The organism is Flavobacteriaceae bacterium HL-DH10, assembly GCA_031826515.1.
In the GTDB taxonomy this organism is placed as follows: domain Bacteria; phylum Bacteroidota; class Bacteroidia; order Flavobacteriales; family Flavobacteriaceae; genus Thalassobellus; species Thalassobellus suaedae.
In genome coordinates, this window is the sequence record CP134536.1 from 3,573,602 (window position 1) to 3,688,944 (window position 115,343).

At 29.2% G+C, this 115,343-nt stretch carries 102 protein-coding genes and 2 pseudogenes (1 of these 104 cut by a window edge); 49 read left to right on the forward strand and 55 right to left on the reverse strand.

All coding sequences use genetic code 11. The annotated features are described in order from the left end of the window. The first annotated feature begins 61 nt into the window (after positions 1 to 61). Entirely contained in the window at positions 62 to 541 is a 480-nt protein-coding gene (locus tag RHP49_15130) for a winged helix-turn-helix transcriptional regulator (GenBank protein ID WNH12213.1), read from the forward strand. A gap of 379 nt (positions 542 to 920) precedes the next feature. On the opposite strand, the gene RHP49_15135 is transcribed toward RHP49_15130, so the two are convergent. The 12 genes and pseudogenes from RHP49_15135 to RHP49_15190 all read right to left on the reverse strand — a co-directional run bounded on the left by RHP49_15135 (position 921) and on the right by RHP49_15190 (position 14,688). Continuing rightward, positions 921 to 1,742: a cupin-like domain-containing protein gene (locus RHP49_15135; GenBank protein ID WNH12214.1), complete on the reverse strand. Its 822-nt coding sequence runs from the start codon at positions 1,740 to 1,742 to the stop codon at positions 921 to 923. Between the two features lie 197 nt (positions 1,743 to 1,939). Then, the gene (locus RHP49_15140) at positions 1,940 to 3,112 is read right to left on the reverse strand and encodes a GNAT family N-acetyltransferase (protein ID WNH12215.1); all 1,173 of its coding nucleotides are present in this window, start codon (positions 3,110 to 3,112) and stop codon (positions 1,940 to 1,942) included. A gap of 3 nt (positions 3,113 to 3,115) precedes the next feature. Continuing rightward, positions 3,116 to 4,291 carry a GNAT family N-acetyltransferase gene (locus RHP49_15145; protein WNH12216.1) on the reverse strand — a complete coding sequence of 392 codons (1,176 nt, stop codon included), beginning with the start codon at positions 4,289 to 4,291 and terminating at the stop codon, positions 3,116 to 3,118. A gap of 27 nt (positions 4,292 to 4,318) precedes the next feature. Further along, positions 4,319 to 5,491, reverse strand: coding sequence for a GNAT family N-acetyltransferase (locus tag RHP49_15150; GenBank protein ID WNH12217.1), 1,173 nt, complete (start codon positions 5,489 to 5,491; stop codon positions 4,319 to 4,321). A gap of 430 nt (positions 5,492 to 5,921) precedes the next feature. Further along, entirely contained in the window at positions 5,922 to 7,070 is a 1,149-nt protein-coding gene (locus RHP49_15155) for a GNAT family N-acetyltransferase (protein WNH12218.1), read from the reverse strand. A gap of 477 nt (positions 7,071 to 7,547) precedes the next feature. Further along, positions 7,548 to 8,729 carry a GNAT family N-acetyltransferase gene (locus RHP49_15160; GenBank protein WNH12219.1) on the reverse strand — a complete coding sequence of 394 codons (1,182 nt, stop codon included), beginning with the start codon at positions 8,727 to 8,729 and terminating at the stop codon, positions 7,548 to 7,550. A gap of 214 nt (positions 8,730 to 8,943) precedes the next feature. Next, positions 8,944 to 10,113, reverse strand: a complete 1,170-nt coding sequence (locus RHP49_15165) for a GNAT family N-acetyltransferase (protein WNH12220.1) — start codon at positions 10,111 to 10,113, stop codon at positions 8,944 to 8,946. Positions 10,114 to 10,115: 2 nt separating this feature from the next. After that, positions 10,116 to 11,363 carry a GNAT family N-acetyltransferase gene (locus RHP49_15170; GenBank protein WNH12221.1) on the reverse strand — a complete coding sequence of 416 codons (1,248 nt, stop codon included), beginning with the start codon at positions 11,361 to 11,363 and terminating at the stop codon, positions 10,116 to 10,118. Further along, positions 11,360 to 12,409, reverse strand: a complete 1,050-nt coding sequence (locus tag RHP49_15175) for a peptidoglycan bridge formation glycyltransferase FemA/FemB family protein (protein WNH12222.1) — start codon at positions 12,407 to 12,409, stop codon at positions 11,360 to 11,362. The genes RHP49_15170 and RHP49_15175 overlap by 4 nt, the downstream gene beginning before the upstream one ends. Beyond that, a complete protein-coding gene (locus RHP49_15180) occupies positions 12,410 to 13,072 on the reverse strand; it encodes an HAD-IA family hydrolase (GenBank protein ID WNH12223.1) in 663 nt (220 codons plus the stop codon). Next, positions 13,056 to 14,024, reverse strand: coding sequence for an ATP-grasp domain-containing protein (locus RHP49_15185; protein ID WNH12224.1), 969 nt, complete (start codon positions 14,022 to 14,024; stop codon positions 13,056 to 13,058). Before RHP49_15185 ends, RHP49_15180 begins: the two co-directional genes overlap by 17 nt. 56 nt (positions 14,025 to 14,080) lie before the next feature. Beyond that, a pseudogene (locus RHP49_15190) lies at positions 14,081 to 14,688 on the reverse strand (sugar transferase). A 765-nt stretch (positions 14,689 to 15,453) separates the two neighbouring features. On the opposite strand from RHP49_15190, the gene RHP49_15195 reads away from it, so the two are divergent. Further along, positions 15,454 to 17,358, forward strand: a complete 1,905-nt coding sequence (locus RHP49_15195) for a right-handed parallel beta-helix repeat-containing protein (protein ID WNH12225.1) — start codon at positions 15,454 to 15,456, stop codon at positions 17,356 to 17,358. 1,141 nt (positions 17,359 to 18,499) lie between these two features. Here RHP49_15195 and RHP49_15200 read toward each other — a convergent pair. The 14 genes and pseudogenes from RHP49_15200 to RHP49_15265 form a co-directional block, all read right to left on the reverse strand. Beyond that, positions 18,500 to 19,624, reverse strand: coding sequence for a glycosyltransferase family 4 protein (locus RHP49_15200; protein WNH12226.1), 1,125 nt, complete (start codon positions 19,622 to 19,624; stop codon positions 18,500 to 18,502). A gap of 4 nt (positions 19,625 to 19,628) precedes the next feature. Further along, positions 19,629 to 20,480, reverse strand: a complete 852-nt coding sequence (locus RHP49_15205; GenBank protein ID WNH12227.1) for a glycosyltransferase family 2 protein — start codon at positions 20,478 to 20,480, stop codon at positions 19,629 to 19,631. Positions 20,481 to 20,672: 192 nt separating this feature from the next. Then, positions 20,673 to 21,815 carry an EpsG family protein gene (locus tag RHP49_15210; protein ID WNH12228.1) on the reverse strand — a complete coding sequence of 381 codons (1,143 nt, stop codon included), beginning with the start codon at positions 21,813 to 21,815 and terminating at the stop codon, positions 20,673 to 20,675. A gap of 103 nt (positions 21,816 to 21,918) precedes the next feature. Beyond that, positions 21,919 to 23,031, reverse strand: a complete 1,113-nt coding sequence (locus RHP49_15215) for a glycosyltransferase (protein ID WNH12229.1) — start codon at positions 23,029 to 23,031, stop codon at positions 21,919 to 21,921. 3 nt (positions 23,032 to 23,034) lie between these two features. Beyond that, on the reverse strand, positions 23,035 to 24,000 hold the full coding sequence (locus tag RHP49_15220) for a glycosyltransferase (protein ID WNH12230.1): 966 nt from the start codon (positions 23,998 to 24,000) through the stop codon (positions 23,035 to 23,037). 1 nt (position 24,001) lies between these two features. Then, the gene (locus RHP49_15225) at positions 24,002 to 25,072 is read right to left on the reverse strand and encodes a polysaccharide pyruvyl transferase family protein (protein ID WNH12231.1); all 1,071 of its coding nucleotides are present in this window, start codon (positions 25,070 to 25,072) and stop codon (positions 24,002 to 24,004) included. Between the two features lie 26 nt (positions 25,073 to 25,098). After that, the gene (locus tag RHP49_15230) at positions 25,099 to 26,295 is read right to left on the reverse strand and encodes a hypothetical protein (protein ID WNH12232.1); all 1,197 of its coding nucleotides are present in this window, start codon (positions 26,293 to 26,295) and stop codon (positions 25,099 to 25,101) included. 55 nt (positions 26,296 to 26,350) lie between these two features. Continuing rightward, complete coding sequence (locus RHP49_15235; GenBank protein WNH12233.1) at positions 26,351 to 27,346, reverse strand: glycosyltransferase; 996 nt, start codon at positions 27,344 to 27,346, stop codon at positions 26,351 to 26,353. 10 nt (positions 27,347 to 27,356) lie between these two features. Continuing rightward, positions 27,357 to 28,220, reverse strand: coding sequence for a polysaccharide pyruvyl transferase family protein (locus tag RHP49_15240; protein ID WNH12234.1), 864 nt, complete (start codon positions 28,218 to 28,220; stop codon positions 27,357 to 27,359). Between the two features lie 30 nt (positions 28,221 to 28,250). Further along, complete coding sequence (locus RHP49_15245; protein ID WNH12235.1) at positions 28,251 to 29,705, reverse strand: MATE family efflux transporter; 1,455 nt, start codon at positions 29,703 to 29,705, stop codon at positions 28,251 to 28,253. A 73-nt stretch (positions 29,706 to 29,778) separates the two neighbouring features. Further along, positions 29,779 to 31,059, reverse strand: a complete 1,281-nt coding sequence (locus RHP49_15250) for a nucleotide sugar dehydrogenase (protein ID WNH12236.1) — start codon at positions 31,057 to 31,059, stop codon at positions 29,779 to 29,781. Between the two features lie 5 nt (positions 31,060 to 31,064). Continuing rightward, complete coding sequence (locus RHP49_15255) at positions 31,065 to 32,444, reverse strand: nucleotide sugar dehydrogenase (protein ID WNH12237.1); 1,380 nt, start codon at positions 32,442 to 32,444, stop codon at positions 31,065 to 31,067. A gap of 8 nt (positions 32,445 to 32,452) precedes the next feature. Beyond that, positions 32,453 to 33,440, reverse strand: a pseudogene (locus tag RHP49_15260) (SDR family oxidoreductase). Positions 33,441 to 33,581: 141 nt separating this feature from the next. Further along, the gene (locus tag RHP49_15265; protein WNH12238.1) at positions 33,582 to 34,634 is read right to left on the reverse strand and encodes an NAD-dependent epimerase; all 1,053 of its coding nucleotides are present in this window, start codon (positions 34,632 to 34,634) and stop codon (positions 33,582 to 33,584) included. A gap of 612 nt (positions 34,635 to 35,246) precedes the next feature. Here RHP49_15265 and RHP49_15270 point away from each other — a divergent pair. The 4 genes from RHP49_15270 to RHP49_15285 are packed head-to-tail and all read left to right on the forward strand — an operon-like array spanning position 35,247 to position 41,511. Next, complete coding sequence (locus RHP49_15270) at positions 35,247 to 36,380, forward strand: aminotransferase class I/II-fold pyridoxal phosphate-dependent enzyme (GenBank protein ID WNH12239.1); 1,134 nt, start codon at positions 35,247 to 35,249, stop codon at positions 36,378 to 36,380. Continuing rightward, positions 36,374 to 38,314 (forward strand): nucleoside-diphosphate sugar epimerase/dehydratase, encoded by a 1,941-nt coding sequence (locus RHP49_15275; GenBank protein WNH12240.1) that lies wholly within the window; start codon positions 36,374 to 36,376, stop codon positions 38,312 to 38,314. Before RHP49_15270 ends, RHP49_15275 begins: the two co-directional genes overlap by 7 nt. A 35-nt stretch (positions 38,315 to 38,349) precedes the next feature. Continuing rightward, the gene (locus tag RHP49_15280) at positions 38,350 to 39,126 is read left to right on the forward strand and encodes a polysaccharide biosynthesis/export family protein (GenBank protein WNH12241.1); all 777 of its coding nucleotides are present in this window, start codon (positions 38,350 to 38,352) and stop codon (positions 39,124 to 39,126) included. A gap of 24 nt (positions 39,127 to 39,150) precedes the next feature. Continuing rightward, positions 39,151 to 41,511, forward strand: a complete 2,361-nt coding sequence (locus RHP49_15285; GenBank protein ID WNH12242.1) for a polysaccharide biosynthesis tyrosine autokinase — start codon at positions 39,151 to 39,153, stop codon at positions 41,509 to 41,511. Here the strand turns inward: RHP49_15285 and RHP49_15290 are convergent. Beyond that, positions 41,508 to 42,254, reverse strand: coding sequence for a CpsB/CapC family capsule biosynthesis tyrosine phosphatase (locus RHP49_15290; protein WNH12243.1), 747 nt, complete (start codon positions 42,252 to 42,254; stop codon positions 41,508 to 41,510). The genes RHP49_15285 and RHP49_15290 overlap by 4 nt on opposite strands. 45 nt (positions 42,255 to 42,299) lie before the next feature. Further along, positions 42,300 to 43,367 (reverse strand): 3-dehydroquinate synthase, encoded by a 1,068-nt coding sequence (gene aroB, locus RHP49_15295; protein WNH12244.1) that lies wholly within the window; start codon positions 43,365 to 43,367, stop codon positions 42,300 to 42,302. A gap of 100 nt (positions 43,368 to 43,467) precedes the next feature. On the opposite strand from aroB, the gene RHP49_15300 reads away from it, so the two are divergent. Next, positions 43,468 to 44,637: a proline dehydrogenase family protein gene (locus tag RHP49_15300; GenBank protein ID WNH14438.1), complete on the forward strand. Its 1,170-nt coding sequence runs from the start codon at positions 43,468 to 43,470 to the stop codon at positions 44,635 to 44,637. Between the two features lie 33 nt (positions 44,638 to 44,670). Here the strand turns inward: RHP49_15300 and RHP49_15305 are convergent, their stop codons facing one another. From RHP49_15305 to RHP49_15315, 3 genes are read right to left on the reverse strand one after another with little or no spacing between them, the layout of a single operon-like run. After that, entirely contained in the window at positions 44,671 to 45,264 is a 594-nt protein-coding gene (locus RHP49_15305; GenBank protein ID WNH12245.1) for a sugar transferase, read from the reverse strand. After that, the gene (locus tag RHP49_15310) at positions 45,265 to 45,642 is read right to left on the reverse strand and encodes a hypothetical protein (protein ID WNH12246.1); all 378 of its coding nucleotides are present in this window, start codon (positions 45,640 to 45,642) and stop codon (positions 45,265 to 45,267) included. Between the two features lie 36 nt (positions 45,643 to 45,678). Further along, positions 45,679 to 46,881: an alanine dehydrogenase gene (locus RHP49_15315; protein ID WNH12247.1), complete on the reverse strand. Its 1,203-nt coding sequence runs from the start codon at positions 46,879 to 46,881 to the stop codon at positions 45,679 to 45,681. A 155-nt stretch (positions 46,882 to 47,036) separates the two neighbouring features. On the opposite strand from RHP49_15315, the gene RHP49_15320 reads away from it, so the two are divergent. After that, positions 47,037 to 49,481, forward strand: coding sequence for an outer membrane beta-barrel family protein (locus tag RHP49_15320; GenBank protein ID WNH12248.1), 2,445 nt, complete (start codon positions 47,037 to 47,039; stop codon positions 49,479 to 49,481). A 36-nt stretch (positions 49,482 to 49,517) separates the two neighbouring features. On the opposite strand, the gene RHP49_15325 is transcribed toward RHP49_15320, so the two are convergent. From RHP49_15325 to RHP49_15340, 4 genes are all read right to left on the reverse strand, one after another. After that, on the reverse strand, positions 49,518 to 50,057 hold the full coding sequence (locus RHP49_15325; protein ID WNH12249.1) for a hypothetical protein: 540 nt from the start codon (positions 50,055 to 50,057) through the stop codon (positions 49,518 to 49,520). After that, positions 50,005 to 50,142 (reverse strand): hypothetical protein, encoded by a 138-nt coding sequence (locus RHP49_15330; GenBank protein ID WNH12250.1) that lies wholly within the window; start codon positions 50,140 to 50,142, stop codon positions 50,005 to 50,007. The genes RHP49_15325 and RHP49_15330 overlap by 53 nt, the downstream gene beginning before the upstream one ends. A 157-nt stretch (positions 50,143 to 50,299) precedes the next feature. Then, the gene (tsaE, locus tag RHP49_15335) at positions 50,300 to 50,746 is read right to left on the reverse strand and encodes a tRNA (adenosine(37)-N6)-threonylcarbamoyltransferase complex ATPase subunit type 1 TsaE (protein ID WNH12251.1); all 447 of its coding nucleotides are present in this window, start codon (positions 50,744 to 50,746) and stop codon (positions 50,300 to 50,302) included. Between the two features lie 91 nt (positions 50,747 to 50,837). Next, a complete protein-coding gene (locus tag RHP49_15340; protein ID WNH12252.1) occupies positions 50,838 to 52,391 on the reverse strand; it encodes a PglZ domain-containing protein in 1,554 nt (517 codons plus the stop codon). A 101-nt stretch (positions 52,392 to 52,492) separates the two neighbouring features. On the opposite strand from RHP49_15340, the gene RHP49_15345 reads away from it, so the two are divergent. From RHP49_15345 to RHP49_15395, 11 genes are all read left to right on the forward strand, one after another. After that, complete coding sequence (locus RHP49_15345; GenBank protein WNH12253.1) at positions 52,493 to 53,713, forward strand: HD domain-containing protein; 1,221 nt, start codon at positions 52,493 to 52,495, stop codon at positions 53,711 to 53,713. Positions 53,714 to 53,764: 51 nt separating this feature from the next. Continuing rightward, a complete protein-coding gene (lpxD, locus tag RHP49_15350) occupies positions 53,765 to 54,793 on the forward strand; it encodes a UDP-3-O-(3-hydroxymyristoyl)glucosamine N-acyltransferase (protein WNH12254.1) in 1,029 nt (342 codons plus the stop codon). Further along, positions 54,780 to 56,186 (forward strand): bifunctional UDP-3-O-[3-hydroxymyristoyl] N-acetylglucosamine deacetylase/3-hydroxyacyl-ACP dehydratase, encoded by a 1,407-nt coding sequence (locus RHP49_15355; protein WNH12255.1) that lies wholly within the window; start codon positions 54,780 to 54,782, stop codon positions 56,184 to 56,186. The genes lpxD and RHP49_15355 overlap by 14 nt, the downstream gene beginning before the upstream one ends. Before the next feature lie 5 nt (positions 56,187 to 56,191). After that, entirely contained in the window at positions 56,192 to 56,977 is a 786-nt protein-coding gene (gene lpxA / locus RHP49_15360; GenBank protein WNH12256.1) for an acyl-ACP--UDP-N-acetylglucosamine O-acyltransferase, read from the forward strand. A 52-nt stretch (positions 56,978 to 57,029) separates the two neighbouring features. Beyond that, positions 57,030 to 57,596 carry an elongation factor P gene (efp, locus tag RHP49_15365; protein ID WNH12257.1) on the forward strand — a complete coding sequence of 189 codons (567 nt, stop codon included), beginning with the start codon at positions 57,030 to 57,032 and terminating at the stop codon, positions 57,594 to 57,596. Between the two features lie 6 nt (positions 57,597 to 57,602). Next, positions 57,603 to 58,547: a UDP-3-O-(3-hydroxymyristoyl)glucosamine N-acyltransferase gene (locus RHP49_15370; GenBank protein ID WNH12258.1), complete on the forward strand. Its 945-nt coding sequence runs from the start codon at positions 57,603 to 57,605 to the stop codon at positions 58,545 to 58,547. A gap of 97 nt (positions 58,548 to 58,644) precedes the next feature. Then, positions 58,645 to 59,517, forward strand: coding sequence for a succinate--CoA ligase subunit alpha (gene sucD / locus RHP49_15375; protein WNH12259.1), 873 nt, complete (start codon positions 58,645 to 58,647; stop codon positions 59,515 to 59,517). A gap of 158 nt (positions 59,518 to 59,675) precedes the next feature. Then, positions 59,676 to 60,422, forward strand: coding sequence for a 3-oxoacyl-[acyl-carrier-protein] reductase (fabG, locus tag RHP49_15380; GenBank protein WNH12260.1), 747 nt, complete (start codon positions 59,676 to 59,678; stop codon positions 60,420 to 60,422). Positions 60,423 to 60,425: 3 nt separating this feature from the next. Next, positions 60,426 to 62,459 carry a vWA domain-containing protein gene (locus RHP49_15385; GenBank protein WNH12261.1) on the forward strand — a complete coding sequence of 678 codons (2,034 nt, stop codon included), beginning with the start codon at positions 60,426 to 60,428 and terminating at the stop codon, positions 62,457 to 62,459. A 1-nt stretch (position 62,460) separates the two neighbouring features. Continuing rightward, positions 62,461 to 63,231 carry an SDR family oxidoreductase gene (locus tag RHP49_15390; protein ID WNH12262.1) on the forward strand — a complete coding sequence of 257 codons (771 nt, stop codon included), beginning with the start codon at positions 62,461 to 62,463 and terminating at the stop codon, positions 63,229 to 63,231. A 26-nt stretch (positions 63,232 to 63,257) separates the two neighbouring features. Further along, the gene (locus RHP49_15395; GenBank protein ID WNH12263.1) at positions 63,258 to 64,070 is read left to right on the forward strand and encodes a prohibitin family protein; all 813 of its coding nucleotides are present in this window, start codon (positions 63,258 to 63,260) and stop codon (positions 64,068 to 64,070) included. Between the two features lie 102 nt (positions 64,071 to 64,172). Here RHP49_15395 and RHP49_15400 read toward each other — a convergent pair whose 3' ends face one another. Next, positions 64,173 to 66,104 (reverse strand): M1 family metallopeptidase, encoded by a 1,932-nt coding sequence (locus tag RHP49_15400; protein ID WNH12264.1) that lies wholly within the window; start codon positions 66,102 to 66,104, stop codon positions 64,173 to 64,175. A 581-nt stretch (positions 66,105 to 66,685) separates the two neighbouring features. Here RHP49_15400 and hisG point away from each other — a divergent pair. The 10 genes from hisG to RHP49_15450 all read left to right on the forward strand — a co-directional run bounded on the left by hisG (position 66,686) and on the right by RHP49_15450 (position 75,726). Further along, positions 66,686 to 67,543, forward strand: a complete 858-nt coding sequence (gene hisG / locus RHP49_15405; protein ID WNH12265.1) for an ATP phosphoribosyltransferase — start codon at positions 66,686 to 66,688, stop codon at positions 67,541 to 67,543. A 60-nt stretch (positions 67,544 to 67,603) separates the two neighbouring features. Continuing rightward, complete coding sequence (gene hisD / locus RHP49_15410) at positions 67,604 to 68,887, forward strand: histidinol dehydrogenase (protein ID WNH12266.1); 1,284 nt, start codon at positions 67,604 to 67,606, stop codon at positions 68,885 to 68,887. Positions 68,888 to 68,917: 30 nt separating this feature from the next. Then, positions 68,918 to 69,988 (forward strand): histidinol-phosphate transaminase, encoded by a 1,071-nt coding sequence (gene hisC / locus RHP49_15415; GenBank protein ID WNH12267.1) that lies wholly within the window; start codon positions 68,918 to 68,920, stop codon positions 69,986 to 69,988. A gap of 99 nt (positions 69,989 to 70,087) precedes the next feature. Next, on the forward strand, positions 70,088 to 71,224 hold the full coding sequence (gene hisB / locus RHP49_15420; GenBank protein WNH12268.1) for a bifunctional histidinol-phosphatase/imidazoleglycerol-phosphate dehydratase HisB: 1,137 nt from the start codon (positions 70,088 to 70,090) through the stop codon (positions 71,222 to 71,224). A gap of 68 nt (positions 71,225 to 71,292) precedes the next feature. After that, positions 71,293 to 71,916 (forward strand): imidazole glycerol phosphate synthase subunit HisH, encoded by a 624-nt coding sequence (gene hisH, locus RHP49_15425; protein WNH14439.1) that lies wholly within the window; start codon positions 71,293 to 71,295, stop codon positions 71,914 to 71,916. 2 nt (positions 71,917 to 71,918) lie between these two features. Then, on the forward strand, positions 71,919 to 72,653 hold the full coding sequence (gene hisA / locus RHP49_15430; protein WNH12269.1) for a 1-(5-phosphoribosyl)-5-[(5-phosphoribosylamino)methylideneamino]imidazole-4-carboxamide isomerase: 735 nt from the start codon (positions 71,919 to 71,921) through the stop codon (positions 72,651 to 72,653). A gap of 70 nt (positions 72,654 to 72,723) precedes the next feature. Then, positions 72,724 to 73,479 carry an imidazole glycerol phosphate synthase subunit HisF gene (gene hisF / locus RHP49_15435; protein ID WNH12270.1) on the forward strand — a complete coding sequence of 252 codons (756 nt, stop codon included), beginning with the start codon at positions 72,724 to 72,726 and terminating at the stop codon, positions 73,477 to 73,479. 113 nt (positions 73,480 to 73,592) lie between these two features. After that, positions 73,593 to 74,186: a bifunctional phosphoribosyl-AMP cyclohydrolase/phosphoribosyl-ATP diphosphatase HisIE gene (hisIE, locus tag RHP49_15440; GenBank protein WNH12271.1), complete on the forward strand. Its 594-nt coding sequence runs from the start codon at positions 73,593 to 73,595 to the stop codon at positions 74,184 to 74,186. 14 nt (positions 74,187 to 74,200) lie between these two features. Next, positions 74,201 to 74,977, forward strand: a complete 777-nt coding sequence (locus tag RHP49_15445; protein ID WNH12272.1) for a tRNA pseudouridine synthase A — start codon at positions 74,201 to 74,203, stop codon at positions 74,975 to 74,977. 68 nt (positions 74,978 to 75,045) lie between these two features. Continuing rightward, positions 75,046 to 75,726, forward strand: coding sequence for a DUF2461 domain-containing protein (locus tag RHP49_15450; protein WNH12273.1), 681 nt, complete (start codon positions 75,046 to 75,048; stop codon positions 75,724 to 75,726). Between the two features lie 79 nt (positions 75,727 to 75,805). Here RHP49_15450 and RHP49_15455 read toward each other — a convergent pair whose 3' ends face one another. Beyond that, on the reverse strand, positions 75,806 to 76,222 hold the full coding sequence (locus RHP49_15455) for a glyoxalase (GenBank protein ID WNH12274.1): 417 nt from the start codon (positions 76,220 to 76,222) through the stop codon (positions 75,806 to 75,808). 120 nt (positions 76,223 to 76,342) lie between these two features. Between RHP49_15455 and RHP49_15460 the strand changes: the two genes are divergently transcribed. The 5 genes from RHP49_15460 to leuB all read left to right on the forward strand — a co-directional run bounded on the left by RHP49_15460 (position 76,343) and on the right by leuB (position 81,673). Next, on the forward strand, positions 76,343 to 76,729 hold the full coding sequence (locus tag RHP49_15460; protein WNH12275.1) for a hotdog domain-containing protein: 387 nt from the start codon (positions 76,343 to 76,345) through the stop codon (positions 76,727 to 76,729). Between the two features lie 223 nt (positions 76,730 to 76,952). Continuing rightward, entirely contained in the window at positions 76,953 to 78,347 is a 1,395-nt protein-coding gene (gene leuC, locus RHP49_15465) for a 3-isopropylmalate dehydratase large subunit (protein WNH12276.1), read from the forward strand. A 117-nt stretch (positions 78,348 to 78,464) separates the two neighbouring features. Next, on the forward strand, positions 78,465 to 79,061 hold the full coding sequence (gene leuD, locus RHP49_15470) for a 3-isopropylmalate dehydratase small subunit (GenBank protein WNH12277.1): 597 nt from the start codon (positions 78,465 to 78,467) through the stop codon (positions 79,059 to 79,061). Between the two features lie 3 nt (positions 79,062 to 79,064). After that, a complete protein-coding gene (locus RHP49_15475; protein ID WNH12278.1) occupies positions 79,065 to 80,588 on the forward strand; it encodes an alpha-isopropylmalate synthase regulatory domain-containing protein in 1,524 nt (507 codons plus the stop codon). Positions 80,589 to 80,614: 26 nt separating this feature from the next. Beyond that, positions 80,615 to 81,673, forward strand: coding sequence for a 3-isopropylmalate dehydrogenase (gene leuB, locus RHP49_15480; protein ID WNH12279.1), 1,059 nt, complete (start codon positions 80,615 to 80,617; stop codon positions 81,671 to 81,673). A 252-nt stretch (positions 81,674 to 81,925) separates the two neighbouring features. On the opposite strand, the gene RHP49_15485 is transcribed toward leuB, so the two are convergent. From RHP49_15485 to RHP49_15510, 6 genes are all read right to left on the reverse strand, one after another. Next, positions 81,926 to 83,200, reverse strand: coding sequence for a mechanosensitive ion channel (locus RHP49_15485; protein ID WNH12280.1), 1,275 nt, complete (start codon positions 83,198 to 83,200; stop codon positions 81,926 to 81,928). Next, on the reverse strand, positions 83,200 to 83,490 hold the full coding sequence (locus RHP49_15490) for a DUF3817 domain-containing protein (GenBank protein ID WNH12281.1): 291 nt from the start codon (positions 83,488 to 83,490) through the stop codon (positions 83,200 to 83,202). Before RHP49_15490 ends, RHP49_15485 begins: the two co-directional genes overlap by 1 nt. Positions 83,491 to 83,554: 64 nt before the next feature. Next, a complete protein-coding gene (locus RHP49_15495; GenBank protein ID WNH12282.1) occupies positions 83,555 to 84,172 on the reverse strand; it encodes a short-chain dehydrogenase in 618 nt (205 codons plus the stop codon). Between the two features lie 1,193 nt (positions 84,173 to 85,365). Further along, complete coding sequence (locus tag RHP49_15500; GenBank protein ID WNH12283.1) at positions 85,366 to 86,601, reverse strand: hypothetical protein; 1,236 nt, start codon at positions 86,599 to 86,601, stop codon at positions 85,366 to 85,368. Further along, the gene (locus RHP49_15505; GenBank protein WNH12284.1) at positions 86,598 to 87,047 is read right to left on the reverse strand and encodes a response regulator; all 450 of its coding nucleotides are present in this window, start codon (positions 87,045 to 87,047) and stop codon (positions 86,598 to 86,600) included. The genes RHP49_15500 and RHP49_15505 overlap by 4 nt, the downstream gene beginning before the upstream one ends. Then, positions 87,040 to 90,474: a hypothetical protein gene (locus tag RHP49_15510; GenBank protein ID WNH12285.1), complete on the reverse strand. Its 3,435-nt coding sequence runs from the start codon at positions 90,472 to 90,474 to the stop codon at positions 87,040 to 87,042. The genes RHP49_15505 and RHP49_15510 overlap by 8 nt, the downstream gene beginning before the upstream one ends. Before the next feature lie 688 nt (positions 90,475 to 91,162). Here RHP49_15510 and RHP49_15515 point away from each other — a divergent pair. Then, a complete protein-coding gene (locus RHP49_15515; GenBank protein ID WNH12286.1) occupies positions 91,163 to 93,061 on the forward strand; it encodes a S8 family serine peptidase in 1,899 nt (632 codons plus the stop codon). Positions 93,062 to 93,134: 73 nt separating this feature from the next. Here the strand turns inward: RHP49_15515 and RHP49_15520 are convergent, their stop codons facing one another. Genes RHP49_15520 through RHP49_15530 form a run of 3 tightly spaced genes read right to left on the reverse strand, consistent with a single transcriptional unit; the run spans position 93,135 to position 96,058 of the window. Further along, positions 93,135 to 93,368 (reverse strand): hypothetical protein, encoded by a 234-nt coding sequence (locus tag RHP49_15520; protein WNH12287.1) that lies wholly within the window; start codon positions 93,366 to 93,368, stop codon positions 93,135 to 93,137. Then, positions 93,365 to 94,354, reverse strand: a complete 990-nt coding sequence (locus tag RHP49_15525; protein ID WNH12288.1) for a radical SAM protein — start codon at positions 94,352 to 94,354, stop codon at positions 93,365 to 93,367. Before RHP49_15525 ends, RHP49_15520 begins: the two co-directional genes overlap by 4 nt. Before the next feature lie 9 nt (positions 94,355 to 94,363). Continuing rightward, entirely contained in the window at positions 94,364 to 96,058 is a 1,695-nt protein-coding gene (locus tag RHP49_15530) for a hypothetical protein (protein ID WNH12289.1), read from the reverse strand. A gap of 490 nt (positions 96,059 to 96,548) precedes the next feature. Between RHP49_15530 and RHP49_15535 the strand changes: the two genes are divergently transcribed. The 7 genes from RHP49_15535 to RHP49_15565 all read left to right on the forward strand — a co-directional run bounded on the left by RHP49_15535 (position 96,549) and on the right by RHP49_15565 (position 102,395). Continuing rightward, positions 96,549 to 97,301, forward strand: coding sequence for a slipin family protein (locus tag RHP49_15535; protein WNH12290.1), 753 nt, complete (start codon positions 96,549 to 96,551; stop codon positions 97,299 to 97,301). 184 nt (positions 97,302 to 97,485) lie between these two features. Next, the gene (locus RHP49_15540) at positions 97,486 to 98,070 is read left to right on the forward strand and encodes a TetR/AcrR family transcriptional regulator (protein ID WNH12291.1); all 585 of its coding nucleotides are present in this window, start codon (positions 97,486 to 97,488) and stop codon (positions 98,068 to 98,070) included. A gap of 1 nt (position 98,071) precedes the next feature. Then, positions 98,072 to 98,737 (forward strand): NAD(P)H-binding protein, encoded by a 666-nt coding sequence (locus RHP49_15545; protein WNH12292.1) that lies wholly within the window; start codon positions 98,072 to 98,074, stop codon positions 98,735 to 98,737. A gap of 11 nt (positions 98,738 to 98,748) precedes the next feature. Further along, complete coding sequence (locus tag RHP49_15550) at positions 98,749 to 99,381, forward strand: NAD(P)H-dependent oxidoreductase (protein WNH12293.1); 633 nt, start codon at positions 98,749 to 98,751, stop codon at positions 99,379 to 99,381. Positions 99,382 to 99,432: 51 nt separating this feature from the next. After that, entirely contained in the window at positions 99,433 to 100,593 is a 1,161-nt protein-coding gene (locus tag RHP49_15555; protein ID WNH12294.1) for an iron-containing alcohol dehydrogenase, read from the forward strand. Positions 100,594 to 100,601: 8 nt separating this feature from the next. After that, positions 100,602 to 101,405 carry a type 1 glutamine amidotransferase domain-containing protein gene (locus tag RHP49_15560; protein WNH12295.1) on the forward strand — a complete coding sequence of 268 codons (804 nt, stop codon included), beginning with the start codon at positions 100,602 to 100,604 and terminating at the stop codon, positions 101,403 to 101,405. A gap of 351 nt (positions 101,406 to 101,756) precedes the next feature. Next, positions 101,757 to 102,395: a hypothetical protein gene (locus RHP49_15565; GenBank protein ID WNH12296.1), complete on the forward strand. Its 639-nt coding sequence runs from the start codon at positions 101,757 to 101,759 to the stop codon at positions 102,393 to 102,395. Between the two features lie 198 nt (positions 102,396 to 102,593). Here the strand turns inward: RHP49_15565 and RHP49_15570 are convergent, their stop codons facing one another. From RHP49_15570 to RHP49_15590, 5 genes are all read right to left on the reverse strand, one after another. Then, positions 102,594 to 102,812: an SHOCT domain-containing protein gene (locus RHP49_15570; protein WNH12297.1), complete on the reverse strand. Its 219-nt coding sequence runs from the start codon at positions 102,810 to 102,812 to the stop codon at positions 102,594 to 102,596. Positions 102,813 to 102,842: 30 nt separating this feature from the next. After that, a complete protein-coding gene (locus RHP49_15575; GenBank protein ID WNH12298.1) occupies positions 102,843 to 103,238 on the reverse strand; it encodes a hypothetical protein in 396 nt (131 codons plus the stop codon). Between the two features lie 298 nt (positions 103,239 to 103,536). Further along, on the reverse strand, positions 103,537 to 103,926 hold the full coding sequence (locus tag RHP49_15580) for a RidA family protein (GenBank protein ID WNH12299.1): 390 nt from the start codon (positions 103,924 to 103,926) through the stop codon (positions 103,537 to 103,539). A 30-nt stretch (positions 103,927 to 103,956) separates the two neighbouring features. After that, positions 103,957 to 104,697 carry a hypothetical protein gene (locus tag RHP49_15585; protein WNH12300.1) on the reverse strand — a complete coding sequence of 247 codons (741 nt, stop codon included), beginning with the start codon at positions 104,695 to 104,697 and terminating at the stop codon, positions 103,957 to 103,959. Beyond that, positions 104,694 to 105,185: a MarR family transcriptional regulator gene (locus tag RHP49_15590; protein WNH12301.1), complete on the reverse strand. Its 492-nt coding sequence runs from the start codon at positions 105,183 to 105,185 to the stop codon at positions 104,694 to 104,696. Before RHP49_15590 ends, RHP49_15585 begins: the two co-directional genes overlap by 4 nt. Before the next feature lie 200 nt (positions 105,186 to 105,385). Between RHP49_15590 and RHP49_15595 the strand changes: the two genes are divergently transcribed. After that, a complete protein-coding gene (locus RHP49_15595) occupies positions 105,386 to 106,285 on the forward strand; it encodes a DMT family transporter (protein ID WNH12302.1) in 900 nt (299 codons plus the stop codon). A gap of 34 nt (positions 106,286 to 106,319) precedes the next feature. Here RHP49_15595 and RHP49_15600 read toward each other — a convergent pair whose 3' ends face one another. After that, complete coding sequence (locus tag RHP49_15600; protein ID WNH12303.1) at positions 106,320 to 107,630, reverse strand: DEAD/DEAH box helicase; 1,311 nt, start codon at positions 107,628 to 107,630, stop codon at positions 106,320 to 106,322. Between the two features lie 3 nt (positions 107,631 to 107,633). Then, complete coding sequence (locus RHP49_15605) at positions 107,634 to 108,965, reverse strand: DEAD/DEAH box helicase (GenBank protein WNH12304.1); 1,332 nt, start codon at positions 108,963 to 108,965, stop codon at positions 107,634 to 107,636. Between the two features lie 226 nt (positions 108,966 to 109,191). On the opposite strand from RHP49_15605, the gene RHP49_15610 reads away from it, so the two are divergent. Together RHP49_15610 and RHP49_15615 are read left to right on the forward strand one after the other, a co-directional pair. Continuing rightward, on the forward strand, positions 109,192 to 109,617 hold the full coding sequence (locus tag RHP49_15610) for a hypothetical protein (GenBank protein ID WNH12305.1): 426 nt from the start codon (positions 109,192 to 109,194) through the stop codon (positions 109,615 to 109,617). 14 nt (positions 109,618 to 109,631) lie between these two features. After that, a complete protein-coding gene (locus tag RHP49_15615) occupies positions 109,632 to 110,093 on the forward strand; it encodes a DUF6268 family outer membrane beta-barrel protein (protein WNH12306.1) in 462 nt (153 codons plus the stop codon). Positions 110,094 to 110,133: 40 nt separating this feature from the next. Here the strand turns inward: RHP49_15615 and RHP49_15620 are convergent, their stop codons facing one another. Further along, a complete protein-coding gene (locus RHP49_15620; GenBank protein ID WNH12307.1) occupies positions 110,134 to 110,691 on the reverse strand; it encodes a DUF4251 domain-containing protein in 558 nt (185 codons plus the stop codon). 277 nt (positions 110,692 to 110,968) lie between these two features. On the opposite strand from RHP49_15620, the gene RHP49_15625 reads away from it, so the two are divergent. Then, positions 110,969 to 111,787 (forward strand): DUF1853 family protein, encoded by an 819-nt coding sequence (locus tag RHP49_15625; protein WNH12308.1) that lies wholly within the window; start codon positions 110,969 to 110,971, stop codon positions 111,785 to 111,787. 20 nt (positions 111,788 to 111,807) lie between these two features. Here the strand turns inward: RHP49_15625 and RHP49_15630 are convergent, their stop codons facing one another. Continuing rightward, positions 111,808 to 112,410 (reverse strand): hypothetical protein, encoded by a 603-nt coding sequence (locus RHP49_15630; GenBank protein ID WNH12309.1) that lies wholly within the window; start codon positions 112,408 to 112,410, stop codon positions 111,808 to 111,810. A gap of 195 nt (positions 112,411 to 112,605) precedes the next feature. Here RHP49_15630 and RHP49_15635 point away from each other — a divergent pair, with 195 nt between their 5' ends. The 3 genes in view from RHP49_15635 to RHP49_15645 are tightly spaced (at most 10 nt apart) and all read left to right on the forward strand, a layout consistent with a single transcriptional unit that may run on beyond the window. Beyond that, a complete protein-coding gene (locus tag RHP49_15635; GenBank protein ID WNH12310.1) occupies positions 112,606 to 113,217 on the forward strand; it encodes a TetR/AcrR family transcriptional regulator in 612 nt (203 codons plus the stop codon). Positions 113,218 to 113,227: 10 nt separating this feature from the next. After that, on the forward strand, positions 113,228 to 114,487 hold the full coding sequence (locus RHP49_15640; protein WNH12311.1) for a TolC family protein: 1,260 nt from the start codon (positions 113,228 to 113,230) through the stop codon (positions 114,485 to 114,487). Between the two features lie 8 nt (positions 114,488 to 114,495). After that, positions 114,496 to 115,343: the 5' portion of an HlyD family efflux transporter periplasmic adaptor subunit gene (locus RHP49_15645; protein ID WNH12312.1), read on the forward strand. The gene runs 49 nt beyond the window's last position; the window shows 848 of its 897 coding nt (coding positions 1-848); the start codon lies at positions 114,496 to 114,498; the stop codon falls past the right edge of the window.

The window sequence follows — 115,343 nt, forward strand, 5'->3', positions numbered from 1 at the left end:
TTAATGTATAATTATTAATAAAAATGTATTAATTTTGCTTAATATTTAAGAAAAGTTAATTATGGGGAAAATTAAATTAGACGAAATTGATCATCAAATTCTTGACATGTTAATCGATAACACAAGAATACCGTTTACAGATATCGCTAAAAAATTATTAATATCTGCAGGTACAGTTCATGTACGTGTAAAAAAAATGGAAGAAGCTGGAATCATCAGAGGCTCTTCATTAACGTTAGATTATAAAAAATTAGGTTATTCTTTTATTGCTTATGTAGGGGTTTATTTAAACAATACATCGCAAACTAAGTTTGTTTTAGAGCGTATAAACGAAATCCCCTTTGTAACCGTTGCACATATTACAACCGGAAAATTTAATATTTTCTGTAAAATAAGAGCTAGAAGCACAGAACATGCTAAAGAAATTATTTTTAAATTAGATGATATTGATGGGGTTTATAGAACAGAAACTATGATTTCTCTTGAAGAAAGTATAAACGATAAAAAGCGTTTAATGCATTCTATATTTAATGATATGTAAATAGAATGCGAGGTTATATTTGATGCGTATTGGATTTTCTTTGGTACTTAAATCATCCTGACTGACTGAGTGGGAATGGACCTTGACTAATCTTGATTACGTGTCTTAAATACTACTTTTCTTCTCATTTTTAAATTTAAGAAGTTAATAAAAATTTTAAAAAAAAGACTGTCTAAAATGACAGTCTTTTTTTTTGTGATAAAAGCTTAAACTAGACTTTTAATGTTTTTAAGATTACAAGAGGTATATTATTATCATTTGTGCAATAAAACTATATATTGTATCTAAAGAAATATTTATTCCACGTTAAAAGAATTATATATTTAACATTTGTTTATTTGAAAAGGAGAATTATGTTATTTAAACAATAAAATAATTTTTAATTACAACAAAAACAATTCTTCTTTTTGTAATAACCTCTTCTGTGTAGAAAGTCAATAACTTTAATGATAAACATTTCTATTTTAGAATATCCAAAATTACTTATGCTAATAGAAGAGTCAAGAGATTCTACATAATGCCACCACTTAGAAGGTACGTGTAATACATCTCCTGGCTCTAAAATAACAGTCTCAAATTGGATATTTTGGAATTTCGGATGCTTTTCTTTGTCGTAATTATTAAGATCTATTTCACTTGCCATTCCTCCATTTATGTACTTTTTACTGGGATAAATGTTCTTATTAAATTTTGGGGAACAAATTATAAACATTTTTTTTCCTTTTATTTGCGCATACATGTTTTTCCCAGTATCTCTATGAAAACCAGAAATTGTTCCAGACGGACCAATCCATGCAGTTATGTCATTTATTGTAGTATGATTTTCAAATAATGAAAAATCGACAGCTTTTTTTAGGTTAGGATAATAATTAAAAATATTTAGTGTAGTAAGATATTCATCAAAGGCTTTTCCGTTTTTTTCTGATTCTATTAATTTATGAATAAAATTTTTAAACGAATCGCTTTTGTAACTATTATTTCCCTGTATAAAATTACCCGATAGCAATTCAATATCATTATCACCTTCTTGATTTAAAAAGAAATCTAAATCCCAATGCTGCGTAGCTTTCCAGTTTTTTGCTAACCCTTTAATTAAAACTGTTTTTTTATTAAAATAGTCTTTTTTGAATGTTTTAGAATCTAATTTAGATACTTGTTCTACTTTCTTACTTTTTAACAATATCTCTTCTTTTATATTCATTCTTATAATTTAATTGTATATACATTTGGTTTTGTAATTCAATATTATTTATAATTGAAATTATAATTATCTAAAGATTTTTTTCAAAGCCTAAAGAAATCATTACAATTTACAAGACTAATTGTAACGGTTAGTTTTTTTTAAGTGATTAAATATCAGTTTATTTTAAAATAAATCATATTAAAATCGACAAATTGTTAAATATTTAGGTCTAAATATTTATCAAAAATTATCTTACATTTAGCAGTTTCACCAAGTATTAATATTTCTTTATTATTTTCATTTTTCATTAGTTTAATGTTTTTAATATTTTCTTTTGAACTGTATAGAAAGTTGCAAACTAAAATTTCTAAAATTTCATTTTTCAGAATATTTATTTCGCTAAAAAAAATAATATCAAAATCAAATTCAGTTTCAATTATATGATTAGGTAATTCAATATATTTAGTTTCTTTATTTGCCTTATTTTTAAATTTCTCAATATACTTATCAATATCATATTTTTTTAAAATATTTTTAGTGTGTATAATAAGTGCTTCGAAATGAGATATTATTAATTGTTTTAAATTTTTTTTATCAAATATTATATGGTGCTTAAAAGAATATATATAATTACTCCAGCGCCTTTTGTATTCTAGATTCCCATAAGCCATATCAAACATGTTGTATTTGTTATTTATGCCCCACTCTAGTAATTTATATATTGATATATTTCCTAAAGCAAATTTATGGTAGTTTATATTGTATGAGGGAATTGAAATAAATATTATATTATTTAGATGATGATTGACACAAATATGGATTATTTTTTTATTTGCATAAATAACAAAAACAGAGGCCTTTTTTTTATTTATTAAATTGAATATACTATTGTAATACGCCTCCCAGTCATTTAAAACATGTGTAGAATCACCGCGTTGCTTAAACCGTTTTGTTAACATTTGTTTTAACTCAGTCATTAAAACATAATATTTTTCTTTAGTAATGCTTCCAAAATACATTTCATATTCTATGTCAAAACAAATTTCAAGTCTATTTAATACCCTTTTAATATTTGCTCTAAAATTTTTTTTATATTCCTGTTTTAAAAAAGACTCAATATTTTTATGATTTTGAGTTAAAATAGCATAGCCTATTATTTTTTCTTGAGGAATTTGCTTTAAAGCAAATAAGCCTTCATTTTTTAAGTTAAAATCTAAAAAAGAAGGAAATAAAGAAATAGATACAGTTTTCTTATGTTTATCAGTTTTTTGATTATTGCTTTCATATAAAGTTTCGTTATTTAATGAATTAATAAGCTTACTGTAATATGGAAGTATTCTGTTTTTTTGAGTTAAAGTATCGTAAAATCTTTCTTTTATTAAAAACATCAATTATAATTTTGTTACAGTTGTTTTTTGAATAGTTTTCTGTCCTTTAAAAAAAATTGCATCATTTATCTTATAAATATCAACATCTGTTTTTTTTTCGAAATTCAGGAATAAATAGTTGTGAAATTCTTCCTTTAAAAAGGAATATTTTGCTTCTTCTATATTTATTTTGTCAGATTTCACAAAATTAAAAGAGTCTATTTTTTCTTTTGAAAAACTATAGTTTTCTAGTGTATTGGTGGATAATTTGTTTTTGTTTTTTCTAATTATATAAGATCTATAAATTTTATTTATTTTAAGCTTTTTAAGAATAGGTAAGAGGTTATACATGGCTTTTAGCTTTAAAAAAAGTATAAAGATGTTTAATTTAATTGATAAGTTGCTATTGTCATAAATTAAATGTTTCTGAAAATAATAGGTTCCGTTTCTAAAACGTTCTTTATAATAAAAGTCACCTTTAGACATGTCTATTAGTTTATAATTATTTAGTATAGCCCATTCTATAACTTTGACTAAGGCAGAAAACCCTAATTTAAATTTGGAGTAATCTATATCATAAGCAATAACTTCTATATATAAAATATCATTAAAATTTGAGTTGATATAAATTGAAATAGGTTTATCAGAATCGTAAATAACAAAAATGGAAGCTTTTTTTTCGTTTATTAAATCATAAGTTCTTGCGTATCTTTCTTCCCAAAATTCTAACTCTTCCCAATAGCTGTTTTTTTGAGCGAGTCTTCTTTTTAGCATTAGCTTATAATCATTGAAAATTTTATTATATTCTGTTCTTGATATATCTCCATAAAATATTTTATATGAAGGATTAATACATAAATCTAACCTTTTTTGGCATCTGTTTAGTGTAGACCTTCTTTGGGAACTAATCTCTTTTTTTAAATAAAGATCAATGTTATTATATTTAGAAATATTTATAAATGAGCCACTATATGTATTTATGGTTTTTATTTTTATGGTATCAGACGAGTTATTTATTTTGGTTTTTATGTAACTAGGAACTTCATTAATTATAAAAGCTTTATTTTTTAGAAAGTCATTATTTTGACTTTTTGAAATTAAGCCGCCTATTTCATCATTAAAAACATAAGAGTAGTATGATTTAAAATCATTTTTCTCTAATACATCTAAACCGAAATCTATTTTCCTTATAAACTCCATTTAATTTTAGTTTTTACTTAAAGGTATTTAATTATTAAATAGTTGTAACTCTACTTTTTGTATTTTACTTTTGCTTTTGTAATAGTATGTTCTTTCATTTATCTTATAAGTTCTTATGTTAGAAACATATTCCTGTTCTAAATAAACAAAATCAATAAATGATTTTGTTAATGATTCATTTTTAAAATCTGTATAATTTGTTTCTTGTAAATTGGATAAAGGTAGCTTATTGACCTTTTCTAATTTAATATTTGAAAAGGTGTTCTCTTTTATTGTATTATTAAGTAATTTCTTCTTTATTAATGCTAAATATATATCTGCATTGCAATTCTTTAAAAGGTTTTTTAATTTAATTATAAATATAGCGTAGTACGCTTTTAAAATGGAGTTAATAGAATTTTTTCTATAAACAATGTGGTATTGATAGTTATAAATATAATTACTCCAATTAAGTTTGTAATCTAAATCTCCATTACCCATATCTAATATCGAATAATTGTTATTGATACACCATTCAATTAATTTGAAGACTATAGTATTTCCAATTCCAAATTTTGAATAATTGATATCATATGCTATTACATGACCAATAAAAATATCTTTTGCATGGTAGTTTAATGATAATCCAATAATAATATTATTAGCATAAATAACAAATAGAGAAGCTTCTTTATTAAGTATTAGTTTAATGGTGGAGCTGTAATAACTTTCCCATTTATCAAAAAATTCATTAGTAGCTTTTTTTTGTAAAAATCTTTTATAAAGCATGTTTTTTAAAGAAACCATGATACGCTCATAATCTTCATTTAAAATTTCTCCGAAATACATTTTATAATTAACATTAAAGCATGATTCTAATCTGTTTTTTCTTTTAACGATTGAAGATTTAGTATTTGACTTAAAATTACTTTTTAGATATGAATCAATATTTAAAAAGTCTTCTAACTTAACGGCATAGCCATTAAGTTTTGTTTGAACTATTGACTTTTTTATATTCTTTTTTTCTTGTAAATGATTTGCATAAAAATAATTTGGAAATAAATTAACAATCGAGACTTTGTTTAATGTGTTATTTTGTTTTTTTTTATTTATATAAAAATCACCATCTCTATAACTATACCTTATGTTTTTGTAAATATTAGGAATGTTATTTTTTAAGAAAAAAGTGTTGTAAAAATCTTTTTTATAAACTTTAGACATAGTGTTGTTTTGGAAATTAAAGTATCTCTTAAACTTTTCGTGTAATTGCTTTATCCATAATTGTTTTAACAAAGTTTTTAAATTTAATATTAAATACTTGGTAATTGGTTGGTGTTATTGGCTTTTTTTAATTTCTTATAAAGACTATTTTATTTAGGTAATTTTGTAGATTATAGATGCTTATCAAGCATAATGCTAACTGCAGTAACTTCATCATGTGGTATTTTTTGTTTAAAACACCCTTTTTTATTGTGTAGCCTACTTTTAGAAAAAGCCTGCATTATGTTGAAAGAGATAACATTATTAATATCATTGTTTTGTATGCTTTTTTTAGATTATTTTTATTAAATATTTTAAATGTAATTAGGTGAATTATCACCAAAATTCTTTAAAAAATTCGAAAGTAAAGTTCATTGCATTAATTTGAATTTCATTCGGAAATTAAATTCAATATAGAAGTATTCTTTTTGCCAATAATGATATATGAGTTTGATGTGTCTTCCTTTTTAAATATGCTTATATCATTTATGTTTTCCTGAAAACTATATAGAAAATCAAAAATCGGTTTTTTTAAAAAAGTAAATTCTTTTTTATTATAATCACAAGGTGAAAGGCTAGTAGGTAATAGTTCTATCTTTATAAGCTCATATTCTATGTTGCTTTGTTTCTTTTCTTCTTTTTTAAAAATATCAAAATAAACATATAGTTTATCTTTTATGTTTTTTTTAATCAAATAATTAATTAGGGAATACTTGTATTTAAAATAAGTGGCAATGAGATGAGAAAGCAAACTGTTTTTTAAAGAAATTATGTGAGTTTCAAAATCATATTTATAATTACTCCATCTTATTTTATATTCAAAATCACCATATCCCATATCAAATAAAACTATATTATTAATCAAACACCATTCTAATTGTTTGTAAATTTCAATATTACCAAGACTAAATTTACTATAGTCAAGGTTGAAAGATGATATAGCACTATACATTATGTTATCACAATGAAAGTTTAATGAAATTTCAATGGGTTCATTATTATTTAAAATTACAAATAATGAGGCTTTTTTATCAATAATACTCTGATATGCAAATTGTAAATAGTAATCCCAATTTTCTAACACTTTATTTCTCCCATTTCTTTGGGTAAATCTTTTTTGAATCATAATATACAATGCTTCCATTAATTCAAAATAATAAGATTCTTCAATTTTACCATAAAACATTTTGTAGGAAATGTTGAAACAAGACTCTAATCTTTTTACAGATCTTAAAGTTACTTTTTTAAAACTTGTTTTTGTAGATTTTAAAAAATCATCAATGGTATTAAATTCAGATAAATTTATGGCGTAACCAGATTTTTGATATACAGGTATTACATTATAATTAGGATCTGTTTTTGGTGTTAGATAATTGGGAAATAACTCAACTATATTAATCCTTTTTTTTGAAGGTATAGTTAAGTTATTTGATAGTAAGGTTTCTTTGTATTTTATACTTGTATATTTTTGTAATACTCCTTTTTTTTCGAATAAATCTGAATAAAAATCACGTGTTTTAATTATACTAAAGTTCATCATATATTTTATAACAGTAATATTTTATGCTTAAATTAATCATTTGACATTAGGTATATAGCCCTTAAGTCAAATGTTAGTGTAAAATTACATATTTAAATTTTATACCCAGTTTTATAATGGTTTAAGTGTAAGTTATATTTGTCAAAAGTGAGGGATTAGTTATTTTTTTATATCTAAATTCAGGTATACTAATTAATAATTTAATTGGATAGACTATCAATTAGCATCTGTTTTTTTTCTGATGCGAAATCATTTAATCAGCATGTAGTTTTAATTGCTGATTTTGAAAATATTTAATTTTTATTTGCTAAATAAATTAGAAACAAGTGTCTAGGTAACAAAGCTGTTTTTATAGATAGGTGGTTTTTTAAATATATAAAGTTTATTGGTATTAACTTCATAAATATTAATGTAAAGATTTAGTAACTAATTTCTATATTTAAGTTAAATTATCAGCGGCTTTTTAAAATGGTGTTGTTATTTGTTAAATATTATTTTTATAGTGTTCTTTTTCCCCCGAATTAAATAGGTATGTGATTTGCTCTTAATTTTAAATACGGAAACTTCGTTAATGTTTTCTTTGCTAGAATATAAATAATTATAAGTTGGAAGTCTTATAGCTTCATACTCTTTTGAATGAATATTTATTACTTCTAAAGAAGTATCGATAATACTTAGAGCGTCAATTATTTCAATATTATACTGAGGAATTGAATTTTGTTTATTTTTTTTTGAGAGATTAAAACCGCTTATTCTTTTTAAAATAACATCTACTAAATTGATTGATTTAATGATATTTTTAATTTTAATTTTAAAAATTTCAAAATAAAGAATGAGGATAGCTAAAATTGAATTTTTTTTATAAAAAAGATGATAATCAAAATCATAAAATGTATTACACCATTTCTTTTTATGGTCTGTAATACCAGTCCCTAAATCTAAAAACATGTAATTATTTTGAAGACACCAATCTAATCTCAAATAATTGTTTAAATGACCAAGACCAAATTTAATATAATCAATATCAAATGTACTAGCATTGCCAAATAGAATTGTGTTGTTTTTGTGATAATTAAGAGATATACTTATTGGTTTTTGTTCATCATAAATAACGAAAAGGGAGGCTTTATTTTTGTTTATTAAATTGTAAATATTTTTGGTGTTTTCGTTCCAATCTTTCAAAAAATGATTATTTGTGTTTTTTTGTTCAAATCTTTTTACTAACATTTCTTTAAGTCTAAACATCAAAATATTGTACTTCTCTTGAGAGATATAGCCAAAATTATGTTCATATTGGATATTAAATGATGTTTCAAGACGATTAATATAGCGTTTTATATTGTTTCCTGTTTTTTTATTAAAATGAACATTTAAATAAGTGTCAATTACATCGTTTTTGTCTTTATTAATATATATTCCTGCTCCATTAAAATTGTAGTGATGTACAGATTTTAAGGCATATTCATCGAAATTGGATAATTTAGGAGTTAAAAATTTTGGAAATAAACTTACATAAGTTACGTAAGGAGTTTTTGATGAGTTTTTAATCCTTTTTTTTGTTTCATAAGATTTGTTTTGAATTGTTACTTCCTCATAACACTCTGGGAATTCTCCATTTTGTATATAATTCCAAAGAAATTGTTCTCTTTTAATATTCATATTTTTTTTAATAGGATAATTACAGGTTCTTTTTTATTATATATTTAAAATATTAAATTAAGACATTACCTAAAGCTTCATATTTATAAGTCATCTCGCATTTTTTTTGGGATACTAAATTGATCTCTAATTTTTTGGCTCATTTTTTTATTTATTTAAGTAAGTATATAAAAGTGCTTTTTACTAAATAATTAAATAGGTTCTTAACTCATATTTAATGTGTTAATTCGAACTCTTGAATCTTTTTAGTCCCTTTTATAATACACTTATTACTAGATGTGTTCATAAAAACCTTTGTGGATGCTTTAGAAAGTTTATTTAAATATAAAAATTCATAAAAGTTCTTTCTTAGATGCTTATTATTTTCTGCTTCAACATTTATTTCTATGTAATTAACTTTTTCTGAATTAAACTTTTCCAAAGAAATGTCTTCAAATAAACACCTTTTATTGACTTTAAGTTTATTGTTTGATTTTTCTTTTAGGATCAGTTTGTTTTTAATTTTAAATATTTTAATTGTTATTAAAACATACATTTTGGTTATGGCCAATAACAAGTAATTTAGGACCTTTTTTCTATTAAAAATAATATGATGGTTAAAGGTGTAAATTTCATTGCACCATTCTTCTTTATAGCGAAGTTTACCCATACCTAAATCAAAAATTTCAAAGCCCTGTTCAAAACTCCATTCGAGTTGTTTATAAATATCAAGGTACCCAAGTCTAAATTTAGAGTAGTCAATATCAAAAGATCTGATGTGATTAATAGTTATATTCTCAAAATGGTAACTGATACAAATATCTATTGGTTTGTCATCATCATAAATCACAAAAATTGAAGCAGATTTGTTTAATACCATATCATAAACATTATTTCGGTATTGTTTCCAATTTTTTAAAGCTTGGTGTTCTTTGTTTATTTCTAAAAATCTTGTTTTTATTAGTGTCTCAAGATTTTTAAATAAAAATTCATAATCTTTTTTAGAAATACTACCGTAGTAAAATTTATATGTAATCTTAAAACATAATTCTAGTCGCTTTAAGTTAGACCTAATTTTAGTTCTACTTTTTGCGCTAAATTGAGAGAGCATATAGGAATTAACGTTTTTATAATTTTTTAAATTGACTAAAAACCCTTTTTCAACACTATTTAATCTTGTCTTTTTAAGGTTAGTATTATCCTTTATAACTAAGTTGAAATATTGAGGGATAAAGTTTACTCGGAATAATCTTTTTTTAGGATTTCTTTTTATTATTTCAAATTTACCACTGGTGTAAGAATTATTATTATGTTTATTATAAACACCTTTGTAAAATTCTTGTAACGCTTGTTCTTGAAACAAACAGAAGTAGGAGTGATCGGTATTTAATAGTCTTCTTAGCATTTTTAAATAGTAACTGATAAAATTTTTATGTGTTCATTTACCTCCAAAAGATATATAGTATTTAATTGATTATTTACTTTGTAAACCTTCAAGTTTTTAAAATGTTCTTTAGTAATAAAAAGAAAATCGTACGCATATTTCTTTAAAAAAGCGTGCTTGTCATCTAGTTTTATTGGTTCTAGTTGGTTTTGTTTATAATTTATCTCATTTATTGATATTTCTTTTATTAAAGTATCGCTATATGTTTTACGTCTTCTTAATATATAAGTTAATTTGTGTAAAGTTTTGTTTATTTCTTTTTCTCTTAGATATTGTTTGAATTTTAATAAAAAGGCAATGGTATTGCCAAGTATAATTGATGTGATTGATTTAGAATCAATAAAGAGGTGGTATTCAAAATCATATCTTAAATCGCTCCAGCTTTCTTTATAATCAAAATAACCTTTTGAAAAATCAAATATTTTGAAATCGTTTTTAAAACTCCATTCTAGCATTTTCATAATAGAAATTTTACCTATATGAAATTTAGTGTAATCAATATCAAATACAGTAATGGCATCAAAAATAATAGTTTCAGAAAAATATAGTAGTCTAACACAAATAGGTGTTTCGCCATTGTAAATAACATATAAAGCTGCCTTTTTTTCAAGGAGTAAAGGGTATACTACTTCATAATAAAAATTCCATTCTTTAGGATTTAAATTATTATTTACTATTTGTTTATCATCAAATCGTTTAGTAAGTAATTCTTTAAAATGATTAAAAACAAAATCATATTCAGATTTTTCAATATTCCCAATTAACATTTTTTCTTTAATATCAAAGCAATGTTCAAGGCGTGATTTATATCTGTTAAATTTTTGCTTACTACTTTTACTAAAATTTTTACTTAAATAATCATTAATATCTTTATAATTCTCAAGATGGATTAAAAAACCAGGGTATTGTTTAATCTTTATTTTTTTTATCCTTTTAGGTAGATTATCATCTTTGATATTAAAATACTTAGGTACATCATAAATTAAAATTACTTTTTTTTTAAAATCTAAAATTTTAAAATCTTCATTAATAAAATAAGAAATTCCTTTAGTTAGATTTTTTCCAATATTTATATATAACGATAAAAATAAAGGTTTATTAAAAGATATATTGGTGATAAAATTAAACTTATAAATAGGATTATTATGATTGAAGTGTTTACTCCAAATGTTAGTAAATAAAGGTGAAGTAAATGGATTTTGTTTTATCACAGATTTACATTTATATCAACGTTTGCTCTATAAAGAGGAAAATAATCAGATTTAAGAGTAATATCATTCTTCTCTACTAAAGAGTCATATATATCTTGATTAACAATGAGTTTCCATAGATTGAAGTTTTTAAAGTCTTTTGAAAAAGATGATTTAAAATTAAATAGAGAATCATTATCCTTTCCGCCTAAACCACCACCTAAGTTAAAAAAATTAAGCCCTCTTTTTGTGGCTATTATTCTCATTTCATCAATCAATAATTTGGTAGGCATTAAATGTAAAAAGTCATTTTTTGCGCCAGATAAATGATATTGTACAATTCCATTCGTTATAATGAATTGACATCCAGCAATTACAGAGCTAGTTTTGTTATCAGTTGCTAATAATATAATAGTCTCAAAATCATCAGATTTTGCAATTTTTTGAAAATAAGATTCACTAAAATAATATGCTTTTTTGGCTTGTACGCGATCCATGTTTTCATGATAAATTTCCATGAATATGTTCAGATCTTCATCTGTTGAAACTTTTCTAATAGAGCAATGCCTTTTAGCTTTGTTAATATGTGTTTTTAGTCTCCTTTGAAATAATTGCCTTTGAGTTTCAATATCTTTATTAATTTTAATATTAACTACTTTGCCTTGATTATAAATTGTACCAATATCTATAATGGCTCTGCATTGCCCGGGTATAAAAGGGTTTAATCTAGAAAAAACGGATACAAAATTGTTCTTTTTAAAATAAGTAATTAAACATTTTTTAAAATTACTATTATCAAAATCATAAGGAAGATCTTTACTTATTGGGCCTGCATAACCATATACTGAAGTTGCATCTTTATAAATTGTTCCAGAAATTTCCCGGACAAGTAGGGGGATAGCTATAGTAATATTTTTCTCAGTATATTTTAGCAATAAAGGAGTTTCTCCTTCTGATTTAGACAATATATGATAATCATAGGTATGATAAAAGTCAAAAGAATCACATTGATTAATGCATTTTTTCCACTCACTTTTATTATATATTTTTTGTAAAGTAATTTCCATTTAATTAAGAGTTAATTTAATCTCATTAAAATTGTTTATTAAAAAAACAGGTGAAAATTTTTTATTAGACACATAAGTAGCGCAATTATTGTGTATGTTCAATCCATTGTCAACTAATCCAATAGTTGTCCATTTTCTTGCATTTGGTGTTATAAAATCCTTTTTATAATTATCGGCTATATATATGTAATTGTGGTTTGGAAATTTTAATTCTAAAATTTTAAAATTATTTTCATTTGGCTTTTCAGTTCCAACCACTTCAGATATAATAATTAAATCTAAATACTTGTTTAAACCTAAACTCTTAATTTTATTATTTTGTGTAAGTTCTCTACCATCAGTAATTATAGCAATTTTTCCATTCATTTTTTTTATTTTAATCAATAATGGAATTAAATAATCAAATGGTTTTATTATGGGTTTATGAACTCTATATTGTTCAATTAACTTCTCTTTTTCAATTTTGTAAGAACGGGATAAAATGTCGAAAACATTTTTTTTTGAACGATATAAAGAAAGCATATGAGCATAAAGTTTTAACCAATTTTCTTTATCAAGCGAAACAGCAATTTCTTTATAAGCAGACTTCAAATAATCTAATTCATTATAAATTGTATCATCTAGATCAAATGCTATTATAGTATTTTTAATGTTCAAAATCATTTACTAATATTTCATTATCATATCTAAGCATTAATAAATTATTTTTCCAACAATCGAATTGCTCATCAATTTCTTTGTTGAATAAATATTCTTCCAAAATCCATTTAACATAATTTGCACCGGCTAAATAAGTTAAAGGGAATCCGCCTCCAAACCTTGGGTTTATCTCTATACCAATAATTTGTTCATTAACTTTATGTTTAAAGAATTGAACTGTTAAACAGCCGATAGCACCATTTATATGCGATAAGTGTTTTTTAGAAAAATCAATAATTATATTTTTTTTAGTAATACCCTTATTAACTTCCCCATCTCTTATTTCAATTCGCTTTCTAGGAACAACACATTTTAACTTATTATCCTTGTCATAATACATATCACAAGTAAATTCCTCATAGAGATCTTGGTCTAGATATTCTAAAAACATTAATTTTTCATTTTCAAGATGCATTGAGTTCAAATCTTCCTTTCTTTTAATAATGAAATTATCAACACTTCGACTGCCATCGTATGGCTTTAAAAAGAGTGGAAACTTATAATCACTTCGACTATATTCTTTTGCTACTTGTATATTGTTTTTAACAAAAAAATCATGAATTTTATGTTTATCTCTACATTTTAAAACAAAATCCACAGAAGACACAATTATAATTATCCCTTTATCTAAAAACATGTTTTTATTTTTAGCTAAAACTAATAATTCAGTATCAATTGTTGGAATAATTAATTTGATGTCATTTTCTATACAAATATTTAACAATGAATCAATGTAGTTTAAATCTTCTGCTTTGGGTACAGGAAAAGATTTGTCAGACTCATAGCATGCTGCCGATAATTCAGGCTCGTAATCTACAGTAAAGACATTAGAAATTGGAACTAATTTTTTTAGTTCATTTTTAAAAGCTTTTACTAGAGAGACTCTTCGTCCAGCAGAAGTAATTAATATATTCATAAATTTAAATTGTAAGGGAGAAAATTTGTTTATTTTTTCTATCTATTAGTTAATCATTAATTGTAGCCATTAAAATATTCTGCATTTAAATGTTCTGATGAGTTTACACCTTCTTCTTTTTTATTACTTTCTTAATTGTTAGTATGAATATTTTAATGTCTAATACTAAAGATATGTTTTCAACATACCATGTATCTAATTCAAATTTTTTCTTCCAGCTTATAGTGTTTCTACCATTTACCTGTGCCCAACCTGTAATGCCAGGTTTTACTAAATGTCTTTTTTTTTGTTCATCATTGTATAATGAAAGATATTCAATTAATAAAGGTCTTGGACCAATTAGGCTCATATCTCCTTTTATTACATTTATTAATTGAGGAATTTCATCTAAAGAGTATTTTCTAATAAAAGCTCCAACCTTTGTAATTCTTTTATCAAACGGTAATAAAATGCCTTTTTCATCTTTATTATCGTTCATAGATTTAAACTTAATAATAGCGAATATCTGGTTGTTTTTTCCTGGGCGTTTTTGAAAGAAAAATGGTTTCCTTTTATTGCTAAAAAAAAGATAAATGGTTATAACAATAAAAACAGGTAATAATGTAATAAAACCTATTAATGCCAAACAAAAATCTAAAAACCTTTTAAAGAAAAATTTATACATTAATTTGAATTAATTTCAATAAAAATAGCACAACCAATTTACAATCGAACTTTTAATTGTTAAAGCGCTATTTTTTTTGACAAATGGAAATTATGAAATATTTAATGTCAGTTTGTTTTTTGAATGTTTGATTTATAATTTTTGATATTCATAGAATTACTACATTAGACTGGACATAAAGTTAAGTAAATTTTACGATTGAAAATAAGTGAAATTACTATCGAGAATCAAATTTTTGTTATCAAACTAATGTTCTCAATACAATTTTCTATAAAAAATTATTCGAACAGGCATTCAATTGTTTAGATAAATCAAAATTCACAACAGGATAATTTAATATAAAGTTTTGTTTTGCTTGGTCATGTTCTGTGTAAACTTATATGTAGTATCTTTTATGTTAATATGCTTACTATTAATGACTTAATTCCCTTTAGGTAAATATGAATTTTATTTAATCATTTTAATTTTTGTAATCTCTTTTTTGCATTATAATTAGTTGTTAATAAGTTATTAACAAACAGTGTGTTAAGTATTGTTTTTTAATATTTTTGCACCCTTTTACTAGCTGATAATCTAAATTTAGATTTTTTGCGTACATGAAGGTGTCAAACTTATAAAATTACATTATATCGAACAAAATTACTTTTTATCGAATTTATTGAATTTCAAGCTGTATTTAATCTAAAATACCTGACATTTAGTCGATTATAATGATTTTTTTTTTAATATTGTAACACCTTACTTATGTACCCAAATCGAGAACTTATGAAAATGATTTTAAAACCTATGCTACTTTTATTATTTACAATAATGTCATGTTTATCATGTAATAATGAAGAACTATTTATAGAATCTGTTGCCGAAATAGTTGTAGAACCTGAAACACCACAAGAAGATAATGCTAACGAAGATACAGATGCTGAAATAGATTTTGCTTTGCCTTGTGACTTTGATTTAAATACAGTCCAAACAGGAGACACTGTTGTTATTAATTGTATTATGGATTTAGAAGGTCAATCTATCAATTTACCTCCAAACGTAAATCTTGTTTATGAAGGTGGTGAAATAACTAATGGAACTATTAATTTCTCTGAAAATAATGTAATAGATGGCGATTTATTAAATTCAACAATTACAATTACAGGTTCCAAGCCAATATTTAAAGACCCTGTTTTTAATTTCATACCTAATAAATGGGGAATTATTGAAGGTAAGGTATCTGATGAAGTTGCGTTAAATAATAGAAATATTTTAAACAATCTTTTTGATCAAGTTAAAGAATTAGGGATATCTACTTTTAAAATTGATGAAATGGATGCTTATTTTAAAGTAGACGTTTATAGCATTAATAGAAAAGAATATTCTAGTGCTTCTATTCAAATTCCATCAGACTTTCATCTATTAATGGGAGAGGATACCTATCTACGAGTTCAACCGTCTGCAGCACCATCATATGCTTTAATTAGTTTTTTTTTAGTAGACAATGCTAGGATATCTGGAGGGAATTTAATTGGTGATCGATATGAACATGATTATAGTCCTGTGACTGATGATAAGGGTGTAAATAGAGATACTCACGAATTTGGAACATTGATTTATGTTATTGGCTCAGAAAACATTGAAATTGAAGATATTAATCTAAGTAACCCTATTGGTGACGGTATAATGTTCCATTCAGAGACACTTAGGGCTCCAGATGGAACGCTTTATCCAGGTACGAGAGAGGTAAATAATGTATTAGTGAAAAACACTACTGTTGTTGAAGCTAGGAGAAATGGTATTAGTTTTTTAGATGGCAGAAATATTATTATAGATAATTGTGAAATTATAGACACGGGTAGAGGATCTCAAGCATATGACGACTCTGAAGCTAAAATAGCAAGCAGTTCTGGGACTTGGCCTAAATATGGCATAGATTTGGAAGCTATTAGAACAGTACTACCTGACGGAACCTTGAATAGATCTGCTTTAATTGAAATGATAACAATAAAGAATTCAAATTTTAAGGGAAATTTCGCTGGTGATATTGCATTATATACTTGCAACGATGTGACTTTGGAGTACAATACATTCGATTCTCATGTTGGAAATTTCGCAGCTGATAACATTACGATAAGAAACAATGTTTTTAAAGCGCGTTTAGATAGAGATGGTAACCCACATTCCAGAGCGCTGCTTTTGCTTTCAAGGCTGAGCAGTTTTAATGAAGAAGAACTAAATTATTCATACGATATAAGCAACAATAAAATAATTGGATACATAAACGGCATGGTATTGTCAGGAACAGATTTTAAGGTTTATAATAACGAGATTTCAAATTGTGAAAGTGGTATTAAAATAGGTGGTCTTATTGATGCACAAATACACGACAACAAAGTGTATTCACGAGAACCGTATGGAGTCGCTTTGTTTGCACGAGGAGGTTTGGTCAAAAATGTTTCTATTTATAATGAATACTATGATGTATATTATAGACCAATAGATTTTAGAGGTTATAATGATGCAACTTCAGTTGATCACGATTATTTAAAAATATTCGATTGTATATTTAATTCAGCAGGAAATCGTAGTATTTATCTAGATAATAGCCACTATATTGAATTCGATAACCTAACTTCGAATGCGGAGATAGAAATCGTTAATAATAGTACAAATATTATACAGAACTAATTAGTTTTTAGTAGTTAAATGATATTTTGTTTTAAGTTTAGTATTTTACAAGTAATTCAATAAATAAACTGTTAATCAAGCGAGTATCGGGTGTAAATTATCAAGAAATTAATAATGCTATCACTGATTGTATAACTGGATTTTTTTAGTGATTGATTTATTTGATAGCTCTTTTTAAGGTAATGTTATTTCTAGTTCTAAAGAAATTAGTTATGGATACAGAAATATTAATAACTTCAAAATCTCAAACGAAAGTATAAATATAAATCGTCGTCCTATTAGTTTAAATAAAATTCTAAACCTAAGTATTTTAAATTCTACTCAAATTACTTTAGAGGATTGTACTTTTAATACCACAAGAACAGGATTTGAATTATATGTTAACTAAGCAAAAAATATAATATTTATAGAAAATCAAAGTAATAATTACTGAATTTGATATTATTGATTCTGTATACATTATTTTAACTAATGATACAATTAACTAGAATAGTCTCGGTTACAAAATTAGCACTTAATATTTTTAAAAAAGTTTGATGAAAATTTTTCATCAAACTTTTGCACTTAAAACACTAAACTAGTTTGAGTTTTATTACGCTATATTTAAAAAACTAAAATTTATAAAAATTATGCTAAGATTTTAGACATCTTTAATTATGATAAATAATTACCCAATCTATTTATAATTTAGATTTATAGAATATTTTCTCAAAATATTGATAAGAAATATGAGCTAATAAAATTGAGAAGACAATACAAACTAAATTAATAAGAATGATTAAAATTGTACTATTTAAAATATGTATTAACCCTAAATAATTTACTATAAATAGCACCATCACTACAGTAAACATATGACACATATATATTCCGTATGAAATTTTACCAAAATAATTGATCACATTTGATTTTATAATGAACAAGGGGTAATAAGATATTATAGATATTAATTCTAATGCTATAAAGTAAACACCAAAGCATTCATGATAACTTGGGGATACAAATACATTTAAAATGTTACGACATTTTTTTTGGTTCTGTGGCTATTATTATTTACATTAGTTTCTATTTCATGCGTTACGTTAAGATTATGAGGATCATGCTTCCTCAAGCAAACCGACTTAGTAGAGAGAGATTGTAATTATAAATAATTTTTATAAATGTTTGTAACCGCTTTTAAACTACTAGAAAGTTCAAATTTTTCAGCTTTCAATATACCGTTTTCAGAAAAAGTGCTATATAAATTGCTATCTGTATTTAGTTTATGCACTGCTTCCGAAAAGGATTTTTTATTGTTTTGTGGGTATAAAAAACCATTAAGGTTATGATCAATGATTTCTTTATGCCCCCTGTCTTCAGAAGCGATTAATGGCAGTCCGCACATCATTTCTTCTACTAAATTTAAACCTAAACCTTCTTGCTTACTGGTTGATATGCCAATATCCGCCAATTTATAAATTTCATGAATATCTCTTCTAAAACCAATAAACTTTATAATATGATTGACTTTTAAGCTTTCTGCATATTTTTTCAAACTTTCTTCATCTCTTCCGTTTCCTGCAAATAATATAACAGTGCTTGTAAACATTTCGCGGTACTTAGATACACTATCAATGATGAATTGATGGTTTTTTCGAGGTATAAACTCAGCTGCATAAATTAAAATCTTTTTGTCTAATGGAAATTTCTTTTCCTTTCTTAATGCTGTTTTTGTAGCTAAACTAACAGGATAGAATGACGATTTGTCAACCCCAATCCCTGGAATTAAATAATAATCAGTATTCTTTGCACCGTATTTTTTAATCAACAAATAGTCTTCCGTATTTATTGTAATAACCGCATCGGAAATTTTTGCTAGTAAAATTTCTACTGGAAAAAATAAAGCCCAATAAATAAAAGGAGCTCCTTTATAAAAATGAAAGCCATGAGCTGTATAAATCAAAATAGTTCCATTCTTTCTGGCCTTTATGCAGGCTAAACGAGTAACTACGCTCGCAGTTGGTGTATGGCAATTTACTAAGGTATAATTTTCTCTATCAATGATTTCTTTTAATTGACGGAGAGCCCTAATATTATTTAAAGAAAAAGGATTTCTAGCAAAGTCAATATTCCAAGTTTTATCAACAAAAGGTAACTTCATAGCTGTTGTTTCATTACAAGCTATATGAGTTTCAAAACCTTGTTCCTGAAACCATTTTAAATAGGGTAAATGAAAAGCTTTAAAATGACCTGCTACTGAGGCAGTAAAAAGAATTTTCTTAGACATATATCTAAAGTTGTGTATTTCTAATTTGCTTGAGTACGTTGTCATAGATTTCTCTCTGATTGTCGTTAACTGAGTTGAATCGTCTTTCTAGCAAGAATTTTGGTGTTCCAAATACTGTTACAAATAAAGACTTTGCCCAAGATTTAAGTTTATACATTATTCTTGGGATTAGCGGCTCAATATACAGGGCTAGATATTCTCTTTCATTTTTATAAGCTCTTAAAAGCTTTTTCTTTGTAACATTTCCTTCTTCACGATACATAAAAAGAGGATTGGAAATAATCTTAATTTTAAAATCATTTTTTTTTGAAGTACGGAGCCATAATTCAGTATCTTGTCCTAATTTTAAATCTTCATTGTATTTATTCCTTTCAAACCAAGCTTTTCTACCCATAACACTAGGATGCAAAACCCCAGTTTTTTTATATAATATTTCATCAAATGTAGGATTTTCCCAATTATGACCACGATATCCCATTAATATGTTGGTATTAGAAATTGAAAACAGACCAGTAGAAACTAAATCAAATTTAGGATTATCTTCTAGTATTTTTATTTGTGTGGATAATCTAGTTGGGGCCATAAAATCATCAGCATCCATACGAGCTATATAATCGTATTTAGCCAACTTTACAATTTCATTTAACCTTGCTGCCAATTTTTTGTTATTTCCATCGGAATATACCGTTACTCTTTGGTCCTTTATAGATTTTGCGATTTCTAAAGAAGTATCTGTAGACCCGTCATCTATTAAAAGTAATTCCCAATCTTGATAGGTTTGAGCAAAAACAGATTTTATTGCCAGTTCTAAGTGTTTTTCTGCATTATAAAATGGAAGTCCAATTGTAATACTCATATGCGACTCTTTGAGGATTGATAAATTTATTCAGCTAATTTAATAATACTTCGTTCATATTAAATCATTTATTCGATGAAAATGAGGATAATAAAGTTATTGAAGCCTTTAATTATTTTATTAAGGGATAGTAGCTATTTGAGCTACTTTTACTAAATTTAAAACTACTTTTTTTTAGATACTTACTCATAGCTAGTGATGATTTTGCGTGTCATTTCCACCGGATAACAGTGGTAGAATAATATAGTTTAAAGCAAAATAAAAAATTGTAACCCAAGTTAAGATTGATAATTTTTTTCGAGGAAATGAAGTGTTAATAGTATTGAACAATAATAATGGAATAATTACCCAGCTATAGCCTCCTATTCTGTCTGAAAAGGGGATGTTGAAATTAAAAAAGAAAACAACAGATGCCACAATATAATATTTAATTAAGAGTAAATCTGTTCTGTTTTTGAGATTACTAAACTTTATGAATAGAAATAGAAATAGAGAATTATACATAACAAAATCTATCCTAAAACCTGTTCTATATGAAGTTTCACCCTGAAAAACTAGTTTTTGAATATCATCATTTCCGATACTTGCTAAAAAGGATAATTTATCAAAACCAAATCCCATATAGGCTAAACCAATCGCTAGAACATAAAAAATAATAAAATATTTATACTTTACCTTTTCACTCAATAATACTAAAAGAATACAAGCAATGGGTATTAATGAAGTTCGATGAAAAAGAAACGCAATGACAAAATATAAAAATGCGTTTTTATACTCTTTTTGAATGGTATTGAATATTCCAAAAAGTATAAAAGGTATAGCCAGACCATTTCTAATGGTATTTAATTCATAATTTAAAAAAACTAAAGAGCAAGTCATAATTAAGAAAAGTAATAGACTACTACCTAAGCTACTGTTGTTGGTGAATTTTCTTACGAATCCATATAGGCTAATATTCATGATTAAAGAAACCGTTAATAAAAATAGGGTAAAGCTTTTAAACGGAAATACAACATACATAATAATTGTAAATAAAAAGTCCGTATTTAGTCTTTTGAAAAAAACGAAAATGTTGTCAATGTGTAATCCTTTTAAATAAAAATAATTATAATAATTATAAGTGTCAGTACCAATATTTTGTCCTCTTGTTCCACAAAAAAATGCAATAAACACAACTAATACTATTAATAAGTTTCTATCATTCCTTTTAAACTCAACAGTTTTGTGTTGTAATGTCATAAGAATTAATGATCCAAAAATAATATAACAACCAATAACCCATATAAGAATTAAATAGTAATCATCTGTTTTTAAATTTTCGAAAATATAATTCACTTTTATTTATTTGTTGTTAACGAATTAAGATTGAGGTTATATCAAAAAAACAAAATTATATATATAATTTTATTAGACTTGTCAATATCATTTTAATAATTTTTTACTTGTAAATTTTTTCTAAAGTTTTTACGCTTACTACTATATCAAAACTTTTTTGCTTTAAGATTTCATGTCTACTAAATAAATTCGGATTTACTTTAGAATGATTGAGAATATCATGCAAAACATTCTCCCATTTCTTGAATGTATCTTCCAATGAGCAAAAATGAATTAAATTCAAACCTAAATCCACCTCCTTTGAAATGTTTTCAGAAATTAGTGCTGGTATTCCAGCTGTTTGCGATTCTACTAAAATAACAGGAAATCCTTCATGAAAAGATGGCATTAGAAGCACATCTATGTTGCCTAATATCATATTAATGTCTGACCTAACACCTAAAAAGGTAATGTTTTCCACAAGATTTTTTTTGGATACTAAGTTTTTTAATTCTGATTCTAATATACCATTACCTATTATAAAGAAATGAAAATCTATTTTTCGTTTCTTTAAAAAAGCGGCAAAATTTATTGAAAACTCTAAGTTTTTTACTGGCATAAGTCTTCCAATTTGCCCAAGTATAACCGTGTTTTTAGTAATAGTCTTTTTTTGAAAAAAATCTGTACTTCTCTTCTCTTTAACATTAAGAAATTTATGGATATCAACAGCATTTGGAATGAATATAATATTTTTTTTTGTGGGAAATAAATATTTTCCAGCTTCTTCTCCGCAAGCTATACAATCAGTAGCTACTAGACTAATAATTTTTCTGGAAAAGATTTGATAAATTCTCCCTAGAATATTTTTACTGTTAGCGTCACTAGTATTATGAGAATGCGCAATCCTCATTTTTGATCCAGAAAAATAAGCTGCTAATAAGTGGAAGGCATTACTAAATAATTGATGGGAATGTATAGCGTGAAAATTTTTGTTGTTTTTTAATAATGAATATAATTTATAAGTTCTTAGAATAGTATTTTTTGAATACTTATCAGGAATCCTATATATCTTTCCACCTAGAGATTCTATTTCTTTATCAAAATCACAGGTTTTCTCAGTAAAGTATACAAAATCAAATTGGTATTTTGTTTTATCAATAGCACGATACAAATTCATCACCATAGATTCTGCACCGGCTCTATTCATTGAACCTACAACATGTAAAATTCTTTTCATAATTTATTTCTTTAAAATATGTTTTTTTAAATCGTTATATAATTTAAATAAACGGTAATACTTTCTAGGGTGTTTTAGTATCCATTTAAATTTAAAAGAAGTATTATTACTATTATTTTTACCAATGAAGCTTATAAGTTTTAAAGTCTCAGTACTTAAATTAATATTTGCTCTAGCTGCTAGCCTAATAGTTGAATCTATGCTGTTGTAAATAGTCTTCAATAAACCGGACTTAAATTGTTTACTTACTTTTGAGTTTGAGAGTATATTTAATTTTTCTATAATAAAAAAACGGTCTTCAATATTTTTTAATTTAATATTATAGGCTATACTTCCTTCTCTTATTAAATAGTGATAAAATATTTTAGGTATGGTCTTACATTTATCAGCTTTTAATAAGGCTCTGGGTGTAAATTCTAAATCCTCATATAAAATACCTTCTGAAAAAAACAATTTATTACTATTTAAAAAATCTCTATTATAAATAAATTTCCATATGTAAAATAAATTATCAAGATGATTAGTAAAAAAATCATCGCCAGAAATAGTATTAGAAATGTTTTTGGGAGTAAATGCATTTACTGGTTTACCATTAAACCATACGTCATGACCTAGCCAAACTAAATCTATATTTGAATCAAGTACTTTTATAATATCCCTTAAAGAGTTTTTTTCAATCCAATCATCTGAATCAACAAACCAAACATATTCTCCTTTAGCATGTTTTAACCCTGTATTTCGAGCACCACTTAAACCTTTGTTTTTTTGTGATATTATTTTAATATCGGTATATTGCTGTTGTAATTGTTCACAAAGCTCCAAACTATTATCGGTAGAGCCGTCATTTACCAAAATAATTTCATATAATTCTTCTGGTATATCTTGATTAACACAGCTTAAAACACATTTTTTTAAATAAGCGGACACATTATAAACTGGAATTACAATAGATAGGATAGGAGCTTTCATTTTAAGAATCAATGGTTTTTAATATGGTATCATAATAGTGTAGCATATTTTCTAATTTCGTCTCTTTATCATTGTTTTTTAATTCTTTTATGGCAGTTTGTATATTTTCAATTGAAAATTCTTCTATGAGTTTAACATGTTGAGCGGAATTAATCCAGTGATACGAGGATTTTACTTTATGGTTGTTATTAAGAAATACAATAACAGGAGTTCCCGTGATATAGCAGAAAATCATACCATGTAAACGGTCAGTAACCACTAATTCTGCTTTTTTGAAATCTTCCCAAATTAATTTAAGTTGACTAACTCTATTTTTAAGAGATAGTCTTTCCCCTCCAATATGTGTATCCCTAAATTTAATTGCATTAAATTCATTTTTCAACAAGCCAACTAGTTTTCCTTCTTGTTCTATTGTTAGTTTTTTCTCTTTATCGTCCCTTAAACAAATTATCGCGCCTTTTCTTTTAAATTGATATAAGGATTGATTTTGAGATAATACAATATCTGGAGTAAGCAATATGTTGTTTTCGGGAAAATAAATTTTATAATAATCATACGATTTATGTTCCCTAGCGACTAAGGTAAGATTTGGGTGTTTTGAATATATTTTTATTGCTTTTTTTAGTGCTTTTTGTCCTTTTACAGTTTCTGAAAAGTCAATAGTTTGAGGAAAAGAAATGATTTTATTATTTTTAAAGTTACTTATAATGTTTTGCCTAAAAGATTCTATCATAGGGTAGAGATCACCCATATTTCCTCCACCAACAGTTGTAATGATATCATCTTTAGAAACTATTTTTTTTACGAACGCTATCCCTTCAATGGTTTTGCTAATTGGGATTTCAGTCACTAAATAACTAGGGAGATTTTCTTTCAAAAATTTATGTTGGGCATAAGTAATGGCCACATCTCCAAGATTTCCGTAATCTGCTGCTAAGAAAATAAACACTCGTTTATGTGTTTTATTTAAAAATTTAAATGGGAAATTTTCAGTTTTTTTTAATTGATACCCAAATAAATATGCTTTTATTTTCCATTCTAAAGGAATGATTTTTTTTAATTTTGAAACCATTAAATTTTATTTTATGTATACTAAGATTAGTATTTTAAATTTTTACTATTATTTATCCTTTTACCTAATGGTTGTAATACTCTCAAAAACAAATAATAATACACTTTGTATGAAATATGGTATTTATTTAATTTTATTTGACCAAGAATTTCTTGTGAAAAAATATTGTTAGCTCTAATTTTGTTGTAGAGAATCTCAGCGAGATATTTTTCTTTATTCTCTTTATATACATTTAAATCAAAAACATTTTTATATAAATGTAATTTGCCCAATACTTCTAAAGTGACCATAGTTCTAATGCATTTAAAACATTTTGAACAATTTATTAATTTTTTATTGTTTTTTGATAATTTCTCATTGTCAGAAGTGATTAAGCAAACATTTAAATTATTAAAAGTTAATGGATGTTCAGATATCACTTGAGTTTTAAATAATCTCCCTTCATTTAAACCAGATATATGAAACTCTAAAGAATTTCCTGCAATTGCTTTTGAGTTTAATAAGTCATAATACATTGGATCATTAAAATTGAGTTTAAAGTTATCTAAAGTGGTTCCTGACGCATAATAATAGGTTTTAAATAACTTTTGAAACATTAAAACACAAGCAAAATTTCTAAAGGTATGTGTTTTTACAAATGGCATTTTTAAAACTTCATTTAAATTTGTATCAACCCATAAAAAGTCCAACCCAAAATCTTCTGATAAATTAGAAACATGCTGCTTCATTTTTTCAAATAAATCTCTGGCTACATCACCACCATATTCGCCGTAAGCTCCACCATTAAAAAGTGTTAGTATATTGACAGCGTGACTAGATTCTATATTTTTAGATAATGTATAGAAAGAATCAACACCTAATGACATAGCTGTACCGATTCCAGTAGCATCTGGAAACGTCGTTTCATCCTCAAATTTAAAATCAATAGTTAATTCTTTTGAACAAACACCATTTTTTATAAATGTATTTAGCAAAACATGTATTAAACCATATTTTAAACGTTTTGAAACGGGAACATTACAAATAAAACTTTTGTTTGTAAATATGGCGTAAATAAATAAAGCAAGAGCAAAACAATCACCATTTGTTAATGCAATGTATTTTTCAAATTTTTTATCTGTTGAAAACCATAATTCTTGTACTATATGGTCTATTTTAATAGTTGCACAAAAGAACACCTTATTATTATCTCTCCTAATAAATATTTTGTCTAATTCAATCATTTTTTCTTTTATAAAAATCTTTGGTAACGGATGTGTTTTTAATTTAAAAAAGACTCTATCGTTTATAAATTAATTGCAATAATTTATACTGATTATATTTAAAAAGCAATATTACAACTATATGCTTTAATCTTTTAATTTCCTTTATTTTAATATGTTTAAAGCCAAATTTGATTAACTCAAATTTTCTTATTTTTTTTAATTCTTCCTCAAAATTTAAATCCTTGTTCGCTAAAATATTAGAAACAAAGGCAAAAAGTGTTTTTGCTAAATTGACTCTTGCAATATCATTAAAATAAACCTTTTGGTTTAAATCATCTTTAGATTTATAAAACGTAATTTTCCTCTCAAAATGAGATGACATTGCCTTATATAAATTTGGTTTAAATTTTTGACTTGTGGCTGATTCTAAATTCTCATAATAGTTATATAGAGCCTCTTTTACAAAAACTATGGTGTTTGCTTCATAAAATATTTCTAAATTAAAAATAGCATCTTCACCTAATCTTAACGTTTTATCAAAACGGATTCCGCTGTCAAAGAATTTACGTTTATAAACTTTATTTACAGGAAACAAAAGATAATCATAATCAAACGTATTTTCCATTAATTTTAAAATAGTATTATGTTCTAATATTTTATCAAATTTGAAATATGAATAATTTATTTTTTTTTCTTTTTCATAAACCTTGTAATATCCATAAATTATAATATCAACAACTCTATATTTTTCTATATTTTTAGTAATACTCTCAAAATAATTTTCTTCTACAAAATCATCTGCATCTACAAAAGTTAAATAATTCCCTTTAGCAATATCTATTCCTTTGTTTCTTGCAGCTGATGGGCCTGAGTTGATTTGATTTATAACTTTTATAAAATCAAAATTATTAGCATAATTTTGGCAAATATTAAAGGAGTTATCCTTTGATCCATCATTAATTAAAATTATTTCAATTTTAATTTTTTTCTTTGCTTTTATAATGCTATTAACACATTTTTCTAGAAATCTTTCCGCATTATAAACGGGAATTATAATTGATAACAGCATTTTGTTTATGTTATATGAGTGGTTCTAAGTACTCATTAAGAATTCTAAGTAATTCATCTTGCATTTTGTTTAAATGCGCAGTCTCAATATTAAAATAATTGATTGAATTTTCGCCAATAGTTGCTTTTAACTCACTTGGGAGAATATTCAGAGGTTTTATATTAAATAAATTTACTGACTCGAAATAATCGTAATATTTAACGTTATCTCCATATATTTTATTTGAAAAAATAGCCCAAACTGAAGGGATATTATAAGCGTTAGCTACGATAATACCATGTAATGAACTTGATATTATTTTCTCGCACATTAATATATCTTTTACTACTTTTTCTATATCAAGAGTTAAATCTATTAATAGCGTTTCCTCACCTAAATCTAATTTTTTGAAATCATAGTAATCCTCAAAATGAGGAACTATGCCCATTTTGTATTTTTTTTTGATTTTTGGATAATAAATTTTAGGAAGTAGGATAGCCGGATCTCCTAAGGTTTTTGGAGGATAAAAACCTAGTTCTGTTATTCTTTTTTGAGTTCTTGGCCCTCTAACAGCTATGAACTGAGAGTTTTTTATATTAGCTTTACTGTCTATAATTCCAGAACCCCATACAACACAATTCTTATTTGCTCTTGAAATTACAGAGCCAATTGCTACCAATACTTTTCTGTTTGAATAAAGAGGGATTTGTTTTATTTGTACAATTTCTTTTTTTGTTAATTTTCCAATTAAATAAGGGTTTAATTGATCTCCAAAATTATTAACACCATTACAATCGTGCCAAAAAACAGGAAGTTTGTTTTTGCTAAAATTTAAGTAGTAAAAGCTGGATTTAATTTCATTAATTTTTTTTATAATTTTTCTTATTATACTCATAATTTAATTTAAATTAAATAATTAATTATTTTAATTAATGCGTTTTTTTATAAAAGATAAAATAAAATGTCTTTCATTTTTGTTTAACCCTATTACAGTTATTGTAGCTATATTAATAATTGTAATATAGGCGGACTTAATTACTAATTCATATATAGGGTTTTGAATTGTAAAAAGTTTATTGAATAAATAAATTAGAAAAACTAAAGTTAAACTTGTAAAAATTATTTTGAGCAAAACATTTTTTATAAAAGGAATTATAGGTAAGCTTATTAATTTTCTTAAAAAAAATATACGCAAAAACAATGATATGACGTTTAGTATAATAATAACTATAAATATAATTTCGGGTAATTTATAGAATTGTAAAAACACATATGAAATAGGTAAGCACAAAAGTATTAGAGATCCTATAGTGATTTGATACCACTTTATTTTTCCACTAGCTTGTGCGCCAATTATTAATGGTCCTGATATAGTATCTATTAATACATTAACTAAACTTAAAACAACAAATAAAGATGTATATTTTGGTGGGTTTTTTAACCATAATTTTAAAATAAAATCTACATTATAAATTATTGGAGAAGCTAATAAAAACATTAAAAAGAATGAAAATTTAGAACTTTGAAAAATTAATTTTAAGCATTGTTCTTTATCTCCTGCAGCATATGTTTTTATAATTTGAGGATTCATTGCCATTTGAAAATTCCCAACAAAAGTTCTAACTGCGCCACTAACTGTAAGTGTAATTCCATATGCCGCATTTAATACGGCTCCAAAAAATAAATTTAATAAAATATTACTGCCTTGTCCTCGAGCTATGGCAGCAACATTGCCAAATAAATTCCAGCCAGTAAAAGATAATAGTTCTTTATATAATTTTTTATCAAAATATAATTTATATCTACTTTCAGCAAATTGTACTTTACAATATATCTGATAAATTATTCTAACAACTAAAGATGCCATAAAAATTAGTACGGCATAAAGTTTTAGCTTATCAACATCAAACATAACTAATATATACAGTATTAATAACTTGAAAAAAACCTCTAAAATACTTATGTATGCATAGACATTCATGCGTTCTCTTGCAATAATTAAAGAATTATATGGCACTTGAATAATTCCTAACATTAACGAAAGTACTGAAGACTGATACACCCAGTGAATAGCGTCCATGCGATTATCGGGTACATTCAATTTGTTCATTACAAACCACAAGCCCACAGTTTCAGCCAAGATTAAAACAAGTATAGCTATACCAAAATGGATATTAACTACAGCATTGAAGGTTTTTTTTAGTTGATCAAAATTATTTGCTCCAATTTCAAAAGATAGAAAACGTTGTGTAGCTGAAGACATCGCCATGTGAAAAAAACTAAAAAGGCCTACTACACCTCCTACAACACTATATACGCCATAATCTTGAAATCCCAAAGTATCTAAAACCACTCTAGAGGTGTAAAGAGAAACCCCCATAGTTAGAAACATTCTAAAATATAAGAACAGGGAGTTTTTGATTATTGTTTTTGAGCTAGACATTTGTTTTTTGTTATAATCTACCACTAACTTGTCCTTTTAAAATACCTTTTACATCATATAAAATTCCATTAGAATTTAATAAAGCTTTAAAATTCAAGGTCAAAAACTCATTATGGGCTACTGTTAGTACAATAGCATCAAACTTGCCGCTTGGTAATTGATTTGTTGTGATCAAGCTATATTCGTGTTTTACTTCATCAATATTTGCCCAAGGATCGTAAATGATTACTTCAGTACCAAAACTTTTTAACTGGTTAATCACATCAACGGCCATTGTATTTCTAACATCTGGACAATTTTCTTTAAATGTGATGCCTAGGTTTAAAATTTTAGCGTCCTTAATTCGTATATCATTTTGTACCATAAGTTTGATTACCTCAGAAGCTACATATTGCCCCATGCTATCATTAACACGTCTACCAGCTAAAATAATTTCTGGGTGATATCCAACTTCTTGTGCTTTTTGTGCTAGATAGTAAGGGTCTACGCCAATACAATGTCCTCCAACAAGTCCTGGTTTAAAAGGAAGGAAATTCCATTTTGTGCCAGCTACTTCCAACACTGCATGGGTATCAATATCCATTAAATTAAATATTTTTGCTAATTCATTAACAAAAGCAATATTAATATCGCGTTGAGAGTTTTCTATAACTTTAGCGGCTTCAGCTACTTTAATGCTAGGAGCAAGGTATGTACCAGCAGTAATAATACTGGCATATAAACTATTTATTTTTACACCAATTTCTGGAGTAGAACCCGAAGTTACTTTTAATATTTTATCTACAGTATGTTCTTTATCTCCTGGATTAATTCGTTCTGGAGAATACCCAGCAAAAAAGTCTGAATTGAATTTAAGGCCACTTATTTTTTCTAAAATAGGCACACATTCATCTTCAGTTGCACCAGGATAAACAGTAGACTCATAAATTACAATATCTCCTTTTTTAAGTACCTTAGCAACCGTTTCACTTGATTTATATAAAGGTGTTAAATCTGGTTTATTATTTTTATCGATAGGAGTTGGTACCGTTACTATATAATAGTTACAATCATTAATATCATTAATATTAGAAGAACAAAATAATCCATTCTCAGAATCTGCATTATCTTTTAATACAGCTTTTAAAACATGTTCTTCTATTTCTAAAGTAACATCTTTTCCTTGTTGTAATTCTGAAATTCGCTTTTCATTTATATCAAAGCCAACAACTGAATATTTAGTAGCAAATAAACGGGCTAGTGGTAAACCCACATAACCTAATCCTATAACAGCTATTTTTTCTTTATTCATAATATTTATTGGCCTATTGAAAAATATTCGAAGCCTATTTTTTCCATTTCAGATTTGTCAAGTAAGTTTCTACCATCAAATATAAAAGCAGGTCTTTTCATATTAGTGTATATTTTTCTCCAATCGTACGTTTTAAATTCATCCCATTCTGTCATAATAGCAACAGCATGTGCATCTTTTAAAGCCTCGTATGGCGTTTCAGCTGCATGTATCAATTTACTGTTTTCTTCTTCAGATCTTGTGTTTAAATAGTTTAAATCTGATAGCATTTTCTCATTTGAAACTTTAGGATCAAATACAGCTATATTGGCTTGCTCATTTAGTAAATAGTCCGCAACATAAATAGCAGCAGATTCCCTTGTATCATTAGTGTCTTTTTTGAAAGCCCACCCTAATAAACCTATTTTCTTTCCAGAGACTGTATTATATAATGTGCTAATTAAATGGTCTGCAAAGCGCCTTTTCTGATGGTCGTTTAGTATAATAACTTGTTCCCAATAATCTGCAACAGCTTGTAAATTATAACTTCTTGCAATGTAAACAAGATTTAAAATATCCTTTTGAAAACATGAGCCTCCAAAACCTACTGAAGATTTAAGGAATTTAGATCCTATTCTAGAATCCATACCTATTGCTTTAGCAACTTCATTGACGTTAGCTTCTGTTTTTTCACATAATTCTGAAATAGCATTAATAGAAGAGATGCGTTGAGCTAAAAAAGCATTCGCAGTTAGTTTAGATAATTCTGAAGACCAAACATTTGTTCTTAAAATTAGCTCTTGTGGCACCCAACTTCTATAGATACTGGCTAAACTTTCTATAGCTTCTTCTGATTCTCCTCCAATTAAAACACGATCTGGATTTAATAAATCTGCTATTGCCGTCCCTTCAGCTAAAAATTCAGGGTTTGATAAAATATCAAACTTCACATTACTTCCTGTATTACTCAAGATGCTTTTTATGGCCTGCGCTGTTCTTACAGGTAACGTTGATTTTTCAACGACTATTTTGTCTGTTTTTGCTACTTTTGCAATATTTCTAGCACAAAGCTCAACGTATTTTAAATCGGCAGACATACCTTTTCCCTTGCCATAAGTCTTTGTAGGAGTGTTTACCGATATAAAAATCATTTCAGATTCGTCAATAGCTTTATCTATTTCTGTAGAAAAGAATAAATTTCTCCCTCTAGTTTCTTGTACAATTTCAGCTAATCCTGGTTCGTAAATTGGTAATTTAGAAACATCAAAATCATTCCAAGCATCAATACGAGCTTGATTAATATCTACAATAGTGACTTTAACGTCGGGGTTTTTCTTAGCAATAACTGCCATTGTTGGACCTCCAACGTATCCAGCTCCAATACAACAAATTTTTGTTACTTTCATTTTCTCATTTATAAATGTTTCCAATACCAATTAACAGCTTCTTTAATACCATCATTGATGTTGTGTTTTGGATTATAGTTTAATAATTTTTTTGCCTTATCAATAGAGGCCAACGAGTGCGGGATGTCTCCATCTCTGTTTGTTCGATGTTTTATTTCAATATTTTTAATTGAATCGTCAAATGCAGAAAGGTGTTCTTTCAGTAATGTTGTTAGCTCCAATAAGGTTGTTCTGTCGCCATAAGCTACATTATATACAGTGTTTAAGGCTGATTCATTATTGGTTGTTATAGCAAGTATATTCATTTGAATAACATTATCTATGTATGTAAAGTCTCTAGAGTAACTTCCATCTCCATTAATCATAGGCGATTCATGATTAATAAATTGTTTTACAAAAAGAGGAATTACTGCTGCATAAGCACCGTTTGGATCTTGTTTTTTTCCAAACACATTAAAATAACGTAAGCCAATAGTATCTAAGCCGTAGGTTTTATGAAATATATCTGCATATAATTCATTTACATATTTTGTAATGGCATAAGGAGATAAAGGTTTCCCTATAATATCTTCAACTTTTGGTAATGCTTCATGATCTCCATATGTTGAGGAACTTGCAGCATATACAAAACGTTTTACGCTTGCATCTCTTGCAGCAACAAGCATATTTAAAAAACCAGACACGTTAACATCATTTGTTGTTATTGGGTCGTTTATAGATCTAGGTACAGAACCTAATGCAGCTTCATGCAAAATATAATCAACATTTTTACATGCTAAATGACAATCTCCAAGATTTCTTATATCTCCTTCAATAAGTTTAAAGTTGCTATTTTTAAGAAAAGGTTCTATATTTTCTTTTTTTACCAGTAGAAAAATTATCTAAACAAATAGTTTTTATATTATTGTTTAATAATGTTTCGCAAATATTTGAACCAATAAATCCTGCACCACCAGTAACTAGTATAGTTTTATCTTTTAAATGGTTCAAGTTCATTTTATTTGGGGATTAAATTTTAATTCGGAACAAATGTGTTAAAAATACTTGATACATAACTAATTATTATATGAACTAGATGTTTTCTACGATAAACTTCGTTAAAATTAGTAACGGTTTAAAATCTCAAAAAACCGTTTGTTATTTATAATATTCTTTAAACCAAACAATGAATGATTTAACGCCACTTTTTATTGAAGTGTTAGGTTGATAGTTGTAATCTTTAATTAATTCATCTACATCTGCCCAAGTTCGTTCAACATCTCCAGGTTGCATTGATAACATATCTTTTTTTGATTTTTTGCCTAAGTTTACTTCAATTTCTTTTATAAAATCTAGTAGTTTTACAGAGTTGTTATTACCTATATTATATAGTTTGTATAACTCATTGTTTTTTATTCTTTCATCAGGTTGTTTTTCTATTATCCTTACTATGCCTTCAACAATATCATCAATATAAGTAAAGTCTCTTTCCATGTTCCCATGATTAAAAACTTTAATTGGCTTATCTTTTATTATGGCATCAGTAAATAAAAACATAGCCATGTCTGGACGACCCCAAGGACCATATACTGTAAAAAAACGAAGTCCGGTTGTTGGGATTTTAAATAAATGACTATATGTATGAGCCATTAATTCGTTGCTTTTTTTTGTAGCAGCATATATACTTATAGGATGATCTACATTGTCTTGAGTCGAAAACGGAATTTTTTTATTTAATCCATAAACACTTGAGCTACTAGCGTATATTAGGTGTTTTATTTTAAAATTCCTACAACATTCCAATATATTAAGAAAACCAACTACATTTGAATCAATATAAGATTCTGGATTTTCTATGCTGTATCTTACTCCTGCTTGTGCAGCAAGATTACAAACAATGTCAATTTTTTTACTTTTAAATAATTTAGGTAGCTCTGTTCGGTTTTCTAAATTCATTTTTACAAAAGTAAAACTATTATAAATCTCACTTTTACATAATTCATTTAAACTTATTGAATTCTTAGCTATGCCTAATTCTCTTAATCTTGCAAGTTTAAGATCTACATCATAATAATCATTTATATTATCTAAACCAACAACTTCAAAGCCCTTTTCTAATAAATGTTTTGATACATGATAACCTATAAATCCAGCTGCACCAGTAACAAGAACTGTTTTTCCTTTTAATTTATGTAATTGTTGATTTGTCATTAAAATTCGGGGTATTGATTAACAGTCACAAATATTAAAAAAATAACTGTAATTAAGTTAACTATTTCATTAAGGTTTCGTTTTTCCCGATGAAATTCAAACTAATGTTAAAAGTATCGATAAAATAAAATTTTTTCAAAAAGCTTAGAAGATATTTTATAATATAACGAGTTGATTATTAAAAATGAAATTTTAAAGATTATAAATGGTTTAAAAACCGATAAATAATATGCACATTTACTTTGAATTAATTTATTAAATGTAGTTAACCGATTATTAATACTCTTTTAGCGAATTAGATAAATCATAAGCTTATTCTTTAAAAAGTATTACTAAATTTACATCATCTAAACAAGAATTGAATTGATTAATAGCATATTAATTTAATAGTTTAATGATAAATAAAAATATATGATTCTCATACTTAATCTAAGCACTCAACTTTAGATTAAAAATATTTTAAATTATCATTTCCTATTAAGAAGAGATTTAAAGCTATAATTTAAAACAATATTGTTTTTATGTCCAAAAGAGTAATACCATTAAAAATATTAGAATTAATTTTCATTGTCAATGTGACGAGAGTAGTTTCTTGTGTCTAAACAAATATAAATGCTAACAAAAACTAAAATATACTTGTCTTCACCACATATGGGTGGATCTGAACAAAAGTTTGTAAACGATGCTTTCAATACGAATTGGATAGCGCCGTTAGGTCCTAATGTAGATGGTTTTGAAAAAGACTTAGAACATTATTTGGGTGAAAATTCCCAAGTAGCAGTTCTTAGTTCTGGCACTGCTGCTATACATTTAGCATTACAATTATTAGGTGTTACTAAAGGCGATGAAGTGTTGTGCCAAAGTTTTACATTTTCAGCTTCAGCTAACCCCATAATGTACCAAGGAGCAACTCCAGTGTTTATAGATAGTGAAAAAGACACATGGAATATATCTCCAGAACTGTTAGAAATAGCCATTAGAGATAGAATTCAAAAATATAAAAAACCTAAAGCCATTATAGCGGTTCACCTTTACGGCATGCCTTATAAAGCAAATGAAATAAATGCGATAGCTAAAAAATATGATATACCCGTTGTAGAAGATAGTGCAGAGGCTTTAGGAAGTACTTATTTTAATAAAGCATGTGCTACACTTTCAGATATTGGTATATTATCATTTAATGGTAATAAAATTATTACAACCTCTGGAGGAGGTGCTCTAATTGCTGGTGATATTGAAACAAAAAATAAAGCGGTTTTTTATTCTACACAATCCAGAGATAATGCTCCTCATTATGAGCATTCGTCGGTTGGATTTAATTATAGAATGAGTAATGTTTTAGCAGGTATTGGAAGAGGACAAATGGAAGTGATTGATGATAGAGTAGAGGCTAGGAGAAAAAACTATGATTTTTATAAAGAAAATTTAGAAAAGTATACTAGTATTTCATTTTTAGAAGAACCCAATGGATTCTTTTCCAATCGATGGATTACGTGTATTAAAACAGATTCATATAAATTAAGAGAACAAATAAGGCTTAAATTATTAGAAGATGATATTGAATCTAGGCCTTTATGGAAACCTATGCATTTACAGCCTGTTTTTAAAGATTGTTTGCATTTTACCGATGGTACATCAGAAGAACTTTTTGAAAAAGGACTTTGTTTACCAAGCGGATCGAATTTAAGTAAAGATGATTTAAATAGAATAATTAAACAAATATTAAAAACCCCTCACTTATGTTAAATAATTACTTTGTATATCTTTCACAAAAATACGCATCAAAGTGGCTTGTGTTTTGTATTGATTTATGTATTGTATTGGCTACTTTTTTTATAGCATATTTTGTAAGGTTTAATTTTACTTTAAAATTTGATATTCATCAATTTTTGTTACAGCTACCTTTTTTAATAGTAGTAGCTTCTGTAAGTTTCTTAGCTGTTGGTTCTTTTAAAAGTGTTATAAGACATACTGGTTTTACAGATATAGTAAACGTTTTTAAAGCGGTTTCCTTAATGGCATTAATTACTGTTTTCTGTGTTCTTATAAATCTAAATTTCAATTTAATTTCAGGATTTACTATACCTATATCTATTATAGTTATCCATGCGCTATTTAGTTTTGTTGTCTTGAGTGGAGCCCGTTTGGTTTTTAAAATGGCCTATAATTATTTAAAACATAAGTATGTGGTTTGTAAAAAAGTATTAATTTATGGTGTAGGAGATTCTGCAATTGTTACATACAATGCCTTAATAAATAATGTTAAAGAAAAATTTGATATTGCTGGATTTATAAATGATGATTACATAAAGGAAGGAAAGTCTATTGATGGGATTTTGATATTATGTAAAAATAAGATCAATCAAGAATATATTGATTCTAATAATATTGATGAAATTATAGTTACTTCTGAAAACCTTAAAAAAGATAACCTGATTAGTTTAGTTGATTTAAAGGTTAAAATAACTAAAGTGCCACCAATTGAAAGTTGGATTAATGGTGAATTAAATGTTAAGCAAATTAAGCAAATTCAAATTGAAGACCTTTTAGGTAGAGCCCCAATACAAATAAATAATCCTAATTTAACTAATGAGTTTAATGGAGAAGTTGTTCTAATTACAGGAGCTGCTGGATCTATTGGAAGTGAACTTGTTAAACAATTATCGCACTTTAATGTGAAGCACTTAATATTGGTAGATCAAGCGGAATCACCATTATATGATGTTCAGCAAGATTTAAAGAGACATGGCAAACATGATTTTACGGCTATCGTTGCAGATATTAGAGATGGTTTAAGATTAGATAATATTTTTCAAGAACATAAACCAAGTATGGTATTCCATGCTGCTGCTTATAAACATGTGCCTTTAATGGAGCAGTCTCCGTATGAATCTATTAAAATTAATGTAAATGGTACCAAGCTTTTAGCTGATACTTCTTCTCGTTATAATGTTAAAAAGTTTGTTTTTGTTTCTACAGATAAAGCGGTTAACCCAACAAGTGTTATGGGAGCTACTAAAAGAATAGCTGAAATGTATATTAGCTGTTTGCAAAAGGAAAGCAAAACTAAATTTATTACCACTAGATTTGGTAATGTTTTAGGGTCTAATGGTTCTGTAATTCCGTTATTTAAAAAACAAATTGAAAATGGAGGACCTTTAACTCTAACACATAAAGACATTACAAGATATTTTATGACGATACCTGAAGCTTCTCAGTTAGTATTAGAAGCAGCAACTATGGGTAAAGGAGGAGAGATATTTATTTTTGACATGGGTGAGTCTGTTAAAATATATGATCTTGCTAAAAATATGATTAAGCTTTCTGGTTTAAACTTCCCTGAAGATATAGATATTAAAATAACAGGGTTACGTCCAGGTGAAAAGCTTTATGAAGAATTACTCGCTAATGGTGAAAACACATTATCTACATATCATAAAAAAATTATGATTAGTAAAACAAGAGAATTAGATTATGTCAATGTAAAGTCAGAAATAGAAGAATTGTGTATTACAAATCGTTTTCAAAATAATAATATTGTTATGAAATTGAAACGATTAATTCCAGAATATAAATCCAATAACTCAGATTATGAGCGTTTTGATAAACGTGTTCAAATTTATAAAAAAGCTAAAGGTATTTTGGATGACAAATCAGATAAGACTTATAGTAATTTATAATTTAAAAAATAGTATTTTCCCAAATAATTATATAGATGATAATCCCTAAACTAAAAAGCAAACTTTTATTTGCTGTACTCTTATTTGTTATGTTGCTAACAACATCGTGTTCTACAAAGCAGGATATTGTGTATTTTCAAAACGCAAAAAACTTCGAAACTATTGTTGATACGGATACTTTTGCAGCTAAATTAAAAGTTGGTGATATTGTAAGTATTTATATCTCTACAGCTGTTCCAGATGTTGCCAAACCATATAATATTATGTTGGAAACAGGAACTCAAGGTCAATTGATAGATTATTTAATTGATATTGAGGGTAATATAGATTACCCAGTATTAGGAAAAATTAAATTATTAGGCTTAACGGTAGAAGAGGCTAAATCGTTATTTAAGAAAAAATTCTCAGAAGGTAATTTACTTAAAGATCCAGTAATTATTATTCGTGTACTTAATTTTAGAATAACTGTTGCTGGAGAGGTGAGGAGTCCTGGAGTTTATTCAGTTTCTGGAGAGCGCATATCTATTCTTGAAGCACTTGCCATGGCAGGAGATTTAACTATTAAAGGTAAGCGAGATAATGTCTTGATTGTTAGAGATTTTAATGGAACTAAAACATATACTCGGGTAGATTTAACAAATAAAGAAGTTTTTAATTCTCCTGTATATTATTTAACTCAAAATGATTATATATATGTTGAGCCTAATAATTCTGCTATAAGTTCGGCATCTGGAGATTCAAGAATAGGAACAATTATAACTATTTCTTCCTTTATATTAACAACTGCTCTTATTTTTGCAACTAGAAATTAGAAATTTATTAAGGTATTAGGTGGAATGGAAAATTTATCAAATAATAATTCTGAAGATTTTAATCTTAAAAAAACATTATCAGTTTATTTTAAACAGTGGAAATGGTTTGTTATATCTATTATCCTTTGTTGCATTATTGCGTTTACATATTTAAGATATACAACTCCGCAATACTTAGCAGTAGCTAAAATAATGTTGTTAGATGACAAAGATTCTTCTTCTGGAGCATTTAATGATCTATCTCTTTTTGCCGAAAATGAAGATGCTAAAGTAGAGGATGAAATACAAGTTATTAAATCACGAAGCTTTCTTAGAAATGTTATCAAAGAATTAAATTTAAATGTTCAGTATTTTATTACAGGAAGAGTTTATGATTCTGAGATTTATAAAAACACACCTATAGTTGTAAATTTTATTGAATCAGATAGTGTTATTAATAATACAAATTTCAACTTTTATACTCAAATACTTTCTTCTACAGATTTTTACTATCGTCCTAATGAAGATGATGAACCAAAAAAATATGCTTTTGGGCAAACCATTCCAACATTTTTTGGAGGTATGATAATTACACCTACTACTAATAATATTGATAATTATGTAGGTAGTGATATAAAAGTAAGGCTTACAAATATAAATGCTTTAGCAGAATCGTTAAAGTATAGAATAGGTATATCTCCAACTGGTAAATCATCTAAAGTTATTGAGGTTAGTTTAACAGATCCTGTTATTGCTAAGGCTAAGGATATTGTAAATACGTTAATTGATGAGTATAATAAATCCACTATTCAAAAGAAAAATGCAATTTCAAAAAACACGGCGGATTTTATTAATGATCGTGTTGATTTAATAGCATTAGATTTAGTTAGTGTTGATAGTAGTATTGTAAATTTTAAAACAAGTAATAAAGTTACAGATGTAGCATCTGAAGCGGGACAGTTTTTAAATTCTAGCGCTCTTAATCAACAACAATTAGATGCGGCAAAAACACAGCTAAGTCAGTTAAACTATATGAATGGTGCATTAGGGGATGAGCGTTTTGAGTCTATACCATCTAACTTAGGAATGGGAGATGCGTCTATATCTGGTCTTTCATCTAGGTATAACGAATTACTTGAAAGAAGAAGAACACTTTTAAAAAGTGCTGGAGAACAAAACCCAGTGGTTTTAGAATTAGATCAAACATTGAATGATATTAAACAAAACCTTCAGCAAAGTATTAATAATTCTACTAAATCTCTTAGAATTCAAATAGGAAGTTTAGAAAATCAGTCAGAGCGCATAAATTCGAAAATTTACTCGGTACCAGGACAAGAGCGAAAATTAAGATCAATTGAAAGAAAACAAGGGATAAAAGAATCGTTATATCTATATTTATTAGAGAAAAGAGAAGAAGCTGCTATTTCTTTAACAGCAACATCACCAAGTGCAGAAATAATTGATGAGGCATATAATAGCGCCGGAGGCCCTGTTTTTCCTAATAAACGTATCATTTATATAGGCGCATTGTTTTTAGGGTTTTTGATTCCTTTTGGGGTTATTTATGTATCAGATTTATTAGATAATAAAATACATAATAAAGAAGATTTAGAAAAAATAATAAAAAATATACCCGTTCTTGGTGAAATACCTAGAGCAACTGGAAATGATAAAAGTTTAATTGAACGTAATGACAGATCTATTTTATCTGAATCGTTTAGAATAATAAAAACAAGCTTTGATTATGTAAGCCGGGGTAGAGATGTAAAGCAATATGGAAATGTCGTTTTTGTAACATCTACAATCAACGGAGAGGGTAAATCTTTTTTTAGTTTAAATATGGCTCTTACTATGGCAAATGCTAAGAAACGCGTTTTGTTAATTGGTGCAGATGTTAGAAATCCTCAAATATATTCAGCAATAAAAAAACACAAAACCAAAGCACCTTCAGAAATAGGATTAACAGAGTATTTAGTAGATAAATCGGTAATAATTGGAGAAACGATTAATGAGTATAATATAAATGATATTAAAATAGATATTTTACTTTCGGGTAAGGTTCCTCCAAACCCTGCTGAATTATTAATGAGTAGTAGAATGAAAGATTTATTTGATTCAGTTTCAGCTCAATATGATTATGTTATCGTTGATACAGCTCCAGCAATGCTAGTTACAGATACGTTACTTATTAGTCAATATGCAGGACATACTATTTATTTAACCAGAGCAGAACGTACCGAAAAGGACATATTAAATTTCGCGAAAGAATTGCATGCTGATAATAAGTTAAATGGTATGATGTTGGTTGTTAATGATGTAAAACAGTCCAATTTTGGATATGGAGCAAAATATGGATACTATGGAACACCTGTTAAGAAAAGTTTTTTTAGTAGAATGAAGTTTTAAGTTACTGAAAATGTATTTTTTGTATTGTCTATTAAATTAGGTAAAAATTTTATTTGATTTTTAGATAGACTTAGGCTCGATAGTTTTTTTATATGTGTTTCATTATGAGTATCGGTAGCTACAAAATCAATTAAATTTTCATTAATTAAATAATTAGCTGTTTTTTGTACACTCTTACCATAATGCTCTCCCAATGAAAGTAAATTAAGCTGAAAAAAACACCCTAATTGTTTTAGTTTTTTATAGTATTCTATTTTATTATGATAAAAAGAATATCGCTCAGGATGAGCCAAAACAGGTAAGTAACCTTTTGTTTTAATTTTGAAAATTAGATTTTCTAAATTAATTGGAGGTTGAAAATATGACATTTCAACCAAAACATAATTTTTTTTAAGTGTAAATAAATTTTTGTTTTCTAATAATTTTTCAAAATTATTATCAAGCATATACTCCGCAGCAGGGTTTATTGGTATTGAACCTAGAGGGTTTGTTTTTAAGTTTTTGAGTAATTGTTGATAAGCATTCCCAATAGTCTCATCTGTATTGGGATAAAAATCTTGCATAATATGAGGTGTAGGTATAAATTCTGTAACACCTAAATCATTAAGCTCATTTATTAAATTTAAAGCCTCTTCAACTGTTTTTGCACCATCATCTATTCCTGGAAGAATATGGTTGTGTATATCAACAAAATCTTCAAGTAAATCTTTTAAAAAATATTTTTTAGAAAAAAAACTAATCATGTTACAAATATAAGCCTATAAGTAACTATTCCATCAAACAATCAGTTAATCTGCATAAAACTTAAAGGACTCAATAATAATTTTATCATCCACTAAACAATCTATTTTTGTAATTCCAATGGCTTCTAATAAAACAAAATTAATATTACCGTGGTTATTTTTTTTGTCATATTTAAGAAGATCAATTATTATCGCGTATTCATCTTCATTAATGTCTACTTTACCATAGTAATTAATAAGTAAATCTTTAATTTCTAAAGTAGTTTCTTTAGGGAATCCTGTTATTTCTGTTGAAATATAACACGCCAAAATCATACCTACAGCGATAGCTTCACCGTGTAATAATGTAATTTTATTTGGGTTGCTTAAAAAATAAGATTCAATAGCATGCCCTAGAGTATGTCCAAAGTTCAACGTTTTCCTTAATCCGTTTTCATAAGGGTCTTCTTCAACAACATTTCTTTTTATTATTACAGACTCATATATTAGTCTATCTAAATCATGTAATGATAGTTTAGATAAATTTTTAAAATTACTCCAATAAGATTCTCCTGTAATTAAACCGTGTTTTAGCATTTCAGCTAGTCCAGAACGCATTTGGTTTTTTGGTAAAGTATCTAAAAAATTAGTGTCAATAAGTACCAAATCTGGATTACTTATAACACCAACTTGATTTTTTAAATGACCTAAATCTACACCTGTTTTGCCGCCTACAGAAGCATCTACCATTGACAATAGCGATGTTGGCACATTAATATAAGAAATACCACGTTTAAATGTGCAAGCAACAAATCCGCCTAAATCTGTTATTACGCCGCCACCAATATTTATTAATAAACTTTTTCTATCTGCATTTAACTCCGAAAGCGTATTCCAAACCCCAACACAAGTATCAATAGTTTTGTGTATTTCACCTGCTTCAATTTCAATAATTTCTATGGATACCTGAGTTTCCATATTTTTTAAAAAAGATGGTAAACAATGTTCATGTGTGTTTTCATCTACTAAAATAAAAATTTTAGAAAAATTTCTTTCATTAAGGTGCTTGTTTAGTGCAGGATAACAGTTCTCATTAAAATGAATTGTACAGTTATTTGTGGTAATAGAATCCATAAAATAATTAATCTTTTTTAAGGCTGTGAAATTAAGGAGATTTTATATAAAATGATAACTTAGCTATAATTATCTTTATATAAAATTTTTAAGAATGAGTATAAATAGAATATTTGACAATACAGAAATTGCGTTCTCTTTAAAAAGTGATTCTGAATTAGAACGCGCCTATTTTTTGTTCAAAATGATATCTATTGAACCTTTAGTTCGAATAGGAACTGCTGCAACCAATTTTGCTATTAAAGCACATTTGCCAATTGAAGGTCTTATTCGTTCAACTGTTTTTGATCATTTTTGTGGTGGTGTTAACGAAGAAGATTGTTTACCAGTAATAGATAAAATGTATCAAAAAGGTGTAAGTTCTGTTTTAGATTACTCGGTTGAAGCTAAAGAAAATGAGAATGAATTTGATGCTGCAATGGAAAAGGTTCTTAAAATTATTGACTTTGCTAAAGCACTAGATGCCATTCCTTTTGCCGTTTTTAAACCAACAGGTTTTGGTCGTTTTTACTTATTTGAAAAACTTGGTAGAGGAGAAGCTTTAAATGCAGATGAACAGGAAGAATGGAATAACGTTGTTAATCGATTTGATACAGTTTGCAAAAAAGGAAAAGAGAATGATGTCGCTGTCTTAATTGATGCCGAAGAAAGCTGGATGCAAGATGAAACTGATAATTTGGTGACAGCTATGATGAAAAAATATAATCAAGAAAAGCCTATAGTGTTTAATACTTTACAGATGTATAGGCATGATAGGTTAGCTTTTTTGAAAGATCAGCATAATGACGCTAAAGTTGGAAAGTATCATTTAGGGTATAAGTTGGTTAGAGGCGCCTATTTGGAAAATGAAAACGAAAGAGCTGAAGAAAAAGGTTATAAATCACCTATTTGCAAAAACAAAGCAGAAACAGACGCTAATTTTAATGCAGCAGTAAAGTATATGCTTGATAATTTAGATTGTATGTCGCTGTTTGCAGGAACACATAATGAAGAGAGTTCTTATTTACTCATGCAGTTAATGAATGAAAAAGGGATAGTCAATAATGATGAACGTGTTTGGTTTGGTCAATTGTATGGTATGAGTGATCATATAAGTTTTAATTTAGCAAATAAAGGTTATAATGTTGCTAAATATATACCGTTTGGACCAGTAAAAGATGTTATGCCGTATTTAATAAGACGCGCTGAAGAAAACACTTCGATAGCAGGACAGACAGGAAGAGAATTAGCACTTTTAAGCAAAGAGAAAAAGCGAAGAAAACTACTCTAGTTTATTCGATTAATCTAAAAATATTATAGTCTATTATTTTGTTACCACTTTTATTATAGTAATTAAAATGAGTTTTAAATCGAAAAAAAAGTTTCGTCGCTTTATATACTCTTTATTGTATTTTAATTTATCTGGAATAATAGTATTTGTATAAAAATATTCAGGATTTTTAGCTGCTTTTAAAAGTTCTACTTCATTTCTATATTTTAAAGATGCAAGTCCAGTAATACCTGGTCGTATTTGGAATATTTTCATATCATCTTTACTATAAAAATTAACATAATAGCGTAATTCTGGCCTTGGTCCAACAAAACTCATATCGCCTTTTAAAATATTTATAAGTTGAGGGAATTCATCAATTTTATAGCGCCTAAGGATATAACCAACTTTTGTTATTCTAGAATCATGATTTCCTAAAGTGAGCAATCCTTTTTTTTGGGATTCCGCGTACATGGTTCTAAATTTAAAAATATTGAAATCTTTATTGTGTTTTCCAACACGCTTTTGAATAAATAAAATAGGTCCTTTAGAATCTAGTTTAATTAATAAAGCAATGAGTATAAGAAAAGGAAAGAGTAGAAGTAATGCAATTATAGAAGAAACGAAATCAAAAACACGTTTAATCATTTATTGTTTTTCAACTTTGATATTATTTATGGTAGCAATACTATCACAATTTTCAACGGTTAATATTATTTCTTCCTCATTATACTGACCTTCAATAATATAAATCCCGCAAGGTTCATGTCTTGTTTCACTCTCAGAAAAATTAATATCACCCTTTTTTAAAACATAATTTATTTTCGTAGAATCGCTTATATTGTTTGAAAGATATGATTTTACAGCATCGCTATAAATAATTTCTTTTGTGTTTATGTTTTTTAAAACTCTAGCATCAGGACCATAGCTACACGAGGTTTTTTTTCCGTTTAAAAAGAAAGCTAAAATTATTAATCCCATAGAAAATCCACCTAAATAATAACCAATTCGTTGTATTAATTTCATTTATAAAAAATTTGGAAAGATGTGGTGATTTTTGAATTAAAATATGAGAAGATTAATATCGCTATATTTTAAATCGAACCATTCACCAACAGATTTGCTTGTTAAAATTCCGTGGTAAAAATACAACCCATTTTTTAAACCTCTATCAAATCTAAGAGAATTTTCTATACCGCCATCTTCAGCAATTTTTAATAAATAAGGCGTAAAAATATTACTAATAGAAATCGAAGCAGTACGTGAGTATCTTGCCAGAATATTAGGAACACAATAATGTATAACATCGTGCTTAACAAATGTTGGATTTTTATGTGATGTTATTTCGCTCGTTTCAAAACAGCCTCCCATATCAATACTTACATCAATAATTATAGATCCTTTTTTCATGCATTCCACCATCATTTCAGAAACTATAACAGGTGATCTATTAGTTCCTCGCACGGCGCCAATAACGACATCACAACGTTTTAAAGCTTTAAGTAAGTTTTTGGGCTGCAAAGTCGATGTGAAAAGTGTTCTGCCTAAATTTGTTTGTATACGTCGTAATTTTGAAATAGAATTATCAAATATTTTAACATTGGCACCAAGCCCTATAGAGCTTCTAGCTGCAAATTCTGCTACTGTGCCAGCTCCAATAATTACAACTTCAACAGGAGGAACTCCGCTAATATTACCAAACATAATACCGTTACCGCCCTTACTACTGTTAGTTAACAACTCGGCTGCGATTAATACTGACGCTGTTCCAGCAATCTCACTTAAGGATCTTACTGCTGGATAAATATCGTCATGATCTTTAATAAACTCAAAAGCTAAGGCAGTTATCCGTTTGGTTGCTATCGCTTCAAAATATTTTTTGCTTTGTGTTTTTAATTGCAGTGCAGAGATTAATATGGCCTGCGGATTCATAAGTTTAATCTCTTCAAGACTAGGAGGCTCTACCTTAAGAATCATGGGGCAAGCATATACTTTTTTAGTGTCTTTTGTTATCTCTGCTCCGGCTTCACTATAATCTTTATCACTAAAATTAGCGCCATTACCAGCTCCAGATTCTAAAAGAACTCTATGACCATTGTTCACAATTGCAGAAACAGCATCTGGCGTTAAACAAACACGCTTTTCTTGAAAAGCGGTTTCTTTTGGAATTCCAATAAAAAGTTCACCTTTTCGTTTATAGATTTCAAGAGTTTCTTCTTGCGGTAAGAGTTGTTGTTTTGTAAAAGGCGAAAGTGGTTTCGACATGTTTCGTTTTTTTATTAAAATTGAAATTACGAATATTTTTTTGATTTTCTAAAATAGAAATTAATTTATATCGTTCATTTTTTAAGTTGTAAGATATCATTTCAAAGATTATATGGGATAACCTCACTGAATTTTAATTTAAAAGAATTAAATTTGTGAGTACGATTTTATATATGAGAATTACGAAACTGCCTTATTTTATTTTACTCTTTTTTTCTACACTTTGTTTTTCACAAAACTATAGTATTCAAGGGCTTTTGCAAGACGAAAATAATCAACCGATAGCGTTCGCTAATGCTATTTTAGTTGATCTGGATGATATAAATATTATAAAAGGAACTATTACAGATGAACTAGGGAATTTTACTCTTGATAATTTAAAGTCAGGCGATTATATATTAAAAATTAGTTTTTTAGGTTTTAAAGAATATACTACAAGAGTTGAGCTTGATAGAAATATTGATTTTGAAATAATAACGCTTAATGAAACTCCGCAGGAACTTAATGGAGTTACCGTTATTGCAAAGCGACCTGTAGTGAAACGTTTGGTTGATAGAATTGTTTTTAATGTTGAAAATTCTACATTATCTAATAATAATGTTTTAGATGTTTTAAAGCACACGCCTGGGGTTCTAATTAGTAATGATAAGATAACAATAAAGAACACTACACCAATAGTATATATAAATGATAGAAAAGTTCATTTATCTATAGAAGATGTTCAGCAATTACTTGAAGGAACTCCTGCAAATAATATAAAGTCTATAGAAGTTATAACAAGTCCTCCAGCAAAGTATGAAGCAGAAGGTGGAGCTGTTTTAAACATTGTAACTAGTAAGAATATTATAGCTGGTTATAATGGTTCTATTTTTGGTAATTACAAGCAAGGTAGTAAGTTTCCTAAATATTCTTTAGGTACTAGTCATTTTTTTAAAGCTAAAAAATTAAATACTTACATTAATTATAATATTAACCCAAGAGAGGATTTTAAATTTGTTAGAGAGGATGTGAGTTTTATAGAGAATGCTAAAACTATTTCAAGTTGGGAGTCTCTTTCGGAAGAAAGGAGTAAATCGGTAAATCAAAATTTATCAGGAAATATTGATTATAATATTAATGAGAATAATCGTTTAGGGTTTTCTACAAACTTATTAATAAAACCAAGAGCTAATACTAGAGAGTTAACTGACTCTGAAACTGAAGTTTTTAATTCTAATAAAGTATTAGATTCTTCATTCAATTCTAAGAACAATCAAGTTGAGGAGGTTTTTAATTTAGCATTTACACTAGATTACCTTCATGAATTCAAAAGATTAGGAGATAAGCTCTCTGCTAATATTCACCATACGAGTTATGATTTTTCAAGTTTTCAAAATGTTAGCACTAATTACTTATTACCAGATGATATTTTTTTTAGAAATAATAAATTTCAAACCTTTTCTAGTCAAGTTATAAAGTTATATACAGGTCAACTAGATTATGAATTGCCTATTAGCGATTTGTCACAATTTGAAACGGGTTTAAAAGTCTCCAATATTAATTCTCAAAATATATTAGATCAATTTTCTTTTGAAAACGATTTAAGAAAAAAAGATTTAGAAAATTCAGATACTTTTTTATATGATGAAACGAATTATGCAGTATATACAAGCTACTCAAAAGATTGGAGTTCTTGGAGCTTTAAATCAGGTTTAAGAATTGAGTATACTGATATTTCAGGCAACTCTTTATCAACGAATCAAATTAATAACAATGAATATTTTAAAGTTTTTCCTTCATTTTATTTAAAGAATAACTTAAATGATAGCAATGAAATATATTTTAAATATAATAAACGTATTTATCGACCTAGGTATAGTCAATTAAATCCTTTTAAATATTTCTTAAATGATAATGCTTATATTACTGGAGACCCTAATTTGAAACCTCAAATTGATGATTCTTTTACTTTAGGTTACACTTTTAAAAAAGATTATACGTTTGAATTGTACTATCGTTATGAAAATAATCCAGCAATTCAGGTTTTATTTCAAGATAACGAAAATAATAAGCTAACATATAGGCATACTAATATTGATAGAAGTATTTCTTACGGACTAGATTTTATGACGTATACAAAAGTTTTATCAGAATGGAATTTATATGTTTTATCATCATTATACTATTATGATGAACAGTTTATTGCTTTAGAAAGTAATAATGAATTATTATCAAATGACAAGTGGTCTGTTTATGCACAAATATTTAATTATTTTACATTTTTAAAAGATAAAAGCTTAATAGCTAATATTTCTTTTTTGTTTATTTCTCGAACAGTTAGTGGACCAACGGATATCAGTTCTAAATCTGGATTAGATATAAACATAAAAAAAACACTTTGGAATAATAAAGGTTCTATTAGTTTTGGAGTTACAGATATTTTTAATGACTTAAATGAAAATCAGTATACAAAATATTTAAACCAAGACATTCTAACAAAGCTTCGTCCAGAAAGTAGATTAATAACTATTGGATTTAATTATAAATTTGGAAATTTTAAATTGACTACTAATAAAAAAAATATTGATCTAATAGAAAGAGAAAGGTTAGGTGATAAATAGTTTTTCTTATCCATATGGATTAAGAAAAAAATTATTTCAAAAGTATTGTTTTATTTTTTCCCAAAAGTTTTTAGGGGTAACTTTAAATTCATCTTCCAAATCTTGTAAACTCTTATTAACATCATTTATTTCATTAAACATTCTAGCACGTACTAAATAAATTGAAGGAATTACTATTGCCATTATCGGAATCATGTATATTAATTGAAACTCATCCACAGAATCACCATCATCAAATAAACGAATTATTTGATATATATACATTGTAATTGGTACTAATAATGCGTGAAACCACCAATGTCTGCAAGTAAAAAACCAAATAAATATTAATAATAGAGGAAGAGCCTTACTAACAAAAAAATACATTGCAGTATTTGCACTTTCAAAGTAACCACTATTATAAGTAAATAAAAAAGTGTCCCAAACTTGTGTGTCTGGAACACTTTCATATAGATAAAATAAATAAGGTGTAATAGCAATTAATGTTGCTATTATGCTACCGATAATTAAGTTTTTTTTACTACTATTCTCTTGGAATCGGTACGTTTTTTTTGACTTTAACTGTTTGTTGTCCATCTACGTTAAAAGCGTTTACTGCTTGAGCCATAAATAACATTCCTCCGAATATTGCTATTGCAACGATAAATTTTTTAGTTTTCATAATTTAAGGGATTTTAATTAATTAATACCTCAAAAGTAATTACTAACTATACTGAATAAATTGGTTAAATGTTAAAATTATGTTAAAAACAATGATTTTTAAAATTTCCACTGTGGCTTTACCGTAATATTCAGTTTCGGAAGTGTTTAAATGTTATTTAGTCATGTTTTTCAAGCAAATTTGTTTTATTTTTTTGGTTAATACTAAGCTTTAATGTTCTGGAATTGTCATCATTTAATACTAAATCAATTCTATTAAAATGATCTGGTAAAATATCTTTAACAATATCTGGCCATTCTATAATAGACCAGTTATTTGAATATAGATATTCTTCAATTCCAAAATTATAAGCTTCTTCAATGTCATTTATTCTATATAAATCGAAATGATAAATACTACTTTGGTCTAGTTCATATTCATTTACAATTGAAAATGTTGGACTACTAACTTCATCATGACTTCCTAAAACTTTAGCCATGGCTTTAATTAATGTTGTTTTTCCAACACCCATATTTCCATATAGTAAAAGTGTTTTAGAATTAACACTTTTAATTAACTTTTTAGCAACATCTTCTACTTCGTCTAAACTATATCTTATTTCCAAATCAAATAAAATTAAATACAATATTAATAATAAAATATCAAAATCACTAATCAAAAGTGCTTGTTATCGGTGTTTTTGTGCTTTTTGTAGATTATTTAGGGGTAAATACTACAAATGGAATAATCATTTCTTCTAATGAAACACCTCCATGCTGATACGTGTTTCTAAAATAACTAACATAATGATTGTAGTTGTTTGGATATGCAAAAAATAAATCATTTTTAGCAAATATATATGAGCTATTCATTGAGATGGACGGCAAATGTATGTCTTTTGGATTTTTTATAGCAAGTACATCCTTTTTGTCATAAGTTAGGCTTCTACCAGTTTTGTATCTCAAATTTAAACTTGTATCTCTGTCTCCAATTACTTTTGACGGGTTTTTAACATTAATAGTGCCATGATCTGTTGTTAGTATTAATTTAAAACCCAGCTGCTGTGCTTGTTGTATCATTTCTAGTAAAGGAGAGTTTTTAAACCAACTATGTGTTAATGATCGGTATGCTTTGTCATTAGATGCTAATTCTTTTACAACTTCCATTTCTGTTTTTGAATGAGATAGCATATCAACAAAATTATATACAATAACAGTTAAATCGTTATTTTTTAAAGAATTAAAATTTTCAACAAGTTTTTTTCCAGCTTTTAAATTTGTAATTTTATGATATTCGTAATTTAAGTTGGTTAAGCTTAAGCGTTTCATTTGTGATTCTAAAAACTCAGCTTCAAAAAGATTTTTCCCACCATCATCAGTATCGTTTTTCCAGTATTCAGGAAAAAGTTTTTCCATATCACTTGGCATTAAGCCTGAAAAAATAGCATTTCTAGCATATTGTGTTGCGGTTGGTAAGATGCTAAAAAACGCTTCTTCTTTTTCTTTTTTATAAAAATTATTAATGACAGGTTCAAAAACTTTCCATTGGTCATATCGTAAATTATCTATAACCACTAATAATGTAGGTTGCTCTTTATTTAATTCTGGAGCTATTCTTTCTTTAAAAAGTGTATGAGACATGATTGGAGCATCAGTATGAGGTTTAAACCAATCTTCATATCTTTTTTCTATAAATTTCCCAAATTGAGAATTTGCTTCATTTTTTTGAGACTCTAGAATTTCAAACATGCCAATATCTTCAATATCTTCAAGTTGTAATTCCCAATAAATGAGTTTTTGGTATAAAGCGACCCATTCTTCATAGGAATTTACCATAGATAAATCCATAGAAATTTTTCTAAACTCTTGCTGGTAGTTTGAGGTCGTTTTTTCAGATATTAATCTCGAGTGGTCTAAATTCTTTTTTAAACTTAAAAGTATTTGGTTTGGATTTACTGGTTTTATTAAATAATCTGCTATTTTATTACCAATAGCTTCTTCCATAATGTATTCTTCCTCACTCTTAGTAATCATTACTACAGGAAGATTACTTTGTTTTTCTTTTATTTCATTTAAAGTTTCAAGACCAGTAAGTCCTGGCATATTTTCGTCTAAAAATACAATATCAAAATTTTCATCATCCAATATATCAATAGCTTCAGAGCCACTTTTGCAAGTGGTTACATTATAATTCTTCTTTTCAAGAAATAAAATATGAGGTTTTAATAAATCAATTTCATCATCTACCCAAAGTATTTTTATAGTATTCATTTAAATGCAATTTAGATTTTTATAGTGTTAGAATTAATTTTAAGTCTTTTTTAGACTTCATATAATTATATTTGTGTCTATTAAACTATAACTTTTAAAGTTTGAACAAACTTAAAATATTAAACGACCCAATTTACGGTTTTATTACCATTCCAAATTCTCTTATTTTTGATTTAATACAGCATAAGTATTTTCAAAGATTAAGAAGAATTACGCAAATGGGTATGTCTTACATGGTTTATCCTGGAGCCCATCATACACGTTTTCATCATGCTATTGGTTGTGTGCATTTAATGCAGCAAGCTATCAATGTGCTTCGTTTTAAGGGGGTTGCGATTTCTAATAATGAAGAAGATGCGCTGTATGTTGCTATTTTATTACACGATATTGGTCATGGTCCATTTTCACATGCGATGGAACATTCTATAGTAAATAATGTATCTCATGAACAAATTTCATTGCTTTTTATGGAGCAATTGAATGAAGAATTTAACGGAAGTTTAACGCTTGCCATTCAGATTTTTAAAGGAAAATATCACAGAAACTTTATGTGTCAACTTATTTCTGGGCAATTTGATATGGATCGTGCCGATTATTTAAAACGTGATAGCTTCTATACAGGAGTTGCTGAAGGTAATATAAATAGTGAGCGATTAATTACCATGCTAAATGTTGTTGATGATGAGTTGGTAGTTGAAGAAAAAGGCATTTATAGTGTTGAAAAATTTATTATCGCACGTCGTTTAATGTATTGGCAAGTTTATTTACATAAAACAGGATTGGTTGCCGAACAGTTGTTAATTAGGGTTTTAAAACGTGCTAAAGAATTAACTACAAAAGGAGATGTGCTTAATGCAAGTGCTTCACTTAAGTATTTTTTGAATAATGAAATTTCAATAGAAGATTTTAATTTAGAAACACTTGATGTTTTTTCTCAATTAGATGATTATGATGTTATTTCAGCTATGAAAGAGTGGCAGTATCATGATGATTTTGTACTGAGTAACTTGTGTGAAATGATTATTAATAGGGTTTTATTGAAAATTAAGCTTAAAAACAAGCCAATTAAAATTTTAAGTTTAGAAAAACATATTGAAGCATTAATTTTAGAGCATAAAATAACTAGAGCTGAAGCCGAATATTTTGTATTTACTGGTAGTATTTCAAATCAAGCTTATCAACTAAAACATCAGAGCATTAATATATTGCATAAGTCAGGAAAAATACAAGATATCGTTAAAGCTTCAGATCAACTAAATCTAAAAGCACTATCAAAACCGGTAACTAAATATTATATATGTTATCCCAAAGTTAAACTTTAGTACATTTTTCCTATTTTTGCGGGAACTAAACAAAACAATTAAAATTTTAGTGTGAAGTTTACAGCACAACAAATAGCAGGCATTTTAGAAGGAGATGTTGTAGGAAATCCTGATGCCGAAGTCTCAAATCTTTCTAAAATAGAGGAGGGTTTTGATGGCGCTTTAACTTTTTTAGCCAATCCAAAATACACACCTTATATATATACAACTAAGGCTTCAATAACTATTGTAAATAAAACATTTGAGCCAGATAGTGAAATTAAAACAACACTCATTAAGGTTGATGATGCGTATTTATCCTTTTCAAAAATATTAGAATATTATAATTCTGTTAAGCTTAATAAAGTAGGAGTTGAGCAGCCATCATTTATCTCAGAATCTTCGAAATTTGGCGATAATTTTTATGCTGGAGCATTTTCATATATTGGTGATAATGTAATCTTAGGAGATAATGTAAAGATTTTTCCAAATGTTTATGTTGGTGATAATGTAAAAATAGGAGATAATTCCATTATATTTTCTGGCGCCAAAATTTATTCTGAAACAAGTATTGGTAAAAATTGTGTTATTCACTCTGGAGCTATAATTGGAGCTGATGGTTTTGGTTTTGCTCCTAATGAAGAAGGCGGATATAGTAAAATTCCACAAATAGGAAATGTAATTATAGAAGATTTTGTTGATATTGGTGCCGTTACTACTATAGATAGAGCTACTTTAGGGTCAACTATTATTAGAGCAGGGGTAAAATTAGATAATCAAATTCAAATAGGTCATAATGTTGAAATTGGTAAAAATACTGTAATAGCTGCTCAAACTGGTATAGCAGGATCTGCTAAGGTTGGTGAGAATTGTCAAATTGGAGGACAAGTAGGTATTGCAGGGCATATTACTATTGGAAACAATGTTAGAATTCAAGCACAATCAGGTATTGCAAGAAATGTTAAAGACCATGAAATGATTCAAGGGTCTCCAGCCCTTGCATTAAGTGATTATAATAAGTCGTATGTGCATTTTAAAAATTTGCCTAAAATTGTAAAAAATATTAATGATTTAGAAAAAAAAGTTAATGGGAATAGTTAATACAGAAATCAAACAAAAAACCATCCAAAAAGAGATATCCTTAACTGGGGTTGGCTTGCATACTGGTAAAAATGTGACCTTAACATTTAAACCTGGTATTGCAAATACAGGTTTTGCTTTTAAACGTATAGATTTAGAAGGTGCTCCAGTAATTGAAGCTGATGCTAATTATGTAACAAATACTCAAAGAGGGACCTGTTTAGAAAAAAATGGTGTAACCATTCAAACATCAGAACATGTATTAGCTGCTTTGGTTGGTTTAGATATAGATAATGCCATAATAGAATTAGATGCTTCTGAGCCACCAATTATGGATGGGTCTTCAAAGTTTTTTGTTGAAGCTATAGAAAAAGCAGGTATCCAAGAATTAGAAGCTTTTAGAGAAGAATATATTGTTACAGATATTGTTTCGTATACAGATGAAGATACAGGTAGTGAAATTTTATTGATGCCTTCTAAGGAATATCAAATTACTACTATGGTAGATTTTGGAACCAAAGTTTTAGGAACACAAAACGCTACTTTAAATCAGATTTCAGATTTTAAAAAAGATATTTCAGATTCACGTACTTTTAGTTTTTTACATGAAATAGAAATGCTATTAGAGCATGGTTTAATAAAAGGAGGTGATTTAAATAATGCTATTGTTTATGTTGATAAGGCATTATCTCCAGAAACTATGGAGAAGTTAAGAATAGCCTTTAAAAAAGATAGCATTGCGGTTAAGCCAAATGGTATTTTAGATAATTTAACATTACACCATCCTAATGAAGCAGCTAGACATAAATTATTAGATGTTTTGGGTGATCTTGCTCTTATTGGAACAAGAATTCGAGGAAAAGTAATTGCTAATAAACCAGGACATTTTGTTAATACACAATTTGCTAAAAAAATGTCTAAGCTTATAAAAAATGAAAGACGGAATAATGTACCTTCAATTGATTTGAATAAACCGCCTTTAATGGATGTAACTCAAATTATGGCAATGCTTCCGCATAGGCAACCGTTTTTATTAATAGACAAAGTATTTGAACTTTCAGACAGTCACGTAATTGCTCAGAAAAACGTAACCATGAATGAGGAGTTTTTTAAAGGTCATTTTCCAGGAGCTCCAGTAATGCCAGGTGTTTTAATTGTAGAAGCTATGGCACAAACAGGTGGTGTTTTAGTTTTAAATACAGTTCCTGATCCTGAAAATTATTTAACTTTCTTTATGAAAATGGATAATGTAAAGTTTAAACAAAAAGTAGTTCCAGGAGATACTTTAATCTTTAAGTGTTCATTAATTACACCAATACGTCGTGGAATTTGTCATATGCAAGGTTATGCTTACGCAAACGGTAAGCTATGTGCAGAAGCAGAATTAATGGCTCAAATTTCAAAAGTAAAATAAAATATATGAATCAACCATTAGCATATGTGCACCCAGGGGCGAAAATCGCAAAAAATGTGGTTATAGAGCCTTTTACAACTATTCATAATAATGTGAAAATAGGAGAAGGAACATGGATAGGAAGTAATGTAACTATTATGGAAGGGGCGCGTATAGGAAAAAATTGCAATATTTTTCCAGGGTCTGTTATTTCTGCGGTACCACAAGATTTAAAATATAATGATGAAGAAACAACCGTTGAAATAGGTGATAATGTTACTATAAGAGAATGTGTCACCATTAATAGAGGTACTGCCGATAGAATGAAAACAGTCATTGGTGATAACTGTTTAATTATGGCGTATTGCCACGTTGCACATGATTGTATTATTGGTAATAATTGTATTTTTTCAAATAATAGTACACTTGCCGGACATATTACTATTGGAGATTATGTGGTTTTAGCAGGTATGACGGCGGTTCATCAATTTGTTTCTATAGGAAATCATGCATTTGTAACAGGAGGATCTTTAGTTAGAAAAGATGTACCTCCTTATGTGAAAGCTGCTAGAGAACCATTGTCTTATGTTGGGATAAATTCAGTAGGGTTAAGGAGACGTGGGTATACGACCGAAAAAATAAGAGAAATTCAAAATATATACAGAATTCTATACCAAAAAAACTATAATAATACACAAGCTTCAGAAATTATTGAAGCAGAAATGGAGGCTACTCCTGAGCGCGATGAAGTACTTCAATTTATTAAGAATTCGCATCGTGGTATTATGAAAGGGTATTTTAAATCAAATTAAGATTAAACAAACCTTTTAAATTAAAAATTAAGATTTTACAACAAAGAATATTATGGTAACAACAAGTGATATTAGAAACGGATTATGCATTAGGTATAATAATGATATTTATAAAATTATAGAGTTCTTACATGTAAAACCTGGAAAAGGTCCTGCATTTGTTAGAACAAAAATGAAAAGTGTTACAAGCGGAAAGGTTTTAGATAATACGTTTTCGGCAGGACATAAACTAGAAGATGTTAGAGTAGAAACGCATAAGTTTCAATATTTATACAATGATGGTGAATTTTACCATTTTATGAATGAATCAGATTATACTCAAATTAGATTATTAGAAGCGGCTCTAGACAATCCTGGGCTAATGAAAGAAGGTGAAGTGGTTACTGTTTTAATTAATACAGAAGATAATATGCCTTTGTCTGTAGATTTACCTGCAAGTGTTGTTTTAGAAGTTACTGCTACAGAGCCAGGAGTTAAAGGCAATACAGCTACAAATGCAACTAAACCTGCTACCGTTGAAACCGGGGCCATTGTAAATGTACCTTTATTTATTAACGAAGGGGATAAAATAAAGGTAGAAACAGAAAAAGGAACGTATAAAGAACGTGTTAAAGAATAGACTTTCTTGAAATTTCCAAATCCACATACCTTAAAACAAATTGCTCAATTAATTGATTGTAATTTCGTTGGAAATGAAAATTTCCCAGTATTAGGCATGAATGAAATTCATGTTGTCGAATCGGGCGACATTGTATTTGTAGATCATCCAAAATACTATGATAAAGCTTTAAATTCTGCAGCAACCATTATTTTAATTAATAAAGAAGTCGATTGTCCAGATGGCAAATCTTTATTGATTAGTGATGACCCTTTTAGAGATTTTAATACGCTTACAAATCATTTTAGACCTTTTAAATCGGCTTCAAATCAAATTTCTGATTCCGCAAAGATAGGAGAACACACTGTTATTCAGCCAAATTGTTTTATCGGTCATAATGTTAGTATTGGTGAAAATTGTACGATACATTCTAATGTTAGTATTTATGATGATACCATTATTGGTAATCATGTAACCATTCATTCAGGTACAGTTTTGGGTGCTAATGCTTTTTACTATAAAAAAAGACCACAAGGCTTTGATAGATTAAAATCTGGTGGTCGTGTTGTAATAGAAGATCATGTAGATATTGGTGCTTCTTGTACTATTGATAGAGGTGTAACGGCAGATACTTTAATAGGTGAAGGTTCTAAATTGGATAATCAAATTCAAATAGGACACGATACTGTTATTGGAAAAAAGTGTCTCATCGCCTCTCAAACCGGAATAGCTGGTTGTGTTGTTGTTGAAGATAACGTAACTATTTGGGGACAAGTAGGCGTTAAAAGTGGTATTACAATAGCTAGAGGCACAGAGCTTTATGCGCAATCTGGTTTAGGGCATTCCACCACTGAAAATAAAGTGTATTTTGGTTCTCCAGCTAGTGAAGCTAGAGAAAAGTTTAAAGAATTGGTTTATATAAGACAAATTCCTGAAATTTTAGAAAAATTAAAAAAAGAAGAGAAAAAGTAATCTCTGATTTAAGAAAATAAAGTAAATTTTACTTTAAAGTTTTAATTCAAAAAATTACTTTTGCTTAGTAATATTAACATATAGATAATAATCTCCTATGAGTGTTTTAGTAAACAAAGATTCAAAAATAATAGTTCAAGGTTTTACAGGAAGTGAAGGAACATTTCATGCAAGCCAAATGATAGAATACGGAACCAATGTTGTTGGTGGTGTAACACCAGGAAAGGGAGGTCAAACACACTTAGATAGACCTGTTTTTAATACGGTTTTAGATGCCGTGAAAGAAGTAGGTGCAGATACAACTATCATTTTTGTGCCACCAGCTTTTGCTGCTGATGCTATTATGGAAGCTGCTGATGCAGGAATTAAAGTTATTATTACTATTACAGAAGGTATTCCTGTTGCAGACATGATTACTGCGTCTAGTTATATAAAAAATAAAGATTGTCGTTTGATAGGTCCTAACTGTCCAGGTGTTATTACGCCAGGTGAAGCTAAAGTAGGTATTATGCCAGGTTTTGTCTTTAAAAAAGGAAAAGTTGGTATTGTTTCTAAATCAGGAACATTAACTTATGAAGCTGCCGATCAAGTTGTGAAACAAGGATTAGGAATTACAACAGCTATTGGTATTGGTGGGGATCCAATTATTGGGACAACGACTAAAGAAGCTGTTGAGTTATTAATTAATGACCCAGAAACTGAGGCAGTTGTAATGATTGGTGAAATAGGAGGTCAATTAGAAGCCGATGCTGCTAACTGGTACAAGGCTAGTGGTAGTAAAAAACCTGTTGTTGGGTTTATTGCTGGTGAAACAGCTCCTGCTGGACGTACAATGGGGCACGCGGGTGCTATTGTTGGAGGAAGTGATGATACAGCACAAGCTAAAAAGAAAATTATGAGAGCTTGTGGTATTCATGTAGTAGATTCTCCTGCTGAAATTGGAAAAAAAGTAGCTGAAGTTTTAGGATAGCAGCTCTATAATACAAGTAAAACCTCACAAAATCTTGTGAGGTTTTTTTATTTGATGCAACTTGTATTTATTATATTTGAATTAAATAATCTTTAACCAACTATAAACGATTTTAAAAGTGAAATATTTTTTGAATTCGTTATATTAAAATAAATCAAATGAAATTATTAGAAGGAAAAACAGCTATTGTTACTGGAGCTAGTAGAGGTATAGGTAAAGGGATAGCGCAAGTATTTGCACAACAAGGTGCAAATGTAGCTTTTACATACAGTTCTTCTGTTGATGCAGCTAATGAATTAGAAAAAGAATTAAATGCATTAGGAGTTAAAGCAAAAGGATATAAAAGTAATGCAGCAAGTTTTGAAGAAGCGCAACAATTAGCTGATGCAGTTGTTAAAGAATTTGGTAGCATTGATATATTAGTAAATAATGCGGGTATAACAAAAGATAATTTGTTAATGCGTATTAGTGAAGAAGATTTTGATACCGTTATAGAAGTGAATTTAAAGTCGGTTTTTAATATGACCAAAGCGGTACAGCGCACGATGCTTAAACAGCGCAAAGGGTCTATTATAAATATGAGTTCTGTGGTTGGTGTAAAAGGAAATGCAGGTCAAACCAATTATGCTGCTTCAAAAGCTGGTATTATTGGATTTTCAAAATCTGTAGCATTAGAGTTGGGATCTCGTAATATTAGAAGTAACGTAGTTGCTCCTGGTTTTATTGAAACAGAAATGACTGCTAAACTTGACGAAGAAGTTGTTAAAGGATGGCGAGCAGGAATTCCATTAAAACGTGGAGGTACTCCAGAAGATATTGCTAATGTTTGTGTGTTTTTAGCGAGTGATATGAGTGCTTATATTACTGGACAAACATTGAATGTTGATGGAGGGATGTTAACATAAATCATGTCTTCAGAAACTTTAATTTATATAATACTTGCTGGGATTATAGCGTTATTACTTGCGCTTTTTCAGTATTTTAAAAAAGAAAAGAGCATGTCTAAATTAAGCATGCTTTTTTCTTTTCTAAGGTTTCTTACCATTTTTTCGATTTTGCTGTTGCTCATTAATCCTAATTTTGATCAAATTACGCTTTCAATTGAAAAACCTAATTTAGTAGTTGCTATTGATAATTCAAATTCAACATCATTTTTAAAGCAAGATGAAAAAGTTAAGAATTTCATTGAAACACTATCAAAAAATGAAAAATTAAACAATAAATTTAATTTAAATTTCTACACTTTTGGTGAAACGCTTAAAACTCTAGATTCTTTAACGTTTTCAGAAAAACAAACTAATGTTTATGATGCGCTTAATAAGCTTTCGGAAATATATAAACAAACAATAGCTCCAGCTTTATTAATTACTGATGGAAATCAAACCTATGGAAATGATTATGAGTTTTCATATTCTGAATATAAACACCCCATTTATTCTATAATTTTAGGTGATACAGTAACTCATACCGATTTAAAAATTCAACAACTCAATGTAAATAAATATGCTTTTTTAAAAAATAAATTTCCCGTCGAGGCTATATTAGTTTATAATGGCAATATAAATATAGAATCTAAGTTTATAGTTACTCGCGGAAATACCACGGTGTTTTCTGAAGTTGTAAATTTTTCTAAAAGCAATAACTCTAAGCTTGTTAATTTTACTTTACCAGCATCTTCTGTTGGTGTTAGTAGTTATAAAGCAACACTTGTATCAATAAAAAACGAAAAAAATACTATAAATAATTCTAAGAATTTTGCTATTGAAGTTATAGATCAAAAAACTAAAGTTGCCATTGTTAGTGATTTTTTACATCCAGATTTAGGAGTATTAAAAAAGAGTATCGAAAGTAATGAACAACGGTCAGTAACTTTTTTAAATCCAAAAGAAATAGAAGGTGAAATAAATGATTTTCAATTAGTTATATTGTATCAACCAAATAGTAAGTTTAAGAACTTATTTAGCATTTTAAATGAAGAAAATAAAAATGTATTTATTATTGAAGGTTCTAAAACTGATCTTAATTTTCTAAATAGTATAAATAAAAATTATCAACACGAAATAACGCAACAAACTGAAGATTATCAAGCAGAGTTAAATAGTAATTATACGCCATTTATAATTGATGATATCAATTTTGAATCATTTCCTCCACTAAGATCAAACTATGGCTATATTAATTTTTCTATCCCATTTGAATCTATATTGAATAAAAGTATTAGAGGAGTGTCTACTAACGAACCTTTATTAGTAACTTTTGAAATAAACGGAAGGAGAGAAGCTGTTTTATTTGGTGAAAATATTTGGCAATGGAGAGCTCAAAGTTTCATAAATTCAAAATCATTTAATCAATTTGATGATTTTATAGGTAAACTGGTCCAGTACTTAGCATCAACAAAACGTAGGCATAGATTAAATTTAGAGTATGATTCATTTTATAATGGAAGTACAAATATTGTTATTAAAGCACAGTTTTTCGATAAAAATTATGAGTTTGATACGAGAGAATCTCTTTCAATTACAGTAGTTGATGAAGCAACAAAAAAAACAAAAACACTTCCTTTAATTTTAAACACCAACAATTATCAAGTGGATTTAAGTAGTTTGTCGCCTTCTAGATATAGTTTTACAGTTCGAACTGGTAATGAGAATATTTCCAAATCTGGTCAGTTTGAAATTTTAGCGTATAATGTAGAACAGCAATTTTTAAACGCCAATGTAACAAAGTTGCAACAACTAGCTACAAATAGTAAAGGAACCGATTATTTTATTGATAAAACAGATGGCTTGATTAACGATTTATTAACAGATAATAGGTACACCTCTATCCAGAAAAGCAATAAAAATAGCCTACCTTTGATTGATTGGAAATACTTACTTGCTATTATAGCATCAAGCTTAACTGCAGAGTGGTTTTTAAGAAAATATAAAGGATTAATTTAGAATGAAAAAAGAAAATAAAACTGCTTTAGTAACAGGTTCTTCATCTGGAGTTGGGGCATCTTCTTGTGTTGAATTTGCTAAAAGAGGATGGAATGTTGTTATTAACTATTCCAAAAGTAAAAGTCAAGCTTACGAGTTAGCTGAAACATGTAAAAGCCTCGGAGTAGATGTTTTGGTGTGTCAAGCAAATGTTGCTGATGAAGCGGATTGTAAAAGGATCGTAGAAGAAACAATTAATACTTTTGGGCGTATTGATGCCTTAGTAAATAATGCTGGCGCTACAAGGTTTTGTGATTATAATGATTTAGACGGACTTAATAAAAAAGATTTTCAAGATCTTTATGAAGTTAATGTTATTGGGGCTTACCAAATGGTGAAATTTGCAGCACCTCATTTGAAAAAATCTCATGGTGCTATAGTTAATATATCATCCATTAGTGCTATTTCAGGTGTAGGGAGTTCAATTGCCTATTCAGTATCAAAAGGCGCATTATCTACTATGACTCTTGCACTAGCACATGCGCTTGCCCCAGAGGTTAGAGTAAATGGTGTTTGTCCAGGTTTTACTCAAACAAGATGGACTAAAGGCTTTTTAGGAGATAGATATGAGAGTGTTAAAAAGAATTTTGAAAAATTAACTCTAATTAATAAAACATCATTGCCTGAAGATATTGCTAAAGGTATTATATATTTAGCTGTAGATGCAGCAACAACATCTGGACAAATTATAACTATAGACGGAGGTCAATTAGTAAATCAAGGAAAAATATAACGAATTAATTTAAATTAAAATAAATAATGGAAAAATTACCAAAAATTGCATTTCCTATAATAATAGCAGCGGTTATTCTTATAGTATTAGTATCAAAATCAATAGTAACAATAGAATCTGGTCATGCTGGAGTTTTGTATAAATTAAATGGAGGAGTAGATCCTAATCAAGAAGTTGTAAAAGAAGGACTTAATTTTATTGCTCCTTGGAATAGCGTTATTGATTACGAAGTACGTCAGCAGGAAATCCCTGAGAAAATGTCTGTATTGTCATCTAACGGATTGGATATTAAATTAGATGCGTCTGTTTTGTACCAACCTGACATTAAAAATTTAAGTCGTTTGCATAAAGAAAAAGGGCAAAACTATCTAGAACGAGTTTTACAGCCAGCAATTAGAAGTGCTGCAAGAAGTGTAGTTGGGCGGTATACACCAGAACAATTATATTCAAGTAAACGTGATGCCATTCAAGAAGAAATATTTCAAGAAACCAAAGGTATTGTTGAAACCCAGTATATTCAACTGAATAATATTTTTATTAGAGATGTAACCTTGCCAGCCACTATTAAAGACGCAATTGAGCGTAAGTTAAAACAAGAGCAAGAATCTTTGGAGTATGAATTTAGATTAGTGACTGCTGCAAAAGAAGCTGAAAAAGTAATTATTGAAGCTCAAGGTAAGGCGGAATCAAACCGTATTTTAAGTGCGTCTTTAACCGATAAAATTTTACAAGACAAGGGGATTGATGCTACTATGAAATTAGCAGAATCGCCAAATAGTAAAGTCATTGTAATTGGTTCTGGTGATTCAGGGTTACCGATAATTTTAGGGAATCAATAAAAAGTATTTTGAATAATATTTTTCAAATAATTGAAAAACAAAAGAGGTTGTTCTAATTGCAGACAACCTCTTTTGTTTTTATTAGATTTTACTAAAATACGACTACTTTTTAGTCCATGTATTATTACTTCTATTTATATCAGGAAGTTGTTTATTGGCATCTAGTGTTACTTTATTAACTGTTTCGGTAGTAGGAATAAAGAATTTAAAAGATTTATTACGCATCCAAACATCTACACCTTGATTGTGTTCTATTTTCTTTCCATTTGCCGTTTCAGCAGTAATAAATACAGGTAAAGCAAAAGAACCTAGATTTTCTACTGTTACAGTATAACCGTCTTTTGTTTTTTCAACTTTAGAAATCCCTTGATCTAAGCTATAGTTATTAATAAACCAACCACGCCAAAACCAAGATAAATCTTCGCCAGCTGCATTTTCTATACTACGATAAAAATCGACAGGAGTAGGGTGCTTAAAAGCCCAATGTTTTATATATTCTTTAAACGCATAATCAAAACGCTCTTTTCCAATAACAATGTTACGTAACAACTTTAAACCAACTGCTGGTTTATAATATAATTGTAAACCAATATTTTTTTCATTTAAGCCATCAGGAGGAAGCATAATGTATTCATTAGATTCATCTAAAAAATTATAAGCTAATTTCTCTGTAACTAATTGTTTTTTGTTTTTATATTCTCCATTGTTAAAGTGGCGAGCAGAAAGCTCGTTAACAAACGTACTAAAACCTTCGTCCATCCAGCCAAAATTTCGCTCGTTAGAGCCAACTAGCATTGGAAACCAATTATGTCCAAATTCATGGTCTATTACAGACCAAACAGATGAACTTTTAGCTTTCCAGCCACAAAAAACAATACCAGGATATTCCATACCACCTATATTAGCTGCAATATTAATAGCCATTGGATACGGATATTCATATAATAGGCTTGAGTAGTATTCTATACTTGTTTTAGTGTATTCACATGCACGACCATAAGCATCTTGTCCGTTGCTCTCTATAGGTTGTGCCGAAATAGCAAAACTCTTCTTTCCGCTAGGTAAATTAATTTTAGAACCATCTATTACAAATGCTTTTGATGCTGCCCAAGCTACATCACGCGTATTATCCATGTGATATTGCCAAGTCTTTGTGTTTTTAGAATCTGAATTTGCTATTTCAATAACTTCACTTTCTTTTATAATTTCAATTATATCATCAGACTTTTTAGCTTTTTCCCAGCGGTTATAAACTTTTTTAGAAAGTACCTTTTTAGCATTTGTTAATTCACCAGAAGCTAATATAAATTGATTATCGGGAGCTGTTATAATTAAATCTACATCACCATATTCACAATAAAATTCACCAGCCCCCAAATATGGTTTGGTGTTCCAGCCTAAAACATCATCATAAACAGCCATTCTAGGGTACCATTGTGCAATGGTATAAATTTCGCCATTTTTAGTTTTTAAATGCCCCATTCTATCAGAACCATTTTTAGGGATTTTAAATTCAAAATCCATACTAATCTCGGTTTTTCCACCATTTTTAGAAACTGGTTTTTTAAGACGAATCTGCATACGCGTATCTTCAATAATATAGGTGAACTCTGAGTTAGAAACAGCAATATTTGTTAGTATATAACCTCCATTTATTTTTTCGCCGCGGTTTCCATATCTACTATTTCCAGAAATCATGACTTGTCCACGGGAATCAGGTTTAAATAAGTTCTGATCTAATTGTAGCCATAAATAATCTAAATTATCAGGACTATTATTAGTGTATTTTATAATAACATTACCTTTTATGGTATTGCTTTCAGGAAATAATTCTGTTTTTAAATTATAGTCGGCTCTATTTTGCCAGTATTTTGGTCCTGGAGTACCATTTGCTGAACGGAATTGATTCCCATTATGGCTATAAAATAATGGACTAAATAAAGTATGAGGATTGTAAGATGAGTTTTTAATTTCTTGTGCTTGTATCTCAAATCCAAAGACAAGAATCAAACAAGTTATTAATATTTTTTTCATGTTGAAATAATATACTTTAAGTTAAAAATTATATTAACAAAAGTATATATTATATCTAAAAGGCTGTATTATCTTTTTTTATTGTGATGTATTTAACAGTTTTTAGGAATATAAACACACCATGAGGCATGAAACATAATAAACCATTTTTGCTTTCTAGTTTAGCAGGTTTACTAGCATTTCCTAAGATTGTGGATGCGCTTTCTTCTGTAAAAGCATTGTTATAAAATATAAATGAAGAATAAAAACAAATAAAGTGATTTTCAATTTCATAATTTACAGTTTATGTTTTATTTTATTGATGAGATAGAAATCTAAACAAGCTATTAATACAAATATGTTAAATCAATCAAAATTTATTGATTTATTTATAGAATAATAAATAAATATTTTTGATATTTGTAAAATAAATAAAGAACATGACTTTTATTCAAACACATCATCATTTTCATATTTGCTCTCAAGCGAAGTGAAAATGTATTGAATAAAATCAACATATTTTTAAACCCGTTTGAGACAATCAAACGGGTTTTTTAATTTTAAGTCCAACTAGATTGTTTCAAACTCATAAAAACAAGATAATGAGTAAATTAAGAATTGCAGTGCAGAAATCGGGTCGATTAAATGAAGATTCGATGGGAATTTTAAAAGATATCGGAATTTCGATTGATAACGGTAAAGACCAATTAAAAGCCTCTGCTAGGAATTTTCCTGTAGAAGTATTCTATTTAAGAAATGGTGATATTCCACAATACCTAAAAGATGGTGTGGTTGATGCAGCCATTATTGGAGAGAATGTTTTAATCGAGAAAGGCGAAGGTATTAATATTGTTGAAAAATTAGGCTTTTCAACTTGTAGAGTTTGTATAGCAGTACCAAAGTCTGCTAAATATTCTAGTATTCAAGATTTAGAGGGGAAACGCATAGCAACTTCATATCCAAATACAGTACAAATGTATTTAGATAAAAACAACGTAAAAGCCAATCTACATATTATTAATGGTTCGGTTGAAATTGCTCCAAATATTGGGTTAGCTGATGCTATTGTAGATATTGTTTCTAGCGGAAGTACCTTATTTAAAAACAACTTAAAAGAAGTTGATACTATTTTAAAATCGGAAGCTGTTTTAGCGGTATCTCCTGTTTTAAGTGAAGAAAAGCAAGCTATTTTAGATAAAATTCAATTTAGAATGCAGTCCGTTTTAAAAGGGAGACAATCTAAATATATTTTACTTAATGCACCTAATGATAGAGTTCAAGATATTATAGATGTATTACCAGGAATGAAAAGTCCAACTGTTTTACCATTAGCAGAAGCAGGATGGAGTTCTGTACATTCTGTAATAAGCAAAAATGAGTTTTGGGATGTTATTGAGGCGTTAAAAGAAAATGGTGCTCAAGGAATTTTGGTATGTCCTATTGAGAAAATGGTATTATAATTAGTTTTTTTATTTCTACGAAAGTGGAAATCTCATGATGTTTATATTAAAATTAATAAAATGCAAATAATAAGCAATCCAGAAAGAGGTGAGTGGGCAACTATTTTAGAACGTCCAACACAAACTGTGAATGATATTGAGGCTATTGTTACTGAAGTTTTTAATGAGGTTAAAAGCAATGGTGATGCTGCTATTAAAAAATACACAACAAAGTTTGATGGTGTTGATTTGGAATCAAATGTAGTGTCTCAAGAGGAACTGGCTAATTCAACTAAATTAGTATCGCTAGAACTTCAAAAGGCAATAAAAACTGCAAAGGATAATATTGAAGCATTTCATGCAGCACAAAAAACGTCTCGTGTTGAAATAGAAACAACTAAAGGTGTACAATGTTGGCAAGAAAAACGCCCTATCCAAAAAGTAGGATTGTATATTCCAGGAGGTACAGCGCCTTTATTTTCAACCGTATTAATGTTAGCAATTCCTGCTAATATTGCAGGTTGTAAAGAGATTGTTCTATGTACGCCCCCTAATAAAAAAGGTGAAATAGCTTCAGAAATTCTGTATGCTGCTAATTTATGTGGGGTTACAAAAATTATAAAAGTAGGAGGTATACAAGCTATAGCTGGTTTAACGTTTGGAACAGAAACGATTCCGCAAGTGTATAAAATTTTCGGCCCTGGAAATCAATTTGTAACGGTTGCTAAACAATTAGCTACAAAGTATGGTGTTGCGATTGATATGCCTGCTGGACCAAGTGAATTGTTAGTGGTTGCAGATGAAACAGCAAACGCTTCTTATATGGCATCCGATTTATTAAGTCAAGCAGAACACGGTACCGATAGTCAGGTGATATTAGTATCTACATCAAAAGAAATGTTGAATTCGGTTTCAACCGAAATTGAAACACAATTGGAAGTGCTACCGCGTAAAGCGATTGCAGAACAAGCTATAGCGAACTCGAAATTGATTTACGTAGAAAATGATGCTTTAGCTTTAGATATGATTAATGAATACGGTCCAGAGCATTTTATAATTTGTACAAAAAACGAAGATTTTTATGTAGATGGCATTCTCAATGCTGGATCTGTGTTTATAGGCGATTATACGCCTGAAAGTGCAGGAGATTATGCATCAGGAACCAATCACACATTACCAACAAATGGTTTTACAAAAGCATATTCTGGAGTAAATTTAGATAGCTTTTTAAAGAATATGACCTTTCAAAAAATATCTAAAGAAGGACTTTTAAATATAGGAGAAACCATAGAGTTAATGGCAGAAGCAGAGGGCTTACAAGCGCACAAAAATGCCGTATCAATACGATTAAAAGATATAAAATAAATTTATCATTCCTGTAAAAGCGGGAATCTCATGAATATTATTCATAAGATTATTATGAAAGCAACATTTGATATAAATAATATAATTAGACCAACCATAAAAGCATTGAAGCCCTATTCATCTGCGCGCGATGAATTTCAGGGTGTTACGGATGATATGGTGTTTTTAGACGCTAATGAAAATCCGTTTGAAAATGGTGTAAATAGATATCCAGATCCACAACAAGGAAAATTGAAGACTATTTTATCAGAAATAAAAGGCGTATCAACTAAAAATATCCTTTTAGGAAATGGAAGTGATGAAGTTTTAGATTTAGTTTTTAGAGCTTTTTGCGAACCTAATGTGGATAACATCATCACTTTGCCACCTACTTACGGCATGTATAATGTATTAGCTAATATTAATGCTATTGGTATAAAAGAGGTTTTATTAACTGAAGATTTTCAACCACAAGTTGAAAAAATTCTAAATGAGGCAGATGCTCAAAGTAAAATCTTGTTTTTATGTTCGCCTAATAATCCAACAGGAAATAGTTTTAATGCATCCGAAATGGAGGTGTTATTAAATAAATTTCAAGGTCTTGTTGTGATTGATGAAGCTTATATCGATTTTTCGAAAGAAAAAAGTTGGATTCATAGATTGGAAGAGTTTCCTAATTTAATTGTTACACAAACACTTTCTAAAGCGTATGCTATGGCGGGAATTCGTTTAGGTATTTGTTATGCTTCTGCAGAAATTATAACGGTTTTAAACACGATTAAACCGCCCTACAACGTTAATGAATTAACTCAGATAAAGGCTGTTGAACAATTAAATATCAAAGATTTAGCTAAAAATCAAATTGCAGATATTTTGGAGGAGAGAGAGGTCTTGGTTTCAGAATTAAATGGTATTTATTTTGTTTCAAAAATATATCCATCGGATGCTAATTTTGTGCTCGCTAAAGTTGATGATGCTACAAAAAGATATAATCAATTAATTAAAAAAGGAATTGTAATAAGAAATAGAACGACACAACCGGGGTGTGAAAATTGCCTGCGTTTTACTGTTGGAACAACTGCTGAAAATAAAATATTAATTAAGGCATTAAAAGATTTGTAAAGTTTTTAAAATCTGATAGGGTCATAAAAGTATTAATAAAAATTCTTATTTACCCGAGTAAGAGTTCCTTTCTTTAGGGGAGGTTAGGAGGGGCTTATTATGAAAAAAGTATTATTCATAGATAGAGATGGAACGCTCGTTTTAGAGCCGCCAGTAGATTATCAATTAGATAGTTTAGAAAAATTAGAGTTCTACCCTAAAGTATTTCAATACATGGCTAAAATAGCTAGTGAGTTGGATTACGAATTGGTAATGGTTACGAATCAAGACGGTTTAGGAACCGATTCTTTCCCAGAAGACACCTTTTGGCCGGCACAAAATAAAGTTATTGATGCTTTTGCAAACGAAGGAGTCGTGTTTTCAGATATACACATCGATAAAACGTTTCCACATGAAAATGCAGTAACACGTAAACCAAGAACGGGTTTGTTAACTAAGTATTTTTCTGAAGATTATGATTTATCCAATTCTTTCGTATTAGGAGATAGAATTACTGATATGGAATTAGCAAAAAATTTAGGAGCAAAAGGTATTTATTTATCTGAAAATCCTGAATTAGGAGCTAATGAAATAGAAACAGCTAAGCAAGAGATTTTAGATTGTATAGCGCTAACAAGTACAGATTGGGCGTCCATTTATGAGTTTTTAAAACTAGAAAATCGGGTTGAAGAAATTACACGTAATACCAATGAAACTAAGATATATATTAAATTAAACTTAGACGGATCAGGTAAGAACAATATCGATACAGGATTGTCTTTTTTCGATCATATGTTAGATCAAATTGGTCGTCATGGTGCAATGGATTTAACTGTTAAGGTTGATGGCGATTTAAATGTGGATGAGCACCATACTATTGAAGATACTATGATTGCTTTGGGCGAATTGTTTAATAAAGCACTAGGGAATAAGTTAGGCATAGAGCGCTATGGTTTTTGTTTACCTATGGATGATTGCTTAGCACAAGTGGCTGTCGATTTTGGTGGTAGAAATTGGTTAGAATGGGATGCTGAATTTAAACGTGAGAAAATAGGAGATATGCCAACAGAAATGTTTTATCACTTATTTAAATCGTTTACCGACGGCGCTAAATGTAATTTAAATGTTAAAGCCGAAGGTGTAAATGAGCATCATAAAATAGAAGGCATTTTTAAAGCTTTTGCAAAAGCTATGAAAATGGCTGTAAAAAGAGATTCAAATAAGATGTTTTTGCCAAGTACCAAAGGCATGTTATAAAAGCCTATCCCAACCTTCCTAAAGGGAAGGAGCTAAAGATTACTAAAAATATGAGTGGATTTATAGAAATGAATGAGAGTTCTTCCCCTTTGGGGAAGCTAGATGGGGCTAAAACTGTAGTTATAATAAATTACGGAGCAGGAAATATAAAAAGCATACAGTTTGCTTTTAAACGTTTGGGAGTTGATGCTATTTTATCAAACAATCCAGATGAAATTGTTGCAGCCGATAAAATTATTTTCCCAGGGGTTGGAGAGGCGAGTAGTGCCATGAAAATGTTGCAGGAAAGTGGTTTAGATACCTTGATTCCAACGTTAAAACAACCTGTTTTAGGTATTTGTTTAGGCATGCAATTATTGTGTAAATCTACTGAGGAAGGAAACACAAAAGGTTTAGGTGTTTTTCAAACGGATGTAAAACGATTTTCAAATCATGTAAAAGTACCGCAAATGGGGTGGAACGTTATAAAGGATTTAAAATCAGATTTATTCAAGGGCATTAAAGAAAATGAATATATGTATTTAGTACATAGTTATTATGCCGAACATTGCAAAGAAACGATTGCAACGACTGATTATGAAATAAATTATGCTTCTGCTTTGCAACATAATAATTTTTATGGCGTCCAATTTCATCCAGAAAAGAGTAGTTTAGCAGGAGAACAAATTTTGAAGAATTTTTTAGAATTATAAAAATGAGAATTATACCAGCCATAGATATTATAGACGGTAAGTGTGTCCGATTAACTAAAGGAGATTATAACACTAAAAAAGTCTATAATGAAAACCCACTTGAGGTTGCAAAAATGTTTGAAAATTCAGGAATTGAATATTTGCATTTAGTGGATTTAGACGGCGCTAAAGCGCAGCATATAGTAAACTATAAAGTTTTAGAACAAATTTCATCAAAAACAAATCTTAAAATTGATTTTGGTGGCGGTTTAAAAACAAACGAAGATTTGCATATCGCCTTTAATTCTGGTGCAAAACAAATTACAGGTGGTAGTATTGCTGTTAAAGACCCAAATACTTTTGAAGGTTGGATTTCTAAGTATGGTGCCGAAAAAATTATTTTAGGAGCCGATAGTGATCATGGAAAAATAGCGATTGCTGGTTGGATGGAACAAAGTCAAGAAGATGTTATTCCGTTTATAAAGGCCTACCAGAAAAAACGAATTAAATATGTTATTTGTACCGATATTTCTAAAGATGGTATGCTTGAAGGACCTTCGGTAGAGCTTTACAAACAGATTATTTCAGAATGTTCTAATAGTAGTAATGCGCAGTCAGTGAGTTTAATAGCTTCTGGTGGAATTTCACATATTGATGAATTACCAGTTTTAAAAGAAATTGGCTGTGAAGGTGTAATCATCGGGAAAGCTATCTATGAAAACAGAATAAGTTTAAAGCAACTAGAAAAATATGTTTAACAAAAGATAATAGTATAAGCGTAAAGGGTCAAACTTTTAACTTTTAACTTTTAACTTTTAACTTTTAAAAATGTTAACAAAACGAATCATTCCTTGTTTAGATATAAAAAACGGTCGTACCGTAAAAGGTGTCAATTTTGTCGATTTACGTGATGCTGGCGATCCGGTAGAACTAGCAAAGCAGTATGCCGATTTTGGGGCAGATGAACTCGTGTTTTTAGATATTTCTGCCACATTAGAAGGACGTGCAACAACCTTAGATATGGTTTTGCATGTCGCAGAGCAAGTAAATATTCCGTTTACAGTAGGAGGTGGTATTTCATCAGTTGAAGATGTTGATGCATTATTGCAATGTGGTGCCGATAAGGTATCTATTAATTCTTCAGCAGTAAAAAGACCTGAATTGGTTAATGAATTATCAAACAAATTTGGAAGTCAATGTGTTGTGGTTGCTATTGATGCAAAGCAAGTTGATGGGAGTTGGAAAGTGCATCTTGCAGGTGGAAGTATACCAACAGATATTGATCTGTTTGAATGGGCTAAAGAAGTTGAAAGCAGAGGAGCAGGAGAAATTTTATTTACTTCTATGAATCATGATGGTACCAAAAATGGATTTGCAAACGAAGCTTTAGCGAAACTATCAGAGGAATTAAATATTCCTATAATAGCCTCTGGAGGCGCAGGAAATGTTCAACATTTTATTGATACGTTTAAAGAAGGAAAGGCCGATGCTGCATTAGCTGCTAGTGTATTTCATTTTGGCGAAATACCAATTCCAGATCTTAAAAAAGCATTAAAAGAAAACAATATAGAAGTACGATTATAGCTTTAATGCGTTAAGAATGTCACACTGAGCGCAGTCGAAGTGTCGTTTTAAGTACAGATTATAAATTGAAGTCAAATTAATAAGATTCCTGTTTTTTTAGGAATGACAATATTATGGAAATAAAATACGATTCAAACGGACTTGTACCAGCAATTATTCAAGATGCCACAACAAAAAACGTGTTGATGTTGGGGTATATGAATGAAGATGCATATCAAAAAACAATAGATACTAAACAGGTTACTTTTTTTAGTAGAAGTAAAAAACGTTTATGGACAAAAGGAGAAGAAAGTGGTAACTTTTTAAACCTTGTTGATATCAAAAATGATTGCGATAACGATTCACTACTTATTCAAGTAAATCCAGTTGGTCCGACTTGTCATAAAGGAACTGATAATTGTTGGGGTGAAGAAAATAAATCAAATTACGGTTTTTTTTCAACTCTAGAAAATGTTATTACAGAGCGTGTTGCAAATAAAGACACTCAAAAATCTTATGTAGCCAGTTTGTTTGCGAAAGGTATTAATAAAGTCGCTCAAAAAGTAGGTGAGGAGGCTGTTGAAACTGTTATTGAAGCTATGGATAATAATGATGAGTTGTTTCTTTACGAGTCGGCAGATTTATTATTTCACTATCTAATGCTTCTACAAGCTAAAGGATTCACTTTAAAGGATATTGAAAAGGAATTAATAGGAAGGCATAAATAATGTCATTTTAAATTTTGAAAAAATTCTTCTACGTCATTACCATTCAATATTTAGGGTATCGCTTTCATGGTTGGCAAAAGCAACCTGATGTAAAAACGGTTCACTTGATGATTGATAGAACCTTGAATTTTATTTTAGATGGTAAGCGATTTAAAAGTTTAGGGTCTGGTAGAACAGATGCTATGGTTTCGGCTGAAAACGCCGCATTTGAATTATTTTTATTTGAGCCTATTGAAGATGAAGATGCTTTTTTAGAGCTCTTTAATCATAATTTACCTCAGGATATTCGAGCTTTAGATATTAAACAAGTAGATGCCAATTTTAATATTATTCAACATTCAAAAGTAAAAGAATACATTTATTTATTTACTTACGGAGAAAAATGTCATCCGTTTTGTGCGCCAATAATGACTACTATTTTGGATGATTTAGATATAAACATCATGAAAAAAGGCGCTAAACTTTTTGAAGGTGAACATTATTTTAAATCCTATTGTTTCCGTCCAACCGATAATGGTATTTATAATCGCGAAATTTTAAGTTGTGAATTAGTTGAAAACAACATGTATACTGCTAATTATTTCCCTAAGAAAACATACTTACTAAAAGTTAGAGGCAAGGGGTTTATGCGTAATCAAATTAGATTAATAATGGGAACCCTTATAGATTTAGGGAAAGGTAAATTGTCTATAGAGATTATAGAAAATAGCCTTAAACCAGATAGTGAGATTAAAATGAATTATATAGCTCCTGCATCTGGATTAATTCTTAAAGATATTGAATTTGAATAAATAACTGTCTTTTGTAATTTAGATTATCAATTAACGACAGAAATTATAATTAATCTATAAAACAAATCATGAGTCATACCGTATCAAAAGACGTGTTTTCGTTCTTCAAAAAATTAGAAAAAAACAACAATCGAGATTGGTTTAACGAAAACAAACCCGAGTTTAAAGCCATTGAAAAAGATGTGAAGGCTTTTTATAATACGATATATGAAAGATTAAATACTCATGACTCTATTGATAAATTAAAAATTTTTAGAATTTATAGAGATGTTCGTTTTTCAAAAAACAAACTACCTTATAAAACGCATTTCGGAGGCTCTTTTCATAGAACTAAGCCACATTTAAGAGGAGGCTATTATTTGCATTTACAACCTAACAATGAAAGTTTTATTGCTACAGGTTTTTGGGAACCTGCACCAGCTGATTTATTGCGAATTAGAAAAGAATTTGAAATGGATGATGAAGAGATTAGAAACATTTTGGCTGATAAAAAATTCAATTCAGTTTGGGGAGATACCTTTTTAGGAGATGAAGTTAAAACAGCTCCGAAAGGTTTTAGTAAAGAACACAAATCCATAGATTTAATAAAAAAGAAACAGTATATTTTTACTAAAAAATATACTGATAAAGAGGTGCTTGATACTCATTTTATAAATGAAATAGATCATGCGTTTAAAGCCATTCGCCCATTTTTTAATTATATGAGCGATGTGCTTACTACCGATTTAAATGGTGAATCTTTAATTTAAGCTTGATTTTTAGTTATTTAGAACAGATATGAGAATTCGCATCAAATTGTAGACTACATCTCTTGTTCCTTTTTAAAATTTAAACAGCTGTAAGTAATTTGGGTTTTTCAAAAAGTTGCATATTACTCAATAAACGTTCTTTTACAATATTCATCATACGTTTGTTTAATGCTGATGAATTTTGAATATAAAGCAAATATTCTTCAACTGTAAATTGGCCAATAATCATACCTTTTACTGAGTTTCTGAATTTCATGTCTTTTTGAATCGCATTTTCAATGTAATCCATGCGTTTTTCAAGCGTAAAATTGTAAAAAACTGATTTGTGCTTAGTAATGTAATTTCTAAAAACTTCAATTAATAAATCATTTTGAAGTTTAATAACAGGGCGTAATACTAAATTTTGGAAACGCTCATCACTACTCATATTGTCATTAATAGTTGCTGAAGCAATGCTAGGGCGAATACTTTTCAAATTGAAGTGTCTATCATTCATGATTTAGAGTTTTAATAAAAATATAAATTATTAAAGCTTGTAAAAATGATGCATGGTATAATTGTTAACGAGGTTATTAACAAAGTGTTTTTTTATACCTTTAAAAAAAAATAAATAATTATGAAATTCCACACAAGAAAATGGGTAAAACCAGAAGATTTAAATCCAAACGGCACTTTATTTGGCGGTCGCCTTTTAGAGTGGATTGATGAAGAAGCTGCTTTATATTCAATTATTCAACTAGAAAATCAAAAAGTTGTAACAAAATACATGAGTGAAATAGACTTTAAAGCTTCTGCAAAACAAGGCGATATTGTAGAGATTGGTATTGAGGTTGTTAAATTTGGAAAAGCTTCTGTGGTACTAAGTTGTGAGGTTAGAAATAAAATGACACATGAAACCATTATAACTATTTCTAATATTGTTATGGTGAATTTAGGTGAAGATGGTAAAGCAAAACCTCATGGAAAAACAGAAGTAGAATATGTGGTAGATAGATTAAAGTAATTTTTATAATAGCCTTCTTTAAAATTTGTAATCAATTTTGCTTTTCCATTAAATTATAATCGTTTTTTATCAATTCCATTAATAATATTATAAAAGTAGGATAGATTGTTGCTTATAAGCTATTAAAAAAACTAGTTTTTTTTAAATTTGTCAACTTACTGAAATTGAAATTCATTTTTCAGTAAAATAGTTATCTAAATTAAATAGAATATAAAATAAAATTATGAGTAAATCATTGTTTGATAAAGTATGGGATTCGCATGTAGTGCGAAGCATTGCCGATGGACCAGATGTGTTTTTTATAGACCGTCATTTAATTCATGAAGTAACAAGCCCTGTGGCTTTTGTTGGTTTAAAAAGTAGAGGGTTAAGTGTTTTGTATCCAGAGCGTACGTTTGCTGTAGCAGATCATAACACACCAACTATTAACCAACATTTACCTGTTGAAGATCCTTTATCTGCAAATCAGTTAAAAACATTAGAAGATAATGCCAATCAATATGGCATTAGTCACTGGGGATTAGGTCACCAAAATAATGGTATCGTTCACGTTGTAGGACCTGAAAACGGAATTACATTACCTGGAGGTACTATTGTTTGTGGAGATTCACATACATCAACTCATGGTGCTTTTGGAGCTATTGCTTTTGGTATTGGTACATCGGAGGTTGAAATGGTTTTAACCACGCAATGTATTATGCAACCTAAGCCTAAAAAAATGCGTATTAGTGTTAACGGACCTTTAAGTAAAGGTGTTACACCTAAAGATGTTGGATTATATATTATTTCGCAATTAACAACATCAGGAGCTACTGGCTATTTTGTTGAATATGCAGGTGATGTTTTTGAAAACATGACTATGGAAGGACGTATGACTGTTTGTAACTTATCTATTGAGATGGGTGCTCGTGGTGGTATGATTGCTCCAGATGAAAAAACATTCGAATATGTAAAAGGACGTCCTATGGCTCCTAAAGGTGCCGATTGGGATAAAGCAATGGCATACTGGAAAACTTTAAAAACAGATGAAGATGCTACTTTCGATAAAGAAGTAAGCTTTAATGCTGCTGATATTGAACCTATGATTACCTATGGTACTAATCCAGGAATGGGTATGGGTATTTCTAAAAATATTCCTTCTGCTGAATCTGTTGAAGGCGGAAAAGCAACTTACGATAAGTCTTTAGCTTATATGGGTTATGCTGAGGATGAACAAATGATAGGTAAGAAAATCGATTACGTATTTATTGGTAGTTGTACTAATGGGCGTATTGAGGATTTCAGAGCTTTTGCATCGATTGTTAAAGGAAGAAAAAAAGCAGATAATGTTACTGCTTGGTTAGTTCCAGGATCTCATATTGTTGAAGCAAAAATTAAAGAAGAAGGGTTGTTAGATATTTTTGAAGAAGCTGGATTTGTTTTAAGAGAACCAGGTTGTTCTGCTTGTTTAGCAATGAATGATGATAAAGTACCTGCAGGTAAATATGCTGTAAGTACATCAAATAGAAATTTTGAAGGTCGTCAAGGACCAGGATCAAGAACATTATTAGCAAGTCCATTAGTGGCTGCTGCAGCTGCCGTTACAGGAGTAGTTACAGATCCAAGAGAACTTTTATAAGTTTGCAGTATGCAGTAAGCAGTTTTCAGTCACTAGTATGAAAATTTGTACTGCATAAAATTATTAAAATGAATTATTGACTGCCAACTGAATACTGGCAACTGAATACTAAAAATTATGGCTTACGATAAATTTACAACACTAACAAGTACTGCAGTTCCTTTACCAATAGAGAATGTAGATACCGATCAAATTATACCAGCACGTTTTTTAAAAGCAACAACACGTGATGGATTTGGAGACAATTTATTTCGTGATTGGAGATATAATGGTGATAACACACCTAAAGAAGATTTTATTTTAAACAACCCTATTTATAAAGGAAAGATATTAGTAGGAGGAAAGAACTTTGGTTCTGGATCTTCTAGAGAGCATGCTGCCTGGGCGGTTTACGATTATGGCTTTCGTTGTGTTGTTTCTAGTTTTTTTGCAGATATTTTTAAAAATAACTGTTTAAATATTGGGGTGTTACCTGTGCAAATTAGTCCAGAGTTTTCAGAAGAAATTTTTGAAGCTATTTATGCAGATCCTAATACAGAATTAGAAATTAACTTAGAAGCTCAAACGATTACCTTACTATCATCTGGAACACAAGAGTCTTTTGATATTAATGGCTATAAAAAAGGAAACATGTTAAATGGTTTTGATGATATAGACTATTTACAAAGCATGAAAAGTGAGATTGAAACGTTTGCAGAATCTCGTCCTTTCTAAATAATGACTACAAGACGAATTGAAATAATGGATACGACACTTCGCGATGGTGAACAAACCTCGGGAGTGTCGTTTTCTGCTTCAGAAAAATTAACAATAGCCAAATTACTTTTAGATGAGCTTAAAGTTGATCGTATAGAAATTGCTTCTGCTAGAGTTTCTGAAGGAGAATTTCAAGCAGTTAAAGGGGTTACAAAATGGGCCAAAGAAAATAACTATTTAGATAAGGTTGAAGTTTTAACCTTTGTAGATAAAGGCGTTTCTATAGATTGGATGATTGAAGCTGGTGCTAAAGTTCAAAACCTACTAACTAAAGGTTCATTAAATCATTTAACTTATCAGCTTAAAAAAACTGCTAATCAGCATTTTAAGGAAATTTCAGAAACAGTTAGTTTAGCTAAAGAACATGGTATTGAAACCAATGTTTATTTAGAAGATTGGAGTAACGGTATGCGTAATTCTAAAGATTACGTTTTTGAGTTTTTAGACTTTTTATCTACGCAACCTATTAAGCGTATTATGCTTCCTGATACATTAGGAATTTTAACACCTAATGAATCTTACGAGTTTGTAAAGGAAATAAAAGATACCTATCCAAATCTACATTTTGATTTTCATGCACATAATGATTACGATTTAGGTGTTGCCAATGTTATGGAAGGTTTAAGAGCTGGCGCAGACGGTTTACACCTTACTGTAAATGGTATGGGAGAGCGTGCAGGTAACGCGCCTATGGCAAGTACCGTAGCCGTAATTAACGATTTTATGCCAAATATTGAAATTGGTGTCAATGAAAAAGTACTTTTTACTGTTAGTAAATTAGTAGAAAATTTTTCAGGAATTATGATTCCTGCCAATAAACCTGTAATTGGTGCTAATGTATTTACTCAAACCGCTGGTATTCATGCTGATGGGGATAATAAAAAGAACTTGTATTTTAGTGAATTAATGCCCGAGCGTTTTGGTAGAACCCGCCAATATGCATTAGGAAAAGCTTCTGGTAAAGCAAATATTCAAAAGAATTTACAAGAATTAGGTCTTCAACTTAAAGATGAAGATTTAAAAAAAGTTACCCAACGTATTATTGAGTTAGGTGATAAAAAAGAAGTGGTTACAAAAGAAGATTTACCATATATCATTTCCGATGTTTTAGATAGTTATTCATACAAGCAGAATGTAAAAGTAAATTCGTATGTATTAACCCATTCTAAAGGATTAAAACCTTCAACAACAATTTCTATTACTATTAATGGAAAAACTTATGAAGAAAACGCGCAAGGTGACGGACAGTTTGATGCTTTTATGAATGCCTTACGTAATATTTATAAAATTAAAGGTAAAGAAATGCCCGATTTGATTGATTATGCGGTGAGAATACCACCAGGTAGTCATTCTGATGCTTTATGTGAAACCATTATTACCTGGAAAAATTCTAAAAAAGAATTTAAAACACGTGGTTTAGATTCAGATCAAACGGTATCTGCAATTAAGGCTACTGAAAAAATGTTGAATATAATTACTAATTAAGATTACAAATAACAAAATATAAATAAATGAAATTTAATATAGCACTATTAGCGGGCGATGGCATTGGACCAGAAGTCATAGATCAAGCAGTAAAAGTAAGTGATGCGGTTGCTAAAAAATTCGGACATGAAATAACTTGGAAACCAGCCTTAACCGGTGCTGCAGCTATTGATGCTGTTGGTGAACCTTACCCAGACAGTACCCATGAAGTTTGTGCTGCTGCTGATGCTGTTTTATTCGGAGCTATAGGGCATCCAAAATATGATAATGATCCTTCTGCGCCAGTACGTCCAGAACAAGGCTTATTAAAAATGCGTAAAAAATTAGGTTTATTTGCTAATGTGAGACCAACATTTACGTTTCCATCATTATTAGATAAATCGCCATTAAAAAAAGAGCGTATTGAAGGTACCGACTTAGTGTTTTTACGTGAGTTAACTGGCGGTATTTACTTTGGAGAAAAGGGGAGAAGAGACGGAGGAGAAACCGCTTTTGATAACTGTGTTTATACCAGAGCCGAAGTACAACGTTTAGCTAAAAAAGGTTTTGAATTAGCGATGACACGTTCTAAAAAATTATGTTGTGTTGATAAAGCCAACGTATTAGAAACATCTCGTTTATGGAGAGAAACAGTTCAAGCGATGGAAAAAGATTATCCTGAAGTTGAAGTAAGTTATGAGTTTGTTGATGCGGTAGCGATGCGTTTGGTACAATGGCCAAATAGCTACGATGTATTAATTACTGAAAACTTATTTGGAGATATTTTAACTGATGAAGCTTCTGTAATTTCAGGATCTATGGGATTAATGCCATCGGCATCTATGGGATCTGATATTGCTTTATTCGAACCAATTCACGGTTCATACCCACAAGCAACAGGATTAAACATAGCCAATCCAATGGCAACAGTATTATCTGCAGCCATGATGTTTGAAACCGCTTTTAATTTACCAGAAGAAGGTAAAGCAATTAGAGATGCTGTTAATAAAGCATTAGCTGAAGGTGTGGTTACTGAAGATTTAGCAGACGGTGGAAAATCTTTCGGAACTAAAGAAGTAGGAGACTGGTTAGCTGCTAATATTTAAGAACAAGCACTATAAATATAAAAAAGGTGAATTCTATGAGTTCACCTTTTTTTATTCTTAAAACTTATGATTCTCTTTATGTGATTTCTCCTGTCGTCGAAATGACTCATAAAGACTAAATAGAACTCATTAGTCCTATCGAAATGAGGTACGATTGAGACATCACATCATACTATTAAACAAAAACCTTGTGACTCACTTTATGTGATTTCTCCTTACGTCGAAATGACTTAGTGAAAAATAATATTGAGATTAAAAATTACCATGACTAGGCAACTCAAAAATCTCTAATTCGAAATAAGGAAGCGCTGCTAATAAATGATCGAAAATATCAGACATAATATATTCATAATTTTCCCAACGTTTATCGCTACTAAACGCATAAATTTCTAATGGAATACCTTGTGGTGTTGGTGCTAATTGACGCGCCATAATCATCATGTCTTTATTAATAGCCGAATGATGTTTTAAGTACGAATCAATATATTTTCTAAAAACGCCTATATTGGTAAGGTTTCTACCGTTTAGCAATAAATCTTTATTAATTTTATTTGTTTCGTTATACGATTTTATATCGGCTTGTCTGCCTTCTAAATACGAGGTTATAAGTTGAATATGCTTTAGTTTTTCAACATCGGTATCGGTTAAATATTTAATACCGCTTTGTTTTATAATTAGAGCACGTTTAATGCGTCTTCCTTCAGAACTCGTCATTCCTCGCCAGTTTTTAAACGAATCAGAAATCAGGGCATAGGTTGGAATAGTGGTGATTGTTTTATCGAAATTTTGAACCTTAACAGTTGCTAAGTTTATTTCAATAACATCACCATCGGCACCATATTTTTCGAAAGTTATCCAATCGCCAATACGTACCATATCGTTAATAGAAACTTGAATACTAGCAACAAACCCCATAATAGTATCTTTAAATACTAATATGATAACTGCCGAAATTGCTCCAAGTCCTGTAACAAACTTTATAAAAGGAATATTAGTAACAATAGCGATGGCCGACATAAAACCAGCTACCCAAGCAAAAATCATGAATACTTGAATGTAACTATCTATGGGTTTATCTTTTAAACTTGGTATTGTTTTTAAATAATCCTTTAATGTGTTTAGAAGGCTTCTAACAATCCATAATGATAATATAATGGCGAATACCTTTAATCCTTTTTCAACAATATTTTCAAAAGAAGGGAAGTCTATAAAAACTTTATCAATAAATTCTAAAGCAAGTAATAAAGGAATAATATGAGCAATATTTCGTGGTACTTTATTTTTTACTAATAAATCGTCAAAGTTTGTTTTAGAAATAGCAGCAAAACTGGTAAAAGTATTGAGCAATAGTTTTCTAATAATAAAATCTACAACAAACACAATAATAAGTAGTGCAACCAATAAGGCTACCATATTTAAATATTTAGCAGACAGTTCGGTTAATTGAACGGTTTCTACCAAATAGTCATATAATAAATGCGTGTAAGGGGGTTTTTCAACAATTTCTGTTATAGTGTCCGTTTGCATTATGCTTTAACATTTAAATATTTTCTATCGATATAAAAGGTTCCGAAAGGAATAATTGCTGCCAATAAAACAGAACCAAATTCTTTTTTAGTCCAACGTAATTCTGGTTTCAACATAAAGGCTAGTATAATGTAACCTATAAAAAGTAAGCCATGAGGCATCCCCAGCATTTTAACATACTTAGGTTCTTCTAAAAAGTATTTAATAGGTGTTGCTATAAAAAGTAATAAAATATATGAAACGCCTTCAAGAAAAGCTACAATTCTGAATATATTTAAAAATGAAAACATGGTATAAAATTTAAATGCAAAAATACTGCACAAAGATTAAATATAGCCTGAGTTTAAGATTTATTTAAAACACGTGAAAAATAACAAGTCCGTAAAATAAAAAGCGTAATAAACGCAACGAACCATATATAACCACATTTTTAAAAGGAAACTCTATAATACCAGCAGCCAAGCAAGAAATAGAAAAGGGTAGCGGCAATAAGGCACCAACAACAATTAAAAAACCGCCCCATTTTTTTGAGTTTTTTAACTGATTTTTCATTTTAATTTCCAGGTAATTATGGAAAGATGGAATTTTGGTAATAATATGTCCGATATAATAAGATACCAAACCACCAAAATATGATAAAAAGGCTAAAAGACTGAGGTATCCCCAAGGGTTATTCATTTTGCCTGCCCAGGCAATAAAAATTTCTGGAGGAACAAGTCCTAATAAGGTTTCAGAAACAAAAAAGAATACTATGACACCATAAGCGGGTAATACTTGTGTAAGTGTTACTAAAGCGGCATTAATATTAAAGAAATGATTTAAAGTATAAACAGCAGCAACTATAATAATGATATAAGGAATAGATTTTTTTACCGCATTCCAAACAAAAGCATAAAACCCAGTATAACTATAATACTGATGTAATAATTGTAAACGAGATTTAGCAGTTTTTGTTTTTTCCTTAGATTTCATTTAATTATGCTGATAAATTTAAAGGCTAACAAAGATATGTTTAATGTAATTGTTACAAAAATGAATGAAAGCATTTAATTATTATTTAACATAATCTGAGTTTAACTAGGAGACACACAAAATATTCTATTTTACATAATATAAATTATAGTACAAATCACAACAATTAGCGAAATAGCGCTTTTGGGCGATATTTGACATAATTGCAGATATAACGTCGCAGACTTATATCGATAGTAATTATGACAAGCTAATTGTGGCTTCGTAGTTGTATTTAAAACTGTATAGCTATGAATCTCTAGTATGTAAAATATCTCAGAAAGTTTTAGATTAAAATAATACTCAATACTTGGGTCATTAAACTTTATCGTTTTTGCTTTTCGTATAATTTTAATATCCTGTACAATCCTTCATCATTTTTTAAATACGCGAGTATTCGCAAGGTTAAAATTTTTTTAGATGAGCTCATGAATGCAAAAAAGCATTTCTCAAGAAAAACAATTAAAATGCACGAATAACTTCCAACACTTGCCAACACCAAAAAAAGCTAGCTTTTAGATTGTTATCAAAATTCTCGTAATTGAGTATTTGTAGGTAATATTTTTTTCTACGCGATTCTCGTGGCAATCCATAAGAGCTTAAATTTTATGAAATCGAGTTTTTTACGAGATTCATGAACTCCTTTAAAGTTTTAGCAAATAATTGAATATGTGAATAAAAATAAAATTCTAAGCACTTATTCTATTCTCGTTGCTATTTATACTTTTTTAAAGAAGCTGTATCGATATTATGTAAAATAGAACTAGTAATTGTATTTTATAAATTGATACTCAATCAATTTCCATAATAGTATGTAAAATAGAAATTGATGTTTTGAACTTCTTAAGTTTTGATTATATCTTTTTTTCTTGATAAAAAAAGAAACAAAAAATCAAGACTGCATAAACTTTTGGAAACAATTACGGCTCGTTAAGCTATATTTTAGACTATTTGGCGTTAAGAAAATGTACAGTGTACATTTTTAGTTAAATACGATTTGAAACTAATATTTGGTAAAGTGTTGTATCGAAGTACAGTAACCCTCTGGATAATTGTATTCGTATAGCCTAAAATATGGACGCTCCACTCACCTATTGTTTTACCAAAATTTTATGAGGTCGTTTTAAAACCTATGTAACTATTAATCAAAAAAATTAAAACATATTAAATATAAAACTATGTAAAAACCTAGCACTTGTAAAAGAAGCATAAGCTTGATAATTATCGCTTTTTTCAGAATCACCAAAATCACAAACAGACTTTATAAATAAAGATTTAGATTTTTCTAAAAAATGAGAAGCTAAATACATTCCATGACCTTCCATATCTATTCCTAATATTTTTCTATTTGATTCTGTTATACTTTTTACCATTGTTTTGCTAGCTACAACTAAAGATCCAGATGCTATAGGACCTATTTTTGCTTTAAATATATTATCAGGTTTAGGACCTGAAAACTCACTATATATATTTAAAAATTCCCTTTCGTTACTACTTATAAAAGTATTAATTAACGCTAAGAGTTTTTGATTTGTAGGTAATTGTGTTGGCTCAGGTTTAAAACTAAAAAATCCATCACTATTTTCAGTAATTTTGCCTGCTGCATATTCAGTAGTATTCTCTGCTATTATTACATCCCCAAACTTCAAATCCCTATCCTTAACTCCTGCACATATTCCTGTCATGAATATGTTCTTTACGTTGAATTTTGAAATTATTATAGATGTTACACAAACAGTTGCTTGCATTCCCATTTTATTAACAGAACATGCCAAAACTCTGCGCGAATTACCATTTATTGTATGGATCACTCCTTCATGATAAACCATAGGGTCATTATCTTCATCTATTTTAAACATTTTCCAATCACAAGGCAATGCTAAAATCGCCTTTAGTTCAGGAGTCTCTAAAGCACAAATAATTGCATAATCAAATTCTTCTTTTCCTTCAATAGATTTTTTAAACTCATTTTTTGTTGATATCAAATGAGATATTTTAACTTTTAATAAATTTTTCCAATTGGGATTTATATAATCAAACTTAATTAAATGCCAAAGCTTATCGTCAAACTTGCTTTCATGTTCTTTTACCATATCATCATACTGAGAGAAACCGATAATGTGAACAGGTATATTAATTTCACTATTATAATATATCTCTTCTAAAAACCTTATACTCTCCTCTGCTGAAGCATCAGAATCAGTATCTCTTGGTAAAACCAAATCTAACAACAGTAAATCATATCTTTTATCATAAAGTTTTTTTCTGCCATCATTAATAGTCAACGCTTCATCAATAAAATCTTCACTCAAATTACACTCTTCAATTAAAAATTTCTTTGTAATAATAATTTTTTCAGTTGAATCGTCTAGTATTAATATGTTTATCATAATATTTTTTTAATTTCTTGTTCTAATTTTTTTGCCCAATCAAAATTACTGTGAGAAAAAAAGATATATCCAAAATAATTATCTGGAAAGTTTTTTGACAGTTCAATATCTAACTGTTTAATTTTTGTTCCATCAATATAATTTTCATACATCGTAACTACAATAACTTTAGTAGGAATTTCTCTTAAATACATTTGTTTAAGAATATTTTTACCTGCCAAAGGTTCTGGTTCTCCTCCAGATTCTTCATTAGAAATATCATACGTTTGCATACTCATATCAAGAAGAATTAAATCATAGTTATCATAATTAATAGCTATTTCCTTCAAAGCGGAATTATAAGATCTTTTCTCTTCAACTGCTATTTCAGGGAATTCTTCATTGAGAAAATCTCTTAATTTTTCTATTTTTTTCTCATTATCCTCTACTATGAGTATCCTATTCATCTGTAACTAGTTTTTCAAGTTTTATTGATACAGTAACAATAAATTTGTCTCCATTTGTATCAATTTTTATATAATTATCCTCATTTTCTAAATCATATTTAACAATTTTAACAGCTTTACTTATACCTGATTTTTTTTCAGAAATTAATTTATTTCTATTTATTTCTACGTGACCTTTTTCAGAAATCATGAAAGGAAAGTCTTTTTCTTCCTCTTTTTTATCACTAATAAAAGTAAAAATCATACACTCATCATCATACAATGTTTTAAACTCAAATTCTTTTTTACTACCATTATAGGAGCCATATTTAAACATATTATCTACTAATATTCTAAATAAATCAGTAAAATGAATATAATAATTTGATTTTATAATAGGATTTACTCCATAGCTTATATTGCATTCTACTGCTATTTTCGTAAAACATCTTTCGGTATTAATCCAAACTATATCAAATACCTTTTGTATGCTGAAATCGACAATAGAGGTTCCTGATCTTCTAAACCAAGAACTAATTTTACTCAGTTTATTTTCAATTATTGTAGAACATTCTATCAAGTTAGTAAATATTTGTGGTAGCTCATTATTATTAAAATTGTCTCGTAAATCTTTTTCTAGATTATTTAGCTCTAATGAAAATGAATCCTTAATATTTTTATCAATATAACTTCTTATAACTTCTAAATTGGCATCTGTTCTCTTCCATATTAAATCAATTATTTTTTGACAAAATATCTTTGCATCAGATTCTTCAGATAATTGATGTGCAAATTGATATAGTTCAGTTTTGTCAAAATCATAATTAAACAGACCTTCGTTGTTAGTAGTCCCTCTTTTTATTTGAATTTTATTCTTTATTATACTTTCGATTTCTGAATCTATTTTATAAGAAAACTTACTAAGAATTTCATGTAATTTTTTCTTTTGACTATTATCTAGACCAAAAAATGGTTTATTCCAAATATTACTTTCTTCATATATTTCTGAGTTTCCAACCCTACTTAAAATTAAATTTTTCTTTTCAAATTCTGGACGAATCTCACCTAATAAAACCCCATGTCTTATTCTCGTACTTAAATATGCAACTATTCCATATTTACTAAATAAATATTTATCTAAGATTAAATCGAAAAGTTCAGAAAAGACTTCAATCAAGGCACTATCTGAATATTTAACTTCCGTTTCTTGAAAATTGTCTTTATTCCCAAGTTTAAATAAAGCAAATGAATCTTTAGTTATAACAAGAACTTTAGATTCTTTACTTGCCAAATTATAGATTGTCTTATACCTATTAAATAAACCTTCTATATCTGTCAATTCATTATTTATTATTGCTTGATCATTAGCATAAATTTTACTTTCATCAAGCTTTTGAGTACCTTCATAAATAATTAATTCATTAGACACCAAATTAAGCTCTTCTTTATAAACCTCAGACTTTTTTGGATAATTATCAATCAAATAATTAATTATATTTTGTCTTTCCGTAAGTCGATGGACAGTATTATTAATATTAATTGAATGCTTTAAAGTTTCGTAATTACAAACTCTATTGAAAAAAAATTCAACCTTTAATGTTTCATTGCTTAAAAAACTTTCAAACAATTCTGTTGGATTTTTTTTATTAAATATTTTATAATATTGCTCTAAAACAAAACTTTTTTCTGGGTCATCTTCTGAATTTAACTCGACAAAAATCGGCAAATCAATGCTTCTCTTTATTGCCTTATATCTAATTTTCCTAAGTTCTACTAGTAATGCATTTGAATCTATTTTGTCAATAGAGCTATTATCTTTTATATAATTATCAACAAATAAACTTATAGCTTCGTTGAATTTTTTTTGACGGACTAGTGATTTAAACCAAAATTTTATTGCTTCTTTTATAATAGGCAAATTATTAGGAAAAGTGTTTAGCACTTTTTTAAACTCTATTATAGCTTCTTCATATTTCTCTTTAAAAAATAGAATTTTAGCATTATCACTAAGTAGTATTTCTTCGCATACCTCTATATCTGATAACTCAGCTTTGGATATTTTTAGCCAATGCTTTATGCTAATTGAATCAGGAAAATTTACTAAGCCATAATTTAAATATAAATCAGCTTCATTTTCTGTTTGAAAAAAAGAAGCGAATTTAGGATTAAATTTATTATTATATAGTAATTTTAAATTACTGTCTACCTCTATATTTTGTTCTTCTTTTAAAAAACTATTTAAAAAACCTGCTATATTAAACGAATTAAGATTTTTATTAATCTGATATAAACTATACAATAATGTTTTTTTATTGCCTTCGTTTTTAAGTAATGAATAAATTTTCAAACCTATTTGATTTATTAATGTACTTTCACTAAAAGTGATATCGAAATAAGAAATATTTAAACTAATATGAGATTTTACATATAGCAACAATAAGTCAAATTGACTTGGGTTTTTTTGAATAAAATTTGTTGATTGTTTTATAACTTCTTTATAGTCTCCTTGATAGTATAAATTAACAATGCGCATATACCTAGAATCAAAATACTTTTCCGAATCAAACTCTAAATTATATGCAAATAATAAAGGATATAAGTTTTCATCTGCCATTTTCCTAAACAAGTACAAAGATTTATAATAAATGAAGGACCTATTTTCACCTTTTAAGTACATGACTTTAAAGACCTTTATTAACGTCAAATACCTATCTATTATTGAGTTTTTATTTTCAAATAATAAAATATATTTATAATCATCTAGATCATAGTCTTCAAAAAAGTTTAATCTAAATTTATATAAGTTTTTTGTTTCTTTTTCTCCATCACTAGAATCACTTTTTGTTTTAAAAAGATTAGAAATATCATAATCATATTTATATGCAGATAGATTCTTTTCTGTTCTTTGCGATAAAAAATTCACAACTGTAGATATTGTACCTTCTTTATTTTTTTCATTTATTTCAGATAAAAAAAGTTTTTGCTTCTCTGGTTCGTTTTGATATTCTAACAACAAAAATCTTGCTTCAATATACCATAAAGAAATGCCTGTTTTATCCAAAACAATATCTAGGATTTTTTCAGCATTATAAAAATCACTTAATAAAAAGTAGTTTTCAAATTTCTTTTTTTGTAAAAGAAAAAACCTAATCTTATCTTTTTCCTTCTTTATTGATATTTGAAGCCAATTTATTTCACCTTCAATCGAAAGAGGTTTATAAAACTGCTCAGACTTTCCTAAATCACTTATTTTTTTTGGGTTTAAGTTACCATAAACTGAAAAAGATAATTTTTCGATTTTTCTCAACGAATTATTAATTACTCTATCTAATTCGCTATACTCTAACTTGCTTTTTAATTTTTGAAGGGCACTTTTTTTGTTTTTTGATGATAATACTTGTGATAAGCTATGCTTAACGATGTTATTTGTTCTTTTTTTTTCTGTCATTTTTTAATCCTGAATAGTAAAGTATAAATTCTATTTTAATGTATCATAGTAATTTATAATAATAAAACAATTTTGTTTATGTAATTGATTAAATAGGGAGAGTTTAAATATAGTAAATTTTGTAGGAATTGTATTGAGAGAAAACCGTAATTATATGAAAGTTAATTAATTTATAATCATTCCACACACATTCCACTTCTCTCCTATCGTCGTTTATTCATTATTTTCTATTTTAATAAATTGGAATTCATGAATCTCGTACCTCGATTTCGTAAAACGAGTGTTTATTCACAAGGTTTCTATTGTTTTTAAAGGAGTTCATGCATCTCGCCCACTCGATGTCATTAACATTGTAGAGGAAAATTATAGAAGAAAAATAACAAGAAAACAAAGTAGTTTAAACTTCGCTTTTGCCCAAATCGACTAAAAGGAGATTCGTGAACACCAATTTATCAAATTATTAAACAAGTGAGCAAAGCTCAAGTTACCTTTCGACTGCGCTCAGGATAAACTTCACACGGTACATTATAGTACATTTCACAACAATAAGCGTCATAGTGCTTATTAGTGATTTTAACATAATTACTACTATAATTCTCTATTAAACAGATGCTTAGTTTTTATATCTTTTATTATGCTTACCTTTATAAGTGATTGAAAAATCTAAACCAATTAATCCACTACTTCCATGAAAAATTTTATTTTTTTAATTCTAGCATTTTCTTGCAGTGTTTTCTCAACTTATGGACAACGTGATACCATTCAATCTGTTGATGATATCCCGAGATTCACATATAAAATTGACAGCCTCGCTTCTGTTGTGTATAAGAATGACGATCAATTTAGAAAGTTGTATCTGGAAGTAGAAAAAAATTACCTATCTCTTAAAAACACTTACGTTATAGAAGATGTAACTTTAAAGAAAAGTATATTATCAACATTGCGATCTATAGACCTTTTTGAGCAAAAATTTGAAGCAGGACGGGCTAAATCTGAAATGATTAAATCTTTACAGAAAAAACCAGCACAAATACAAACATCAGGTTTACTAACCTTTGCCTATTTAAATGCTGTTGCTAAACATAAAACGTCGACTTCTATGGCGTTTAACACTGCTTATCAAGCCGAATTAGAGAAATTAGTTGCGCCTCTAGAATATGAGGTTGTAGGAGACGATATAAAATTCAGTAAGTCATCAATGGAGATTTATTCGGAAAACCTGATTGAAGGGTTGATTACAGAAAATATAGACCCTGCATCTAAAGGTGGTGAACTAAGTGGTGATTTTGCCAGCGCATTGATCAATTACAAGTATTTAGCAAGATATATTTTGCCTTACAAAGGCATTATTGCTAGCGTTTATAAAACATATTTAGACGCTAATCATGTTGAAAAAAAGAATATTTGGAAAGATAGAGATGTGGATTTAACAAATCGTTCCAATTTGAGTCCAGTAACAATTGCCATTTGGGATAGTGGAATTGACCATACCTTATTCCCTGATAACATGTATGTGAATAGTCAGGAAAAAATTGATAATATTGATAATGATGGTAATGGGTATATTGATGATGTTAACGGGATTGCTCATGATTTACATGCAAACAAAATAACTGGCAATTTGATAAAACTTTCCGAGGCGCAAAAAGTTGACGTGTCACAAACATTGCAATTGTACAAAGGATTAATAGATTTACAGGCTAATATTGAAAGTGAACAAGCCGAAAGTTTAAAAAAAATGATGTCAGGGTTAAAACCTGATGAAGTCAAATCTTTTATTGAAGATCTCAATTTTTTTGGAAACTATGCGCATGGAACCCATGTTGCTGGAATTGCTGTACTTAATAACCCTGCAGCAAATTTGCTAGTGGCACGAATTACATTTGGATATAAATTAATGCCTGAATTACCAACCATTGAGAAAGCCAAAAATAATGCTAAGGAAACCATTGAAACTATCAACTATTTTAAATCCACAGGAGTTCGTATAGTTAATATGAGTTTTGGCGGTTCTCCTCAAGGCATTGAAACAGCTTTAGAGAAACATGGTGTTGGAGCAGATAGTGAGGAAAGAAAAAATATGGCTCGAGAGATTTTTGATATTGGAAAATTAGCATTTTATAATGCTATCAAGGATGCTGAAGATATTTTGTTTATTACTTCTGCTGGAAATTCTGATGAAGACAGCGAGTTTTATGAGGATATTCCTTCTTCTTTTAATTTGCCGAATATACTTACTGTTGGAGCTGTAGATCAAACGGGAGAAGAAACAGGTTTTTCTAGTTTTGGAGAAAATGTAGATGTTCATGCCAATGGTTTTGATGTAGAGAGTTATGTACCTGGAGGTGATAGATTAAAAATGTCGGGAACATCAATGTCGTCACCCAATGTGGCCAATTTGGCTGGAAAAATATGGGCTATCAATCCGGATTTAAGTGTTGAAGATGTGAAAAACTATATCATTAATTATAGTGATATTAGTGAAGATGGACGCATTATTTTAATGAACCCCAAGGCATCAATAGATGCTGTTGACAAGGAAAGGCCTCCTATTAATCAACAAAAAAAGCAAAAAATAAAGAGTTAGGTAGATGATTTTTTAGGTGTATACCAAAGCACAGGCTGGTGTATGCGCTATAAATAGAACTGATCCAATAAAATCAATTCATATGATACGTATGACAGCCTTCCGATTTTAAAACTTCCAGGTTTTGATCAAAATTTGAATCTAAAACATGTCCAGTTTTTTTGTGACAAAATGGACACGCATTCATGTCACCATCTGTATCAATGTACATGCCTTTTTTTCCAGCCGAAAAACAGCCTATTCTACGTTGATAATAGCCATGGTAGATAATAATTGGATATGAACTATACGCTTTTGTGAAGTTCATTTTTCTAAAAAAATTTCTAAAATATCTATTTGTTCTTCATTTAGAAATACATCTTTATTAGCATAATGACCTACTGCTTTGGGTTCTAAAAATTGCACAAACGACACCTTTAGTTTTTTTGCCAATTCCATATACGACATGAGATTCTCTTCAGAGACAAAGTCTTTGGTAGTACAGAGCGAAAGTGCTGTAATTATATGATTTTTGTTTGCATTTTTTACAGCTTCTTCAACCCAGTAATAGGCGTCATTAAAATGTCTGAACGTATTATGCAATTTCGGAATAAAATGATCCAAACTAATAACGACACCTTTTAAACCAGCTTCTTTTAAACGCTTGGCGTTGTTTTCATTTAATTTATAACCTGAAGTAACAACCCAAAATTCTGATGATTTATCTCCGCTATTTAAAAGTTCAACCACAGCATTCATTTTAATTAAAGGTTCCCCACCCGACAAATGAATCTGACTAACACCTTTATCCTGAATTCGTTTAACTATAGCTTGCAAGTCGTTGGTTTCTAAAACATCTTTCTTGTTTAAATTATCCCATTCAAAACAATGTTCGCACTGCAAAGCACATTTTTTAGTAATGGCTAAAAAAACGGTATTAAACCTATTCACCTTACGTTTTGTTATTGGTTTAAAATCGCTAAGCTGAGACGCAATATATTCCTCATATATGTTGCTGTTCCACCCTGGTGTATATAAACCTATATGGTATTTACCATTTACATACACCATTTTATGGACTTTGTTACTTCCTAGAAAACGTCTTCGTAATTGAATTAAATAACGCAGGGATTGTATCCAGTCTATGGGATTATTATAACAGGATATAATAACTTTTAGGAAGGTTAATTTTATTCTTAATTGCGTTATTCTCAACCTCAAACCAGTTACCATTCTCGGGGAGCTAGAAGTCTCGACTGTTGTTGAAATTAATCTCGTATTTTTTATCCGTTCTTCTTGAAGTTCAACTAGCATTGCGCTTTTTTATTTAGTGTTAGAGGCTAAATCAAATTGATTTTCATAGTCCATTAAGGCTTCATATTCATATTTTGAAAAATCAGTAAATGCGCCTGCTTCTTTAAATAGTTTAAGTTTTTGAAAATTAGGCTCACCATCATAGTTTCTTATATAATTATAATAGCCTCTGTTTTTTAAAAAGAAGGTTCTATTTAAATCTGCTTTCGGTTCATTTATTTTAAAATGAACTACCACTTCGTCTCCTATATTGGGTTGAACAAAATAATTTTGATCTGATGCAGATAGTAGTTCTGTTACATTAGTATGGTTTCCATCAATCGCCTCATCAGGGTTAATATAGTTAACATCCAACGGCAAATTTTCAGTAAAGTCAATACCCGCATAATCTACTTCCCAAAACATAAAACCAGTTTCAAGTTTTACGACAACGTCATTTCCTGTAACATTTTTTAAATCGATAGGAACAGCAATATCCCTTGAAGCCATGGGACCTACCGTGTTTACTCTATCAACGAATTCCCAACCCGTATTGGTTTTTAAATACACCGATAATGGTATGTTTTGGGCGTTCATCCAGATTGTACTTTTTTCTTTAGTAGTTTCTTGTTGATTTTTTTGAAATTGATTGTAATACGTCCCGAATTGTTCATTAAATTTTCCAAAAACATAATCTAACCACATAGAATTTTTAACGGTTAAGAATAATTTCGCTGTTTCAGAATCTATGGGTTTATTGAATTTCAATTCAATGTTTCTTGTGCTACTTGACGTGTTCATTTTTGAATCAAACAAATAAGACGTATTGTCTTTAGCCAAGGCAGGGCTACCGTCTGTTTTTAAATTATCTACCAACACATTAACGGGAGACATGATGTTTGAAAACGTATTCGGATTGCCATTTTTATCTAGTAATACTTTAACATGCTCTGGATGATTAACTTCTAATAGTTGAACAAAATCAGTATATTGAATCTCTTTCAATTCATTTGTAATTTTGATACTATATACATTATTAACATCTGCTATATTAGGTAATAATAAGTAATCATCACGCTGTTGATTTGCCGTTAAAACACCAGGATAAAGCTCACCAGTAAAAATGAATTCTTCACCGTTTTGAATGTATATAAACGGGCAAGAGCTTTTTGTTAAAGCATAAATAATTCCTATAACTGCTATAACACCAATAGTTCCTAAAGCCGCATAAGCTATAGAGCGACCCGTATTTTTATCGTTAACTGAAATAGAATTAATAGCAGAAAAAGGAATTGTTATTTGTTCATCATAATTGATCATGTTTTGGGTGCTTAGGTAGAAATGAACTTCATTTAACACCTCTTTCTTTCCACTGTAAATATGAGTTCTTTTTGATTCTCTAGGTTTTTTTGAAACATGAATGGGGTCTATCTTTTTTACAAGGCCTGACATTGTTTTTTGCTGCTCATTTAATTTAAGATTATTTAAATGCCAAATTTCCATTCCCGAATGTATAACGACATATTTTTGAGCTTTTGCAAAGTTATCAATATTGGTTGCTAAGGTTTCTGGGCTGGTCGTTACACTTCTTACATTATAATACGAACAGCCTATAGTCAGGTTTAAAAACAAAAGCGTTAAGAATATCGATAAAAATGATGTTAGCCTTTTATTCTTATTGAAGAATAGTAAAGGACGAAATTTTTGATTAGTTGGAACCTTCATGATATAAATTGAATTTAGTTCGTATAATGTTTGTTTACTAAAGGTTAAAAAAACATTTTTAACTTAAAATGATATATATCAACATATTGAATAGTTCATTAAAATATTTTATTACATAGGTATCAAACTTCCCTCCTATACTTTGGCTGTGCTCAGCAAAGATTAGTCGCATAAAAAGAGTTTACTCGTAAAGGCCACTTTATATCATAAAGATGAGGAGAGCAAAGCTCAAGTTACTTAACGTGGAACATTATATATTTGTCGTTATATGAAATAATCGACACCTAAATTTAACTAAACATGTTAAAAATCAACAATATAACATCATTTTTATCTAAAAAAAGCGTAACTTTAGAATGATTCATAATCATCGTATCGTTCAACTTATAAACTTGTTCAATACATGATTAATATAAAAAGAGCATACAACTAATACATTGTTGTTTGTACTTATTTTATTGTAAATATTTAACTTTTAATACCTTGTATAATGAATCCATTAAGCATATTCGCTATTATCATTGTGCTATTTCTAGTGTCTGGTATTCGAATCATTTTTGAATATAAGAGAGCTATTAAATTCAGATTTGGGAAATTCGTAACTACCTTACAGCCTGGGTTTCGATGGATTATTCCTTTTGTTGAAACCATTCAAATTGTTGATGTTAGAGTCATTACATTCAATATTGATTCACAGGAAGTAATGACCGAAGACAATGTGCCGTGTAGTATCGATGGCGTTGTTTTTTTTAAAATTAACAATCCTAAAAAAGCGGTATTAGAAGTTGAGACTTATAAGTTTGCCATTACCCAATTGGCACAGGCAGCACTTAGAGATGTTTGTGGTAAAGTAGAATTAGACACGATACTTTCTAAGCGCGAAGAAATGGGTAAAAACATTAAGCAAATTGTAGAAAAGGAAACCAAAGATTGGGGCATTGAGATTAACGATGTTAAAATAAAAGATATTCAATTGCCTGAAAACATGCGACGTATGATGGCAAACCAAGCAGAAGCTGAGCGCTCTCGTAGAGCACAAATTATTTTAGCATTAGCAGAAGAACAAGCTGCAGGAAAACTACTAGAGGCAGGAAAGCTTATTGACCAATCGCCTTCTGCTATCAAACTACGTTTATATCAAACGCTTTCTAATATAGCAGCAGAAAAAAACTCAACCATACTCTTCCCGTTCCCAGAAGAAATGCTACCTGTTAAAAAAATGAAATCCAAAATTGTTAAATAAAATCTGATTGCTTAGAGTTTTCAATTAGTTCTCATAAAAATAAGCTGCCTGTTGCTTCTATTTTATAGAATTCTCTTCTATACAGATTTCTTAAATTTTACTATTAAACATATTATTTTAAAGTTATGTTAAAAAAAGAATGAACATTCATTTTTTAGTATCTTTGCTGAATAATCATAATAAAATGGCGAAACTTCAAAAAAGCATAGACAAACGTAACGCCCTTATAAAGGCCACTATTGAGTTGGTAAACAACAATGGTTTTCATGCCACACCCATGAGCAAAATTGCACAAATGGCTAACGTCTCCCCTGCTACCATTTATTTGTATTTTGAAAACAAGCAAGATTTAGTTAATAAGACATACATAGAAGTAAAAGCAAAATACACAGACTATGCGTTTGAAACCTATAATGACACGATGTCTGTTGAAGCTGGTTTTGAACTCATTTGGAAACGGATTGCTGATTTTAAGCTCAAGGAATGTAAAAACGCCATGTTTTTAGCACAGTGTGATAACACACCAATGATTGACGAACCAAGTAGACAAGAAGGTATTAAGCATTTACAACCCCTACTCGACCTTTGGGAACGTGGTAAAGAAGAAGGTATTATAAAACCGATATCAGATTACTTACTATATGCCTATGCTATAAATCCGCTATCTTTTTTAATGATTGCTCAAAAACGTGGCGCCTTTAAGTTAGATAAAACACATATTGAAGAAGCATATCAATCGGCCTGGAGCAGTATAAAGGTTTGTAACTAAGATGAAAAAAACAGCTATAATATTAGGAGCTACAGGTTTAACGGGGCATGTTTTGCTTGAGAAACTACTTAAAGATGACCGCTATGAGACCATCAAATTGTTTTCGCGTACAAAAATTGAAGGCTTACCAAATAAAGTAAAACAGTTTATAGGGAACCTATTGGAATTGGATCAATTTAAAGCAGATTTTACCGCAGATGAAGTGTATTGCTGTATTGGTACTACAGCTAAAAAAACACCAAATAAAACGCTTTACAAACAGATAGATTATGGTATTCCTGTAACTGCTGCCAAGCTTTCCAAAGAAAATAACATCCCTACTTTTTTAGTGGTTTCAGCCATGGGTGCTAATAAAAAAAGTAGTGTCTTTTATAATAAAACAAAAGGTGAGATGGAACACGATGTGTTGCAACAAAACATAAAACACACATTTATATTAAGGCCTTCGTTAATTGGTGGTAAGCGTAATGAGCGACGCCCCTTAGAAAAAATCGGTTTGGTTGTGGTTAAAATAATCCAACCTCTATTTATAGGATCATTAAAAAAATACAAAATAATTCATGCTGAAACTATCGCACAAGCCATGATACATTTAGCCAATAATACAAGTCATACCGAAGTCATAATCACTTCAAACGACATAAAAAACATAGCAAAAAATATTTAAAGAATCATAATATGGAATTAATAGATAGATTAAACTGGAGATATGCTGCAAAAGCCATGAGTGGTAAAAAAGTAGCAGAAGATAAAATTGACCGCATTCTGGAAGCTGCGCGTTTGGCCCCAACATCTAGTGGTTTACAACCTTTCGAGATTTTTGTTATTAAAAATCAAGCCGTTAAAGAAAAAATAAGGCCCGTAGCCTGGAATCAATCTGTGATTACAGACTGCTCTCACCTACTGGTTTTTGCTGCCTGGGATACTTATACCGCAGATAGAATTAACTATATGTTCGATTTAACAAACGACATACGCGGATTTAAAAATGAAGGATGGGAAAATTACCGACAAATGTTATTAAATTCTTATCCGCAAAAAGATCCTGAAGAAAACTTTAACCATGCTTCTAAACAAGCTTATATAGCATTTTCGCAAGCCATTTCTGCTGCAGCTTTTGAAGGTGTGGATGCTACACCGATAGAAGGTTTTGATCCAGCTGCTGTAGACGATATTTTAGGCTTACGAGAAAAAGGATTGCGCAGTGCTGTTTTATTACCATTAGGTTACAGACAAGATGATGAAGATTGGTTGGTAAATCTTGAAAAGGTTAGAAAACCTATGGAAGATTTAGTAACCGTCATCGAATAATTAAAGGATTGTAACTAATACATATTAACAACTTAAAAAAAGAAAAGGAAGATGAACAATTTTGAATTTAAAAATCCTACCAAAATTATTTTTGGCAAGAACACTATAGAAAAACTAGAAAATGAAATCCCTAAAGATGCCAAAGTATTATTACTTTATGGTGGCGGAAGTATCAAGAAAAATGGTATTTACGATCAGGTAAAAACAGCTTTAGCAAACGTCGATGTTATTGAGTTTGGTGGTATTCCTGCCAATCCGGAATATGCCGTGTTGATGGAAGCTTTAAAACTTATTAAAGACGAAAATATCACCTATTTATTAGCCGTTGGAGGTGGTTCGGTTATTGACGGGACTAAATTTTTATCGGCTGCTGCTTTATATGAAGGCGACACCCCTTGGGATATTTTATCTAAAAATATCAGAACTGAAAAAGGGATGCCTTTTGGTACCGTGTTAACCTTACCAGCTACAGGATCTGAAATGAATTCCGGAGCTGTAATTACAAGAGCAGATACTAAAGAAAAACTAGCCATGGGCGGTCCTGGTTTATTTCCTGAGTTCTCAATACTCGATCCTCAAGTGATTGCCTCCATTCCACAACGTCAATTAGCAAATGGGTTAACAGATGCTTTTACACACGTTTTAGAACAATATATGACCTATCCCATCGGTGCCTTATTGCAAGATCGTTTTGCAGAAAGCATTTTACAAACCTTAATTGAAGTAGCGCCTAAAGTTTTAAAAGATCCAACGGATCATAAAGCGGCATCAAACTTTATGTGGAGTTGTACCATGGCTTTAAACGGGTTAATCCAAAAAGGTGTACCAACAGATTGGGCTGTTCATGCGATGGGACACGAATTAACCGCTTTATTTGGTATTGATCACGCACGTACCTTAGCGGTTATTGCTCCAAGCCATTACAAGTTTAATTTTGAAGCTAAAAAAGAAAAATTAGCGCAATATGGTGAACGCGTTTGGAATATTACCGAAGGTAGTACAGATGATAAAGCCTACGCAGCAATCGAAAAGACAGTCGCTTTTTTTCACGACTTAGGCATCGATACCAAATTATCTGATTATACAAAAGATTACGAAGGCACTGCAGAAGAAATTGCAAAACGTTTTACAGATCGTGGTTGGACAGGATTAGGTGAACATCAATCATTATCGCCTGAAAAAGTGGAGAAAATTGTGAAAATGGCTTATTAATTTGGTGTATGACCCTATTAAAAAAAGTAGCATTCGTGCTAACTATTATTGCAGTCTCAAGTTGTAAAGAGACTAAAAAGACAGCTTCTGAAAACGTTTTGGAAGCACAAACAACATTAAAAAAAGAAAAGACAATGAATATATTATTTGTATTAACATCTCATGATAAATTAGGAGATACAGGAAAAAAAACGGGGTTTTGGGTTGAAGAATTTGCAAATCCGTATTACACATTATTAGATCAAGGTGCACACATTACTATTGCAACTCCAAAAGGAGGCGCGGCACCTATAGATCCAAGCAGTGATGCACCTGATGCAGCAACAGAAGCAACAAAACGTTTTGATAACGATCCTGAGGCTAAAGCGCATATTGCAAACACCAAAGTATTGGCAGATATGAATCCAGACGATTTTGATGCTGTATTTTATCCAGGTGGTCATGGACCATTATGGGATTTAGCAAACGATGCAACATCTATTGCTTTAATCGAAAAATTTAATAGTCAGGAAAAACCAATCGCTTTTGTATGTCATGCACCAGCAGCATTAAAAGGTGTGAAAAATGCAGATGGCACACCACTTGTAAAAGGTAAAAAAGTGACCGGATTTACAAATACTGAAGAAGCAGCTGTTGGACTTACAGATGTGGTACCATTTTTAGTGGAAGACATGCTAGCCGAAAAAGGTGGCATCTACTCTAAAAAAGCAGATTGGGCAGGTTATGCTATTCAAGATGGCCATTTAATTACAGGTCAAAATCCAGCATCATCTGAGTTAGTTGCCGAAAAATTATTAGAAAGTTTAAAATAGTATCAAATTATTTTTTTTAAAAAGGTTGTCTTAATTAAGACAACCTTTTTTGTTAGAAACAAATGGTCTAAGATTTGTAGCAATTTGTTATTTGATATCATAGCATATATAAGTCATTCCAATGCGCTCCAATGGTCATTTCGAAAAAAGGTGTTCGATTAGCAGTAATAAGCATGTTATTTCTTTAAGGTATTCACCATGAATACTGCATCAAAAATCTAGGTAGCGTTATCTTATAAAATCAAATCGTCTTAATGAAGAGTAGCATCCCTCGACATGATCTAAATCATGGTGATTAACAGCCTGCTTTTATATATTTATTCATTACGTTATAGCTTAAATCTATGTTCAATGACTTTTTTTAACAATAAAATGCAACGTAACTTTGTTTGGCTACCTATAGTTGGAATGCTAGTTTTTGTTGTTTTTTATGTTATTGCTATTATGCAGTATTCCGGAGGTTCTTATGTGTATCCTAATCAAGCTGGATTTAATTTTAAGACTAATTATTTATGTGATTTATTAAATGTACAAACCATAAATGGTTTGCAAAATACGGCAAGAACTTATGCGCGTTTGGCGCTGGCTACGCTTTGTTTTAGTTTAATCTTACTTTGGATTTATTTACCAAAATTATTTACAGTAAAAAGTAAAGCACAAAAAATTATGAGGACCGCAGGCATCCTTGCCATGACTATTACTTTGTTTTTAGCTTCCGATGTTCATGATATCGTTTTACGTATTGCAGGTGTTTTTGGAACCATAGCACTCATTATTGCTATTGTAGAGCTTTATATAGACCGTTATACCTTGCTATTTGTGCTGGGAATTATCTGCCTGATTTTGTTTTTGACCAATTATTATATTTACGAAACCGAATTATTACTCGACACACTTCCTTTAATCCAAAAAATAACATTTATATTTTGCATTTTCTGGTTTATGCTGCTAAATAGAGCTTTGTATAAAAAACTACATAGAAGGCTATAAAAATAACTTTAATTACTGTTTTTAACTAGGTAAGGCGTTGATAGCTTTTATGATATCTGCTACTGTGAAATTACAATGTCCATAACCGCCTTCTATTTTAATTTGATCTATTAAAAAATCTAACGTGTTATTGACTTAAACCTTTTCAAAATAAACCACTAAGGACTTCCATAGTGGTTTATTTAAGTAAGTTATATGTTAATTTTCAGCGTTTAAAGCTTTTTTAGCCTCTAGAAATTCCTCCTTAGAAATTTCTCCTTTTGCAAAACGTTTTTTTAAAATATCTAAAGGACTATCTTTTTTTGAACTTTGGTAAGGTATTTTAAAGGGAGAGGCAAAAATCCAAATTATGAGAATTATCCATACAGCCCACCATATAAAATGCATCCCCCAAAAATGTCCGTGAAAATCATGCATAATTATTGTTTTTAAGTTAAATCTAGTTTACTAATTAGGTTCATTTTGAGTGTTATTCCACATAGCTTTCGTACTCATCATTTGCATCATTTCTTGCATACACGCATCGCTCATCATACCATTTTTATGCATCATTTGCATCATATTCCCCATCATAGTACTGTCATTAATCATCATCTGCATGCCTTTACCTTGCATCATTGTTCCCATCATATTTTCATTTCCTTGCATCATTTGCATTGCATGATTATTGGTTCTCATATTTTCAATAAAACCCATCATATAATCATGGTTTTCTGCTATTGCATCAAAAATCTCGTTTTTGGTTTCGGTATCTTTAAGGAGTGCATTCACATCTGTTTTTTGGGTACAACTATGTAATGCCAGTAAACCGAAAATTGAGAAAAAAATTACTATCTTTTTCATATCTATTTGTTTTTAATAAGTTTATCAATAAATTTATATTAATTAGCTGGCTCCCAAAATGATATATATCATTTAGAACATATTGCTGATTTAAACTTATAATTGATTTTTTTTAATAACTTCACTCATACTCTTAGTGTTGCATGGTCATTAATTTCCTGTTTTTAGGGATAGTATACTTGAAACTTGATGCTTTAAATTCCTTTTTAAAGAATGTTTGTACACAAGATTTATCTTGTTCTTATTAAAATTCACATGAATTTTAATACTCAACTTTATTAATCAGTTAGTAGAAATTTTATGAGGTGTTAATAGCATCTACTTCAATTTCAATTAACCAATCTGGATTAATAAAACGAGATACTTGCATGATAGTATCAACAGGTTTTATAGTTTTAAAATAAGAAGCTCTTACTTTGGCAGCAGCTTTCCAATCTTCTATATCTACTAGTAGTATTCGTGTTCTAACCACGTCGTCTAAGCTAGAACCTGCTTTTTCTAAAGCTATTTTAATAGTTTCCAAACATTGTTGGGTTTGCAAAGAAATATCCCCAATCCCTACTGTATTTCCTTTTGTATCTATTGGTGCTGTTCCCCCAATTGCAATAAATGGTCCAACCCGCACAGCACGACTAAATCCAACAATATCTTCATAAGGACTTCCACTTGATATTAATTCTCGTTTCATAATTTTAATTTTTTATAGTTGAGAATAATACTAATCGTTTTTCATTCTACGCATTTGTTCATTTGCTTTCTTAAAAATATTACGGATTACATCACCATTAGAAGGTTCTTCCTTAAGCGTTTCTGGATTCCACTGGCTACGTTCGGTAGCAAAGAAATCGCCACCATAAATATGAAGCCCTCCTGTAAATCTTTGAAGCGGATTTGTTACAGAATGTATGGCATTTGTATTTAAGGTTGCAACATCTCCAGCAAATAAACATCTTACATCATCTGCTTTCAACTCATTCTCCTTATTACGTTCCCAAATTATATTGTCTTCTCGTCCAGTATATATACCAATGTTTGCCCACATATGGTGGTTGTGGGGCATAAGATTCATTTGTGGTGTCCATGAGGCTGCGAAAATTGTTAACTCTTTTGAGCGGAGAAAAACCTTTAAACCTGCCTCTGTTGGTTCGCCTATAGCCTTTAACATAGCTGAAGGGTTAGAAACTCCTTTAGCTAAAACGGCTTTAACAGCTTCTTGAGGATTAGATTCTTTATTGGCAGCAATACAATCTTCAATAAATTTTTGCATTTCAATTAGTTCATTTTCTTCTACAGGAATAATGCATTCTCCATGATCTAAAGCATCAATTGATATCTCTGTCATTGCTGATGACATAAAGGAAGGAAGTGCAGTAAAACTTAACCCAAATCCTAAAGTTCTAATCATACCTCTTCTTGTAAGCGCTAGATTTTTTTGTTCTGTGTTGTTGTGAGTCTTCATCTTTTTGGTTTTTGGTATTCGTTATAAAAGCGTTCGTTAAATGGAATAGATTTTAATGATGCCTCAATATCATCAAGATACTTAAGTATGGATAAATCTTCTTTTAGCATTTTATAAATAGCATCTTCGCAACTGTTCCAAATATGTTCTAATTCAGGAAGCAAGTCAATAGATTTCTGAGTTAGTTTAATGTTTTGTTTTCTTTTATCTAAAGCGTCTCTTTCAGACATTATATAACCTTTTGATGTCATCTTTTTAAGCATAACAACCATAGATGGATGTGTATAACCTAACTGCTCCGCAATTTCGACCATTGTTAGCATGTTTTCTTCTCTTAATAATTTGAATACTAAGTGCCAACTTGGTTCAACATCTATATTGATTTGCTTAAAGAATTTTCTTGTATCATGTGACATTCTATCACTAATACGTTTTAATCTATTATCTAAAGATTTGTAACCAAGTTCTTTAATAAAATCTCTTTCCATTTTTGAATAATTATTATAAAGATACTAAAATATAGTTAGTTAACTACATAGTTGATTAAATACACATAATATTTATATAATGAATAGCTTCTTCAATCCAATAATACATCGTTTTTAAAAAGGAACAATCATATAAATAAAACCCTAAAAAAACCAAACTATTTATAACCTAAAATCTCCTAAAAAACTATATTCGCGCCATGTGGATGTATTTAGGATTATTGGCTGCACTTTTTTTAGGATTACACAATTTATGTAAAAAACATGCTGTACAAAACAATGAGGTTTTCCCTGTACTTTTAGGAACTATTAGTTCTGGTTTTTTGTTGTTACTTCCGTTTTTTATTGGTTCGATTTATTTTCCAGAGTTCACTAAACAATTAGGGTTTTATATTACCCGAATTCCTTGGAAAACGCATGGTTTTATTTTTATAAAATCGATGATGATGGCAGCCTCTTGGGTTTTGGCATATCAGGCTTTAAAGTATTTACCCATAACTATTGTAACCCCCATACGCTCAGCTGGTCCGTTTTTCACTTTTATTGGTGCTATTTTAATTTATAACGAACAACCTAATGTGCTACAATGGTTAGGTTTTTTTCTTATTATTTTTTCGGTACTACTCTATTCTAAAATAGGAAAAAAAGAAGGCATTCATTTTAAGAGTAATAAATGGGTGTTTGCCATTATTGCTGCCACTTTTTTAGGTGCTTCTAGTGGTTTATACGATAAGTTCTTAATTCAGAATTTAACTTTAAACCCACAAACCTTACAGTTTTGGTTTTGTTGGTATACCGTGCTTATTTTACTAGTAATATTATCGGTACGTTGGTTTCCTTATGCCGAAAAAAGAAAAGCGTTTAAATGGCGGTGGACAATCATAGCAGTAGGTGTGTTGCTACAAACGGCAGATTATTTTTATTTTAAAGCCCTGCAAGACCCTGAGGCTTTAATTATGTTACTTTCGGCTATAAAAAGGAGCCAGATACTTATAGCAGTAGTGGTTGGCGGTTTAGTTTTTAAAGAAAAGAACAAACGCAAAAAGTTAGTCCCATTAATGGGTATTATGATTGGTGTATTTTTGATTTTGTATTCATAAAGCATGTTTTAAAATTCGGACACGAAAGGTTTAACTAAATCAAATTAACCCGTACCTTTTTCTTTTTTAAACGAGTATTATTGATTATTGCTACAATACTTTTTACTTTTTGTTTAGGAACTGCCACAAAAGCACAGTCTTGCTTTAATTCAATAACGCCAATTTCAGAATATTCTAAATCACATTGTTTAAAAAGCAAGCCAGCGATATCGCCTTTAGATATTTTATCTTTTCTTCCGCCAGAAATGAATAAAGTTGCCCATTGGGATTCTATTTTAGTGGTCTTTGTTTGTAATTTTTCAATATGTTTTGTGGTGATAAAATCAGGAAGATATTCTTTTTCCCATTGTAAAACATAGGCGGTTCCTTCGGCATTCATACGTGCTGTTCTACCGTTTCTATGGGTAAACTCCTCACCTTTTAATGGCAATTGATAATGTATGATATAATTAAGTTCTGGAATATCCAATCCGCGAGCAGCCAAATCGGTAGCAATAATGATTTGATGCGTTCCATTTCTAAATTTGATTAAAGCACGTTCTCTATCTATTTGCTCCATGCCACCCTGAAAACAGCCATGAGCAATTTTGTTTTTGTTTAAAAAATCGCTTACATATTGAATAGTATCTTTATAATTGCAGAAAATAATCCCTGGTTTATTACCAATATGATACAATAAATCGACTAAGGTTTGAAGCTTGTTTTTATCAGGAGCGACCACTTTTTTAATTACAAGGTTAGAGATTTTAGTTCCTAAATAATCAATTACCAATTCGTTTTGTAATCCAACAAAAGCAGGGATGTCCATATCTTGAGTTGCCGATGTTAAAATGCGTTTTTTAATATGTGGAAGTAGGCTAATAATTTCACTCATTTCTTTTTCAAAACCTACTTCTAGCGATTTATCGAATTCATCTAAAATTAAGGTTTTAATATCTTCAACTAAAAACGTTTCCCGACGTAAATGGTCTGCTATACGACCTGGAGTACCAATTAATATAGCTGGTGGGTGTGCTAATTCTATTTTGTCTTTAGAAAAAGGTCTGCCACCATAAACCGCATTAACTTTATAACCAGAACCCATGGTGCGTATTACTTGTTCGATTTGAATAGCTAACTCACGCGAAGGCACTAAAATAAGCAACTGTACATGGTCACAATCGTTGTTTAAAGTAGCAATGGTTGGTAATAAAAAAGCAACTGTTTTACCTGTACCTGTTGGAGAAAGCAATACCGCATTTTCGCTATTAGAAATAGCAACTAAGGCATCTTCCTGCATAGGGTTGAGTGCTTTAATATTCAGTTTATCTAAAATATCTTGCTGTGCTTTTATATACTTGGCCATGTATTATTTCTTCTTTTTAACGGCTGGTTTTTCAACTATGGTCTTGTTTTCTGCAATATAATTAGACAAGATTTTATCTACTAATTCGTCTTTAGTTAAATGATGAAAAATGGTCTTTATTTGCGCTTTAAAATCTTCTGGAATATCCCGATTTGGTTTCGTTTTAAATATTTTTTTAGCCCAAAGCAGTCCGTTATTTTGTTCGATACTTTGTGTATCTGCTTTTTTATAAGGCGTAAATGTAATGCCTAATTCGGATTCAAATTCTGGAATATCGGCAAGTTCATCTTCTTGAATCACACTTAAAGATAAACCCTTTGCTCCTGCTCTGGCGGTACGCCCGCTTCTATGCACATAAGCATCGTAAGTATCTGGTAAATGATAATTTACAACAAAGGCAAGATCCTTTACATCAATTCCACGAGCGGCTAAATCGGTTGCCACCAAAATATCAATGTAGCCTTCTCTAAACTGTCCCATAATGCGGTCTCGAATACCCTGTGTTAAACTTCCATGAATAGCACCCGAGGAGAATTTATTAATAGCTAAGTTTTTTGCTAATTTGTTTACCGCCGCTTTGGTTTTGCAAAAAATGATACCGCGTTGGCCTTCCTTAGTATTTAAAAAATGAAGCAAAACTTCTAGTTTTTCTATAGGTTTTACTACAACATATTGATGATCGATTCCTTGATGACCAATAGTTGTCATATCTGCTTCAATCTGTACCACATGCTTAGACATGTAATTCTGTACCAATTGCTTAATAGTTCCAGGCATAGTGGCTGTAAACAATAAAGTACGTCTCGATTTTGGGAGGTCTTTAATAATAGTATCTAAATCTTCTTTTAAAGCACTTACCATTTCATCGGCTTCATCCAACACTAAATACTTTACGGTTTTAATATTAATAGCTCCACGTTTTACTAAATCGACTAAACGACCAGGTGTTGCAACCAATATATGAGTTGGTGTTTTTAAACGCTCTATTTGAGGTTTTATAGGAATACCACCGCATACCGAAGCTATAGAAATAGTAGAACTCTGTGACGTAAACGACATCAAATTAGAAAAAATTTGCTGTCCTAATTCTCTTGTAGGTGCTAATATTAGGGCTTGCACTGTTACATCGTCTGTATTTATTAACTGTAACAAAGGCAATCCAAAAGCAGCAGTTTTACCAGTTCCAGTTTTGGCTAAAGCTACAAGATCTTCTTTTTGATTAAGTATAACAGGAATAACTTTTTCTTGAATATCTGTTGGAACAGAAATTTGTAAACTTGCTAACTCTTTTTGAAAAGACTGATTAATTCCTAAATCAGAAAATAATTTTGACATATTATAATTTTAGGCAAAGATAATGACACTTTCATCTGGAATAGCTTCATTTAGTTTATTATTCTATTTATTAATCAAGTAAAGTTTAACAAAAAATATTTATAATTTGAATATCTTTTGATTCTGCCTAAGGTCTAGTATTTATTTTAAAATAATCTTACCGTTGTTAATTACAAAAACTAACCATTAGAATTCCGTAAATTACTCCGTGTTTAAAATATACAAAATGAAATATATATGGTTTAGTTTATTTAGTTGTTTATTTTTTCAAGGGTTTTCTCAAAATTATTTTGACGTTTTAAACGTTACCTATACCAATACACCTAATAATAATTTTGAAATTACAGATGCACAAACAACTGTTCAAGAATTAGCTTTAGAACTTAATTTTCCTGTTGTTATTAACGAGAAAACCATTTTACTAACAGGGTTGTTTGCTAATAAAACAAAGGTTAAACTAGATGCAAATTCATCCAAAGAAAACTTAGATGTTATTGGTTTAAATGTTGGTATTAATAGAACGTTTAACGATACGTGGTCTGCAACTTTTATGCTGTATTCTAAATTAGCTTCTGATGCTATTAAGGTTTCAAAAGAGAATCATCAACTGGCTTTATTATCGTTATTCACAAAAAAAAGCGTACTGATTTAAAATACAGATATGGTGTGTATGCTAATACCGAAAAATACGGATTGATACTAGTCCCTATTTTTGGTTTATATTATAAAAGTGCTAACAAGAAATTTGAAGCGAATCTAAACCTGCCTATTATTGGAGATATTAATTATAAAACAGGAAAAAAGACTTGGGTTGGAATGCGGTTTGATGGACTAGGAACAACTTACACTTTAAAAAATCAGAGTTATAGCGCAAATGGTGCTTATGTATCTAAAACATCTAACGAATTGGTGAGCTATTTGAGGTTTAGGTTAAGTAAATCCATCTATTTAAATACTAAAGTTGGTTATGCGGTAAGTAGAAATTATAAAGTATTTGATGCTGATGATAAAATTGATTTGGCGTTAAGTTCTTTTTATTTTGGTGATAAAAGAACCCAGCTAAACGAACGTTTTAAAGATGGAGCTATTTTTAAAATGGAACTGTTTTATAGACTTCATTTTGATTAAGAAATTGCTGTTCCTAATTTTTCATAATATATCTATAATACTATTTAGATATTTGTTTTTCTTTTGGTTTAGCAACTCCAGAATATCGTATTGGAAACCTAGAAGAACTATTAAGCGTCATATCAGTATTTAAACTGGGATAAATTTTTATATAGACATTGAAATTTTCATTATTGCTTTTAGCGTTAAATGTAATATCAAAGCTCTGATCTTTGTTTTTTACAGTTTTATAATCTTTCATTAAACCACTAAATTGTATCCCTGAATCAGTACCGCCATAGTCTACTTGCATTTGACGTTCCCCGAAATATGGCAGATATGACGAAATACTATCTCCAGAAACAGTTAAAAAATTAGTGTTTCCTACCAAGCTTATGCTACCTGCAGAACTTCCTGGTTGCAATAAGCCAGAATTTAAAACTTGCTGCATGGCATTTGTAACTTGTGGGTATGCCCAATCGGATTCAATAGTGAATTGTTTATTTTTTATTAGTATGTTTAAAGCTTCAATTTCAGCAGCTGTAGCTGTTGTTTTTGATGCTCCACAAGATATAAAGGTTAAAGCAATAAAAACAAGACTGTAATTTATAAGTTTCATCTTAAAACGGGTATTAATTTATGCGTTCAGCTTTTTAATTAATTCTTGCTATTTACATGTCAGTTCGGGTGATTCCGACTTTTTATCACAATTGTATAGAGAACAATTTTAAAACTAAAAATTTGATTCTCGATACTAACTTTTCAGAATAGATAAATCTTTATTAAAATAAACAATTAGTTAATACTTCTAAAATACAAAACATATCACATTTATAATATAAAAAACATATAAATTGTATTTATTATTTAAGCCACATCTTATACTTTAGCACATTATGGATTTAAAATTTAAACAGATACAATTACAATATCAAGGGTATTTAAACACACCGTTGCTTTGGAAAACGCATGAGGTTTTTGGGTTAAAACAACTAGAACTAAATAAACAAGATCATCTTGTTTTTAATGAAATGATTCCTGATAATTTACGATTAGGAAAACGTGTAGAACGCTTTGTTACTGCTGAATTAGAAAAAAACAAGCATATACACGTATTGTTGGAAAACATACAAATACAGAATGAAAAATTAACCATAGGAGAGCTAGATTGTATTTTAAAGCGTGATGAAACTCCAATTCATTTAGAAATTATTTATAAGTTTTATTTATATGATCCCAATTTAGGTTCTACAGAAATTGAGCACTGGATTGGTCCTAATAGAAATGATAATCTATTAAAAAAGTTAACCAAATTAAAGAACAAACAATTACCGCTACTTCATAATATATATACAAAACCGCATTTAGATACTTTGAATTTAAAAGCTGAAAGTATATGGCAACGGGTTTATTTTAAAGCACAATTATTTATACCGTATCACGCTAATACTATTGATTTTAGGTTATTAAATAAGGATTGTTTAAAAGGGTTCTATATTCCTTTTTCTGAAGTAGAACAGTTTGCTACATGTAAATTTTATATTCCTAACAAAATAGATTGGTTAATAGAAGTTCAAACTCAAATAGATTGGCTACCCTATAACCAATTTCTTGAAAAAATAACCGTTTTAATAAATAAAAAAACAGCGCCTTTATGTTGGGTAAAATTCCCTAAAGGTGCTGTTCAAAAGTTTTTTGTTGTGTGGTGGGATTAACGCTATTGTATAGTCGTTTACTACTGGTTTAGTATAATACTTTCTTTTAGAACAATATCTTTTTTAGCAACATACATATTCTCCTCTTTATTAAGTTTTAACATACTCATCACGGCTTTTGCACGACATGCTAAAGTTAAGTCAGGTAATAATGGATCGTCATCAAAAAAGAACGACGTTATTTCGTATTCTGGTTTCCCAGGCTCTTTGATGGTACGATGTATTTGTTTTAATTCTTTTGAACGTAAAAATTTACCAGGGATAAAAGTATAGAAGGTATATTGTCCATCGGTATCCGTTTTTATCCATCCTCTATGATGTATATAGCGCTTACGATTTTCATCTTTTTTAAGTTCGTAATTACCATTTTCATCAGCATGATGTATAAAAAGTATAACATCACTTGCAGGTGTTTTTCCATCACTTTGATAAATTGTTCCTGTTATTCTAAGTTTATCCGTTTTGGTAGCGAAATCAGGAATAGTATCTGTATTATTTAAATGCTTTTCCGAAAAATCGTAAACAGCATTTCTCTTCTTATAGTTTAATGGAATATCATTGTTAATACTCGCAGATTCTTGTGCTGAAAGTGTGCTAAAACTTATTAAACACGCAAAAAACATTAGGGGCATTAGTTTAATCATGATGGAGTTAATTGTTTAATATATTCAAAACTAAAATATTAGGTTGTTGCTACCTAAAAAATCTCATGAACTATAAAATTTACCCGATGAAATGATTAATACTTTAAATATTTGATGAATTATGATTGTATTTTGTATTTTTGTTAACCAAGTGGTTAAACCATAAAGTTAATAATGAAAAATACAAAAGACGAAAATACAGAATATCAAATACTTAATGCTGCTAAACAAGTATTTCAAACCAAAGGAATGGATGGTGCTAGAATGCAAGAAATAGCAAATAAAGCAGGGATTAACAAAGCCATGCTTCATTATTATTACAGAAGTAAACAACTGCTTTTTGAAGCCGTTTTTAAAAATGCTTTTTCATTATTAGCACCACAATTAAATGCCATATTAAATGATGATTCTACAATTGAGGAGAAAATAAAAAATTTCACTTCAAATTATATATCATTTATAATAAAGCATCCTTATTTGCCAAATTTTATTATTCAAGAATTGAATAGAAATGAAGATTTTATCTTAAAAATTAAGAATAATACGGGCTTTCCTAATTTAGAAAAGTTTAAAAAACAAGTAAATATAGAAGTTGAAAAAGGCATTTTAAGACCCATTAGTGGTGAGCAATTGTTTATTAACATTTTATCGCTTAATGTGTTTCCTTTTATAGGGAAGCCATTAATAAAAGCTTTAATAAATACAGATGATGTAACTTATAATCAGTTAATTGAATCACGTAAAACAGAAGTTTCTAAGTTTATTATAAATGCTATCAAACCATAATTATAAACAGATGAATCATATACAACAAATTGTAATTGGGGTTAGCCTATTATTTGCACTACCTGTAATGGGGCAGCAAATTGTAACACTCCAAAAATGTTATGACTTGGTTTTAGTAAATTATCCTTTAGCAAAACAAACACTGTTATTGCAACAACAAAATCAATTAGATATCGAAGTTATTAATAACAAAAAGCTTCCTCAAGTAAGTTTAGACGCTCAGGCAACCTATCAGTCCGATGTTATTGAAGTGCCTATACCAAATGCTAGCATGGAGGCTTTAAATAAAGATCAGTACCGAGCTACACTTTCGGTAAATCAGCTTATCTATAATGGAGGTGCAACCCATGCTTCTTTACATTTAAAAGAAGCTCAACTTAAAACCAAAGAGAAACAAGTAGAAGTTAGTTTATACCAATTAAAAAAACAGGTAAACCAACTGTATTTTTCAATTTTGCTTTCACAAGAAAATTCCCTGTTATTAAATTCTAAAAAAGCCTTAATAGAATCTAAATTAAGTGAAGTAAAATCGGGTATTAAAAATGGAGCACTTCTCCCCGCTTCCGACAAAGTGTTAGAAACCGAATTATTAAAAATAAATCAGCAATTTATTGAAGTTAATCATAATAAAATGGCATTGTTACAAACACTTTCTAGTTTAATATCAAAGTCTTTAGATGCTTCAACAATGTTTCAAATACCTTTAATTGATAATCCCTCGAATACGACTATTAATCGCCCTGAATTAGAATTTTTTCAATATAAAAAAGAAGAAATAGAGCAATCTGAGAGCTTACTATCAAAAAAAAGAGCACCCAAATTAATGGGCTTTGCTACGGGTGGATATGGGAATCCAGGATTGAATATGCTAGATAATTCATTTCAAACATTTTATACGGTAGGTGTTAAATTAAATTGGAATGTATTCGATTGGAATACTAATAAAAAGCAACGTCAATCTTTAGTTATAAATAAAGATATGGTTGATACCGAAACAGAAATTTTTAAACTGAATACAAATATTGAACTTCAACAACAACAGCAAACTATTAATAAAATTGAAGCTTTTATTATTTCAGATAAGGCGATTATTGAACTTAGAAAATCAGTGCTTAAAGCTGCTGACTCTCAACTTAAAAATGGCATTATTACATCATCAGCTTACATTACAGAACTCACCAATTTATATGAAGATGAAAACAGGTTGATACAGCATAAAATCCTATTACAACTAACAAAAGCAAACTACAATATTATTCAAGGGCAATAAAAAAAAAGATGAAGTATTACAATTATATTTTAGGAATCGCATGGATGACAAGTTTAATTGCTTGTAGCCATACAAACGAAAAAGCCGATGGCTATGGTAATTTTGAAGCTACAGAAATAACTGTTTCTGCAGAAAATAATGGCAAAATAATGCAGTTTAGCGTGAGTGAAGGAGATCTATTAAAAAAAGAACAGTTTGTTGGTTTTATAGACACCACTTCTTTAGCCTTAAAACGCGAACAATTACAGGTTTCTAAAGCCATTATTACATCAAAATCTAAAGGTGTTTTGTCGCAAATTAATATACTGAATGCCAAATTAAAAACAGCTTATTCAAATAAGGAACGTATTGAAAATTTAATTAAAGATGAGGCTGGTACACAAAAACAATTAGACGATGTACAAGGTGAAGTTAATGTGATTAAAAATCAAATTAGAAGTGTTGAAATTCAAAATGCTCCTGTGGTAAATGAACTAAAAAGTATCGATGTGCAATTAAAACAAATTGATGATCAAATTACGAAAAGTAAAATAATTAATCCCATAAATGGCACCGTTTTAACCAAATACGCTGAGCCTAATGAAATTACAACTTTTGCAAAACCACTATATAAAATAGCCGATTTGAGCATCATGAAATTAAGGGTTTATGTGAGCGAAACGCAATTAGTAGGTTTAAAAATAGGACAAGAAATGACTGTGAAAATTGATGATGCCGATGCTATGAAATCGTATATTGGGACTATTAGTTGGATTGCATCAGAAGCAGAGTTTACACCAAAAATTATTCAAACTAAAGAGGAGCGTGTCGCTTTAGTTTATGCTGTTAAAATTGATGTTAAAAATGATGGTAGTAT

Bases quoted from the DNA above. Each gene is read 5' to 3' on its own strand.
- RHP49_15290 (WNH12243.1), bottom strand. From the start codon at position 42,254: ATGATTAGTTTTTTTTCTAAAAAATATTTTTTAAAAGATTTACTTGAA.
- RHP49_15160 (WNH12219.1), bottom strand. From the start codon at position 8,729: ATGAATATTAAAAGAGAACAATTTCTTTGGAATTATATACAAAATGGA.
- RHP49_15590 (WNH12301.1), bottom strand. From the start codon at position 105,185: ATGGAAAGAGATTTTATTAAAGAACTTGGTTACAAATCTTTAGATAAT.
- RHP49_15215 (WNH12229.1), bottom strand. From the start codon at position 23,031: ATGAAAAGAATTTTACATGTTGTAGGTTCAATGAATAGAGCCGGTGCA.
- RHP49_15200 (WNH12226.1), bottom strand. From the start codon at position 19,624: ATGTCTAAGAAAATTCTTTTTACTGCCTCAGTAGCAGGTCATTTTAAA.
- RHP49_15150 (WNH12217.1), bottom strand. From the start codon at position 5,491: ATGTCTAAAGTTTATAAAAAAGATTTTTACAACACTTTTTTCTTAAAA.
- RHP49_15275 (WNH12240.1), top strand. From the start codon at position 36,374: ATGTTAAATAATTACTTTGTATATCTTTCACAAAAATACGCATCAAAG.
- RHP49_15225 (WNH12231.1), bottom strand. From the start codon at position 25,072: ATGGTTTCAAAATTAAAAAAAATCATTCCTTTAGAATGGAAAATAAAA.
- RHP49_15495 (WNH12282.1), bottom strand. From the start codon at position 84,172: ATGAAATCTAAGGAAAAAACAAAAACTGCTAAATCTCGTTTACAATTA.
- efp (WNH12257.1), top strand. From the start codon at position 57,030: ATGGTAACAACAAGTGATATTAGAAACGGATTATGCATTAGGTATAAT.
- RHP49_15130 (WNH12213.1), top strand. From the start codon at position 62: ATGGGGAAAATTAAATTAGACGAAATTGATCATCAAATTCTTGACATG.
- RHP49_15575 (WNH12298.1), bottom strand. From the start codon at position 103,238: ATGAAAAAGATAGTAATTTTTTTCTCAATTTTCGGTTTACTGGCATTA.
- RHP49_15140 (WNH12215.1), bottom strand. From the start codon at position 3,112: ATGTTTTTAATAAAAGAAAGATTTTACGATACTTTAACTCAAAAAAAC.
- RHP49_15490 (WNH12281.1), bottom strand. From the start codon at position 83,490: ATGTTTTCATTTTTAAATATATTCAGAATTGTAGCTTTTCTTGAAGGC.
- hisA (WNH12269.1), top strand. From the start codon at position 71,919: ATGAGAATTATACCAGCCATAGATATTATAGACGGTAAGTGTGTCCGA.
- RHP49_15315 (WNH12247.1), bottom strand. From the start codon at position 46,881: ATGTCGAAACCACTTTCGCCTTTTACAAAACAACAACTCTTACCGCAA.
- RHP49_15285 (WNH12242.1), top strand. From the start codon at position 39,151: ATGGAAAATTTATCAAATAATAATTCTGAAGATTTTAATCTTAAAAAA.
- RHP49_15560 (WNH12295.1), top strand. From the start codon at position 100,602: ATGACCCTATTAAAAAAAGTAGCATTCGTGCTAACTATTATTGCAGTC.
- RHP49_15185 (WNH12224.1), bottom strand. From the start codon at position 14,024: ATGAATATATTAATTACTTCTGCTGGACGAAGAGTCTCTCTAGTAAAA.
- aroB (WNH12244.1), bottom strand. From the start codon at position 43,367: ATGGATTCTATTACCACAAATAACTGTACAATTCATTTTAATGAGAAC.
- RHP49_15135 (WNH12214.1), bottom strand. From the start codon at position 1,742: ATGAATATAAAAGAAGAGATATTGTTAAAAAGTAAGAAAGTAGAACAA.
- RHP49_15175 (WNH12222.1), bottom strand. From the start codon at position 12,409: ATGGAAATTACTTTACAAAAAATATATAATAAAAGTGAGTGGAAAAAA.
- RHP49_15305 (WNH12245.1), bottom strand. From the start codon at position 45,264: ATGATTAAACGTGTTTTTGATTTCGTTTCTTCTATAATTGCATTACTT.
- RHP49_15630 (WNH12309.1), bottom strand. From the start codon at position 112,410: ATGTTTTTTGCGTGTTTAATAAGTTTTAGCACACTTTCAGCACAAGAA.
- RHP49_15400 (WNH12264.1), bottom strand. From the start codon at position 66,104: ATGAAAAAAATATTAATAACTTGTTTGATTCTTGTCTTTGGATTTGAG.
- RHP49_15385 (WNH12261.1), top strand. From the start codon at position 60,426: ATGTCTTCAGAAACTTTAATTTATATAATACTTGCTGGGATTATAGCG.
- hisB (WNH12268.1), top strand. From the start codon at position 70,088: ATGAAAAAAGTATTATTCATAGATAGAGATGGAACGCTCGTTTTAGAG.
- leuB (WNH12279.1), top strand. From the start codon at position 80,615: ATGAAATTTAATATAGCACTATTAGCGGGCGATGGCATTGGACCAGAA.
- RHP49_15195 (WNH12225.1), top strand. From the start codon at position 15,454: ATGAAAATGATTTTAAAACCTATGCTACTTTTATTATTTACAATAATG.
- RHP49_15240 (WNH12234.1), bottom strand. From the start codon at position 28,220: ATGAGTATAATAAGAAAAATTATAAAAAAAATTAATGAAATTAAATCC.
- RHP49_15595 (WNH12302.1), top strand. From the start codon at position 105,386: ATGTGGATGTATTTAGGATTATTGGCTGCACTTTTTTTAGGATTACAC.
- RHP49_15310 (WNH12246.1), bottom strand. From the start codon at position 45,642: ATGAAATTAATACAACGAATTGGTTATTATTTAGGTGGATTTTCTATG.
- RHP49_15265 (WNH12238.1), bottom strand. From the start codon at position 34,634: ATGACAAATCAACAATTACATAAATTAAAAGGAAAAACAGTTCTTGTT.
- hisH (WNH14439.1), top strand. From the start codon at position 71,293: ATGAATGAGAGTTCTTCCCCTTTGGGGAAGCTAGATGGGGCTAAAACT.
- RHP49_15585 (WNH12300.1), bottom strand. From the start codon at position 104,697: ATGAAGACTCACAACAACACAGAACAAAAAAATCTAGCGCTTACAAGA.
- RHP49_15330 (WNH12250.1), bottom strand. From the start codon at position 50,142: ATGAAAACTAAAAAATTTATCGTTGCAATAGCAATATTCGGAGGAATG.
- RHP49_15250 (WNH12236.1), bottom strand. From the start codon at position 31,059: ATGAATAAAGAAAAAATAGCTGTTATAGGATTAGGTTATGTGGGTTTA.
- hisG (WNH12265.1), top strand. From the start codon at position 66,686: ATGAGTAAATTAAGAATTGCAGTGCAGAAATCGGGTCGATTAAATGAA.
- RHP49_15280 (WNH12241.1), top strand. From the start codon at position 38,350: ATGATAATCCCTAAACTAAAAAGCAAACTTTTATTTGCTGTACTCTTA.
- RHP49_15620 (WNH12307.1), bottom strand. From the start codon at position 110,691: ATGAAACTTATAAATTACAGTCTTGTTTTTATTGCTTTAACCTTTATA.
- hisD (WNH12266.1), top strand. From the start codon at position 67,604: ATGCAAATAATAAGCAATCCAGAAAGAGGTGAGTGGGCAACTATTTTA.
- RHP49_15145 (WNH12216.1), bottom strand. From the start codon at position 4,291: ATGGAGTTTATAAGGAAAATAGATTTCGGTTTAGATGTATTAGAGAAA.
- RHP49_15230 (WNH12232.1), bottom strand. From the start codon at position 26,295: ATGATTGAATTAGACAAAATATTTATTAGGAGAGATAATAATAAGGTG.
- sucD (WNH12259.1), top strand. From the start codon at position 58,645: ATGAGTGTTTTAGTAAACAAAGATTCAAAAATAATAGTTCAAGGTTTT.
- RHP49_15455 (WNH12274.1), bottom strand. From the start codon at position 76,222: ATGAATGATAGACACTTCAATTTGAAAAGTATTCGCCCTAGCATTGCT.
- fabG (WNH12260.1), top strand. From the start codon at position 59,676: ATGAAATTATTAGAAGGAAAAACAGCTATTGTTACTGGAGCTAGTAGA.
- RHP49_15530 (WNH12289.1), bottom strand. From the start codon at position 96,058: ATGAAGGTTCCAACTAATCAAAAATTTCGTCCTTTACTATTCTTCAAT.
- RHP49_15390 (WNH12262.1), top strand. From the start codon at position 62,461: ATGAAAAAAGAAAATAAAACTGCTTTAGTAACAGGTTCTTCATCTGGA.
- RHP49_15525 (WNH12288.1), bottom strand. From the start codon at position 94,354: ATGCTAGTTGAACTTCAAGAAGAACGGATAAAAAATACGAGATTAATT.
- lpxA (WNH12256.1), top strand. From the start codon at position 56,192: ATGAATCAACCATTAGCATATGTGCACCCAGGGGCGAAAATCGCAAAA.
- RHP49_15235 (WNH12233.1), bottom strand. From the start codon at position 27,346: ATGCTGTTATCAATTATAATTCCCGTTTATAATGCGGAAAGATTTCTA.
- leuD (WNH12277.1), top strand. From the start codon at position 78,465: ATGGCTTACGATAAATTTACAACACTAACAAGTACTGCAGTTCCTTTA.
- RHP49_15155 (WNH12218.1), bottom strand. From the start codon at position 7,070: ATGATGAACTTTAGTATAATTAAAACACGTGATTTTTATTCAGATTTA.
- hisIE (WNH12271.1), top strand. From the start codon at position 73,593: ATGGAAATAAAATACGATTCAAACGGACTTGTACCAGCAATTATTCAA.
- RHP49_15355 (WNH12255.1), top strand. From the start codon at position 54,780: ATGGGAATAGTTAATACAGAAATCAAACAAAAAACCATCCAAAAAGAG.
- RHP49_15505 (WNH12284.1), bottom strand. From the start codon at position 87,047: ATGAATAGGATACTCATAGTAGAGGATAATGAGAAAAAAATAGAAAAA.
- RHP49_15535 (WNH12290.1), top strand. From the start codon at position 96,549: ATGAATCCATTAAGCATATTCGCTATTATCATTGTGCTATTTCTAGTG.
- RHP49_15245 (WNH12235.1), bottom strand. From the start codon at position 29,705: ATGGGGGTTTCTCTTTACACCTCTAGAGTGGTTTTAGATACTTTGGGA.
- RHP49_15555 (WNH12294.1), top strand. From the start codon at position 99,433: ATGAACAATTTTGAATTTAAAAATCCTACCAAAATTATTTTTGGCAAG.
- RHP49_15640 (WNH12311.1), top strand. From the start codon at position 113,228: ATGAATCATATACAACAAATTGTAATTGGGGTTAGCCTATTATTTGCA.
- RHP49_15475 (WNH12278.1), top strand. From the start codon at position 79,065: ATGACTACAAGACGAATTGAAATAATGGATACGACACTTCGCGATGGT.
- RHP49_15165 (WNH12220.1), bottom strand. From the start codon at position 10,113: ATGCTAAGAAGACTATTAAATACCGATCACTCCTACTTCTGTTTGTTT.
- RHP49_15545 (WNH12292.1), top strand. From the start codon at position 98,072: ATGAAAAAAACAGCTATAATATTAGGAGCTACAGGTTTAACGGGGCAT.
- RHP49_15325 (WNH12249.1), bottom strand. From the start codon at position 50,057: ATGGACAACAAACAGTTAAAGTCAAAAAAAACGTACCGATTCCAAGAG.
- RHP49_15515 (WNH12286.1), top strand. From the start codon at position 91,163: ATGAAAAATTTTATTTTTTTAATTCTAGCATTTTCTTGCAGTGTTTTC.
- RHP49_15450 (WNH12273.1), top strand. From the start codon at position 75,046: ATGAGTCATACCGTATCAAAAGACGTGTTTTCGTTCTTCAAAAAATTA.
- hisF (WNH12270.1), top strand. From the start codon at position 72,724: ATGTTAACAAAACGAATCATTCCTTGTTTAGATATAAAAAACGGTCGT.
- RHP49_15270 (WNH12239.1), top strand. From the start codon at position 35,247: ATGCTAACAAAAACTAAAATATACTTGTCTTCACCACATATGGGTGGA.
- hisC (WNH12267.1), top strand. From the start codon at position 68,918: ATGAATATTATTCATAAGATTATTATGAAAGCAACATTTGATATAAAT.
- RHP49_15610 (WNH12305.1), top strand. From the start codon at position 109,192: ATGAAATATATATGGTTTAGTTTATTTAGTTGTTTATTTTTTCAAGGG.
- RHP49_15460 (WNH12275.1), top strand. From the start codon at position 76,343: ATGAAATTCCACACAAGAAAATGGGTAAAACCAGAAGATTTAAATCCA.
- RHP49_15220 (WNH12230.1), bottom strand. From the start codon at position 24,000: ATGAAAGCTCCTATCCTATCTATTGTAATTCCAGTTTATAATGTGTCC.
- RHP49_15510 (WNH12285.1), bottom strand. From the start codon at position 90,474: ATGACAGAAAAAAAAAGAACAAATAACATCGTTAAGCATAGCTTATCA.
- RHP49_15550 (WNH12293.1), top strand. From the start codon at position 98,749: ATGGAATTAATAGATAGATTAAACTGGAGATATGCTGCAAAAGCCATG.
- RHP49_15565 (WNH12296.1), top strand. From the start codon at position 101,757: ATGACTTTTTTTAACAATAAAATGCAACGTAACTTTGTTTGGCTACCT.
- RHP49_15625 (WNH12308.1), top strand. From the start codon at position 110,969: ATGGATTTAAAATTTAAACAGATACAATTACAATATCAAGGGTATTTA.
- RHP49_15485 (WNH12280.1), bottom strand. From the start codon at position 83,200: ATGCAAACGGACACTATAACAGAAATTGTTGAAAAACCCCCTTACACG.
- RHP49_15635 (WNH12310.1), top strand. From the start codon at position 112,606: ATGAAAAATACAAAAGACGAAAATACAGAATATCAAATACTTAATGCT.
- RHP49_15520 (WNH12287.1), bottom strand. From the start codon at position 93,368: ATGAACTTCACAAAAGCGTATAGTTCATATCCAATTATTATCTACCAT.
- RHP49_15580 (WNH12299.1), bottom strand. From the start codon at position 103,926: ATGAAACGAGAATTAATATCAAGTGGAAGTCCTTATGAAGATATTGTT.
- RHP49_15340 (WNH12252.1), bottom strand. From the start codon at position 52,391: ATGAATACTATAAAAATACTTTGGGTAGATGATGAAATTGATTTATTA.
- RHP49_15540 (WNH12291.1), top strand. From the start codon at position 97,486: ATGGCGAAACTTCAAAAAAGCATAGACAAACGTAACGCCCTTATAAAG.
- RHP49_15605 (WNH12304.1), bottom strand. From the start codon at position 108,965: ATGTCAAAATTATTTTCTGATTTAGGAATTAATCAGTCTTTTCAAAAA.
- RHP49_15255 (WNH12237.1), bottom strand. From the start codon at position 32,444: ATGAAAGTAACAAAAATTTGTTGTATTGGAGCTGGATACGTTGGAGGT.
- RHP49_15205 (WNH12227.1), bottom strand. From the start codon at position 20,480: ATGAGTATTACAATTGGACTTCCATTTTATAATGCAGAAAAACACTTA.
- RHP49_15600 (WNH12303.1), bottom strand. From the start codon at position 107,630: ATGGCCAAGTATATAAAAGCACAGCAAGATATTTTAGATAAACTGAAT.
- RHP49_15500 (WNH12283.1), bottom strand. From the start codon at position 86,601: ATGATAAACATATTAATACTAGACGATTCAACTGAAAAAATTATTATT.
- leuC (WNH12276.1), top strand. From the start codon at position 76,953: ATGAGTAAATCATTGTTTGATAAAGTATGGGATTCGCATGTAGTGCGA.
- RHP49_15395 (WNH12263.1), top strand. From the start codon at position 63,258: ATGGAAAAATTACCAAAAATTGCATTTCCTATAATAATAGCAGCGGTT.
- RHP49_15570 (WNH12297.1), bottom strand. From the start codon at position 102,812: ATGCATGATTTTCACGGACATTTTTGGGGGATGCATTTTATATGGTGG.
- RHP49_15180 (WNH12223.1), bottom strand. From the start codon at position 13,072: ATGATTTTGAACATTAAAAATACTATAATAGCATTTGATCTAGATGAT.